Origin of the sequence: Bacillus sp. FSL K6-3200 (genome assembly GCF_038630485.1) — a bacterium.
In the GTDB taxonomy this organism is placed as follows: domain Bacteria; phylum Bacillota; class Bacilli; order Bacillales; family Bacillaceae; genus Bacillus; species Bacillus safensis.
The window spans coordinates 3,113,464-3,226,229 of sequence record NZ_CP152032.1 but is presented as its reverse complement, the minus strand read 5'-3'; the positions used below and the strand labels follow the sequence as shown (position 1 = coordinate 3,226,229).

The window sequence follows — 112,766 nt, the reverse complement described above, 5'->3', positions numbered from 1 at the left end:
AGCAGCGAAAGAAGCTCATAAAAGCAATCGTTTCGACATCGAAGAAGTATCTGATTTCCTTTAAAAATTGGCATGGCCTCAGCTTTTATGCTGGGGCTTTTTATTTACATTAAATATTATTTCTCCATACTTTCTTTCATCTTCCCCCTCTTTTCATCATCACTCTTTCTCCTTTTTCAAGAATGAAAGCGTTATATTAGTATGATATTCATCAAAATGATTGTTTTTTCTGAAAATGGTCTTGTGATCTAATCTGACAACTGCTATTATTATGAAATTACAAAATATTCAGGAGGAAATCATGAGTAAAAAATTGATGCTGGCACTACTTATCGCGATTCCATTCATCGGACAGCTCGCATTGCTGCCTTTTGCGAATCGCATACATCCATTTGTCATCGGGCTGCCCTTTTTCCACTTCTGGCTCTTACTATGGATTGTACTCACGCCAATTTGCACATTTATCATTTACAGGATGCAACATTCAAATGGAGGAACTGACTAATGCAAGGAAATTTAACAGCTTTATTGATTACTGCAAGTATTATTTTCATCGTTGTGGTCATCGGATTTGCCGCTGGTCGTGACAAATCATCAAGACAGTCAGTTGAAGAATGGTCTGTCGGCGGGAGAAAATTTGGCGGACTGCTCGTCTGGTTCCTCGTTGGTGCAGACTTATATACAGCTTATACCTTCTTAGGTCTTACAAGTACAGCTTATACAGCTGGAAGCGTCGCTTTTTTTGCTATTCCCTATTCAGTTCTAGCTTATTTTATTGCTTATTTCTTTTTACCGAAATTATGGACGGTTGCGAAAAATCACAAGCTCACCACCCTTGCCGATTATGCACGTGAGCGGTTTGACAGCAAGCTGTTATCCAGTTTGATTGCGATTGTTGGAGTACTTATGCTGATTCCTTATATTTGTCTTCAGCTGAGCGGGATTCAAGATACGTTAACTGTCGCTGGAACTAGTTATATTAATGTGAATGCAGTTGTTATTATTTCATTTATTTTAGTCGCACTTTATACATTTTTTAGTGGTATTAAAGGTCCTACATATACAGCCATTATTAAAGATATTCTTGTTTGGGTGATCATGCTGTTTATGGTCGTTTCACTGCCAATCATTCACTTTAACGGCTGGACACCGATGATGAATACGTTAGCCAAAGAGGCGCCTCAGCTTCTAACGATCCCTGAAGGCGGACCTAAAGGCATTTTATGGTTCATTACTGCTTCAGGCGTTTCTGCCCTTGCTTTGTTTATGTGGGCACACGCGGCAACTGGGGTTTTTACAGCCAAAAGCGCAGATGCCATCCGTAAAAACAGCATGTTTTTACCTCTTTATAATATTGTATTGATTTTGGTCATCTTCCTTGGATTTATTGCCTTTTTAGTCTTACCAGAAGATACAAATCCAAGATTTGCTCTTCTTCATTTAATTCAAACGTCATATGGCGGCGTGATGCAGGGACTCGCTTATTCAACGATTGCACTGGCTTCCCTCATTCCATGCTCCATCATGGCCATTGGCGCATCGAATTTATTTGCCAATAATTTATACCGTGACTTAATTCATCCGAATGTGTCACCTAAAAGATTGACCATCATAACACGTTCGATGGTGTTTATCGTCATCGGGCTCGCTCTTTTATTCGGGATGCTGTTCCCAACTGCACTTGTCACACTTCAACTCATTGGTGTTTCAGGAATGGTTCAAATCTTCCCAGCTATTGCTATCAGCTTATTCTGGAAAAAACAATCGAGAGAAGCAACGATTGCCGGGTTAGTCGTTGGAATCATTGTCACCTTTACAGCGAATATCTCACAAGTCACGTTTGGTCTTTATGAAGGTTTTCTTGGATTACTAGCAAACGTCGTGGTCATCTTGATTTTGAATCCATTCTTCCAAAAGAAGGTCACATCCAATTCTGTCATGAATGATCTATTCGAAAAGGATGATAAAAAAACAGAAGCGATCACAAGATAAGAAAAAGCAGTCCCCTTATGAGGACTGCTTTTTCTTTATTTCATTTCTTTTTTCAAGACTTCAATGGCTTTTTTCATTTGTGTATCGTTGTTCTTTAGCTTATCTTGGATCTTTGTCATCAGTACGGTCGTTGTATCTCCTGTCAGAATACCGTCTGCCTTCAGATCATTGTCTGTTTGGAAGCTTTTGACGATAGACTGGAATGCTTGATCGTACTCACCGTTTGCTTTTGCTTTGTAGCCAAGCGCTTGGAACATTTTTTGAGCCGCTTTGACTTCATCTCCATTGTCATTTAGCTCATACGTTTTTTTCGGGCTTAAGTAAGGCAGCTTTGCATAGCTTGGGAGAGCTGCTTTGACCTGTGGTTCAATTCCTTTTTTGTGAATCCAAGAACCGTCTGGTGTCAGCCATTTTGCAATGGTTAACTTGACACTAGAACCATCATTATAGTTTTGCGCATTTTGAACAGTTCCTTTGCCAAACGTCTTTTCACCCACAATTTGAATGCCTGAAGATTGATGCAGAGCCGCCGCCATGATTTCAGCAGCGCTGGCCGAGCCGCCATTTACAAGGACAACTGCCGGCTGATGGACTTTACGTTCTTTTTCAGCCTTGTACACTTGTTTTTTCCCTTTTTCTTCAACCTGCATAATGACTTTCCCTTTATCGATAAAGTCATTACTCATTTCAATGGCTTCTGTCATGATGCCGCCTGGATTATCTCTCAGGTCAATGACAAAACCTTTCGCCCCTTTTTTCTCGAGGCCATCAATTGCTTTATCCAGCTCTTTCGATGTGGTTTCAGCAAAGGATGTAATTTGGATTTCTCCTATTTTGTCTTTTGTGAGTTTTGCATAAACCGTTTCAAGCGGAATCGTGTCTCTTGTGATGGTCACATCTACATTGCCGACCCCTTGACGGTTGAGGTGCAGCTTAACATCCGTTCCTTTTTTTCCTCTGATGAGAGAGACTGCTTTATTGACCGACATTCCTTTAGTGCTTTTTCCATCCACTTTTAAAATATGATCATGCGGTTTCAAACCAGCTTTTTCAGCAGGAGAGCCTTTAATCGGCGCGACAATTAAAATTTGTCCATCCTTCTCTTCTACTTGTGCACCAATTCCTTCAAATGAAGAAGATATGGTATTGTTAAATCCTTCGGCTTCCTCCTGATCCATATATGTAGAGTATGGATCATCAAGTGATGCAATCATTCCTTGGATCGCACCATCTACTAGTTTTTGATCATCCGTTTTTTCGTAATACTCATCTTTTACCTTCGTATACGCAGCCATGAGTTTACTAAACTTCTCGTCGCCTGAGACGCTGACAGCACCTTGTTTTGTGATCACAAATGTAATCGCTGAGGACAGTGCAGCAGTCAACAGAATGGCTACCACGAACTTAACTTGTTTTTTCAAAAAAACACCACCTTTATCTCCTTTCATTATTATCAAGGACGATGCTTCATCCGTCAACCAAAGGATCAACTTCTATTTGAAAAGATAAGCCATTTGCCCTTCTATTGCATAATCTTTAGAGAGGAACAGATAAGGAAAGAAGGGATTTTATGAGTGACTATGTAGAAATGCTTGCCTATTTTGGCGTATCAAGTGCCCATCCTGGCGGAATAGAGTTAACAAAAACGATGATTGAGCATATAAAACTGCCGCCTCATGCACGTATACTGGACGCCGGATGCGGTACAGGACAGACGGCCGCCTATTTAGGAAATGTAGGTTATCAGGTGGAAGCCATTGATACGCATCCATTGATGATTGAAAAGGCGAACCTGCGATTCAAGCGGGAAGAACTGCCGATCCGCGCTTTAGAGGCATCCATTGAGCAGCTGCCCTTTCCAGATCAATCGTTCTCTCTACTCATCAGTGAATCTGTTTTGAGCTTTACCAAGCTGCGTGATGCACTAGCTGAGATCAAGCGCGTCCTTGCTCCTGGAAGCCAATTGATTGCAAATGAAGCTGTGTTAAAAGCCCCTCTTACGCCTGAAGAGATGGCAGTTGTTCGAGATTTTTACGGCTTTCACTCGCTCTTGTCGCTTGAAGAATGGAAGGAGCGGTTAACCGAAGCGGGCTTTCGTGACATTCAGATTCTCTCATTCGATGAACATATGGGGCAGGAGGAACCAACAGAAATGGAATTATCTGAACACATACCGCCTTCTCTTTACGAGACACTGCAAACACATTACGATCTCATTCAAGCACACCGAAAGCAGTTAAGTCACATTCTATTTGAATGCACCGTATAAAATGAGCGAATCTCCTATATGTTTTGTCCAAACTCTATGAAGTCTCTCGCATAGGATAAGAGTGAATAGAGTTTTGTCATAAGGAGGAAAAACATGGAGCGCTACTACAAGCTTTGTCAGCAGCACATGGGGAAAGTCGCTAGAATCACTGATCGTAATGGCAGAGTACATGTCGGACGCATTGAGCGTGTGACAAACCGCAAAGTTTATATTCGTCCAGTCGGCGGGTCTCGCGGGGGCTATGGTTATGGCTATTGGGGCGGATATTATGGCTGGGGTGCAGCGTATGGCATTGGCCTCGGTTTCATTACCGGCTTCGCATTAGCAGGATTGTTCTTTTTTTAAAAGAAGAATAAGAGAAGGCCTCCCGAATAGCTGGGAGGCCTTTTACTTGTTTAGATTTTCTTTACTTTGTTCATGTATTCTTCAAATGTTAAATCGTGATCATGCATCGCTTTTGCAGCTTCTTTTCCAACATAGCGCAAATGCCACGGCTCATATTCGTATTTCGTAATGTCTTCTTTTCCTTTTGGATAACGGATGATAAAGCCATATTTATAGGCGTTTTTAGCCACCCATTTGCCGTCTGGTGTTTCACCAAACTTTTCAGAGATCTCAAATCCGGCACTTTTTGAGGAAATGTCCATGGCTAAACCTGTTTGATGTTCACTTTCGCCTGGTAGAGCAACTGCTTCTTGTGCTTTTTCTTTGCCTTTTAATTTGACCTCACTATCAAAAATGACTTTTTGACGGTCATAGGAACGATAGCCAGATACTGCAGCAAGCTCGAAGTTTTCTTTTTTTGCACCTTTGAATAACTTCTCAAGCGCTTCCGCTGCTTCTTTGCGGATATATCGTTTTTCGATATCCTCCGAAAAAGAGAATTCTACTTTTGGTACAACGAGATCAGAAGGTTTATAGGTTCCTGGTAATGCATAATCTTTGTTGACAAGTGCTAGCACGTTTTCAGGATTTTGAATGGTTTTCAGACCGCTCACAACCTTGATGTCATTGAAATATTCACTCTTTAACGTCAGCTCTTGATTCGATGAATCTGCCGTATCGTTTGAGTTGTGCTGGGGAGATGAACTTGCTTCGTTTTTTTGTTCGTTTGTTTTGTTTGATTCAGATGTACCGCTTTTTTGATCCAGCAACTGGCAGCCTGATAGCGCGGCTGTCAAACCAAGAATCGATGCGATTGAGAGTATTTTGTAGCTTTTCTTCATGACATACCTTCCTTTTGCTCTTCTAAAAAAATAAAGATGCGCTACGTTGTAGCACACCCTTTATACTATTATAAAACGGAGTCTAGCGCAATTAAGATCATTTCATCAAACGTTGTTTGACGTTCTTCAGCCGTTGTTTCTTCTCCTGTTAGAACATGATCACTTACAGTCAAAATTGATAACGCTTTTCGGTCAAATTTTGCTGCAAGAGAATAAAGAGCGGTTGTCTCCATTTCGATCGCTAGGATACCATATTGAGCCATGAGCTCAAGTGGTTTTTCATTGTAAAATTGGTCTGCTGTAAATACATTTCCGACTCGTACAGCGACATTTTTTGCTTCTGCCGTGTCGTAGGCTTTCTTGAGCAGGCCAAAATCAGCGCATGGCGCATAATCAATCGGTCCAAAAGCGACACGGTTCATTTGTGAATCTGTTGATGATGTCTGGGCTAAAATGACGTCACGTACATTGACATCCCTTTTGATGGCGCCGCAAGATCCAACACGAATTAAGTTTTGAACATCATAGCTTTGAATGAGTTCATTCACATAAATCGAAATAGATGGTACGCCCATTCCAGTGCCCTGTACAGAAACACGTTTTCCTTTATAGGTTCCAGTATAGCCATACATTCCGCGCACTTCGTTATAGCACTCAACATCTTCTAAATATGTATCTGCAATATATTTCGCACGAAGCGGATCGCCCGGCAGCAATACCGTTTCTGCAATTTGTCCTTTTTCTGCTCCAATATGTACACTCATTTTTTAGCCTCCACTTACGTTTACTATGTATTTTATCCTATTTATTATAAACGATCGAGCTTAAAAAAGAAAATACCAGCTGAAGCTCAAGCTGGCATCATCACTCATTTATTTAACTTATCGTCATCATTCGTTCACTGCGTTTCCATCCTGCCGGAGAGAGCTGATAATAGCACTTCCCCTTTTTCCTATCATCAATCACAACTATATCACCTGTTGTGATAAATCGCGCATTGTAATCATTAGGGACTGTATCATGTACATTAAATGTCGAGAATGCTTTTTCCAGTACATCAAGGTGTGTTCTGCCGCCAATCTTAGTCCGGTACACAGGCTGATGCCCGCTTGCAGCGCCATATTCAGGTGTCTGATAAATGGTTAAGTGAAATGCTGAAGGTTTCTTTTGAAAAAATCTCAACGTCAATTGCATTCAAATCCCTCCCCTTTCATATAAAATTGGCTGGGATCTGTCAATTTCCTTCTTCTATTTTTGTCGAATGACAGACAATCTTTCGTCAATCTTTTTACAAATAAGAAATAAAGCAAGTCCTATCGCAAAGCCTCCAGCGACATCTGTCAAATAATGCACGCCGATATACATCCGGCTGATGCCAATGACCAGGACACCCAGCCCTGTGATCAAATAGACGATTTTTTGTCTTTCTTTCAGCCATGGGATCATTTCAACTAATAGATAAGCGATAAAAGGATAGATGGTGGCTGCATTCATCGAATGTCCGCTCGGAAAGCTGTAATACGTTTCACCTACAAGGTGATCAAATGCCGGACGCTCTCTAGCAAACAGCCCCTTTAATTCATGATTGACTGTCTTTTCTGTGAAATATAATAAAAAAAGCAACATGATAGAGTAATAACGCTTATACATAAACAAGACCACACTAAAAATGAGCATGATGGGAACGAGCAGCGCGCTGATGCCAAAGTCCGTCAAAGCCAGCATGACATCATTTAAAAAAGGGAGTCTGATGCTTTCAAACCATAAGATGATCTGGTTGTCCAAATCTTGACAAACCCCAGATACCATGAGTGCAGCAATGGCGCCAAATAAAATAAAAAGAAATAGGATATACACGCGAAAGATTCCCCTCCCTCTCTCTTCAGAATCTCTTCAAAGTATAGTGCCTACCACGCCTCTTCTTCAACTATCATTGCTTTTTTCAGCATATATTCAAATGTAATGTCAGCCAGCTCAAACGTTTCAAGCTCAGCAGGTATGTACCCTCTTTTGATCAGCTCCATGTAGAAGAACTCCGCAATTTCCTCTGTATCAATCACCAAATCTGCTTCTTTCATTGCATTCCGCCTCCTTTTTTATGATGTATGAACGCCGGCTGTTTTTTATTACAGTTTGTCATAATGGCTCATTCCATACATATAAATGCAGTAAACAAAAAGAAAAGGGGCTTGAGGCAATGAAATGGTTAAGCATATTAGATGGAGAAACATTTGATCAGGTGATGGGCCGTATCTTGAGGGGATGGTTTTATGTGATTGCATTTTTTTGTGTGCCTTATTTTTTATTCGTGTTAGGACAAGTCTTTCTTTAACCAAAATGTTCGTGTAAACTTTCCAAAATAAAATCCATCATATCCTTATATTCTGGATCTTTGAAAAATTCGTAGAGAATTTTATAATCATTATAGATATCAAGAAGCTCATCCACTATAGATACAGCGAGAAATTCAAGTGAAGCTTCGCTTTCTTGTTTCTCTTCTAGCTGCAATAGAGCTGTTTGAACCATATCTTCTTCTAACTCTTTAGAGGTTTCGCCGACGTAATGCACAAAAAGAAGCTGATGAACAAACTGGTCCATCTCATATTTCCTTAGGACGAGCGTTAAATCTTCCTCTTCTGTTTCCAGCCACTCTCCGTCTTTTAGCCTCGTGAGTTCATAAATGACATCTTCCCAGCCATCTTCAAGGTAGCGCCATATTTCAGTCCGATGACCGATGATTTTAAATAGCTCTTTTCCGTAATCTTTTACATATACAACATCGCCAATGAGGAACTCATATTCAATGTCCAGCTTTTCTGTATCGACAATCACCCCGCTATACTCATCGTAAAGCTGAAGTGATGTTTCAAAATAAAGCACCTCATTATGATTGACCTCATATAAATAGTGCTGGTCAATTTGATGGACTTTTGTAATCGTTCCGACTGTGCCGTACATGACAACGACGACAATATCCCCTACTTGATATTTTGGTGCTTTCGCCTTCATTCTGTCTCCCCCTTGCCCGACTTTTGGTCTTAACGTATCGTATGCCGGCGCAAGGAATTCTGCATGGGCAACCACACCATGCAAAACGCCATTTTATTTCTCATGAAAAAACCGCCTCTCCATTCGGATAAGCGGTTGTGTGTTATTTTTTTTTGACTTCTACTTCGTATTGCTCAAATGCTTCGTCAAATGTCGTCATTGAGCTTAAATAATCACCATTTAATTCTAAATAGGCACACAGCTCATGATAATCTGTGGAAGCTTTAGGAAAGCTGTGATCCTCATACGCAGCATTTGCAAAATGGCTGATTTCATCTTTCGGTTTTGGATGTCTGAACTTCATTAAATAATGGTAAAACGACTTCACCTGTTTTTCCCTCCGCGACTCTCTATTTTGTTGTTATATTATACAGCAATTTGATGACTTGTATAGGCGGAGGTACAACTTATGATGAAAAGTCAAAGTAATTTCGCTTTAATAACCGCTCCATGCTCATTAATTCTTCATAGGAGATTTTTTCTGGAAGTTTTGTCTGATCCACTAAAATTAATTGATCTTCAATCTCTTTGACCGTCTCATCCTTTTGATAGGTCATCCCGCAATGCGTGCAGGAAATGGACGGCGTTTCGATGATTTCAATTGATTGTGTGCCCGTGATCAGTTCCCAATAGACTGTTGTCTGCTCTGCCTTTGCTTTGTTTTCCTCACACCAATCACATGTCAGCAAGGCTATTTCTCCTCCTTCACGGTTTGTTCTTTTTTGAGCTGCGCTTGATATTTCTTTTCTTTTAATTCATCTCGTTTTTCACGTTTGTTTTTGAGTGTGTCGTGCTCAGGATTTGTCTCATATGCTTCTCTACGTTTCATTCGGCTTAAATTCTCAGGCGTAAACGATCTCGCTTCATCCTCAAATAATGCTGTAACACCAATTGCCGGTTCTTGTTTCTCTTCGTAAATTTCATTGAAATACGCATCTGCCTGACCTGCGACGTAATGCTCTGGTTCTGGATATGAGGTGATGACACCTTCAAAGTTACGAAGGACGACTTTGTCAGGGCTTTGCGATAATAAATAATTTGGCTGTAAGGCAATTTTCCCTCCGCCTCCTGGCGCATCTACAACAAAGCTTGGTACTGCATATCCGCTCGTATGCCCTCTTAAGCCTTCAATGATTTCAAGCCCTTTTGATACTGGTGTTCTAAAGTGGCCAATACCCTCAGATAAGTCACATTGATAAATATAATATGGTCTGACCCGAATCTTCACGAGATCGTGCATCAGCTTCTTCATAATCGGCACACTGTCGTTAATACCTGCAAGGATGACGGCCTGATTCCCTACAGGGACGCCGGCATTCACAAGACGTTCGCACGCTTCTTTTGCTTCTTTTGTAATTTCAATACTTGTGTTGAAATGAGTGTTCAGCCAAACTGGGTGATATTTTTTCAAAATCTCGCACAGCTCATCTGTAATACGCTGCGGAAAAACAACCGGCGCGCGGGTTCCGATCCGAATGATCTCAACGTGCGGAATGTCTCGTAAGTTTTTCAAAATGTATTCAAGCACTTGATCATTGATTAACAGCCCATCTCCGCCAGAAATTAACACGTCCCGCACCTCGGGCGTTTCTCTAATATATCCAATTGCAGCATCTAACTGCTTTTTCGGCACTCCCATACCAATCTGGCCGGAAAAACGTCTTCTCGTACAATAGCGGCAGTACATGGAGCACTGATTTGTCACAAGAAACAGCACACGATCTGGATACCGGTGCGTGAGCCCCGGGACAGGTGAGTCCTCATCTTCATGCAGCGGATCTTCCAGATCATATTTTGTTTTATGAAGCTCTTCTGCAATTGGCACAGATTGCATACGTATTGGACATCTTGGATCGTCTGGATTCATCAGTGAGGCATAGTAGGGTGTAATGTTGAGTGGAATGGTTTTGGTGGAAATCTTCACCCCTTCTCGTTCCTCTTCTGTTAAGTTGACGATTTTTTCTAAATCCTCAAGCGTTTTCACGGTATGCGTCAGCTGCCAAATCCAGTCGTTCCACTTTTCCTCAGGTACATCCTTCCAAAGCTCTATGTCCTTCCAGTGACGCGCCGGTTCATACAATTTCTGATTCATATCCATTCCCCCTATCAGCATTCACTTTATACTATGCAAGTTATGTGCCAACATGGGAAAATGCCCCTATTCTTTACAAAAGGAGCTTTACCCGTCATATTCAATTGAATGTTGTGCCTACAATTCGGCACCTGCATATTTCTTCAGTTTATATTGCAGCGTTTGTCGAGGGATTTTTAAGGCGGCGGCGGTTTTTTTAATATTTCCATTATGCTGATGTAAAGCTTCTTGAATCAATGTTTGTTCAAATGAAGACACTTGATTTTTTAAAGAGGATTCAGATATTTCTTTTTCCAGCTTTTGCTCACGTAAATGCGCCGGAAGGTATAGAGGAGTGATCTCTTCCGCTTCCTTTGGCATCATTAACACGGCATGTTCTATTGTATGTTTTAATTCTCTGACATTCCCAGGCCAGTGGTGAGCCATAAACAATCGTTCCGTTTCTTCAGAAAGACGTGTGACGTTTTTTGAAAACTGCTGATGATAGGTTTGAATGAAGTGGCGGGATAGCAGCGTGATATCTTGCTTTCTCTCACGAAGCGGCGGGATATGAAAAGATGACACATGCAGTCTATAAAATAAATCTTCTCTTAAAATTTGCTTTTTCACTGCTTCAAATGGGTCCATATTGAGCGCCGTAATGAGCCGAACATCCACTTGAATGGACTTTGCATCACCGATGCGGCGTACAACGCCATCCTCTAACACACGTAATAATTTCGTCTGAAGCGTGAGCGGCATCGCTTGCAGCTCATCAAGAAAAAGCGTGCCTCCATCAGCTAATTCGAAAAGTCCCTTGCGATCAATTGCACCCGTATAGCTTCCTTTGACAGATCCGAACAATAGACTTTCCAGTAATGATTCTGGGAGTGCTGCACAGTTTTGCGGAATGAACACTTGGTTTTTTCGGTCAGATTCATGGACAATGGCTTGAACGAGCACTTCTTTTCCTGTCCCTGTTTCACCGTAGACAACTACTGATGACGGATAAGCAGCTGCTTTTTTTGCCCTTTCAAGCATTTCTTTTAAAAGCGGATCATTTGTTAAAAATGAAGCAAAATCATGCATTTTTTCTACCCCAGCCACGTCATGTGTCCGCTTTTTTTGGCCTAAACGATTTGAAAGAGCCGACAGCTTCGATACATCTTTTGCCACTTCGACCGCGCCTATTAATTCATTGTCTTCAATAATAGGCAATGTCGTGTTCACTGTTTCAATTCTTTCTCCGTTTTTATTCAAATAAGTTTGCAGCGAATGATAAATGGGCTTTCCTGTTCTCAAAACATGCATGAGCGTACTTGTTTTTTCAGTTAAAGAGGGATACACATCAAGGATGTACTTGCCAATCACCTCTTCTTTTTGTAAACAGTCAAACTTAGCGGCATTATGATTGTAAAAAATTGTTACCCCTCGATCATCTACAACGTGGATGGCTTCATCAATGGCTTCTAAAATTAATTCAAACCAATCTGCTCTTTCGACAACCTTCCCCATTCTTTCCCCCTCACTTTCAGTGCTAAAAAACCGGCATCAATTGCCGAGTTTTCAGCGGCTTGATCATCTCTAAATGGTTCCCTGTCCTTTTCATGTTTCGCTTTTTCCTTTCTACTTCCTGCAATAATTGTTAAAAAAGCACCCCTTTATGAGGAGTGCTTTCGTCCGGATGTTTGATAAAGAGACATATCGAATTCTTGCAGCGATTCCCTATACAGCGGCACAATCGGCTTTCCTTCTAGAAATAACGTAAATTGGGATGGGTACAGCTTAATCGGCTGATGATAAAAAGCAAATCGCTTCACGACCTCAGGATCAATTCGGCAAAAGGTATGATGCACTAGTAAATAAACATCTTGTTTCCATTTAAACAGCCGCCTGTTTGGCGGACTGAAAACAGGAGAAGCTTGAATGATGCTGCCATCCTCAAATGCCTGAAGCTGATCATTTGAAATCGTATAGATCTCTTTTGGGTGAAACTGAAAATATTGCACGTCACGTTTTGAAGCAAACCGTCTTTTTTTCTGATCTTCAATATAAAAGAACGTTTTCCCATAATCTGCGGTAACGACTGTATAATTGGGTACTGCCAGCTTCTCTTTCATTTCATATTTCATCTCACATAACAGCGGAACACGGATCGCACGCCTGTTCTTTTCATTTATCCAGCGTTTTTCAATTCCATGAAATTTCCCTTCTGCGATTTGATAATATTCCCCTTCTTTTTCAATGACCGTTCCGTCAATTAAATCATACGGCATACTCGAAAATAGATGATGAAAGGAATGGGGCGTTTTATACGTTGTATCCAGTACATCTTTTAATGGAAAAAACGCAGCGAAATGATTCAGCCTCATCCAAAATACAGAATCTGCATGATGCCAGTGCTTTGGCTCATCGTCCCAATATTGTCCGTATTTTTCATGAATGAGTGGAAGCAAGCAGCTTCTGTGCATGACCGAACAATGGTCCACTTGAAAGGATGCATGCTCTAAGATTTGACCTGCTTCTCGAACATAGCTCGTTGTTTCCACTAAATGCTGATCAACATGCACGACCCGCTGCGAGGAATATACAATATCTACATGAGGATTCGACCGAAAAACATCCACCATTTTAAGCAAACGATCTTTATGGTACACAGTATCATCGGTTAAATAACAAATGAGTTCACCCGTTATACGGGTTAATGCTTCATTAATAAGCGTCGCATATCGTGCGGTTAACAGCCGTTTTGCCGGATGAACTGTGTGCGAATACAGCTGAATGCGTTCATCACTTAAATAGGGCTGAATTTTTTGAATGGTGCCCTGTTCTGAGCCATCATCCATAATCAAAAGCTCCCAATTTGGATACGTTTGTTCTATCATACTCTTTAGCACACGATCAATGAAATCTGGTTTATTGTAGCTTGTTAAAATCACCGATACTTTCATGATCATTATCCTTTTTGATTAGATTAAAAAGCCCCCCAGCTGACAATGTTCACATAAGGAACACTCACTCTTAGCTGATTTGTCGCGTTTTTAAAGACCGCTACCGTATCAAACAATTGCACGACAACCACGTTTTGAAGTACATCTCCATTGACTAAATGAACACGCGGCACCGGAATGCCAAGCTCAAGCCATGGACGAAGTAATTCTTTGATGTCTGACACATTCTCTTCCTCACTTTCTTCTAAAAGACGAAGAAGAAGTAAAATTAAGATGACTTCAAGCACTCCTTCCGACTCTAGTAAATCTTCGTTCCAACCATCTAATAATTGTTCAAATTCCATTCATAATCCCTCTCTCTTCACATTTAATCTTTACTAGAGTATGAGCGTCGCTTCATTTAGCCTCAGCATTTGAAAACATTTTTAAAAATGTGTGAACTGATTAATTGAAAAAAAGAATCAGGAATCAGCGTTATGCTTATGCCAAAAAAAATGAACGGCATATACATAGGGGTGAGTTTGAATTGATGAAGAAAGGATGGGGAAAAAATGAACGACAAGCGTGCCGAATTAAAAAAAGAACTATTGAAAGTGTTTTTCAGACCACTAACTCGTGCATTAACAGTTAACCTTGAAGAAGGAGGAGTTCAAATGGAAGAGAAATTGAATGATTTATTAAGTGAAGTGGCAGCTGAGGCATCACCTTCAGATTCTGCTACAACACTCGATGTATCTCAGCCAGCAAGATGGATTTTTGCAAGACTTTCACCAGGAACTGTCATTAGCATTGTCACTGATTCAGGAGACTTAATCGGGCCAGTTCAATTCGTATCATTCGATGCGTCAACAGGTGTTGTCTTTGTTACACAAGAAAGCTCAGTCACACCAACAGGCTCTGCTACGACTTTATTAGATGTAGATAAAGTTGAAAGTGTTACGTTCACGTCTTAATGTGAGAGGGCCATCATGAAGCTTCTTTATATTAGCTCTGGCTACGGCGGAATCTATCACATGTTTGATCAATGGGTAGAAGAGAGCTTCATTGATTCCCCCTTTTCATATGTAAAGATTGATAGAGAATCTCTACCCGCTCACATGCACAAAATCCGGACATTTTCTCCGGATTTTGTTTTGATGATGATCGGTGATCATGTTCCGAGCGAAGTACTTCATCAATTCAAACAAGAAAAGATCCCGATCGTTCTATGGATGACAGAAGATCCCTTTTATACAGATGTATCGGCTGCTTGCGCACAAGATGCGCGGATCATCTTAACAATCGATGAAGGGGTTTTGCCATTTTACAAACAATTAGGCGCTGATCATGCGCACTACTTTCCCATTCCGGCAAATACACGTATCTTTCACAAAAATGAATCACTAGAAGAGATGTGCACGTATGACATTGCACTCATTGGCTACCCTTATCCCAACCGCATCAAAGCCATCGATACACTCTTGCAGCAAAACAAATGGCGTATTCTCGTTGCAGGTAAGGAATGGCACCGTCATTTAAATAAATCACGGAGACATTATCGAGATTTCACACTGATGACCAATTGGCTGAGTCCTCAGCAAATGGCGGACATTTATCAGCAAACATCGATAGTCCTGAATCCGCATAGGCCGGCTCAATTTGTATATAACAAAAACAAAGCCATGATTCAAAATATGAGTCTCAATAACAGAGCGTTTGACATTGCTGCAACTGGAAGTTTTCAATTGACGGATCTACCTCCTCCGCATCTTTTTTCAAGCTTTGCTTTTTACAAAGATGAGGACGATTTGATAGAACAGATTGAATACTATGGATCAAATGCAGATGAAAGAAAGGCGATCGCACTGAACAACTACGAGCAAACCGTTCGCTGGAATACATTTGATACGATGCCACAAAGGCTTTATAAGATCGTAAAAAGCGCCCTATAACCGGGCGCTTTCAAATTGTGACAAAGGGCTAAAATGTTCTTGATTTTAGCCTTTTGTCTTCTTTTCAGCGTGATAGAAAACCTTTGCAGTGTAGGAAGGGCGAGTACCGGAGCGGAGCGAATTTGACATTCGTGAGCACCGGAGCGCAGACCTGACACCGAATGCGAGGGTTTGTCTACACGCTGAAAGCGCCCTATAACCGGGCGCTTTTTCTTGTTGAATGCCAGCTTACGCATGATCTTCCGCATCTCGGCGAGCCAATAAGACGTTCTCGGCCTCTTTCCTGTCTGCCTCCTGTTTCACCACAAGCGACCGCGTGTGATCCATCATATATGCTCCGACAGATCCTTCTAAAAAGGAATGAATGCATTCTTTTGCATAATGAGCATGAAAAGCATATACCGCACCATTAAGACGACCATACGTATATGGCTGCTCATGCTTTGGCATGAAAAAGTAATGATTGTCCTTATATAAAGTGGCTTCATTGTTTTCATGCAGTGTCCAAGTTTCATTTGGGTTCTCTAACGCCTCTGTAAAAGATGCCGTGCAGTCATATCCCCCCTCCACTAAAAGCTGCAAGCACTTCTCGATATCTGCCGGCTGTCTTAGAGGAGACGATGGATGCAGATATAGCACAATATCAAAGGTTTTCCCCTCCCGCTCTAAATAAGCAAGCGCATGCTTCACAGCTAACAGCGACGGCGTTTGTTCTGTTACATGTGTGCTTGGCAGTTCAATCACATTTGCTCCGTAGTGAGATGAAATGATTTGCGTATTCACATCCTCTGAAGAGACAATGACTTCATCTAACTCAATCATTTGCAGTAACGGCTGAATGGTCCAATAGATAAGCGGCCGCTCTGCCAATATACGTATGTGTTCATCATGCTGGCCGTCGTGACTTCTAAATGCAGGTATCATAGCTAAAATACGATTTCCCCTATACATGTCTTCTCTTCTCCCCTCGCGCACAGCTCCCTTACCATTTTCTTCTCGAGCTGACCGCAGTACTGAAGTATTCAGGTCTCTCGTTTTTCTAGTTGATCTCTTATCTCTCCATATTCTATTAAGACGACTAGCAGATGGTTATAATTTGTTCACCTAATTTATGCATGAAGTGGTTCTTTTCCTCAAACGAATGCCGCTCTTTCACATATGATGCAAAGTAGAGAAATGAGAGTTGGGGGATTAGATATGTCCAAACAGATAGAAACGTCTTTGAAGACCTTTTTTCGTGACAAAACGATATTAGTTACAGGCGGTACGGGGTCAATCGGCCGGCAAATCGTAAATAAATTAACAAGTTGCTCTCCAAAGAAGATAATCGTCTTCAGTAAAGATGACAGCAAACAATACATGATGAAAAATGAGTACGCAGATCATCCAGAGGTCGTATTCGCTTTAGGAGATGTCCGGGATGCAAGCCGCGTGAGACAGCTCGTCAAAGGTGTGGATATCATTTTTCATGCAGCGGCCTTAAAACAAGTACCTACTTGTGAAGATAATCCGTTCGAAGCCGTTCAAACGAATATCATCGGCGGGCAGCACGTCATTGAAGCCGCAATTGAACATGAAGTGAGTCATGTCGTCAACATTTCAACTGACAAAGCGGTTTCTCCAACTAATGCCATGGGTGCAACAAAATTAATTTCAGAAAAACTATTTTTCCAAGCAAACGAAAGTATTCCAAATCAAAAAACCAAGTTTTGCTCTGTACGTTTTGGCAATGTACTTGGATCTAGAGGTTCCGTCATTCCGATCATGCTCCAGCAGCTATTAAATGAAAAACCTTTGACCGTGACTGATCCTCATATGACACGTTTTTTTATGTCCATTGAAGAGGCTGTTTCCCTCACACTTCAAGCAGCAATCATGATGAAAGGCGGCGAAACCTTCATTCTCAAGATGGAGTCCTTACAGCTTGCCGATCTCTTAAAAGCGTTTCACGAATATGCCGCTCAAATCAATGCTAAATCTCCGGATATTCTTGTAGTCGGAAAAAGACCTGGCGAAAAGCTTCACGAGGAGCTCACATTCCCGCACGAAGCAGATGCACTGTTTGAACATGAACAATTTTATGCCATTTTACCAAGACCACATCTGCACCCTGCCTTTCAAAAAGTTGAATTAACGAATTACACCTCAAAAGAAGCACCGCTCATTACAAAAGAAAAGCTATTCAACATCATCGAACAATTACATCATACACATCATAAAAAATAAAAAATCGTCACACGGAAGCAGATGCTTTCCATGTGACGATTTTTAAATGGATCAATCAAATAGATGTTTCAAATCCCCGTAGCCTTCTTTTTCAAGATCATCCTTTGGGATAAACTTTAAAGCGGCTGAATTAATACAATACCGAAGACCGTTTGGCCCTGGTCCATCAGGAAAAACATGACCTAGATGAGAATCAGCTGTTTTACTGCGAACCTCTGTCCGCACCATTCCATGACTCGTATCAACCTTCTCTGCTACTTCTTCGTCTTCAAGCGGTTTTGTAAAACTTGGCCAGCCGCAGTGGGCATCAAACTTATCTAAAGAAGAAAAAAGCGGCTTTCCTGAAATGATATCTACATAGATCCCTTCTTCTTTATGATCCCAAAATTCATTTTGAAATGGCGGCTCTGTGCCATTATTTTGCGTGACTTCGTACTGCATGCGGTTTAATTCTTTTATACGCTTTTCTTTTTCATTTGCCATTACTTATCACTCCAATGGGACTCAATAAAACCGGCTCTGCCCGAACCGACATGATATCGTTCGTAGTGCATTTTGTTTTTCTTATAATAATGCTGATGATATTCCTCTGCTGGATAAAAAGGACCTGCGTCTAAAATTTCTGTAACGATTGGCTTTTGGAAAATCCCGCTTTGGCTCAGCTGCTCTTTCGATGCTTCTGCAAGCTTTCGCTGCTCGTCATGATGAACATAAATACCTGTACGGTAAGATTCCCCTCTATCGCCAAATTGCCCGCCATCGTCTGTTGGGTCTATTTGCTGCCAATATAGTTCTAGCAGCTTCTCATACGGGAACACGTCAGGATCAAACGTGATTTGAACCGCTTCTCTATGTCCCGTTGTATTTGTACATACTTCCTCATAGGTCGGATTCACTGTATGTCCGCCAGTATACCCTGATTCAACTTTGATAATGCCCGGCTGTTCATCAAAAGGTTTAACCATACACCAGAAGCAGCCTCCTGCAAATGTGGCTAATTCTTGTTTTTCAGACATATTAGTGCCCCCTTCATTTAAAAAATGGTATCATCATATTATAACATGATAAAAAATAATGAAAATGATACGACTTGTATACCTAAAATAAAAGAAAGCATTCTGTCGTATCTTTAAAATATAATGGGGGTTTAATGATTGGAACAAAGAAAACAAATGATGTACGAAATGGACACTTTACTGAGAACCGTATTTAAGCAGATCCGTTATGAAATTAACAGCCTGCTCGAAAACGAATTATCTCGGAATGAATTTCTTATTTTAAATCTGCTCCGTGAGCAAGGTGCAAAAAAAGTAACGGAATTCGCTTCCATTCTTGGGGTGTCAGCAAGTCATATTACCGCTGTGACTGACACACTCGTAGAAAAAGGCTGGATCACCCGTATCCGTTCAAAAGAGGATCGCCGCATCATCAAAATCCACTTAACCGATAAGGGTAAGGAAATTACTGAGCATTTTGAGAAAAAGAAAACGGAATACTTTATGGAGCGATTTGAATCATTTGATGACGAAGAACTAAAAACCATGATCAAATTATTTAAAAAGCTGGATAAAAGTCAAAAGGATTAAGCATAGATTTTAGCGCTCAGGACATGCTACGGATAAAAAGAGGTGGAATGAACCATGACAAGCCCTTATCTTTGTCCAAACTGTAAAACAAACAGAACGCGCTTTAATCTCATTGAGCAGCTTTCAGAACCTGTAAAGCTAGATCCAGCGACGGGAGCAGTTGTCGAAAGATACGAAGGAGAGCAGCTGTCTCCTTTTCACTTGAGTTATCAAGGTCCTCAAATGAAAGTCCAGTGCGGCGTTTGTGGTTTAATTGAGGATGAAAAAACGTTCATTAAACTAGCTGAATATCATCAATATTCTTCTCCTTCTTAACATGCCGGCCTGACGGAATACGTCAGGCTTTTTTCTATGCTTCTTTTGCCTATACAGATCGCCTTTTTCATGCATACGCTACAAAAAACACCATTGCATGAGAAAGAAAGGATTGATGACATGCAGCAGCTCTTTTATCATGACTTTCCATATCGGCCATTCGCTGACACCTTCGAGCATCTTCAAAGCAGCCCTTCATCAAAAGCCTTTATTCGATTATTTCACGCTGCGCCAGATCTAAGTGAGCTCGCTGTTTATGTGAACCGGAAGCAGGTAATGAAACCAATGCCTTACAGCCATTTGACCGCTTATATGGAGTGGGACGAAGGAATGTATGAAATAGAAGTGGTCAAATTGGCTACAAATGAGAGAATTCTTCATTCCCGCATTCGATTTAAGAGCGGCGAGGTCTACACATTATGTATCACAGGTGCACGTGCAGGCTTTGCACTGCTGACTGAGCAGCAGACTACTTTGATCAAACAAGAAGACCTGTCAGCACTTACGTTTGTACAGCTGTCTCCGGATCTTCCTTCTATAGATATATATGAACGAGACCAAGGGATCATATCGAAAGAACTTGATTATGTAAACAGCACCCGCATTCATCATTTCTCTCCAAATAAATATCATTTTGAATTGAAAGCCGCTGGCACTCAAAGTGTACTGCTTGATATCCCAAAAGTTCATCTGCAAACAAAGCGTGCATACCTGATTCTGCTTCATGGTTTTGCTAACGGAGATCCTGAACTTATGGCAAAGGTGGTTTTGTCTCGGCAATTATAATAAAGAGCCTTTCCTAAGTGGAAAAGGCTCCTTACGAGACATCTTCAGCTTTTTCTTGCTTTTGAAAATCAAAAGCAAGAATCATCGTGCCTAGAAATAATGCACAGTAGGCAATATTTAAGTAAAACTGATCGATATTTTCTGCTTTTAAAGCATTGGCAGCTGTTATGCCAAAGTACGCAGCAAATAAAAACGACAGTAAACTAAAATATTGATAGACTCGCTTCATGATTTCACTCCTGACTCACACGTTCTATTGCTTTGGATGATAATATGAAAATTCAATTTCATCGTTCTGTAGATCAATTTTGTTTGCTTTCACATACATATCATTCGTCAGCGGCATTTCTGAAAGACGCACTTCAACCGTTTTTTGATCCGGTTTTACATGAACAAATTCTGGCAGCTCATAGAACTGACCCATGTAGCTTAAAACAAAACTAATCGGAATGCTCAATTGTCCAATTGAAAAGTCATCCACTTTCAAAAGCACATCACCATTATCTTCAACAGTTGGCGTAAATGAGACGTTGGCATCAATCGTTGAAGAGAAAGCTTTAATAGCGCCTGTTACTTTCACATCTTGATCAATCGCTACATGAAAGTCTGGCATATCATTTGATCCTTGATTTTTCAAATAATCATTCACAAAGCTGGTAAGTGATTCCTTTGAGCTGGATATATTAAAAGCATATTCGCTTTTCACTTCTTTGGTTGAAGCGGATTGACCACCTGGCAGCAGCATCAAAATACCGCAGCCAATCACAATCAATAGATTGATTGCAAGTAAAATAAAAAATAAGCTTTTCCATTTTTTCATCTATTTCACCCTATTCCTTCGGCAGTCCTTCTTTTTTCACTTCGGAGAATAAACGATTTGCCATAAGAGAGTACCCCTTTTGGTTTGGGTGGAAATCATCATCTGCCAGTAATTTTTCATCAGAACCTTCTTCAAATAAATCTGCTACATTGATCATATCCGCATTGCCGTCTTTTTTGAGTTCCTTTTTGGCAGCGGCATTCCAGTCTTGAACGACTTCATCAATATCTCGCAGCTCAGACAAACTGAATTTAAAAGGATTGTACATGCTGACATACATGATTTTCGCATGGTCATTCTGTTCTCTCAGTTGAGCAAGAATGGTTTTAAAGCGCTCCTCAAAAGGACCTTGCTCTTTTTGAAAAGGAGCAAACGTCAAATTAAGCACATTTTGACGAACAACATGCATGAGATCATTCCCGCCGATCGTAAAGAAAATATAGTCAGCGTCTTTCAATCCGTCCTGCACCTTTTTTTCTTTTAATCTTTTTAGTAAATCTACTGTTCTACTGCCTTTAATGGCATAGTTTTTTAATGTGACAGATTGCACGCCGTCCACAGCTTCTATCTTGTCACGAGTTATGCCTGCATAGCCTTTTTTATCTTGATCTCCGATCCCTTCTGTTAAGGAATCTCCAACCGCTGCGATGGTAATATGTTCTTTTACGTTTTGTGTGTCTTCTAGTTTATCCTTTATGCCAGCCTCTTGCGCGGAACATGCAGAAAGAACAAAAGCTAGAGACATCACAATCAAAATCAAACGAGCCTTCAAACGATGATGTCCCTCCTTTTTCTGATTAAAAAAGTGTATCATGTTTTCGCTCATTTGAACATCCTTATGCTAGCTTCGGCTAAGCGTTTTGATATCCTTGATGATGTCATCATATGGTGTGTTTTGCACGCCATCATAATTTTTCATCACTTTCCCTTCTTGATCGACAAGGAAAAACAGGGACTGATGAATCACTTGGTCTTCATCTTCAGGTTTTTTTACAATGGTTTTAAAGCTTTTCATTGCGAATTTTTCAATTTCTGACTGTGAATACCCAGTGAGAAAATCCCAATTTTTAAAGGACAATGGATATGCTTTTGCAAAATCTTTTAGCTTTTTCGGCGAATCGACCTCAGGGTCCACACTAAAGGAAATGATATGCGCATCCAATTTTTCTTCTTTTAACCGTTTTTGCAGCTCTGTCATATGAGCGGTCATCGGCGGACAGATCGTTTCACAGCTTGTGAAAATAAAATCTGCTACCCATATTTCCCCCTTCAAATCATCCAATGACACCTTTTGACCATTTTGGTTTTCAAACTCAAACGGCTCTATTTGATAATTTAACGCATCCTTGATTTGTCCATTTGAACATGAGACTAAAAGAAGCACGCTTATCATCATAAGCGCACCAAGCAAGGCTCCCCTTTTTCTATCCATGATATGTCCATCCCCTTTTTCCATCAATCGGTATAAAAAGTAAAGCCTATAGCGCCCTTTCCGGTATGACACGAAATAATCGGTGTTGTGTAGGCAATATCAATCAGTGCTTCAGGTGTGTGATCAAGCAGCGCGTTTTTTAGCTTTTCGGCGAGTTCTAATGCATCTGCATGCGCTATGCCAATGGCTTGAACTGTTTTTCCTTTTACCGCCTGTACATACTGTTTTGTCAAATGGCGGACAAGCGCAGAGTAGCTTCTCACATTTGCTTCTGGCGTGTATACCCCGTCTGTTAAGCTGGCAATTGGTTTGATGTGAAGAAGTGAGCCGATCAGCGCCTTTCCTCTTCCAATTCTGCCACCTTTGACGAGATTTTCTAATGTATCGATTGTGACATATAGCTTGGTTTGAAGACGGATTTTATCTAATTCAGTGATGATGTCTTCACGGCTTGCACCCTTTTTGGCAAGTTCTGCTGCTTTGATGACTTGAAATCCTAATCCATAGGAAATAAAATTCGAATCAATCACCGTGATGTTTCCATCTACCATCTTCGAAGCGCTTTCAGCAGTTTGAACAGTACCACTCATTCCACCAGTTAAATGGATACTGATCACTTCACTTCCATCTGCCGTCAGCTTTTCATATAATTCGACGAATTGACCGATCGCAGGCTGAGACGTTTTCGGCAGTTCCTCAGCGGCCTCCATTTTTTCAATAAATTCATCTGGCTGTATATTCACTCGGTCAATATAATCAACTCCAGAAATGGAGATATTGAGCGGAATCACGTGAATGGAAAGATCATTGATTTTGTCTTGCGGAAGGTCCACAGTTGAATCTGTTACAATTTTAATTTGTTTCACTATCGTCTCATCCTTGCTGTCTTAGTCTTTACTTATGATATTACCTTATTTCCTGCATACTTGAAAACAACTCACCTAACGTTTTTGAAATTGTCACATTTTCTTCTTGTCACGAAAAAAATCCTTGCCAAACTGAGCAACGGCCACTTCAAAATGGCTGCTTCCCCCTTTTGACAAAGATTCCTGCTTACGCATTGTGTTTCAGTGTAGGCTCTTGATAGATCTGTTCATATGTGCTCCACTTGACGTTACGTTTCACATCCTCTCTGAAAGAGTACACAGCTCTCTTTCCTTTAGATACATAGACTTTTTTCAAGAAAGCTTCAAGTCTAAAGGTGAGCATGAAACGATACGTCTCATCTCCCTTTAGAACAGGGACTTCTGTTACCTTGATCTGAGCTCCATCCATCCGTCTAAAACATATTGTTTTGAGCAGCACAAACGATCAATCCTCTTTTCCAATTATCTGTTAAGCCTAAATAAATAGGTGGAATAAATCTTGATCTTTATTCACTTCAACATAGTGGAAGCCTTTTTTATCCATCCGATCAATCAGCGCGGCATAGTCATCTCTTTCTTTCAATTCGATGCCGACTAGCGCAGGGCCTTTGCTTCGGTTATTCTTTTTCGTATATTCAAAGCGTGAGATATCGTCATTTGGCCCTAACACTTCATCTAAAAATTCACGAAGTGCTCCTGCTCTTTGCGGGAAATTGACAATAAAGTAATGTTGAAGCCCTTCATAGATCATTGAGCGTTCTTTGATTTCTTGCATTCTGCCGATGTCATTATTTCCTCCACTGACAATACAGACAACATTTTTGCCTTTAATTTCCTCGCGATGGGCATCTAATGCTGCGATCGGCAATGCGCCAGCCGGTTCTGCTACAATCGCACATTGATTATACAGCTCTAAAATCGTTGTACATACTTTCCCTTCTGGTACAAGACTGATTTTATCAACAACAGATTGAAGCGATGTAAACGTCTTTTCACCAATCCGCTGAACCGCTGCTCCGTCTACAAACTTATCGATCGAATCAAGTGTCACAACCTCGCCCTTCTCATGTGAAGCATGCAGTGAAGCTGCGCCAAGCGGTTCGACTGCAATAATTTCGGTTTCTGGTGAGATATTTTTGATATATGTACCAACACCAGATAACAGACCTCCACCTCCGACACTTGCAAATAAAAAGTGAGGCTCCACTTCGATATCATTTAATATTTCTACAGCAGTCGTTCCTTGTCCTGCCATCACATCCAAATCATCAAACGGATGGATAAATTCGCGCTTCTCTTCATCTCCGCATTTTACAGCTTCATGATATGAATCATCAAACGTATCTCCGGTTAAAATAATTTCAACATATTCTTTTCCGAACAGCTCCACTTGTGATACTTTTTGCCTTGGCGTCGTAGCAGGCATAAAGATTTTCCCGTGGATGCCTAAATATTTGCAAGAATAGGCAACACCCTGTGCGTGATTTCCAGCACTTGCACAAACAATGCCATTTTCTAGTTTATTTTTTGGAAGCTGACTCATTTTATTAAAAGCGCCTCTTAATTTAAAGGAACGAACTACTTGAAGATCCTCTCTTTTTAAGTAGACATTACATTCATATCGTTCAGAAAGTCGCTCATTTTTTTGAAGTGGTGTATGAATGACTACATCCTTCAAATTTTGATGGGCTTTTAAGATGTCTTTCACTTGAATTAGCGTATTTTCTTTGAGCAACGGTTTCATGTACAAGATCCTTTCTCTTTAACCTTATTTAATTTGTCATTATAACATGAATATTCAAAAAATAAACCAATAGATCACGGATCAATCATAAATTTTATAAACTTTTTCGTTTTCCTGTACATTTGTTTTAATTGGGTGTTACAATTGAACCAATTAGAACCACAAAGAAAGGAATCACCCTATGGCTACACATTCGTTCACTTCTATATATGGAGATCATCAAGACATCAAGCATGCTATTCATCTGGCAAAACAATTCTCAGGAAAAGAGCAGCCTGTCTTGATAACAGGAGACATCGGCACAGGCAAAACGCTATTCGCCCAGGAAATGGCGAACGCATCACTGACACACATGTATTGCCCCACCTTGAATGAAGAAACTTTACAGAAAGCCTTCACAAAAAAAAACAATCAAATTCTTTATTTAGATGAAATCGGCGCATTAAGTATTTCTATGCAGCACCAGGTCATTCACTTTCTAGAAACGTCACCTGCATCAAAAGTAATCGCTTCTTCGTCTTTATCAATAGAGGCACTCAGGGTTTCTTCTACCTTTTTACCTGAGTTGTTTTATCGTTTGAATGTTCTTCATTTGGCCCTTCCGGCTTTAGCCGAACGAAAAACAGACATTCCTGTGTTAACAAATGCTTTCTTTCAAGAGCTGAACATGGCACCTGATATTGATCCAAGTGTTTGGGAAGCCTTGCAGCAGTATCCATTTGAAGGAAATGTGCAAGAGCTCAAAAATATCGTTCATTACGCTGCGGCCATACTCGAAGGCCACACAGTATTTTTACATCATTTACCGCCCTTTGTGTTAGCACCTCTTCCCTCAGCCGTAAAAGGAAAAAAGGAAGAACACCAGCTCACACTAATGGAAAAACAAGAATTTGTTTTCTTGCTGGAAGCCATTAAATCTCTCAATGAAAAAGGAGAAGCAGCCAGCAGGCGCATCTTGTCTGAATTAAGCAAACAAGGAGACATCCCGCTGACCCCTCAGCAGGTGAGAAACCGCTTAGATGATCTTGAGAAAAAAGCATACGTGACGAAAGGAAAAGGCAGGGCCGGAACAAAGATTACACTTGAAGGTCTTTCATTCCTGAAGTCGCTTGATGGTTATATACCGGTTCAATAAAAGGAGGACATCCATTGTTTACTGTAAAAGAAGAAATTGCAAACGCCATTACACATGGCATTGGTGTTATTTTATCCATCCCAGCCATTGTGTTTCTCGTCTTATTCGCTGTTCAATACGGCACCGTCACAGATATTATCAGCTTTTCAATATTTGGTGCATCCATGCTGCTGCTCTATTTAAGCTCAACCCTGCTTCATAGCATTCGGCACAAAAAAACAAAAGATATTTTTGAAATCCTCGACCACTCGGCTATTTATGTATTGATTGCTGGTACATATACACCCTTTTTACTTGGACCACTAAAAGGTGCACTCGGCTATACGCTCCTTGCGATTGTATGGGCCCTTGCTGCTGGTGGGATTGTCTTTAAAATCTTTTTCGTCAAACGTTTTATTATCGTATCCACCCTCGTCTATTTATTAATGGGCTGGATGATTATCATTGCCATCAAACCGCTTTACATCCAATTAACAGGTGTAGGATTTGGTCTCTTACTGTTAGGCGGCATTTTATATTCAGTCGGAACCATCTTTTATATTTGGCGGAAAATCCCCTATCATCATGCGATTTGGCACAGCTTTGTTCTCGGCGGCAGCGCGTCGATGTTCTTCTGTATTTTATTCTATTGCGTAAACGTTCCTGCTGCATGAAAAAAACCAGCATCCACTATTCGGATGCTGGTTTTTTCTTATGCACGCTTTTGTGTGTAATCACTCATCATGACAGGTGCTTTAATATGAATATCGACATTAACAGGTCGCATTCTTTTCACGATCTTCCCCGTTAAAAGACGATCCGTTCCGCTTGTGTCAATTGGTACAAGCGGACAAGCGGATTCTTCAGCAAGCGCCTCTGCAATGTGACGATATGCTTCTGAAAGCAATATACTCTGCCCAGACATGATTCTTTCTTTTGCTTCTTCTAACAAGACCTCATCCGTTTGATTTTGATGGATAACCGCCATTTTATTCAGCCATTGTTTTAAAATCGGATATCGAAAGAGCTTCGGCTTTGCCATGAAAGCAAATGGCTTCTCAAGGTGGCCAATCAATAATGTCGTCGTAACTGGATTCAGCTCTTTTGTGACATAAATAACCGGGCCATCTGGCAGCTTCTTTTGCTGATGAATGGTCATGACTGATCCTGATTGATCAATACATCCCCGGGCAAACCTTTTTGCATGCTCATGAATGAGATGCATTCGTTTCGTATAGGAAATGCGTGGATCTGTTAATTCATGATCGTACAAATGCCTCATACTTTTTAAAAAGGATACAACAACATAAATCGTTAAAAACCAATAACGAAACAACCGTACTCCTCCTACTCACTTATCCTTTTTTGTCATATACGACAAATTCATAATTGTAGGGGTTCTTTTCGTCACGATGGCCTTTTTCGCGTGATACAATCGTCCATTCGTCTTCATTGTAATACGGGAAATAGCGGTCTCCTTCAAACGCATGGTGAATGTGCGTGATATATAAACGATCCGCATATGGCATCATTTCTTCATACAGCTTAGACCCGCCAATGATAAATAACTCTGTCTCGCTTTCCCCAATTGCCAAAATATCAGCAATTGAATGAACAACCTCGCATCCTTCTGCTTTAAAAGAAGAACTTGTGGTGAGCACAATGTTTCGGCGGTTAGGCAGCGCTCGTCCAATAGATTCAAAGGTTTTTCTGCCCATGACAATCGTATGACCGCCTGTGACTTTTTTAAAATACGCTAAATCTGCTGGTAAATGCCAAGGCATTTGATTATCTTGACCAATGACTCTGTCTTCTCCTGTCGCCACAATCATGGAAATCATACACTGACTTCTCCTTTAATATGCGGATGCGGATCATAGTTCTCAAGCACAAAATCATCAAAGGTAAAATCAAAAATGCTCTTTACATCCCTTGTGATACGAAGCGTAGGAAGCGTGCGCTCCTCGCGCTCTAGCTGCATTTTCACCTGCGGAAGATGATTTTGGTAAATATGAGCATCTCCTAGTGTATGAATAAACTCACCTGGCTCAAGATTTGTGACTTTGGCAATCATCATCGTTAGAAGAGCATATGAAGCGATATTAAATGGCACGCCTAAAAAGATATCTGCCGATCTTTGATATAGCTGGCAAGAAAGCTTTCCGTTTGATACGTAAAATTGAAACAGACAATGACAAGGAGGAAGCGCCATTTGATCAATTTCCCCCGGGTTCCAAGCACTGACGATCAGTCGTCTTGAATTCGGGTTGTGTTCAATATCATGGATCAGCTTTGTGATCTGATCCACTGTCTCGCCGTCTCCGCTCGCCCACGATCTCCACTGCGCCCCGTATACACGGCCCAGCTCTCCATTTTCATCTGCCCATTCGTTCCAAATCCGGACACCATTTTCTTGAAGATATTTGACATTTGTATCACCTTTTAAAAACCAAAGCAACTCATGAATGATCGATTTCAGGTGTAATTTCTTGGTGGTTAAAAGAGGAAATCCTTCCTGTAAATCAAATCTCATCTGGTAACCGAACGTGCTGATTGTACCTGTACCCGTTCTGTCACCTTTTTCATCCCCGTGCTGTAATACATGACGGCATAACTCTTTGTATTGTTTCATTTTTTTTCATCCTTTATTTATGTTCTTGTTGTAGTTTACCTTATTTCAGCTTTTGTTGAAACCAAAAAAACATGCCTGCATGATGGAGCAGACATGTTTTTCTTTTTATGCTTGATTCACTCGTTCCTGCTCTTCATCCTTAATATCTTGGTGTGAGTGAGCAATGCGGCTTGCAGCTGCGGCGGCAAGTGCAGCGACTAGGTCATCAAGGAAAGTATGCACTTCACCTGGACGGCCCTCATCTAATTCTCGAATAATACCAAATTTCTCTTTATCTAAATAACCGAAGTTGGTCAAACCGATTGATCCATATACATTGACAATGGAAAGCGGAATAATCTCATCAATTCCATATAGCGGCTCATCTGTTTCAACTAAGTGCTGTAAAGGTTCTGGCAAAAGCTTTTTTTCTGCCAGCTGATCAAGGGCAAGTCCTGTTAAAACCGCATGGACAATTTCTCTTTTATTCAGCACTTTTTCAACATTTTCAATACAGACACTAAGTGGAAGGTTTGGATGATATTTTTCCTGGAGCTTCAGTACAATGTGTGCGATATCTTCAATTTTCACTCCGCGTTCGTTTAACATTTGTTTTGTAATCTGCACCATTTCGTTCATTGTATATTTTTTCAATTGGCATGACATCTCCTTCTAGTGGCTCATCCAGCTCGGCGGGGTGTTTTTATCCCAGTAAATATTACCGAGTTCATGATGCGTCTGGAATCCATCTTCTGCTGTATGGTAATGAAAGTTAAACCAATATCCGCTGTGAGGCGGCTGATCTCTTCTGACATGAAAACGGAGCAAATCTTCTCCGGTCTTGCGATTGTAAATGTGGAAGATTTTTTCGCCATTTCCGCTTGAAGGCTGATCAGTTAAAACAACATCTTGAAATTTTTCGTCATCTTTGAAATTTGTTAAATAGTCGGTTAACACTTGTTCAATCTTCGGCAGAATCTCTTCTCTGTACTCGTCCTCAATGACAGGTGTGATTTTACGGCCAAATTTGAGAAAGGATTGATTTTCTGCACTTGATAGCACCTCTTGCTTATATTGCTCAAAGGGGTCTATCTGCTCTTTGCTTTCCTCTTGCGTTAGTTCCCAGCTGCGCAATTCATCTGATGTATCATAAACAGCTGTATAAGGCGTTTTATCAGATGAAGAAAGTTCAGAGGGCTTGTCTGTCATCAAAGCCGATGGAGGAGAGACTAAACCAAAAGTTGCAATCGTAAAGAGCACAACAAGCGTTTTTCTCATCCACATCTTCATGATATCTAATTCCTTCCATAAGTTATCATACTGTTATTCTAGCATATAATGAATTTTCAGTCATTCAATTTGGCCGCCGATTTGAGACTTTCTTTTTCATAATAAAACGTTTACAATGGCAGTAAGAGCGACTAAAATTTGGGAGGAATGGGTATGCTTGAAGGGTTTTTTATTACGGCTTCCTTGCTGACATTATTTTATTTTGTCTATATGGAGATTACAGATTAAAAGCCCTGAATAAGGGCTTTTTTATATGATTGACAAGGAATTGAAGGAGTTGTCTGCACACTTAAGCCTTTAGTGAGGGCTTTTTTCTTTCTCAATATATCCATAATGAAATTGGGCTGTTTTTCGTTTTAAAACGTGAAATTGATAGGAGTCTGCTAGAAATCGTGTGCTTTTCCAATGATCTTTTAAAACCACTCTTTTTCTCGCCACTCTCAGTGCTTCTTGGACGGCTGTTTCGTGGTCAAAGTGGTGCTCTGCCGCATGACGAAGCGGGGCAATACTTGCAGATTCTTGAATCGTCTCCTCAAACATCGGGTCAAAATAGACGACATCAAATGATTCATCAGAGAGCTTTTTTAACTGCTCGATACTGTCTCCACTTACAACAGATATCCGTTTCATCGCTTCATCTGCCTCTCTTACCCCCGTCTCCCATGTGTTTAGTCCTTCTCGTACTAATAATGCTGTCATCGGATTCTTTTCGATACCGATGACCCTTCCATTCGTACCTACTCGCATGCTTGCTGTAATGGCATCTGACCCTAAGCCAAGCGTACAATCTAAAAAGGAATCGCCCGGCTGAAGCTGCGTGGCTTCGATTAAAGGATCCTTTTCTCCGCGCAGGAGCCTCTTCACTCTGAACATCGCTGAGCTTGGGTGGAAGAAGAATTTTTCACCATTTGGCTGATACCATTCGAATCTTTCATTCCCCACAACAAGGACGTCTCCTCGTTTCATCGCAAGCTGCTTGACGGATTGTTTGCGCCTGTCTACATACTCGCCATGTAAATCCTCTGCAAGGGCTTTTGCTGTTTCAATTGTTTGTTCATTTGCTCTAAAGCTTGTTGTGATAAGCATGCGGTTCCTCCATCATGATCAAGAAAAAATGCCCTGATTTGATCACAGGACATTTCAACATTTGTATTAGCAATGTTTTTCGAATGCAGATAAGACGTTGTTCATGATGTCTTCCATTTCATGACCTTCAATTTCTTCACGCGGGATAAAATGAACGAGTTCATTTCCTTTTAGAAGTGCCATAGATGGAGACGATGGCTCTTCGCCTGTGAAGTATTCTCTCATTTTTGCCGTTGCTTCCCTGTCCTGACCAGCAAAAACTGTTACAATTCGATCTGGAGTTTTTTCTGCCTTCATCACAGCTTGTGTAGCAGCTGGGCGTGCTAAGCCTGCAGCGCACCCGCATACAGAATTGACTACCACAAATGTCGTTCCTTCTTTTTCTTGCATCGTTTGTTCTACTTCTTCTTCCGTTGTTAGTTCTTGAAATCCTGCACTTGTCAGCTCTTGACGCATCGGTACAACGAGCTGGCGCATGTATTCTTCATATGCCATTGACATAAAAAAGCCCCCTCTATATAATCCTTATGTTGTGAATAAAGGATACTATAGAGAGAGCCAATTTTCAAATGTTCGATATTAGATTAAATTTTCATGATTCCGCCTGTATTGGCTGATGTCACAAGTTTTGAATATCTAGCTAGATAACCCGTTTTCACTTTTGGCTCAAAGCCTTTCCAGTTTGCTTTTCTTCTTTCCCATTCTTCCTCTGGAACATCTACGCTTAAAATGCGCTGCTCGATATCAACAACGACATGGTCACCATTTTCAACAAAGGCAAGCGGGCCGCCCTCAGCTGCCTCTGGAGAGACGTGTCCAATAGACAATCCGCGAGAAGCGCCAGAAAAACGTCCGTCTGTAATTAAAGCAACCTTTGGTCCAAGTCCCATGCCGACGATTTGTGAAGTAGGTGCAAGCATTTCAGGCATGCCAGGTCCGCCTTTAGGTCCTTCGTAGCGAATAATGACAACATGTCCTGCTTCTACTTTTCTATTAATGATGCCTTCAAGGGCTTCTTCTTGGGATTCAAATACGATCGCAGGTCCCTCGTGGCGTGTGATCCCGTCTTGTACCCCGCCCGTTTTAATGATGGCTCCATCTGGCGCAAGGTTTCCAAATAAAACGGCTAAGCCGCCTTTTTCAGTAAATGGCTTGTCAATTGGATAAATGACGTTATAATCTTTTACCTCATGCCCGGCAATGTTCTCACCAAGCGTTTTCGCAGTGACGGTCATTGTATCTAAATGAAGAGCTCCTTCTTTTTTAGACAATTCATTTAGTGCCGCTGTAACGCCGCCTGCTTCATGTAAATCCTCAATATAAACATCTGAAGCTGGAGCAAGTTTCGATAAATGAGGCACACGTTCTGCTACTTCATTGATGCGTTCAAGTGAATATTCAACACCTGCTTCATTTGCAATCGCCAATGTGTGAAGAACCGTATTGGTTGAACCACCAAGTGCCATATCTAATGCAAATGCATTATCAATTGCTTTTTCAGTGACGATATCCCGCGGTTTAATGTCTTTTTTGATGAGCTCCATGAGTTGTTTTGCAGACTTTTTCGCAAATTCTCTTCGCTCTGGTGATGTCGCCAAAATCGTTCCATTGCCAGGAAGAGCAATCCCGAGTGCTTCCGCTAAACAGTTCATTGAGTTAGCTGTAAACATACCTGAACAAGATCCACAGGTTGGACAGCCAAACTGCTCTAATTCATTTAATTCCTCTTCATTGATTTTACCTGACTGGTATGCACCAACGCCTTCAAATACAGAAGAAAGAGAAATTTTTCTGCCATCACTTGTTCTACCCGCTTCCATCGGTCCGCCGCTCACAAAAACAGTCGGGATATTCACGCGCATCGCTGCCATCATCATTCCTGGTGTGATTTTATCGCAGTTAGGAATACAAACCATTCCATCAAACCAATGAGCAGATACAACGGTTTCTACAGAGTCAGCAATGATTTCACGGCTTGGCAATGAATATCTCATCCCGATATGACCCATGGCAATTCCATCATCGACGCCAATCGTATTGAATTCAAATGGCACCCCGCCAGCTTCACGAATGGCTTCTTTCACAATCTTCCCGAATTCCTGAAGATGGACATGTCCTGGGACAATATCAATATAGGAATTACATACGGCAATAAATGGCTTGCCGAAATCCTCATCCTTTACCCCCGCCGCTCTTAGTAAGCTTCGGTGAGGTGCTCTGTCGATTCCTTGTTTAATCATATTACTGCGTAGTTCTGCCATCTGTTTAAAAAGCCTCCTATACTACAAGTCTTGTTGACTGCATGATTTTGAGTTGATTTTATTTTACAAATTTTCTGTTTATTTAGCCACCTATGAATGACTGATGACTAACATGGCTGCTGAAGCAAGCGCTCAGCAAGGTTCGTGTCATAAAATCTGACCTCCAATATTCTATATTGGTACTACTATATAGAGTTTTTTCGCATATTTCAACAATATTCAAAATAATTTTTCTAAAAAAATTTTTCTGTCTATCATTTTTAGAAAAACAAGCTGCTTTTCATTGGCAGCTTGTTCATCTTTCTCATCATTCGGATGCATTCTTTCTACTTTCTGTCATTTGCTTCCATACAGAGCCTTTCGCTTCTTCTCCATGCTCAATGCGCTCAATGGCCATTTTCACTTGAAGACTGACTTCAAACTCAGGATCTTGCTCTGCTTCTTTTAATGCTTCAAGTGCCGTTTCGTCTCCTTCTTCATAAAGGAACATAGCAGCACGCCAGCGGACAAGCTTACTCGGGTCCTTTAATGCTGCGATCATGGCTGCTATAGCACTAGGGTCGCCAAGGTCAGAAATGCAGTCGCCAGCCGTTCTGCGGACCGTCACTGTTTTGTCTTCGAGCCCCTTATATAAAATAGGCAGAATGGCAGGATCTTCAATCATGCCAGCATTCACAACGGCTTGTCTGCGAATAGACGTTTTTGGATCCTCCATTGCTTTCATTAAAACAGGTATATCCTTTTGCTCTGGCTGCATTTGCTCTAAATGGGCAAAACGTTTTTTCCAATCTTCCTCTTGCAGCATGTCTTCTGTTACATCATATGCCTTTCGGTTCACCTGTCTATCTACAGCTTCCTGTCCCTCTTTAACTGCCTCTGTTAATCGGGCTAAACGCTCATCATCATAGGCTGCTTGCAGCTCCTCTGTGACTTCCTGACCGATATCAGCAAATTCCCCAAAACGAACGCCATGTTCTTTCCACACACGCTCAAACACGACATTGTCTGAGCTGCTTCTAAGCTTTAAAATGGCTGCTTGAAAACGTTCAGGCATGCCAAACCGTTCTTCTCTTTCACCATCTGACAGTTTGACCTGCATTGGAATCCCATTAAACATTTGGACAAACACTTTCACTTCGCCAAATGTGTCATCACCTGACTGCGATCCTTCCTGAAGACCTTCTGTTTCTTGTCCAAAGGCTTCTCTGACCTGTTGTAAAATACCCTGCCAGTCAAACTTTGCATTTCGCTCAACCGCTAAGAAATCTGCAACATGATAAACCCCTTTTACACCTTCAATGCTTAAAATACGCTTGATCATTTCTGGCGCTTCGTCTTTTTGATCCTTTTTGTAGTTGTTGCTTTTACCGCCTGCAAGTGCTTCTGTCAAAATAACCTTCATGGTATTCGGACTTGGCGTTGGTTCTATTGCTGTTATTTTCATTGATATATCCTCCTTACACACATAAAGACCCTACTCATCTGTAAGGCCGCATTCTTCTTTCCACTTCTTGATAAATAAACTCATCAATTCATGCCGCTCATCGGCAAGCTGCTTTCCTGCATGAGTGTTCATCAAGTCTTTTAATTTGAGCAGTTTTTCTTCCATATGCTTTAGCACAGAACCCTGCTGCGTGTCCTTTGTATAATGGGGCTCACCTGTTGCGCCAGCATACGTAAACACTCTAGCGATGCCGCTTGCTCCTATCGCATCCAGCCTATCCGCATCTTGAACAATAGCCCCTTCTAACGTCATTGGCCTAAACTGCTTATGCCGATGACGAAAAGACATCGTTGTAATGATGTCCATGATATAGCGGATATCCCGCGTGCCCACTTCCCACAAAAGGAGCTGGCGCTCAAGCTGCTCCTTCGGAATCTTCCATTCACTTGACAGCTTTTCATCAATGACATCATGTACAATTGCCGCCATTTCGATGATAAAAAGAGAGCCGCCTTCCTGATTTGCAATACGAACGGCAAGCTGGCGCACACGAGCAACATGAGCCGCATCGTGTCCAGTCGGTTCATCCTTCAGCCTATCTGAAACAAAGGAGGCAGCTGCCTCCAATTGTTTTTGCTGCATGATCGTCAGCATCTTATTTGTCCAACAGAGCGATGATTGAGCTTTCCAATTCTTTTGGAGGTGTTTTCGGAGAGAATCGTTCAGTGACTTCTCCGTTTTGGTCCACGATAAATTTTGTGAAATTCCATTTCACTGTTTTTGTCCCAAGCACACCTTTCGCTTCACTTGTTAAATGCTTAAAGAGCGGGTGCGCCTCTTCGCCATTGACATCTACTTTCGCAAACATAGGGAAGGTCACTCCATAATTCAAAGAACAGAATTCTTGAATGGCTTCTTCTCCTTCTGGCTCTTGGTTCATAAATTGGTTACACGGAAATCCTAATATTTCAAGGCCCTTTTCATGATATTGATCATATAGCTCTTGTAATTGTTTAAATTGAGGAGTCAGTCCACATTTGCTTGCTGTGTTTACAATAATGAGCACTTTTCCTTTGTAGTCTGCCATCGATTTTTCCTGACCGTTAATGGTCTTGACCTGAATATCATAAATTGACATCTCATAGCCTCCTAGGATTCACTTTTTCTTATCGTAACATGCTTCTTTTAGAAAATCGCTTTTTATGCTCCCGTTTAAAAGAGTCCTGTCACACTGCCGTCTTCTAATAAATCCATTTCAAGAGCCGCAGGTTTTTTAGGTAATCCAGGCATTGTCAAAATGCTTCCAGTTAAGGCCACAATAAACCCTGCTCCTACAGATGGCTTTAACTCTCGAATCGTAATGGTAAAGCCTTTAGGTCTGCCGATTAAAGCTGGATCATCCGAAAGAGAATATTGTGTTTTTGCCATACAAACCGGTAAATGAGCCCAGCCGTTTTCCTCAATGGCAGCCAGCTGCTTTCTTGCTTTGGATGTGAGCGTGACTCCTTCTGCCCCGTATACCACTTTGGCTACTTTAGATAACTTTTCTTCAATGGAATCATTCTCTTCATACAAATAGGTAAAGTTGTTCTTTTTCTTTTCAATGAGTGCCGCTAGTTCCTCAGCAAGAGCTGTCCCGCCTTCTCCTCCTTCTTCCCATACATTCACGGCTTTGACTGGATGGCCATGTTTGCCGCACCAATCTTCTATTGCTTGAATCTCTTCTTTTGTATCCGTAATAAACCGGTTTACCGCGACGATATATGGAAGACCAAAAGCTTGTACGGTTTCAATATGCTTTTCTAAATTATGTATACCCTCTAATACGGCGTGTGCATTCTCTTCTTTAAGTTCGGTTTTCTTCATTCCGCCATGCATCTTTAATGCTCTAACTGTTGCCACAATGACAACTGCACCAGGTTTGAAATCACCAGCTCTTGTTTTAATGTGCAGGAACTTTTCTGCTCCAAGATCTGCTCCAAATCCAGCTTCTGTTACAACATAATCAGCTAATTTTGCTGCCATTTTGGTTGCAATTAAACTATTGCATCCATGTGCAATATTGGCAAAAGGACCGCCATGGACAAGGGCTGGAGTTCCTTCAATTGTTTGAACAAGGTTCGGTTTGAGTGCGTCTTTTAAAAGTAACGTCAGAACACCTTCATATCCAAGTGCTCCAACTGTGACTGGCTCGCCCTCTTGATTATAGGCAACAACAATAGAAGAAAGACGTTTTTTTAAGTCGTTTAAGTCGTCTGCTAAACAGAGGATCGCCATCATTTCAGAAGCCACTGTAATGTCAAATCCGTCTTCTCTAGGATACCCATTTAACTGACCGCCAAGTCCGACAACAACCTGTCTTAATGCACGATCGTTTAAATCAAGCACCCGCTTCCACACAATACGGCGCGTGTCGATGCCGAGTTCATTTCCGTGATGGATATGGTTATCAATAAATGCAGATAAGGCGTTATGTGCAGATGTAATGGCATGAAAATCTCCAGTGAAGTGAAGATTGATTTCTTCCATTGGCAGCACCTGTGAATATCCTCCGCCCGCTGCACCACCTTTAATTCCCATTGTAGGACCTAATGATGGCTCACGCATCGCAATGATCGCTTTTTTGCCAATTTTTTCGAAGGCTTGACCAAGGCCGACAGTTACAGTGGATTTCCCCTCACCTGCTGGCGTAGGATTGATCGAAGTGACAAGAATCACGTGCCCTTCTTTTTGTTCCTTTAAACGATCAAAAATAGTCAAAGATATTTTCGCTTTTGTGAAACCATAGCATTCTAATTCTTCGTCATGTATTTGCAGCTTTGCTGCGATGTCTTGAATCGGTCTCAGTGTAGCCTTTTGGGCAATGTCAATATCTGATAAATGCTTTGTGATCATAACAAAATGGCCTCCTTTTTTTACAGAAACAGCATTCTTTTTTGCTCTATTTTTCATTGTAACATAATTGAAACATTGAAATATCGCCAGAAAGTTCCTATAATGAAGTGAAATTAGCTTTGGTTCAGGGGGTGGCGAGTTGCCTATTAACATACCAGTTCATCTGCCGGCAAAACAAATACTAGAGAGCGAAAATATTTTCGTCATGGATGAGACAAGGGCATTCAAGCAAGATATCCGTCCTTTGAATATCGTGATCTTAAATTTAATGCCAAAAAAAATACAAACTGAAACGCAGCTGCTGAGAATGCTCGGAAATTCTCCTTTGCAAGTGTACTTCACGTTTTTGATTCCAAGTACACATACACCGAAGAATACGTCGAGAGAGCATCTAGATGAATTTTATACGACCTTTGAATCGATCCGCCATAAAAAATTTGATGGAATGATCATCACTGGCGCACCAATTGAGCACTTACCTTTTGAAGAAGTTTCTTATTGGAAAGAGCTGCAGGACATTTTAGACTGGAGTAAAACCAATGTGACATCTACCCTTCATATTTGCTGGGGTGCACAGGCAGGTTTATATCATCATTACGGGATTGAAAAAATCAAGCTTCCTGAGAAAAAATTTGGCGTATTTGAGCATCTTGTGAAAGAGAAAAAAGAAAGATTAGTCAGAGGTTTCGATGAAGTATACTATGTCCCACATTCTAGGCATACAGATATTAATACAGAACAATTAAAAAACACGCCGAATTTGAAGGTTTTGAGTATGTCTGAAGAAGCGGGTGTTTGTTTAATTGTTTCAGATGATGATAAACAAGTATTTTTAACTGGACATCCTGAATATGATACTGACACATTGATGCAGGAATATGAAAGAGATTTGTTGAAACATGATACAGTCCAAAAACCTGTCCACTATTTTATAGAAGATGGTGACACATTAGTCCCAGTAAATCGCTGGAAAGCCCATGCCACCTTATTGTTTATGAATTGGCTTAATTATTATGTTTATCAAGAGACACCATACGTTTGGGAATAAAATAGACTGTCGTCTGATGATAAATCGTCAAAATGTGTTAAAATACAAATGGCTCTATCTTCCATTATCAATTGAATCTGTTTGTTTTTTAAAATTAGTTTAATTCTTTCGTAACGAATGATATGCTCTAACTGTTTATATGTTATCTTTATGTATATGTAGACCTATGAGATTAATAGTTTTCGTACGAAGTTTTGTTGTTGTTGATTACATTTGAGGTGAATATTCTTGAATACCAATAAAAAAATATTAATCTTGACCGCAAATTATGGAAATGGACATATGCAGGTAGCAAAAACACTGTATGATGAATGCAAATCCCAAGGGTTTGAACATGTTGTAGTTTCTAATTTGTATCAAGAATCGAATCCCATTGTGTCAGAAGTGACTCAATATTTATACTTGAAGAGCTTTTCCATTGGGAAACAATTTTATCGCTTGTTTTATTACGGTGTAGATAAAATTTACAATAAACGCAAATTTAACATTTATTTAAAGATGGGAAATAAGCGTCTTGATGAATTAATTCAGTTACACAATCCGGATATCATCATTATTACATTCCCGATGATTGTTGTACCAGAATACCGAAACAAAACAGGTAAAGTAATTCCAACTTTTAACGTCATGACAGATTTTTGTCTCCATAAGATTTGGGTACATGAAAACATCGACCGATACTATGTTGCAACCGATTATGTGAAACAAAAATTAGTGGAAATCGGCACACATCCAAGCGATGTCAAGGTGACAGGCATTCCTATTAGACCACAATTTGAAGCAGACGTGCCAAAATCGATGATCTATAAGAAATATGGATTATCATCAGACAAAAAAGTTCTTCTCATCATGGCTGGTGCTCACGGTGTGTTAAAAAATGTGAAGGAATTATGTGAGGCGCTTCTTCTCGACAGCGAAGTACAAATTGTTGTTGTATGCGGAAAAAACGCAGCGCTGAAACAATCGCTTAGCGAACTTGAAAAAGCACACCCAGACCAATTGAAGGCGCTTGGATATGTGGAACAAATTGATGAATTGTTCAGAGTAACAGATTGTATGATTACCAAACCAGGCGGCATTACTTTAACAGAAGCAACTGCAATCGGTGTCCCGGTCATTCTTTACAAGCCTGTCCCTGGACAAGAAAAGGAAAATGCTCTTTTCTTTGAGGATTATGGCGCTGCCATTGTCATTAACAGACATGAAGACATTTTAGAATCTGTGACCAACTTGCTGCAGGATGAAGAAAAATTAGAAACAATGAAACAAAACATGAAAAAACTGCATTTAAAACAATCTTCTCAAACCATTTTGGAAGATATCGTCGAGCAGTCAGATATCATCATGAATAACAAAACGTATGCTCGCGCATTATCATAAAAAGGTGTCCGTCATTGACGGACACCTTTTCTTTACCCTTGATTTCCATTTGTTGTGTATACTTCCTCAAACGGCTGAACGACAACAAAGCCGCTTCCGCTAAACTTCATTTGAATTGACTCTCCGCTTCCCCTGCCGATAAAGGTTTTAAATGAAACATCTGTCACAAATTCAGTTTTTAAATCCCCAGACCAAGCAACTGTCGCATTCGGATCTGTAAAAACTGAGTCACCCGGCTGAACAATGAGCGTCAGCGGCTCATAATGACTCGTAACCGCAACTAAGCCCGGCCCTTCTAATTTGACATTAAATAATCCGCCTGCAAGCATGCCAGACACTTTTTTCATCAATTTGATATCCCAGCGGACAGACGGTTCAAAAGCGAGCAGGTCGTTTCCATTAACAAAAACGGATTCCCCTTGAGCCAAACGAAGAATCGAGATTTTTTTGCCTTGATCTGCCACATATAATTTTCCATCACCTGTCGCCTTCATCAGTGAGGTGCCTTCTCCTGAGAGCATTTTTTTGAACATCTTTGAGACGCCGTGCTCAAAAACACCCTCACGTTCAAATTTGATTTTCCCTCGATAAGAAACCATGGAACCTGTTTTTGCCCAAATGGTGTCAGTCAAATTAATTTCTAAAAGCCTTGGTGTTTCAAGTTCGAAGACCCCTTCTCCTTTATCTTCTTGCTGCGTATTCTGAACAAATTCTTCAAGTGTATAACGATTCATGATTGCACCTCTTTCTGTATTTTTTTTATATACGGACAAGCTGCATGTTAGGTTTCGAATAGAACGTTTTATATTTCATTGTTATTCACGAAAAAAACAAAAAAATCAAACATTCTGCTCAAAATTTGGCTCGACAGCTTGACGCTTTACTTTTGATGGTGTATAGTGAAACCATCATTTAACAACTGCAAAGTCGTTAGGTGATGAAAATTTTTTTTAGTACGCCAAAAGGTGTGCTACAGTACTAGGAGGAAAAAGCAATATGCAAAACGGTAAAGTAAAATGGTTCAATAATGAAAAAGGTTTCGGCTTCATTGAAGTTGAAGGCGGAGACGATGTATTCGTTCACTTCACAGCTATCGAAGGAGACGGTTACAAGTCTTTAGAAGAAGGACAAGAAGTTTCTTTTGAAATCGTTGAAGGTAATCGTGGACCTCAAGCTGCAAACGTAACAAAAATCTAATCAACTAAATCAATGATGAAACGACAAAATAAAGAGAGGCATATGCCTCTCTTATTTGATTTTCAGCTGAATTTCAATTGCTAAAATATTTTGCTTCAGTCGTTGTTCAATTTCAGAAATATCTTTTTCGAGAAAAGGTCTTCCCTTCTTTGCTACATCTACTAGTTGCTCTAGATCGCTGTACACCTCTTGAAATGTTCGATGTAATACCGTTTCGAAATCCTTATTATTCATGCCGGCCTTCCCCTTTTCCTCTATTATCCGTCACTTAGTCAAAAAGTAACTCAACCAAAACTTTCTATAGTTATATCGGCTCATTTTTCAGAATATGTTCTTTTTTTACACATTCTCTTCGTGTTTTTTTCATGAGCGGATGTTTGAGCAGGGAAAACCGTGTCACAGTGCTTACTTTTTAAGCAGTGTCTGTCCGTATTCTTTTATTTTCTCTCCAACTGTGCATTGCTGAATACAAAAGGAGTGGGCGTATTTTTTGCCATATTCTTTTCGAAAGTGCTTCTTAATCAAACAATCTGAGCAATACGTGTCTTGGAGATCCGTCAATTCTTGTACTGCTGTTTTTTTATCCACATTATTCAGCTCCGTCTGCTTCTAATTTCAATTTACTTTCGATTGGGACGTCTGCAAGCATCTGCCTTGCAAGCTGATCCGCTTCTGCATTTTGTTTACGATCGATGACTTCATAGGTTGGCGTGAGCTTCAGCTCCTTTAAAGCTGCTTCAATCCGGTCAAGCCATTTGTTATGTACATCATCATAACAAGGCCATTCTCCTTTTAACTGATTCATGACAACAAGTGAATCGCCCCTAATCGTGACAGAATTTCTGCTTGCCCCAAGGTCTTTTAAAGCTTTTACTGCCTCAAATAAAGCCGCATACTCTGCTTCATTATTGGTGATTCCTTGGAAGGGCTGATTTTTCCTCAAACGATAAGCATCTTCTCCGAGCTTATAGTACACGACAACGCCAAGGCCAGAGTCACCTGTTTCTTTGTGAAAACTTGCATCAAAATAGACCTGAAGCTGATCAGGTTCAAGCTTTAGTTCTTCATTTAGCTTTTCAAGTTCTTTAATAGACCACATCGCCCCTTTTTCATCTTCAAATGATAGGAGTGACTGTGGTTCTTTTTTGTCGATATGTTTTGCTAAAATCAAGGCCTCTTTTAACTCCATCCAATCTTCTTGGAAAAAAGCAATGGACCCAATCGATTTCACTTTCATTGTATAGTGCGCTCTTAATTTCATTGATCACATCGCCTTCCCGTGCTTTTAAGGTAAACGTTCGTTATGCTATAATCAAAAAGTTACATTTTACAATGAGAAAGGAAGTTCATGTCACTTGTTTAATGAAGGTATTTGGATCTTATTTGCGATCATTAATTTTATCATTGTTCTTCTATTTTATAAAGGATTTGGCAAAATGGGCCTTTTCGTCTGGATTGGCTTTGCGACGGTTGCTGCAAATTTACAAGTGGTCAAAACCGTTGAATTGTTTGGCTTAACAGCAACACTTGGAAACATTTTATATGGCAGTGTGTTTTTTGCAACGGACGTATTGAATGAAAAATATGGACAAAATGAAGCGAGAAAAGCTGTCTGGATTGGTTTTGCCACTCTTTTAACGCTTACCGTTGTCATGCAGGAGGCTTTGCTATTCCATCCCGCTCCATCTGATATCTCGCAATCATCGCTGGAAACGATATTTGGCTTTATGCCAAGGGTCGCACTTGGCAGTCTTGCTGCTTATATCATCAGTCAAATGTTAGATGTTTATGTATATTCGTTTATTCGCCGGATATTTCCTTCCGATGGTGCGCTCTGGGTGCGTAACGCTGGAAGTACGATGATTAGCCAGCTGCTTGATACACTAATCTTCACAACCATTGCCTTTCTTGGCACCTATCCATTTCATGTATGGATTGAAATCTTCATCACGACTTATGTGATTAAATTTATCGTTGCCGCGATTGCGACACCATACGCGTATGCAGCGAAAAAAATGGTTCCGCTTGATGAAAGGGTGAAATAAATTGCCAGCTGAAATATACATTGATGGTGCTAGCGCAGGTAATCCAGGTCCTTCTGGCATCGGCATTTTCATTAAATATGATGGAAAGGCAGAATCTTTCTCTATTCCTCTCGGATCCATGAGCAATCACGAAGCAGAATTTACCGCTCTTATTGAAGGGATGAAAATCTGCGTAGAAAAAGGACTGCGTTCCGTTTCGTTTCGAACAGATTCACAGGTAGTTGACCGTGCGGCCAATGCAGGATTTGCTAAAAATCCAGCCTTTCAGCATTTTATAAAAGAGATGATCGAGCTTCAAAGCCAGTTTGATTTATTTTTCATTAAGTGGATTCCAAGCAAGGAAAATCAAGTAGCTGATCAGCTCGCTAGAAAAGCGATTCACCTTTCTAAAGGATGAATCGCTTTTTTTCGGTTATGCTAATGTATGAGGTGATACTGATTGGATAAAGAGAATAAAGGTCGTGTCACAAATGGGACAACCCCTCAAGGTGATGCGCAAACAAAAGATAAACAACCACTATCTCAGCTCGAAAATAGAGCAAAGAAAAGCAATACAAAAAGATGACCTTAGAGATCAGCTTAGCTTAGCTGATCTCTATTTTACTTAATCGATTCACCATCGGTTCAATCCCTTTGATTTGATGGTATCGCAGCATGGAAGCAGCTCGTTCTTGATTGATGTTCATTTTCGTCTCATCAATTGGACAGCTCAGCGGGACATCACATTTGATCTCTGCCAATAGACGGGAGAGCTTCAAATCTTCTAATCCTGCTTGCATTTTTTTTTGCTGTGCAGCCGTTAGTTCATGAACATTTTCTAATAACTCATCAATGGTTTGATATGTTTGAATAAATTTTAATGCTGTTTTTTCTCCGATTCCTTTGACGCCTGGGTAATTATCACTTGAATCCCCCATAAGTGCTTTCATATCGATCAGCGCCTTTGGAGAGATGCCCATTTCCTCTTCAAATAGGGCTTTTGTATAATGCTTATAGTTCCCAATTCCTTTTTGCATTAGAGCAACAGTCACTTGCTCATTCAAAATCTGAAGCAAATCTTTGTCTCCAGTTAGAACTGTCACACGTGCTTCATTCTGATAGAGTGCCGCCAGCGTGCCGATACAATCATCTGCCTCAAAGCCCTTTAAACCAACGTTTACAATTCCTAATTCTTCTGTCGCTTCCTTTGCTAAATCGAATTGCGGAATGAGCTCGACAGGCGCCTCTCCTCGATTTGCTTTATAATCTTGAAACAATTCATTTCGGTATGTTTGGCTTCCCATATCCCAGCAGCAAACAATATGAGTTGGCTCAAATGTCTGTACAGCGGTTAATAAATGCTTCAAATAGCCATTCACTCCATTTGTCGGAACACCGTGATCATTTATCATAAAATTGCGATGGACAGCCGTTGCATAGAACGATCTGAACAGAAGCGCCATGCCATCAACAAGCAGTACGTGTTTATTCATTCTTATAAACTCCCTTTTTCAAAACAATACTCCTATTCTATCACAGAACATAGAATTCGACATAAAAAAGGCGCCTTCTTCTTTTGAAAAAGAAGTGGCACCTTTGGATTACTTTTGACCGTATTGCATTTTTTTCGATTCTGCTTCTGCGTAGGACGGCATCTCTTTTTGTTTAGGATTACGCTCATCCTGCTTTTTTGCATGCTTCTTTTTTTCCATCATCATTCCCCTTTCTCGGTTCACTTGTTAAGATGACCAAAAAAGAGAAAGTTACTCTTTACTTCTGTTTTCGTTCGACATACTCCTTAACCATATCAATCGTGACATGCTTACGCAGCGGAACAATTCCGCCTCGTGCAAGCTCATTCATCTTTGAGGTAATCGCATTGATCTCGTCAGTTGTAAATGGTTCGTTTTGCTCACACTTGAAAACAGCAGTCTCTATTGCCTGCTCTCTTTTCTGCTCAAGCGCAAGAAACGACTTGATATGAGCATTCTGTTTTTGTGAATGTGCGGAAATCTCTTCGTGTACGCTCGTCATTTTTTATCAACTGCTTTCTTTTTTATATAGTCTATCATGAATTAAATGGTTTTCAACTGATTCTTCCATTCATTTGTTTGCTTGTATACTTGTTCTATCATCGCCTGCTCTTTCGCATCTGTCGTCAAGCTCATGATAAATGTTTGTTTTTGTTCACTCAGCTGCTTGAGCGCTTCTGTTTCATATCTTTCAGTAAAGGTCTTCACCATCATATCGTATCTGCTCTGTAATTCTTCTTTTTCTTTATCTGCCCATTTCGTCGTTAACTGGAAAAGGACATCTCGAATCGCTTCAATAAACGCTGCCTTCCCGTTCTGTTCAAAGAAAGCTTTCGCTGATTTTTGCTTCTTTAAGAGCGGTTCAAACGGCGTCAGGTCCGCTTCCACTTCAATTTGTTTCAGCTCTGCATTTTTCTCATCTGGCGGCGACAAACGGAGAGAAAAGTAAGGATCTTCTGCACACGCAGCCTGTAATCCTTTCTCCCACTCCTCTTTGAAATATTGAGTGATAAACGATTCCATTCGAATATCAAGCGCCTTTAACTCCTGTACAAATTCAAATTCATAATCCTTTAGCGCCTGTTCAAGCGCTTTTTTCAACTCCTGCCTGAAGTCCCCTTGAGATATTCCAGGATAAAAGGCTGTCTTTAACAGATCATTTGCATAAAGTGACAAGCGCTGAACAATGTGGTAAAGCTGTTCGTGCAAGTCCTTTTTCACACTTTCTGTCACTAGCTTAGAACGTTTAATATGGCTCATTTGATCAACGATCGCTTCATAGGATGTGTCTATCTTTTTCTTTTCCGCTAGCTTTTCATCTTCCGACTGGTGCAGCGTCTCATGCAGCCTCTCAACTGTTCTACATAATGTACTAGCTTCAAAATACAGAAGCTCAATCGCATCTTTCGTTAATTCTTCCTCAATAAAATAGTCGAGCTGTGTTCTAAGCTGTGCATACTGGTTATAAGGCGATTGGCCCTTGCCTTCAATCTCTTCCTTACTCGATACATGATGAAGATTTGGATGCCTGATGCCTTCTTTTGTGAGCTCATTTTTCACATAGTCAAAGACGGTTTCAAGCTCTGCTTGATCCTTTGCGAGGTCAGCTGCATTGATAATAAAAAACATCTTATCCATGCTAAATGAATCTTTTACAAGCCCGAGTTTGCGTAAAAATGACCGGTCTGCTTTTGAGAAAGAATGCTGGTAGTAAGTTAAATAAAGAAGGGCATCAGCATCCTTCATATATTGAAAGGCAATCTCTGTATGGCGTTTATTCATACTGCTGGCGCCTGGTGTATCAACAATTGTCAGTCCTTTATCTGTTAAAGGTGTACTTAAATACACCGTCACTTCCTTTACCACACAAGAAACAGCCTCTTCAGCCACATATGGCTTTAATTCTTGAAGGGTGACATTAAGCGGCGTTTGTTTTTGAATGTAATCACGGAACTTGTCATGAGCATTTAAAAAATGCTCAACAATGATGCGGTGATCCTGTTCAAGCTCTCTTTTTTTCAGCGTTCGCTCTAGTTTCGCTTGAAACGTATCTCCCTTTTCTTCTGTTATAGAAAAACCGAGAATTTGATCGAGCTCCTCTACTATTTCCTGCTCGGTTTTGAACACCACTTTCACACTTTCATGCGGATGGTCTTCTGTCGGCCTCGTCAGCTTATTGATCGTGGCCGTAGTTGGTGTAGGAGATGATGGCAGCACCTTTCTCCCAACTAGGGCATTGGCAAACGAAGATTTCCCCGAACTAAAAGCACCGAATAAGGCAAGTGTAAATTCCTTCGCTTGCAGCCGCTTTGTTCGTTTTTCAAAGGACTTTCTTTGAGATTGAAGCGCGTTTAATGGCATTAAAATTTGAGAAAGCTGCTCAAACTGGTCAATCGACTGCGCTGTCGTGATGTGCTGTGATTGACGCATTTGATCAAGCTCTGTCTGCTGCTGATGTTCTTTCTCGCTTTCTTCCGCATGAATTGACGTTTGATTCTGCTTTAGTTCGTCATGCTGCACCCGATGTTTTTTCGCATAAAACCAATCTTCTTCGACCTGCTCATTTGTTCCGTTTTGCCATATATCCCATATATGTTCAATATCTCTTCTGATTTGATCATTTTTTTCCATGCTTTGCTCCAGCGATTGGAGCTCCTGAGCTGCCTGGGCCCATTTTTCTTGCTGCTTTCCCTCTTCATTCATGAGCTGGGTTTTCAGCATCTCGGTCATTTGTTCAATCAATGGTATTGCTTTCTGTTTGGTCTGTCTTTTCAGTGCTTCACCAGCATCTTTCGCATATTGTAAAACGTATTCATTAGAAAATGTTGCACCATGATGAATCACGTTTTCAAGCAGTGATTCTTCTACAGGTGTTTCAAATGCCATCACTTGATTTAATAGCTCTTCACCAAGCTGATGCTTCTTGACTTCTTTTTTGAGCAGCTCAGCAATATGCCAGTCCACTTCTGCTTTCATTCTTGCTTTGACATCTGCTAAGAAATCATTCGCACGCTTTTCTTTTTCCTGCTCGGTTTTATTTTTAGCGAACAGCAGTCCTACCTTAAAGCCAGGTGCTTTCGATTCAATATAGTCACTTGCGAGCTCTCTCATTTTAAATGGGGTTAGGTTTGCATTTTTTAAAATGTTCTCGACTTCAGAAGACACTTCATCTTCTAACTGTTTTGCTCCATTTTCAATGAAGCTTCTTTTCGCTTCAAGTTCCTTAACTTCCTTTCTTTTTTCTTGAAGCTGTAAATCAAGATCCTCTTCCTGCAGCTCTTCTTTTAGCGAGCCAATATGTTCTTTTAAAACATGCTCTATTTTCTGCTCGGTATAGGCGCGAAGCGATGCTTTCGGCAATGTTTGTAATTCTTGCAGTTTCTCGATTAAACGAATCATTTCGTTTCTTGGATGCGACTCATCAGTTACAGATGTAAAGTATAGATGTTCTTCTTCAATGCCTTCTTTTTGAAGCATATCAACTATTTGATTTTTGTAGTCTTCAAATGCTGTCTCATGCTCATCATGTCGGTCGACTTGGTTTACGATGAAATAAAGATTTGGCACTTTCTCTTTAATGGAGCGAATGAAACGAATGTTTTCCTCCGAATGAACATGGTTGTAGTGAACGACATAAAAAAGAGCATCTGCTTGATGAAGAATTGACGCAGCAGATAAAAAGTGGGCATGATCCGTTGAATCAATTCCGGGCGTATCAATCAGTGCCACCTTTTCTTCCAGTCCTCGATAGTCACCGCTAATTTCCACCATTTCAATCTGTTCTCCATCCTTACAAAAACGCTGAACTGCTTCTTTGTCATAAGAACCGCTCATTTTTGCAAAACGGCCATCTGAAGTGTGGAGCTTTACTTCACTCTCCCCTTTTCTCACGACGACCAAGTTTGCACTTGTTGGGATTGGGCTCGTTGGCAGGATATGATCATGAAGCAGATGATTCACAAGTGACGACTTTCCAGCAGAATAGTGGCCGGTAAATGCGATGTACACTTCTTCTTCTGCTTCCTTTTTGATAATCGATGCTAGTTTGGCTGCGCGTTCATGATCATCCCTTTTGAGAAGGCTTTGATATAAAGCACCTGTAGTTTGAACGAGCGAATCTCGAATAGACAAGTCTTTCATGACGATAAACCCCTTTGTTTTTAGAAAAGTCAGTTATGTATGTGATACCATTTTACACAAAATGAAGAGATTTTTCTTCTGATCTGAGGAAATAAAAAAAATCTGCTGCCCGATCAGTCACAATTGACTGCGATCAGGAAGCAGATTTTTTAGAAACACCTTTTAATACGAAGCCAATTAATAGGCTGTATACACAGACCGTACCGAGTAAGAAAACCATTGTCATGTGATCACCGTCCATCCTTCTTGATTGAGAATGCTTATCATTAATGAAAGTGTATCACAATTGATAATGATTTTCAATATTAATTTAATAAATACTGATTGAGCGCTTTCTCTTCTGTTTGAATTCTCACGGCCATCATCCATGCATTTAAACATGTGAACAAAATGGCGGTAAAATAGGCATTAAACAAAAGCGGGATCAGCATCAGCTCAATTGCCACCACTACATAGTTAGGATGCTTTAACCAGCGATAAGGTCCTTTTTTAACAATCATCGCATTTGGTACAACTAAAATCTTTGTATTCCAATACGTCCCAAGAGAACATAATGCCCAGTATCGAATCACCTGTGTGGCCAGCAGAAAAACGAGCAGCACAAGAAAATAGCGCGACGGCGGCCTGTTTAACCCCCATACCTCAACCATGAGTGAGAGAAAAAAGCCCGCATGCATAGCGACCATATAAGGATAATGACTAGCACCAAATTCAATGGCACCGATCGCTTTCACTTTCTTTTCATTTCTTTTGGCCACAAGCATTTCAATAAGCCGCTGACAAACGAAGAAACCAATGATCAGCCAAACGATCATGACATGACCTCCTCCCATTTCATGAGCAGAAGTTCTGAGGAAAAGCCAGGGCCAAGCGCTCCGCAAAGACCCATATCCCCCGCTTCAGCAGATTGACGTTCAAGATAATGCTTGATGACATACATAACTGTGGCAGAGGACATATTCCCGTGTTGTTTGAGTACTTCTTTTGATGAAAAAAGCTGATCCTCTTGTAAGGATAGACTATCAATATAGGCATCAATCACTTTTTTTCCTCCAGGATGGGCAAGAAAAACCGATAGGTCTTCTGCCGAATACCCTTGCTGCTCTAAAAATTGATCGACTTGCTCCTTTAACCAGCCTGAAATAATGGAAGGGATGTCACGGGAGAAAATAACCCGAAAGCCGTCACTTGTAAATTCCCAGCCCATCACATCCTCAGACTGTTTCATTGTGACGGATTGTGTACCAAGCACTCTAGGAACTGTTTTTAGATCGGCGTATTCAGATACACCTTTTTCTCCAGTTAAGAGTACCGCTGCTGTCCCGTCTCCGAACAAAGATGTACCGATTAAATTGCTTTTTGATTGATCTTGCGGCTGAAAGGTTAAACTGCACAGTTCACAGGCAACAACTAGTACCTTTGCTTCTGGAAATGCCCTTATGTATTCGTAAGCCCGGGACAATCCTGCCGCCCCGCCTCCGCACCCTAATCCCCAAATCGGCACTCGTTTCGTATAAGGCGAAAAAGGAAGAACGTTCATCAGTTTTGCATCAAGACTTGGTGTCGAAAGTCCGGTGCTTGAAATAAAAAACAATGCATCGATCTCTTCAAACGGAATCGGCTTTTTCAGGAACGCCTTCTCATGAAGACAATGTATGACCGCTTCTTTTGCATGAGCCAATGCTTTTTCCAAATAGAGATTGTTTTTCTCCTCAAAAGAGTGGTGCGTCTGATACCATTCAATTGGCTGCACAAACTGTCTGCTCTCGATTTCTCCGTTTTGAAAAGCTCTGAGCAGCCGGTCGATATCTTTAAACGATCGTTTAAATTGAGATCTTGCAAAATCAGCCGCCATTTTCTGATCCACATGATGTTTTGGCAGACTCGTTCCAACAGAAAGAATGTACGCCATCGGCTTCACCCCTTTTTTCGATTAATATCCCCTATCGAAAAAAGGATATACATGCCAAAACGTCACAATTCAGTCAAAATATTTTCCTCCGGCTAACTTTTTGTCTTGACGACAATTGATAAATATTGGATAATATAGGTGAAAACATGATGTAGTTTTCCTCCTTCACAGGTTCGTTCTAAGCCAAGCGAACCTGCTTTTTTTATGCAAAAAAACACTTCTAAAAGAGAAGTGTTCAGACCGTAGACCCCCACCTTTACTTTAAATAAAATTTCGATCATTATTCAGAATGATTTTATTTAAACATGAATGGATCACCTTTTTTTGCTGATCAACTCAAAGTAACAACCATAAATTTCTAATTTATTTGAATTTTCTATATTAAAAGGATTTTTCCCACTATATACTTAATCAATATGAGTACCAAGAAAAACAGTGAAAAAAGAAAGGATCTACAACATGGTTCAGCTCAAAATTTAATTGACTGGAGTGATTGTAATGAAAAAGGTTTCCAAAAAAAAGACACCCTACAACACGATACTTCTCTCAAAGGTAATTGGTTTAGTGCTTCTTACACTGTTTCTCATTTTTATCTGGGATATGTCTAAACCCCATTTGCAGGCGACAAATGGGCAAGCAAAAAATGTTGCCAGCAGTGACTTCCGTGACACAAGCATCAGTCTGAAAGCAAAAGATCAGTCTACAAGAACATTGGATACACATTTTAAGACCAATCCAAACCAACAGGCAACGAATAAAACGGTCTTTTTAACATTTGATGATGGTCCTTCTGCTACATCAAATCAGCTGTTAAATGTATTAAAAGCACATCACGTGAAGGCGACGTTCTTCATGCTTGGACCGCAAATTCAAGCACACCAATCAGCTGTGAAAAGACTTTATCAAGAAGGACATCAATTAGGTCTTCATGGCATGACGCATGATATAAACCTCTTTTATCAGAACAGCGAGTCTCCTGCAAATGAAATGAGAGAAGCTCAGCGTATTCTTGCCTCTGTTACAGGCGTCTACAGCCGTCTTGTAAGAACCCCCTATGGCAGTGTTCCAAATTTAACATATCATCAAAAAGTACGTTTAAACCAAAATGGCTTTATTTACTGGGACTGGACGATTGATAGCCTTGACTGGAGATATAAAAACTCACAATATGTTCCAGAGGTATTGAAGCAATTGCAAATGTTTGAGAAAAATAAACCATGGGAACCAAAAGTTATTTTAATGCATGATCAACCCTCTACCACAAACTATTTAGATAGCCTGATTATACAGCTAAAAGCAAGGGGCTATACATTTGCAGTCATTAACGAAACAATGCCGCCGGTACAACATTAATAGTGCTAATCACAAAAAGCCCGTATCCAAAAGATGCGGGCTTTCAGCTTGTAGACAAACCCTCACACGCTCCTTCCTAGGATCCCTAGGACTTCAAAGGTTTTTTATGAAGCTAAAAAGAAGACAAAGAGCTAAAATAAAAGGTCATTTTAGCTCTTTGTCCATAATCTGAACCTCTCTCCAAGAGAGGGGTTTACATAACAGATTGCTTAGGTTCTTCTACCAGGTCATGCCCGGCTTCTTTTTTAAAAGGAATCATGTGATAAATAATATGAAGCAAAATAGCGGTAAAGCTACCGGCCACGATGCCATTACTTGTTAATAATTTGATTGATTCTGGCAGATGCTCAAACATTTGCGGCACAACGGTGACACCTAAGCCGATACCCACTGAGCATGCAACAATGAGCAGGTTTTCCTGTTTGGCAAAATCCACACGCGAGAGCATTTTAATACCGTAGGCAATGACCATCCCAAACATCGCAACCATTGCGCCGCCAAGAACGGACTTTGGAATAATCGTCGTAAATGCAGCAATTTTAGGAAAAAGTCCAAATAACATGAGTAATGCACCTGTCACAACGATAACTTGGTTTTTCTTGACGCCTGTTAACTGGATCAATCCAACGTTTTGCGAGTAGGCTGTGTACGGAAAAGCATTGAATATTCCGCCTAATAGCACAGCAATCCCCTCTGCCCGATAGCCTTTAGCCAAATCTTTTTCTTTTAACGAACGGTTTGTTAAATCACCTAGTGCGAAATAAACGCCTGTTGATTCAACTAATGACACAATCGCAACTAACGTCATGGTCATGATCGGTGCAAATTCAAAGGTCGGCATGCCAAAATAAAATGGCTCAATCATGCGGAAAACCTGGGCGTTTGCCACCTCAGCTGTTTCCACTTTCCCCATAAACGCAGCAACTGCTGTCCCAAGGAGAATACCGATTAATATGGCGATCGCCTTCATAAAGCCAGTTGTGAATCGATAGAGCAGTACAATGATAAACAGCACAAGGAAAGCAAGGCCGAGATTTTCAAAAGAACCATAATCAGCACTTCCTTCTCCTCCTGCCATATTGTTCATCGCTACTGGAATAAGGGTTATCCCAATAATGGTGACGACAGACCCTGTCACGACAGGTGGGAAAAATTTCACAAGCTTCCCAAAGAAAAAGGAAAGCAGAATGATGATACACCCCGAAGCAATAATACTTCCATAGATAGACGATATTCCATACTTAGAGCCAATCGCAATCATAGGAGAAACTGCAGTAAATGTACATCCCAATACAACAGGCAGACCGATCCCAAAGAAGCGGTTTTTCCATACTTGAAGCAATGTGGCAGCCCCGCACATGAAAATATCTGCAGAGATTAAGTAAGTCAGCTGTGCAGGCGTGAGCCCGAGCGCATCTCCAACAATGAGCGGCACAAGAACAGCACCGGCATACATCGCCAGCACATGCTGAATGCCAAGCGAGAGCGTTTTGACTTTTTTAGCGGCACTCATGATTGTACCTCCCGTACAAACGTGACTTTCCCTTCCTCAAGTGATTCAATACGCGCGAGGGACTCAACGCGGTAGCCCATTTGCACAAGCGCATTTCTTCCAGGCTGAAATGATTTTTCAATGACAATGCCAAATCCGGCTACTTTCGCCTTCGCCTGCTTTGCAATCGCAGCAAGCCCTTTCGCAGCTTCACCATTTGCTAAAAAGTCATCGATGATTAACACACAATCATTTTCACTCAGATGACTATTTGAAATAGCAATCGTGCTTTCTACTTTTTTCGTAAAAGAGTACACACTGGCTGTTAACAGGTTATCCGTTAATGTGAGTGATTGACGTTTTCTAGCAAACACAACAGGTACTTGAAGAGCAAGCCCAGCCATCACAGCAGGCGCGATGCCTGAAGATTCGATTGTGATGATTTTTGTAATGCCATCATGCTTAAATAATCTAGCAAACTCTTGCCCAATCTCATGCATTAACACAGGATCAATTTGATGATTTAAAAAAGCATCTACCTTTAACACTTGATTTGACAGAACGATTCCTTCGTTCTCAATTTTTTGACGTAACAATTCCATCATTCTTCCCCCCAGCATATTGGCTAACATTCAATTTTTTGCATAAAAAAAGCATTGCTGTCCATGAGGAGCAAGCAATGCGAAAACGATCCACGGATCATCAGCTCAAACAAGAGCTGTTTCATTTTGCTCACTCATAGTCGGACCGTATCGGTGTCCGGTAGAAACTTGCGTGCCATCATCACGCGATTATATGAGTGTTATAGTGTTCAAATTATAACAAGATTTCATACGCTTGGAAAGCACTTTTCTAGAAAAATACCGAACTAAAATAATAGATCAGCACAAATTGTTCGTTTTTAGAATATTCAAGCATCAAAAAAGCACCCTTCTCATGAAAGGGTGCCCTTCTTTTATGATAAATACAGTTTCGTATATTTATCCGTTAAGTAGTCGATTAAATATTGAACATTTAATTCTTCGCCTGTTGCATCTTGAATGATTTCAGATGGCTTTTTCCGTTTTCCATGCTGGTGAACATGTTCCGTTAGCCATTCTTTTATCGGTGCAAAAGACCCAGTTTGAATGAGTTCATCAAAATTTGGCAAATCTTTGATCATTTGCTGCTTTAATTGCGCCGCATACATATAACCAAGGGCATATGAAGGGAAATATCCAAAGCTTCCATCAGACCAGTGAACATCCTGCAAAATACCGAGTGCATCATTAGGAGGCGTAATGCCAAGATACGCTTGATATTTTTCATTCCAAAGTGCAGGCAGATCTTCAACCGCTACTTCTTCATTGAAAATTGCTTTCTCAATTTCATAGCGGATGATAATGTGAAGCGGATACGTCAGTTCATCGGCTTCAATTCGAATGTAAGTCGGCTTCGATTCATTCACTGCATGCACAAAGTCTTCTAATGAAACATCTTTAAATTGCTCAGGAGAGGCTTCTTGCAGCTTTTGATAATACGTTTTCCAGAAATCTTCGTGTCTGCCGATAAAGTTCTCAAAGAAAAGAGACTGTGATTCATGGATACCCATTGAAGTGCCATCACACAAAAGCGTTCCGCTCAGTGCTTCATCAATGTTTTGCTCATAGATCGCATGACCACATTCATGAATCGTGCCAAAGATCGCCATTCGAAAATCATGTTCATCATAACGGGTCGTCACACGCACGTCCCCTCTGCTCAATGTCACTGCAAATGGATGAACCGTTGTATCAAGGCGGCCTGCGTCAAAGTCATAACCTAATTCTTTTAAGAAAAAGAGGCTTAATTCCTTTTGTTTATCGATTGGAAAGCTTTTCGATAAAAATGAAGTATCCGGCTTATTAGGAGAGGCTTCAATTTTTTTCACGAGAGGAACAATGGCGTCACGAAGTGCACCAAATTTTTGATCAAGCTGTTCAACCGTCATATCTGGCTCATAGTTATTGAGCAGCACATCATAAGGCGTTTTTTTCACGCCCCAATATTGGATGAAACGCTTGTTAAAGTCAATGAGCTGTTTTAAGTATGGTGCAAAGAGTGAAAAGTCTGATTTCTCCCTTGCTTCTACCCAAACATGCTCTGCTTTTGACTGTAAAATCGAGTATTCTTTAAATTCTTCTTTCGGAATTTTGCTATTTTCATCATACTCTTTTTGTGATAATTCGAGCGCCTTCTGTGTATCTTTTGACAGCTCATCTCGATGTTTGTTTAATGCGAGAAGAAGATCTCTCATTTCATCAGAAGTCTTCATATTAAAAATATCACTTGATAATTGACCGATCGTTTCAGCTCTAAAATCTGCACTTTTTTTAGGTGCTTGTGTTCTAGAGTCCCAATAAAGTAAATGGAGCGCCTCTGTATAATGGGCGATTTTCCCTAGTAATTGATAAAACGCTTTCTCAGTTGCTTCTAGACTCATGCGTTTGTTCCCCCAATCAATAAAATATGTATGTACGTTTCAAGGCTACTTCAATGAATGTTCTTTTGTCAATGAAAAAGGAGGATACACAGCGGTATCCTCCTCATTTGCAAGTTTTCAGCTATTTAAGATGTGATGATGGGCTTCACTGGCAGGACGGATTCAATTTTACTTTGAAGCTCAGTATCTTCCTGACGATCAAAGTAAATATGAATGCTTCCTGCGTCTTGGCTTGTCCGGATCAGTCTTCCGATACCTTGGCGTAAGCGAAGCAGCATATACGGAAGGTCAACTTCAGCATGTGCATCCTTTGCTTCATTCCGTTTCGCTTCAAATACCGGATCATGCGGCGGATAAGGAAGTCCCCAGATGATCACATTCGTTAATGATTGACCTGGAATATCAAGCCCTTCCCACAGATGAACAGAGCATAACACGGATGTCTCATCAGCTTGGAACTTTTGAACAATCGTGCTGATTTCCTCGTCTCCCTCAAAATATACGTCAAACGGCAGTGATTCATTTGCTGCTTCAAGCTGCTTTCTAAAGAAATGGAGTTCGTCAAATGAAGGGAATAATATCAGAGATCGTCCTCCATTTTCTTTAAGCTGTGTGATCACTTGCTGTGCTTTTTCCTCTTGTTCAGCGAGCTGCTGAATTCCGTGGAAATAAATCTTCATTTGTTCATCGTAATCATACGGTGAAGCGACACTCATTGATAAGTAATCTTTAATCCCAAGACTTTCAGCTAAATAATCAAAGGATTGATTCTCAGACAATGTAGCGGAAGAGAAAATATATGGTCTTTTTTGCGAGAATACTTTTTCGCCAAGCACCTCTGCAACCGTCTTCGGCATCACAACAAATGTTGTATCTAATTCCTGTTTTTCCAGCCAGCTAATGGCATTTTTTTGATAAAGTGATAAAGAATACGCCATTTGTTCAATGTATTCTTCCACAACAGATAATTCGTATTGATCAATCGTATACATCTCAGATTCAAACACGAGCGCTTCTCCGATTTTTTCAAGCAAGTCACACAATTCACTTGCAGAACGCTTCACCTCATCCACACGCCCAATTTCAAGCCGGTGCGAGCCTTTGACTTCTTTGGCATGTGTTTTTAAAAGATAAAAGAACTCATCGTTTGTTGCAAGTGCATCTTCAACAAGCTCTGCAAATTCTTCGCGTATATCGTTTTGCAAAAGACGCTCCAAAAATGTTTCGAGCGTTGATTGCTTCACTCGGTAAGTCAACGCTTTTTGTGCGGCAAACTCGAGAAGATGTCCTTCATCAAAGACAACGGAGCTATGCTCAGGAAGCAGCGGAAGCTGGCCCTCACGTTTTCTGGATTCCTTCGTCCACACATGCTCCATGTAAAAATCATGTGAACAAATGATGAGGTCTGTCGCTTTCCGGTAATGATCTCTTGATAAATTCAGACCGCAGCGATGACGCATGTCGCACGTCAGGCAGTCCTGAAACGAGTCATAGCCAATTCGTGACCATTCATCATTTGATAACTCTGGATACTCTTTTCGATCGCCATACGGATAAAAGGTTTGCATGCCATGAGATTCATGAACAAATGAAGGCAGTGCTTCATAAATATCAAGCCACTTTTCATCATCTTCACGCTGCATCGTTTTTTCTAGTTTTTTTAAGCATAAATATTGATCATGCGATTTACTTAATCTCGCATCTATTTGAATATCAAGGTGATTGGCAATTTTATAGATATCACCTTCTTGTTTAACGAGCTGTTCAATTAACGTTTCGTCCGCACATGCAATAATCGCAGGCTTCCCTGTATACCTTGCATAAGTGACGGCAAATAAGAGATAGACGATGGTTTTGCCTGTGCCTACCCCAGCTTCGGCAAACATCACACTTTTTTCTTTAAAGGCTCTTTCTAGCTGAAAAGCCATGAATATTTGTTCATCTCGAAGATCAAAGCCCTTTTCTGGCAAAATGTCATAAAACACATCACCAATCCAGTTGCCCAGTTCTTCGTAAAAATTATGTTCTTTTGATAATGAAAAAGGCAAACGAGATGCTGTCACCTGCTTCAACCCCCAACTTTTGAATCATTCAGACATTCAATAGTACCATTTACGCTGGGGAAACACAATCTTTTTTTATGAGCGCAGGCGATGTTGATAGTTTTCCTTCATTAAAAAAGCATGCTCAGAACGTTCTATGTATGCCTGAGCCAGCGCCAAATCTTCGATGGCTGCCGTAAGCTGAGCAGATTGTCCACCTTCATGCCCTTCTATTTCTTGAGCAGTCGAAGTGAGTGCTTTTTGGATTAACTGAATTTGATCATAATGAATCATGAAGACACCTCTTTTTTTAAAATCAAGTTCAGTTTATTCCGCCATGCGAGGAGTTATACCTTTTCAGCACAAAAAAGCCGCACCTTTTTTTCGGTGCGGCTCTTTATTACGATTAGTTTGTTTGCTTTCTAGGCGGGCGTTTTCCCCAATATTGATAATAGTCTGTTTTGATAAATCCGTTAAACAGTTTTCTCTTTTTCGTCGCTTTTCTTCCGAAGCACTCTTCGAATTTTTCGTGTGACGTTAAGATGTAAATGGACCAGGTGTCTAGGTTCTTAAACGCTTCACCCATTCCTTGATACATTTTTTCAACTGCTGGTTTATCACTCAGTCGTTCACCGTAAGGAGGATTTCCGACAATCACACCGTACTCTTCTTTTGTTTGAAAGTCTTTTACTTGCATTTGCTTAAACTCAATCAGTTCACTTAATCCTGCTTCTTCTGCATTCATTTTTGCAATGTCTACCATACGATGGTCGATATCACTAGCAATAATGCGGAGCGGCTGGTCATAGTTTGCTTTTTCTTCTACTTCCACACGCGCTTTGTTCCATACGTCTTCACCGATCCATTCCCATGATTCAGACGCAAATTCCCGGTTAAATCCTGGGGCAATATTTTGTCCTATCATGGCTGCTTCAATGGCGATTGTTCCTGATCCACAGAAAGGATCCACAAACGGACGGTCAGGTGTCCAGTTCGTTAATAAGACGAGCGCAGCAGCCAGCGTTTCTTTAATAGGTGCTCCGCCTTGATCTACACGGTATCCGCGCTTATGAAGACCTACACCAGATGTATCAAGAGTAAGCACAGCTTTATCTTTTAAAAGAGCGATCTCGATTTTATATTCAGGTCCTGTCTCTTCAAGCCAATCAGACTGAATGTTGTAGGAGGATTTGAGCTTTTGCGCGATGGCTTTTTTGACGATGCGCTGGCAGTCCGGCACACTGGCAAGCTGAGATTTTACAGATTTACCGATGACAGGAAACGTACTGTTTTTCGGTAAAAAAGCGGCCCAGTCAATCGCCTTTGTCCGTTCAAAAAGCTCATCAAATGTTTTTGCCGAAAATTCAGCAACTTGTACCTTGATCCGGTCTGCTGTACGCAGCCAAAGGTTTGCACGGCAAATCGCCAGAGCATCTCCCTTAAAAATCACTTTTCCGTTGTCGACTGTGCACTCATAGCCAAGGTCTTTTACTTCTTTTGCAACAACTGCTTCGATTCCCATTGGCGCTGTTGCGATGAGTGTATAGGTTTTCATTGATTTATCACCTGTTTTCTCGTTCTTTTATGTATTCAAGATAAAAGCTCTCCATATGTTGAAATAGGAGAGCTTTGTTTTCATCATGTTTATTATAACGGATATAACGTTCTGTAAGCCATGTTTTGTTCCATCGTACTGCAAACGGCAAATGCCTCGTACTCAGGTGGTAATCATCTATCTACAGAATTCTCTGTCCTTCTCTCCGTTTGGTTCCTTTGAGAAAGTTCCCCTACCAAGTTTGGGTTTCTCGCTCGAGGGGTTTACCGCGTTCCACTCTCACCATTTCTAGTGAGACTTCGTCACTGTGGCACTTTCAAGGATACTTTGCCATATCCTAAAAGGACGTAGGCATTTTTCCTGCCGTCAGCCTTTCCCAGGCTGCCCTGGCTTATTTTTTCGCCAGGCACGAACACTACGGGCATCTCAGCACCGTGCGAGCATGGACTTTCCTCTGCAATGCCCTAAATAGCATTACAGCGATTACCCGAACGTTAATCAACAAGCGTTATTATAAACGACAATGACATCTGGCACAAGCTTTTTCAGCAAGACTCAATCATAAAGTTTGCTGCCGAAAACGTGTTTCTCAAGGTTCGATAGTCTTTTTAAAATATCAAAGTTCGTTGTATTAGACTGTGCAGGCTGTCTTTTCCCTTGTTCAACAGCTTCTTCTAGCTGTTTTGACAAGTGAAGGTTTTCTTGTTGAAGTTTTTCGATTTCTTGGTTGAAGGTCTCATAGTCTTTAATGACCATATCTAAAAATTTATCGACTTCTTCTTGTTTGTACCCTCTGACACCTGTTTTAAATTCTTTTTCTAAAATTTCTTTCGCAGAAAGCTTTACTTTATCAGCAAGCATCTTTTTCACCTCATATCGTGAATTCATAGTATATTTTTTCAGAAATACGTGACGTTGTCAAATTTTCTCTTGCTTTTAATCAAAAAACGGATCTTCCGCCTCAACCTGCGCTCTTAGATCATCCATCGTGATGTACATAATGGGGTAATCGGTATAGGCTTCCGCTTCTCTTATCATATACTTCGGTGATCCCTCATGCTCGGGATCATATAAGACGAGTAGACCATCTGTTTTTTCAATAAAAAAGCGGTTCTTTTGTTTAAATTGTGCCGGACTTTCATACGGTCTATGCGTGACACTTTCTACAAAATCGGCCTGTGCAACAATTCCTTCATACAACTCTTTGTTTTGTTCATTCCAGCGCTCTTCCTGTTCGTAAAATGGCGTAATGACTGCAAGTTTTAACGCTGGATATTTCTCCTGAAGCTCAAACACCACTTCGGCTGTCCAAATTTCTGCCCCAAGCTGGCCTGATATGAGAACCCATTCCAGACCTTCTTCGATAAGGGCTGTCAGCCTTTTTTGAAGCTCCGCTTTTATGTATTGAAGTGCAGGCTCGTCTTGTTTGAATATCCCAAGCTCAAACGGCTTGTACCCTGTGACAGCAATAATTTTCATTTTTTCACCTGCTTTTAAAAAATGGGACTTATAAAAGTCCCATTCACTTTATCTGTTACAGCAAGGTCCACCGCAGTTAAAGTGTTGATGTGTTGCCGGGTCCACCTGAGAAAACGTATGCGGGAAGTAGTGAACATGTTGGAAATTTTGATGGTGAACATTTGTCACATGCTGCGGGTGGATATGCGGCACAATTGTTGTTGACTCGCTGTGTGTACAGCAATGATTCGTCGGATGAACAATTGGCTGTGTAACATTCGGATGGCAATGATGATGATGGTACATGTAGCATTCCCCTCTCCTTTATTTTCTTACATTAACAATGTATGAATCAAGAGGTGTACATGTACTAATGCATTAACCTATTTTAAAAGTTGGCAAGAAAAATATCTTTATAGTTTGAAAACACAAAAGCGACCAAAATGACCACAAGAAAAAACAAGTAGAAAAGACCCTTATACATGCTATACGCTCCTCATTCAATATCTAACGTTATTTTACAGGATTCGCGGCTTTTCTACAATAAAAGTGCTAAACAATTTTTATTTTCGGTCGAGAGCCGAACGTTGTCATTTTTTGCGCTTTCCCGGGTAATAATATTTCATTACCCAGCTTTTCTCAATAGCCGTTTTTTTCGCTTCTCAAGCTCTTCCGTGTCTCGCTCGCTTAACGATGAGAAAGATAATAAAGATTCTGTGATGGAAAGAGCTGACCTTGCATCTTTTTGGCGATGCTCTTTAAACTTCGCAAGCTCTATACCCGCTTTTAATGCTAAATGGACATCACTTGATTCAAATAATGTTTCCCATATTCTAATCGCTTCATCCCATTCGTTTAGCCGTTTATATTGTAAGGAGAGATCATAAGCTGCCTGATTGGCATGCTCAAAATCAGCACCTGTTAATTCCCGCAAATGCTTCGTGGCTTCCTGTACATCACGATGCGCAAGGTGCCACCTAGCCAGTGCATATTTCTCATCGTGCTCCTTTACCGCATCCATAGAAAGAATTTTTTTGGATAGATGAATGTAGAGGCTGATTAATGATAGGACGTCTAATTCATTATGAGTCAAAATCCCTTCAATAAGCTTAGGATTTTGTTCCTTTAAAAAATGAAAATAGATCATCGGTGCCAAAAAACCCGGTGTGTCGCCTTCCCGGTGGACGTGCAGCTCTTCTTTTTCAACCACGGACAACGCCATTCGTTCATATTTATGCTTCCACAATCGTCTTGATCCGTGCAGAAGATCAAAATGGCCAAACTCTGGAAGTGCAGGGATTTGATCTCGTAATAAGGTATGTCTCGTTTTCACTTGCGGCCAATCGAACGATTTTCCATTATATGTTACTAGAGATTCTACGTTCACTTCATCGAGAAAGCTTTTATAAAGAGCCGCTTCATTTCCCGGATTCGTGAGCAGGTGCTGTTTCACGACTACTTTGTCAGCAAAAACCCGTGCATGTCCTAACAAGAAGATCATATTTCCCGTCCCGCCAGATAATCCTGTTGTTTCTGTATCAAAGAAAAACAGTTCATGCGGCTTGTAACCTTTAGCCGATAGAGAATGCTGGATGCCGCTTTTGTTCCATGCCTCGATGATCTTTGGCAGTTCCGCAAACGAGTAGAGTCCATGCTTATCATTTAATGAATAGGTGACTTCTCGAATGAGACAAAAGGAATCCTCAAAGTGATATGGAGCTGCACCCAATTGCTCCCATTCCTTTATAAATGGGATGTTTTCGGCCGTTACAGGCTGAGGTTGTCCTTCCACTGCTTTTTGCCGTTTTTCATTTGGCTGGTTGTGCGACAGGTGCTTCTTCATTCGATTTAATTTTCCTTTTAAAGACATAAGTAGGTGCCTTCCTCCTTTCCCTTAAAATACAGACATCAATTCAACAATGTTGCTTTTTCCATTGACCTCTTTCATTTCCATGCCAATGCATGATGGACAGCCGTTCTCACAGCGGCACCGCTCTATAAGCTGAATGGCTGCACCTGCTATTTCATCGAAACGAGCTTGGACTTCTTTGCTTAAGCCGATTCCGCCAGGGTAGTGGTCATATAAAAAGACTGTCGGTTTGCCGGTATGTGCCGCTTTAATTTGTGAAACAACATGAATATCTGAACGGTCGCACATCACAAAAGCAGGTACAATGTGCTGAAGAACATTTGCAATGCCAAGCAGTAGCTGTTCAAGTGTTTTCTCTTCAAATCTCCGCTCTGCTTCATGTAATTCAAACCAGGCCGCACTTGTATGAATTTCTTCTTCAGGTAAGTGAATCGGACCAGAACCGATATTTTCACCAGTGCTGAGCCGGATTTTTTTGAAAATGGTCGGCATTGCGTTGACGGTCACATCACCGTAGTGAACAGATACCGCTTCTTTCTCTGTCGTCTGATCAATTTCAAGCACCTTGAGCTGAACAGCTAAATTAGCATCTGTATAGTATTCTACATCCACCTGTTTCACATAAGCCTTCAAATGCTCGTAATCTAGCTTTTCTACTTGATACTGAACCCCTTCATGTAAATAAATCGCTTCATCATGAAGCAATGTCATTGCACTGAATCGATCCATCTCTCCAATAATCCGAACATTCGCTACGTCGGATTGATCCACAATCACCACATTTTCCTGGCTTGCAGACCGCAGGCTGATCCCATGCGCTGGGAACGATTGATCTGACCAATAATACCGGTTCCCGCTAAAATGAAGAACCCCTTCCTCATGTAAGTATTGCAAAATGTCTTCTACTTCCATGTCGCCAAACTGTTCATCCGTCCGAAATGGCAGCTCGTAAGAAGCACATTTTAGATGATCCACTAAAATAATGAGGTTTTCAGGATTGATTCTGGCTGCTTCAGGCGGTCTATTAAAGAAATATTCAGGGTGTCTGACAATATATTGATCAAGGGGTGAGGAACTCGCCACCATGATAATGAGCGCCTCCTCATGACGTCTTCCAGCACGTCCTGCCTGCTGCCATGTACTCGCTACACTGCCAGGATACCCCGTCATAATGCACACCTTTAGCTGACCTATATCTACCCCTAATTCTAGTGCGTTCGTGCTGACGACTCCTAAAATGTCCCCTTCTCTTAATCCCTTTTCAATCACGCGCCGCTCCTTTGGCAAATAGCCACCCCGATACCCGCGAATCGATTTTGGACCGATTTCTTTTTTCACAAGCTCTTGAATATGACTTAAAATCACTTCTACCCGTACTCTGCTTCTAGCAAATACGATCGTTTGGATTTTTTCTTTTAAAAATGTTTTAGCCAATTGATTGACGACAGTTGCAGCGCTTTGTCTAATATTTAATGGCTTATTCACCACTGGCGGGTTATAAAACACAAAATTCTTTTTACCGCTAGGCGCTCCGTTTCGTTCAATAAGATGCACTTTGCTCCCTGTGAGCTGCTGCGCCAGCTCTTTTGGATTCGCAATCGTTGCGGAAGTACAAATAAACACCGGATCACTTCCGTAAAATGCACAAATTCGCTTTAACCTGCGAATCACATTGGCCACATGACTGCCAAACACACCTCGATATGTATGAAGCTCATCAATGACAATATACTTCAAATTCTCAAACAAGCTGACCCATTTCGTATGATGAGGCAAAATAGCTGAATGCAGCATATCTGGGTTAGTGATGACAATATGTCCTGCTTGTCTGACTCGCTGCCGAATGGCTGGGGAGGTGTCCCCATCATATGTTTCACTATGAATCGGAACATCCATCTCGTGGATAATCTCGTTAAGTTCACTCTTTTGATCCTGTGCGAGCGCTTTTGTTGGGAATAAATAAAGAGAGCGGTTTGTCTGGTCTTCTGCAATCGACTGAAGAACAGGCAGATTGTAGCAAAGCGTTTTACCTGAAGCAGTTGGTGTAACAGTCACTACATGCTCACCATTCATTACACGTTCAAAGGCTTCTTTTTGATGAATGTACAATTCTTTCACGCCTCGTTTTTCAAGTGCCTTTTTTAGCCTGTCATCCACTCTTTCCGGAACGGGAGAGGTCTGTGCAGGCTTTGCTTCAATTTCATGCCAATGCTCTACCTGTTCGTCTTTCTTTAATTCTTCTATCAGTTCGTTCATTGTTTTCTTTTTCATATTGCGTCCACCTCTCATTCTAGTGTACCGAATATTTGTTTGCATGACTAGGCGGCAATTTTTTGATGCTGAGCTTATGAGCAAATACTTTGAACTGATGTAACAGTATCGATTACACTTCTATAGTGAAATGATTTTATCAAGGAAGAAGATGATCAGATTGAAAAACGAATTTAAGCCTTTATTTGAACCATTTACGTTTCCTGGAGGCGCCTCTATTGATGGCCGGTTAGTGGTTGCTCCAATGACACACTTTGGTTCTCATGACGATGGCACCATTTCAAAAGACGAAATTGACTTCATTACAGCTAGATCAAGTGAAATGGGCATGGTAATTACAGCATGTGCGAACGTGACTCCAGATGGAAAAGCATTTGAAGGACAGCCTTCTATCGCAAGAGATGAAGATATCCCTGGCCTGAAAAAATTGGCTTCAGCTATTCAGGCAAAAGGAACAAAAGCCATCATTCAAATTCATCACGGCGGCTCTCAGGCTCTCCCTCATTTAGTTCCAAACGGTGATGTGGTTGCGCCAAGTGATGTGTTTAAAGATGGAAAACAAATTGCACGCGCTTTAAAAGAAGAGGAAATTACTCATATTATCGACTCCTTTAAAGAAGCGGCAAGACGAGCGGTTCAAGCAGGGTTTGACGGCGTGGAAATTCACGGGGCGAACGGTTATTTATTACAGCAATTTTACTCACCGCATAGCAATCAGCGTACAGATCAATGGGGAGGAAATGAAGAAAAACGTCTAGCTTTCCCTATTGCTGTTGTAGATGCAGTCAAAGAGGCGATCAAAGAGCATGCGGCTAAACCGTTTATCTTTGGATACCGGTTATCTCCTGAAGAACCAGAAACACCTGGTTTAACAATGACAGAGACGTTTACATTAGTGGATGTTCTCAAAACAAAAAACCTCGATTATTTGCATATCTCTTTAATGGAGATTGGCTCTAAAGCAAGACGAGGCGCAGATTCTAATAAGACACGTATGGAACTGCTAAAAGAACGCTGCGGCGATACTCTTCCGCTTATTGGAGTAGGCAGCGTCATTACAGCTGAAGATGCACTCCATGCTTACAACCAAGGGATTCCACTCATCGCTGTCGCACGAGAGCTGATCGTCGACCCAGATTGGGCAAAGAAAATTAAAGAAGGCAGAGAACAAGAGATTGAAACCGTCATTAAACGCAGCCAAAAAGACAAGTATCTCATTCCAGAAGGATTGTGGTCTGTCATGGAAGCGAGTCAAGGCTGGGTTCCAATGGAGGATTAATGTCCTCACCTCAATAAAAAAACTACCCTATCAATGGGTAGTTTTTTCTATTCATGGATTATTTCATTTTCACTGTAAAGAGCTTGGACGTCTGCTTTTCTACAGAGCCTTTTGGTTCTTTATCAAGCCGTTCGACCAGGTCACCGTTCATAATCACAATCGGTGTCACTGTACTTGATGCTTTCTCTTCAATCAGTTCTAAATCACACGTAATAAGAGGATCACCGATTTTCACTTTATCCCCTTCTTTAATGTGTGCTTCAAATCCTTCACCATTTAATCCAACTGTTTCAAGTCCGATATGAATTAGAAGCTCAAGCCCCGAGAGTGTTCGAATGCCAATTGCATGTTTTGTATGGAAGAGCTGAATGATTTCACCCTCTACTGGTGACACAATCGTCCCACTTTTTGGTTTTACTGCTACGCCGTCTCCCATCATCTTTTGAGAAAAGACGGGATCTGGTACATCAGTCATATCCATTAACTCTCCATCAACTGGAGAATAAATGACTTCTTCCTTTACATCATCTTGGTTTTTTCCGAAACCGAATAATTTTTTCAGCAATGTCTATTTGCTCCCTTCAAGCTTTGCTTCCTAGATCTATTCAGTGTATGAAACTTTGCACCCATACACCTTGCTTCATTAACACTATTTAATCATAATTTTTTCCTCTCATCAATTGATAACCGCCTGAGCCCTTTCTGCATAGGCTGTAGATGAGAGGTGATTCAGATGAAACATGAAGGCGAAAAGAAACATGAAATGCTGGCAAATGAAGATATGCTATATGAAGCGATTGAACACTTTTTTGCATCCTCCCCGTTTCACGAGATATTAAATAGTGCGGAGGCACTCATGACCACATCGCACTCACTTGCATCAATTACGACCGATGTGACAGAGGATGAACAAAATGTGTATATCGAGATTCAATTTCCAGACCATTTTGTCGAAGGAGACATTGCGCTAGAAGTAAAAGCCCAATATTTACACTTATCAGTGCAGGAAAAAATCAAAACAGATACGACTTCTTCGTATTCCAGCTTTACCAAAACCATTTTAATGCCGGCAAAAATAGATGAAACGAAAATGAAGAGTTTGTGGAAAGATCAATCGCTTCATGTGTCTGCGCCAAAGCAAACAACCCAATAGATCGATCTATTGGGTTTTAACTATGCTTTAAAAATGCTTGTAAATCCTTTCGCCAATGAGCCTACTTGATTCATTGTACTCATCATTTGGCCAGCTGTATCAAACATTTTGTTAAAATCGTATTGCCCATTTGTCTTTTTGAATTGTGACAGCACACTTTTAAATTGAGATGGCTGCTGTTTTTGCGGTCTTGGCAAAGGATAAGGATTCATCGGCGGCTGCATAGGCATCATGCCTGGCGGCTGCATTTGGGGTGGATTCATCGCTTCGGGCGGCTGTAAAGGCGGCACGTTTTCTTGGTATCCATAAGGCGGCTGATAAACAGTAGATGGTGCCTGGTTCATTCCACCTCCACCTTGATATGGCGGCATGAAATAGTCTGGAGGCTGCGGAGGCTGCTGCTGCATCTCTGAATACGGAAAAGGCCTTTGCTTGAATTGATTGAATTCATAAGGCTGCTGGTTTGAATAAGGGATCATCTATCTCGCTCCTCTCGCTCTCAACACATATTGATGTCACTCATATATTATGACCAAGAACAGAAGATGTGCCTAAAGAAGCCATAAGAAAAACGCAGCATATGTCTTCAGCTGCGCTTTTTGATTTCTTCTATTAAAAGGTTCAGTGTGTAAACCACTGACTCAACTAAATTTTTCACACGGGGTGCGTGCTGTTTACCAAAATAAGATTGCAGGACAACCTCTTTACCATTTTCTTTTACAGCTTCAAGCTGTTCTTGGTGTAAATATCTAGGTTTGGCCTGCTCAATAAACGAGATCGCAGCGGTGAGCCACTCTTCCATTTTCTGATCAAATGTAACAACGGCCGGCTGAATATCCGTATAAAAATCATAAGATGGGTACTCCTCTTCAGCCTTTCCCTTTTGGTACTGCTCATACGCTTCTTCGATCCATATTCTAAGCTCTTGTGTATGTTCAAGCAATGTTTGATTATCCAAAGTGTTCACCTCTATGAACCATCCTATCAAACGTTTACCTATTGCTCAAATAGAAAAGCTATCCGGCGTGATATGCCGGTCTTGCCGTCAGTTTATACTCGGCTGCATGAAGCTTCACTTCACAGTCCTTTACTTCTGATTCAAGCCTGTCAATCATTTGTTCTTGCTCTTCTATCGCTGCACGTTTTGTCTGCTTCACAGCAAGTGACAGCTCTTCCTCCACCGCATCAATTTTTCGCTCGATTTCCTCTAACAACTGCATAATGGATTCTTTTGATACAAATTCGCTCATCATCAGATTCCTCCTTTATCGTCTCTCGTTACATTCTCTTTTCTTTCTCCCCCTCCTTCACACATGACAAAACTAGAAGCAAATCGCCAATCTAAGTGTAGATGAGCGCTATTTCTTCCTTTTCGACAGATGCTTGTCCTTCTTTGTATGATTGCGTCCGATTGTGTAAATTCTAAGGACAAAAGGAGGTAGATTTCATGAAAAAGCAGCCAGCACCAAAAGAGCAAAAGCCAAAAGGGAAAGAAAACAGTACAGATCAACTTGATAAAAAGCTCGGCGGTCCTAATCGTCCATCAACGTAAAAAAAGCAGGCACCCCCTGCTTTTTATTTATGCAAAAAATAGTGCTCTAATGAGAAAAGAAAACGAAGCTGTCTTTTTTTATGAAAATACCAGTCGGTCAGCTCAATTTGTTTTGGCAGCGGCTCTGCCTCAAATAAAGATGGACTCAATTTCTTTTGAAACCAATCTTCCCTTTGATCGTCTAATGAATGTGTCATCACCGGATAAACCGTTCGAAGAAAAGGTGTTGACCTTCTAGCGATCCCTAAAAAAGGCTCAAAATCAAACCGAGACCCAGTATGCGGAACGGTATGCAAAAAATGATAAAAATCCGAAAACAAATCGGCTCGAAATAATAGTTTCGCTAGTTTTTTTCCTAATGTAATTCGCTCCTTTACATTGGAAAACTTCCGTATGGTTAATCCGTACAAATGCCCGTCCACCGTTGGAAAAACAACGGTTTGGAAATGTCCCCACTCGCTGAAAAGATATTGAATCGAGTGAAAAACATTCTTTTTCAGAAGAGGATTTTGTATAATAGGAGATTGTATAGTATATTGTTCATTTATGATGAGTGCATAAAGCAGACGCTCTCTGTCACGCTTTAGCCAGAAACGTTCCCACTCAGCACTCATAAAACGAGACACGGAGAAATAAGGCAGCAGATGAAACAAAGGTTTATTGCACCTTTTAGACCATTCATACAAAAGAAGCTGCGGGTAAGCATCTGAAAAGATCAGCCAATTCGCTCTTTCATATGCTGTGAAAAAAAGGTGCCCCTGCTGATCCGTTAAACCTGGATGGAAGAGCTCGCCCTTTAAATCTGTCATGGACCACCCAGCATTTCTCGAGACAAAGGAAGCGAGCAACGACCATTTCATCTCTGGATGCCGGTCGTAAAAGCGCTTGTAAGCATTTGTCCTCGTGAGGTTGTCTTTATTTTTCGCTTTTGTTTCACGCAAAATTTGCTGAGTGATGATGTGCTCTTCTTGGGACAACATGGTGATCTCTCCAATACAAAATGCATTAAAAGGAGGCTGAAACTTGATGATTCGGTATCCAAACGGAAAATCGTATCAGCCCATTCAACAAATTGGGACAAAAAAAAGAATCAGCGGCGAATCCTCTTATAGTAACCGCGGGATGACGCTTGAGGCTGATTTAAATGAAACGAACCAATACTATTTGGTCAACGGGATCGCAGTCATTCATAAAAAGCCTACCCCAGTTCAAATTGTGAATGTGGATTATCCAAAAAGAAGTGCTGCTGTCATTAAAGAAGCCTATTTTAAACAATCATCCACAACGGACTATAACGGGGTGTACAAAGGTCGCTATATCGATTTTGAAGCAAAGGAAACCAAAAGCACTACCTCGTTTCCGCTCAAAAATTTCCACGACCATCAAATTGAGCATATGAAACAGGTTGAAAAGCAAGGCGGTATTTGTTTCGTTATTATATCCGCTTTTGGCTCCGTTTATTATTTGCCCGCTTCAGATCTCTTTTTCTTCTGGGAGCGGCAGCAGCAAAACGGCCGTAAATCCATTAGCAAAGACGAATTAATGGAAGCAGGTCACATAATGACACTTGGATATTCGCCAAGAATTGATTATATTAAAGTAGTGGAGACACTTCATTTTTCGGATGAAAGCAAGCAGCAATTACGTTCGAAAAAGGTTTAACACGAAAGGTTGAGATGTGATGTCTGATCAATTTACAAGTCGTGAACAGCGACGTAAAGCAAGTCAAGAAAACAATAAGAAGCAAAAGAACAAAAAAGGCAAAAAGAAAGCAGGTCTATTTAAAAAAATATTTTTATCTTTACTCGTGATCGGTCTACTTTGTTTAGTTGCCGGAATCACAACTTTTGCCGTTTTTGCATCAAGCGCTCCTTCTATTGATGATAGTAAGCTTAAAACACCATACTCTTCAAAACTTTATGATAAAGACAAGAAAGTGTTTGCAGAAGTTGGTGCAGAAAAAAGAACGTATGTCTCGATAAAAGATATACCCGATGTGGTAAAAGACGCGTTTATTGCGACTGAAGATGCACGTTTTTATAAGCACCACGGGATTGATCCAATCCGTATTGGCGGTGCCCTTGTCGCAAACGTTGAGGACGGCTTTGGGGCTGAAGGCGGAAGTACAATTACGCAGCAGGTTGTGAAAAACTCCCTCCTGAGCAATCAAAAGACGTTAAAACGGAAAGTACAGGAAGTATGGCTCTCGATTCAGCTTGAGCAAAAATACTCTAAAGATGAAATTTTAGAAATGTATTTAAACCGTATTTTCTTCTCTCCTTATGCTTATGGTGTTGGGAAAGCAGCTGAACAATTTTTCGGAGTGACAGATTTAAATAAATTAACTGTTGCACAGGCTGCCACACTTGCAGGTATGCCGCAGAGTCCTTCTGCCTATAACCCAGTGAAACATCCCGAGGCAGCAGAAAAACGCCGTAATATCGTTTTAAGCCTTATGAAAAAACAAGGCTACATTTCAGAAAAAGACTATGACGTTGCAAAAGCAACCCCTGTCAATAAGACAGTTGTCTCAGCTAGTAAATATAAGAGCCAAAACTCAAGTAAGTACTCTGCTTACATTGAAGAAGTAATGGAAGAAGTACAGAAAAAAGCCAAAGTTGATGCGTCAACTGATGGATTGAAAATCTATACTTCCCTTGATCGAAATGCACAGGATCATCTAAATGATATCATCAATGGAGATTCAGTTGGATTTACGAAAGGGATGCAGGCGGGTGTGACCCTGCTTGATACGAAAAATGGTGAAATTCGCGCCATTGGCGGTGGACGTGATGTACCAGCCGGCGGCTTTAACTATGCGACGGATGCAAAACGCCAGCCAGGGTCCACAATCAAACCGATCTTAGATTACGGCCCAGTCATTGAAAACAAAAAATGGTCAACATATCAGCAAATTAATGATGCACCATATACGTACTCAAACGGTACGCCGATTAATAACTTTGACAGAAGACACTTAGGGAAAATGTCGATGAGAAGTGCTTTGGCACAATCACGTAACATTCCTGCCCTAAAAGCTTTCCAAGAAGCTGGCATGGACAATGCCGTTCAATTCGCTAATAACTTAGGTATGGACTTACCTTCTGACATTCCAGAGTCCTACTCAATCGGTGGATTTGACGATGGTGTCTCCTCCCTGAAGATGGCTGGAGCATTTAGTGCATTCGGTAATAACGGATACTATAACGAACCGCATGCTGTCACGTCTGTTGAATTTAATGACGGTACAAAACTTGACCTTACGCCGGACTCAAAAGCAGCAATGAGTGATTATACAGCATTTATGATCACAGATATGCTGAAAACTGCTGTCCAATCTGGAACTGGTACACTTGCACAAGTACCGAACGTTCAAGTAGCTGGTAAAACAGGTACAACGAACTTTATAGAAAAAGATATTAAGACACACAATATCCCTTCTGGCGGTGCAAAAGATTCGTGGTTTGTCGGTTATACGCCGCAATACACAGCAGCCGTTTGGACTGGAATCGGTAATTCAAAAGATGCAGACGGCAAAGTATGGCTGAATGAAAACGAGCAGCGTGTTGCCAAAATTGTCTTCCAGCGATTAATTTCTCAAATTGATGATGGAAGCGGCTCATTTGAAAAACCAGACAGTGTCGTTGAAGCTACGGTTGAAAAAGGATCCGACCCTGCAAAATTAGCCGGACCGAATACACCAAGTGACAAGAAGACAACAGAATACTTTGTTAAAGGAACGGTACCAACAAAAGTCTCTGACACATACGAGAAAAAAGAAGCCGATAAGCCTTCTGATTTAAAAGCGGTGTATGATGAAGAGAAAAAATCCATCACACTGACATGGGGCTATTCTGACGACGCTGATGCTACATTTAATGTCAAGCAAGCAGTTGATAATGGCGGCTATAAAGATATTCAAAACAGCTCTGCTAAAGAAGCAGTCATCTCTGATGTGAAGCCTGGCTCCACATATAAATTCCAAGTGACAGCCACTGTAGATGATGTCACAAGTAAAGCGGCTTCTACCTTCCTCACCATTAAGGATGACGCAGATGAGGAAGAAAAAGCGGATGATGAGAATAAAGAAGAAGAAGAACCACAGAAGCCTGACGACGAGCAGACAGACCAAACAGACGATAACAAAAATCAGCCCCCTGGCACTGACGAGCAAAAGCCTGATGATAAAAAAGATCAAGATCAAGGCGGAAATACAGAAAACGGAAATAATGGTTCTTCTGGTGATGGCTCAGACAGTACAAATGGGAACAGCGGCAACTCACAAACAGACAATAAAGATAAAAAGAAAGATGATGAGAAAGCCAACTCTCAAAGTTCCAATTCGCAATCAAATTCTCCTTCTCGAAAAGAAGATGAATGATGAAAAAGCACTTGCCGTAGAAGGCAAGTGCTTTTTTTTAACGCTGCTGTCTGATTTTTTTAAGTGCTTCATATTTTCCATATTGCTTTTTTAATTCCGTGTATAGCTCGTCCAATTGAATAAAGCAGTGATATTGAGTTGGTTTTAGCAAAATGAACTCTAAACGTTCCGTCCAATTAATTGGAGCAACTGGAAATGTCTCTTGCTTGATATGTTCCCATTCAAACGTTTGGATACTCTCCCCTTTGATCCAGTAAAGCATCGCGATCATACTGACGATTCCTTGCAGCATATCATCTTCTTCACAGCGGGATTTTCTTGTTTGGAAACGAGGAAGCATTTTTTCTTTTAATTCGTTCCACAGCTCAAACATCACAGGAACAAATTCTTCTGTTTTCTGCCATGGAAGCTCGTCTGTTAAAGGTTCTGAAGATAGATCATATGCAAGTGGATTGGCTCTCAGTATATCTACTCGCTCACCTTTAATCTCTACCTTTTTTTCTTTTAGCTTTTCAACATATGTGGTGAAAACAGCTGCTCCGCTCATGCCAGCTTCACCAGTCCTTTTTTCAGCCTCTTCTGCCCTTCTCTGCACATATCAAGAAGCGGACACGATTCACACTGCGGCCGCTGCGCCTTACAATGATATCTCCCAAAAAAGATCAGGCGGTGATGCGTCACAGACCAATCTTCTTTTGGCACCTTTTTCATCAAGGTTTGCTCTACTTCAAGCACAGAATCCTTCCAGCGGCAGATGCCTAGACGCTTGCTGACTCGTTCTACATGTGTATCTACTGCTATTGCCGGTACCCCAAAAGCGACCGAAACGACGACATTTGCTGTTTTCCGGCCAACCCCAGGAAGCTTGACAAGCTCATCCCGGTCCTTTGGTACTTCACCGCCATAATCTTCAATCAGCATTTTGCTCAACTTTTGAATATTTTTTGCCTTATTCCGATAAAGACCAATCGAGCGAATATCTTGCTGCAGTTCTTCAAGCGGTACACTTAAATAGTCTTCTGGTGATTTATATTTTTGAAATAGCGTTTTGGTGACCTTGTTGACAAGCACGTCTGTACACTGAGCAGAGAGTGCAACAGCAATCACAAGCTCAAATGGATTGTCATGAACAAGCTCACACTCAGCCTCTGGAAACATATCTCCTATAATATCTAAACACTCATTGATTTGTTTTTTGGTTAACATGCCTTCTCCTTTATTGGTTATTGTTCCAGCCAATTATAAAAAGGAACTTGTCGTTTGTAAGTGGACGTCTCTTCTTTTGAAGGTGGCGTTTTCTGCTGAGAACGGAAATGCTGGCTATGCTCTTTTGCCTCTTCCGCCGTTTTCAGCCCTTTCTTTTTCCACTCAAATAAAATTCGATCAATATAACGGAAATTTAATTTCCCCGACAAAACGGCTTCTCTTAGTGCCAGACGAATCATCTCAGCATCATGATGGTCTTGATCCATCCAGATCGAAAGTGTTTCTCCTTCAAGAGGAGACAGCGGTCTGCCGAATTCATCTTCAAATAAAACATATAAAGATTTTTCAGCCTGCACATGATGTTTTTGCGCTTCTTTCGCCTGTTTTGCTTCTAAAAAGTCATACAGCACGCCCCATAAAGGTTCTACTGAGTAACGGTCATGCTGAATACCAGACCTGTCTTCAAATGGCTGAATCGAGATAAATCCTTTTTGAATGAGATGCTGAACCATATACGCACACTCTTCCGCTGAAATGGTCATACCATGAGAAAGCTCTTCAAATGTTTGGAAGAAAACGCCTTGTTCTTCATTCATTTTAATTTTAAGCATCACCATCATCTGTGATTCATTCAGTCCTAACTGCTCATAATGAGCAATCAGCAAATTGGGCAAACTTGTCGACCCCATTTGCTGCATATTAATAAATTGCTGCCTATTCATCGGATACACCTCTTCATTTTAAGTATATCACGTTTTATTTCACGTGCCCCTCTAAAAAGACGTTTGAAAAAGCCTCCATTTGTTGGAGGCTTTCATGTCTTAAGGGTATAAACGGTTTAATAATCTTGGGAAAGGAATGGTTTCACGCACATGCGGCGCTCCACTAATCCAAGCAACTGTACGTTCAAGTCCAAGACCAAAACCTGAATGGGGTACAGAACCGTATTGTCTTAATTCTGTATACCATTTGTAAGTTTCCTGATCAAGCCCATGTTCTTTCAATCTTGCTTCAAGAAGCTCTAAATCATGTACACGCTCAGAACCGCCAATAATTTCTCCGTAGCCTTCTGGTGCAATCAAGTCTGCACAAAGGACAACATCTTCACGATCCGGTGCTGGCTGCATATAAAACGGTTTTAATGATGTTGGGTAATGAGTAATAAACACTGGTTTATCATAGCTTTCGGCGATCGCAGTTTCGTGAGGCGCTCCGAAGTCATCTCCCCATTCGATATCATCAAAGCCTTTTTCTTGCAAGAATTTAATCGCTTCATCGTAAGTGATGCGCGGGAATGGTGCTTTGATGTTTTCTAATTTCGCTGTATCACGGCCTAGTGTATGCAGCTCAACTTTACAGTTTTCAAGTACACTTTGAACAACATGAGACACATAATTTTCTTGATACTCAAGGTTTTCATTGAATTCGACAAAAGCCATCTCAGGCTCAATCATCCAAAACTCAATTAAATGACGTTTTGTTTTAGATTTTTCAGCTCTAAATGTTGGACCAAATGAGAATACTTTTCCGAGTGCCATTGCCGCAGCTTCCATGTAAAGCTGACCACTTTGAGAAAGGTATGCATCTTCATCAAAATATTTCGTAGCAAACAGTTCCGTTGTGCCTTCAGGTGCACTTCCAGTTAAAATTGGCGGATCTACTTTTACGAAACCTTCTTGATGGAAGTATTCATATGTAGCACGAATAATCTCGTTACGGATTTTCATAATGGCATGCTGTTTTTTAGAACGAAGCCATAAATGACGGTGATCCATTAAGAATTCTGTTCCATGCTCTTTTGGTGTAATTGGGTAATCTGTCGCTTCATGAATCACTTCAATGGATTTCACTTGCAATTCAAAACCTAATGGTGAACGCTCGTCTTTTGTCACTTGCCCTGTCACATAGACAGATGTTTCTTGTGTAACTGATTTCGCAAGCTTAAAGACTTCCTCTTCCACTTCTGCTTTTACTACGACTCCTTGAATAAAGCCTGTCCCGTCACGCAGCTGCAAAAATGCAATTTTTCCGCTTGAACGTTTATTGGCAATCCATGCGCCGATGGTTACTTCTTGATCGACGTGTTTAAACACTTGATTAATCGTTGTTTTCAACATAATTCCCTCCAAAGCCAGAAAGAAACTCACCTATTTGGCAGGTGTGAATCTTTAATTCATACATTTTATTATAACCGTTCTAAATCAGCATGGTCAACGCAAGACAGGAGAAACTACGGTGTTAAATTTTTTTCCACGTGTCCTGTCGAGAAGTCGACATAGCTGAAGCTATATTGATTGTTCTCATTTAAGTACGTCACTTCCCAAAGGAGTACGTCACCTTCTCTCGCTAATTTGACTTCTTTTAGCTTAGAGACCGTGTTCTCCTTTTGAACGGCTTGTACTGCTTGATTCGAGGTAATGCCTTCTTTTGCTTTTTTTGCGATCACTTTATCCTTTTTGCTGGCAGGAACCCAAACGTAGGTCGTTTCATTCTGTTTGTTTTTCCCTTCAACAATAAATTGTTTTTCTTTCCCGACAAAGGTTTCCACTTGCTCCACTTGTACGATGTTTGCTTGTTTTTTTGCTCGTTCGATCGCTGCGTCATGCCCTTGTTCTCTTTGTCCCATGGCAATTTGATAAATCCACGTAAAGCTGATGATGCCAATAAGCAGAACGAGAGCCACTACAGATGAAATAATCCAGACTATTTTTTTCATGTCAAGCTTCCCCTATGTGCGATATATCGTAAATACCGCTTGATTTTGGTCTTCTTGATCTAATGCTAATCCAAACATGAGATCTTCTCTTTTAAGCGTTCTGTTCAATAAGTCAACGATTTTGTATAGGTCTTCTGAATGCTTAATTTGAACAGTTGAAAGTACCTCTATTTTACTTTCCACTTCTAATTCCTCCTCGGTACGTAAATATTGTTAGTCATACTTTTCTGGACAGGAACCGATACTATTTTTACAACGGAACACAAAAAGCCGTTACGATAAATTAACTCCAAACCCACACCAGCTAAAGGCCGCTTATGACAGCGGCTTTTCGTTGTTAATGTCTTCTATATACGCTTCAAGTGACTCTTTTGACATCTCGTGAACTGGCGCATGAGGGAGTGATTCTAAAAATAGTTTTCCATATGAAGCGGTTTTCACTCGGCGGTCTAATATCAGCAATGTGCCTATGTCTTTTTCTGAGCGCAATAAGCGTCCAGCTCCTTGCTTAAAGGTTAACACAGCTTCTGGTAAAGCGACGGCTTTAAACGGGTTTTTCCCTTGTTTTTTAGCTGCATCACATTTTGCTTCAATGAGCGGAGAATCAGGCGGCCGGAACGGAAGACGTGCCATGATGACCGTTGTCAGCTCTGAGCCTGGAAAATCAACACCTTCCCAAAAACTACCCGTACCAAGTAAAATGGCTTGTTTTGCTAATTTGAACATTTTCGTTAATTTTACAGGGCTTCCGCCTGTCAAACCTTGAGCAAAAAGGGCGGACTGCATCCCTTCTGTTTTTAGCTCTTCATAGACTGCTTTTAACATCTCATGTGAATTAAACAAAACCAATATTTTTGCATGCTGCTGCTTTTCCATGATCTTAATATATCGTGCGGCTTGTTTCACATAATCTCGTTCATCACGGTTCGTAATCGGCGGCATGTCTGCTGGAACAATGACCTTAAGCTGTTTTTCAAGTTCAAAAGGTGAATCAATTTGCACAAGATGAGGGTAAAAATCTTGCAGGCCAAACCGTTCCAAGCAATAATCAAAGCGGTGATTGATGGTGAGTGTCCCTGATGTGAGGACAACACTCTTTTTGTTCATAAAGAAGCGATCAGCCAAAAGTTCCCCAGTATCTAACGGCTGTGCATGCATAAAGACTGCGTTTTTCGCACCTTTTGCATCAATTTCAATCCAAACCGTTTCATCGTTTTTCGGTTCAAAGATAAACCGGTAAAGCGTACTGCAAAAAGTATGCATAAACGACATGACTTGGTCGTATTCCTCTGCTTCAAAGGCAAAGTGTTCTGTCAGCTGATCACTTTTTTGAAGAAGCTCATTTTTTTGTTGTTCATACAGCTTCTCACAAGCAATTAACAAGGAACAAAGCTTACTTGCCGTTTCTTTAATCCGTTTCCACTGAGCATGCTTTGAATGATGACGTACTCTATGAATGAGACGATTGATGTCGGCTTTTGGTTTTGTCCTTTTCACAAATGAATGAACGGTGCTAAAGAAAGCGTCACTTTCCATTTGAAGCTGATTGAGATACTCATCCATTTCGATAAAGGTGTCCGTCTGTAACCCTGCATGATGAAATCTCTTTTTCAGTTTCTTTAACAGTCCGCCTTGTAAGGAGCCAAGCTGCGTTAATTTCGCATGAAGCTGAATATAAGATGCACTATCCCCTAGTGTTTCATTGGCTGTTTTCTCGAATTGATGGGCTTCATCTATCACATATACGTCAGCATGCTGAAAGATAGACGATGCCTCCGATTGTGATAAGAGCAGACGATGATTCGTTAAAATTAAATCAGCTGTTTTTGCCCTTCTTTTCGCGCGCTCATAAAAGCAATACTCTTTAAAGCGGCGCTTTTTCGATGTAAACGGCATATGCACACAGGAAATGCGGTCTTTTATATTGGCAGCTCCTGACGGTAAATTCAGTTCAGATAAATCACCTGTTTCTGTTACAAGGAGCCACATTAAAATTTGCGCCTTCGTTAAGACGACATCATAGTTATCATCTTCCTCATGAAGCACATGCTCAAACTTATCTAAACAAATATAATGCGCCCGTCCTTTAAATACACAGGCAGCTGGCTCAAACGGGAGCAGTTGATTCAACATCGGTACATCTCGCTGAAGCATTTGCTGCTGCAAAAGAATGGAATATGTACTTATAATGACAGGTTTTCCTGATTTCTTCGCTTCTAGAGCAGCTGGGATGAGATAAGCCAGCGTCTTCCCAATGCCCGGTGCCGCTTCAATTAATGCATAGGCTCTTTCATGAAACACGTCTCTCACTTTATTCATCATCGTGAGCTGGCCTTCTCTTACTTCATAGCCTTCTATCGTTTGCGGGAGCTTTTTTTTGATTTCTTCAAACAGCTGTTCATCATCTTCACCTACTGTATGTGTCGTCTCAGTGATAGGATTGGTGACATCTTTTACAGAAAAAGAGCCGACTTCCACCAAAGAATCTTCCCGGCTTGCATGGCTCGTTTCAAGCTGCTTAATTAAAAGTCCTATATCACTTAAGAGATAAGAGGATAATCTGCGCAGCTGTTTCAGCACATTTGGCGGTGTATGTTTTAATTGATGCAATAATGTTAAAAATAACATGGCAGTAACTTCCGCATCACTATCCGCCCTGTGCGGGTGGTCATGTGGAAGCATGAGCTCTTCACTTAATTCAGTGAGCTTATAACCTTCAAGCTCAGGATAAAGAATTCTAGAAATCTCAACTGTATCAATTGCTAGCACATCCAGCTCATTTTTCCCGCATGCTTTTAGTTCATCATTTAAAAAATTCAAGTCAAAATGAACATTGTGCGCAACAAAATAAGCACCCTGTATGAGATCATACACCTCTTGGGCAATATCCTCAAAAAACACCGCATCATCAACCATATGCTGCTGAATGCCTGTCAGCTGTTCAATAAATCCAGGGATTGCTTTTCCCGGGTTCACATATTTTGAATACCGTTCGACAATTTGTCCATTTTCAATGACCACCGCAGCTATTTGAATGATTTTATCACCCTTTTTAGGTGAATTTCCGGTGGTTTCAATATCAACGACAACAAACCTTTGATCGGTCATAAAATGGACACCTCAATTCCTCGTTTCACCCTGAAGTGAAACACGCTCTGGACAAAATAGATGAAACAGAACAGCTTCTTTTCATGAAACTGTTCTGTTTCCATGGAGCTTGCGTTATAAAATCGTTCTCGCAGGCTCTTGCCCAATCATTTGTTCAATTTGATTTTGTTTATTTAACACGACCACTTTTGGTGTATGTGTCTTTGCTTCTTCTTCTGACAGCATCCCATAAGCGATAATAATGACTTCATCCCCTGGCTGAACGAGTCTCGCTGCCGCACCATTTAGACAAATGACACCGCTCTTTCTTTCGCCGGGAATAATATATGTTTCAAGTCTCGCGCCATTATGATTATTGACAATTTGTACTTTCTCATTTGCCATCATACCTGCCGCATCAAGTAAATCTTCATCAATTGTAATACTTCCTACATAATGTAAGTTTGCTTCTGTTACCGTCGCTTTATGAAGCTTAGATGTCATAAAGGTTCTATACATGTTTTTCACCGCTTTCAGGAACATGGAAAATCACATTATCAATTAGTCTTGCCCGTGAGAATTTCACCGCAATCGCCATAATGACTTGACCTGCTAACTGCTGAAGCGGCTCAAGTTCTGGATAAGAATAGATCTCAATATAATCAATTTCTCCGCCCGTGTGAACAAGTTCCTCTTCAATCAGCTGATACACACGACTGACATCACGTTCACCTTTTTCAACAGCTGACCGGCCTTTTTTTAATGCGCGGTATAAAGCGGGTGCTTCTTGTCTTTCTTTTTCTGACAAGTACACATTCCTTGAGCTTTTCGCTAAACCGTCTTCTTCTCTGACTGTCGGTACAGATACAAGGTGAAGATCAAAGAAGAAATCCTTGATCATCGCATCGATCACAGCGACTTGCTGTGCATCCTTTAGTCCAAAGTAGACATTTGTTGGTGACACAAGATGAAACAGCTTTGTGAGCACAGTGACAACACCGTCAAAATGTCCTGGGCGTTTTTTTCCGCATAAGACATCCGTCCGCTTTTGAACCGTCATCGTAATAGATGGTTCATTTTGATACATTTCCTTCACATCAGGTGTAAATAAAATATCCACCCCTGCTCCTTCTGCAAGACGCTTGTCTCTTTCCATATCCCTTGGATAGGATTCAAAGTCTTCATTTGGTCCAAATTGCAAAGGATTGACAAAAATACTCATCACGACAATGTCATTTTGACCTCTTGCCTCTTTCGCCAGAGTCAGATGTCCTTCATGAAGAAAGCCCATCGTCGGAACAAAGCCGATGGAATGCTGCTTTTCTTGATGCTGCTTGATCAATTCTTTTAGCTCGTGAATATGGGTGACAACGTTCATTTTTTGATTCCCCCATATAAGCCATCAAGGACTTCTTCTTTGATATGAAACGTATGCATGTCCTCTGGAAATGTGCGTGCTTTTACTTCTTTTGTATATTGAATGAGCGCTTCTTCTAAAACAGTATCAATTTGCGCGTATTGTTTCACAAACTTAGGTGTTCTAGACACCCCGTATCCTACCACATCATGGTAAACGAGAACTTGTCCGTCTGCCTCAGCTCCTGCACCAATTCCGATCACAGGAATCTTCAGCATGTCGGTAATTCGTTTTGTCAGTTCGCCAGGTACGCATTCCAGCACAAGCGCGATTGCACCAGCTTCCTCACATTTCAAGCTGTCTTCAATCAATTTTTGAGCACTTTCGTGGTCTTTTCCTTGCACTTTATACCCGCCAAGTACACCAACTGATTGAGGTGTGAGGCCTAAATGACTGACGACAGGAATTCCGCCTCTTGTTAGAGCTTGAATGGATTCAAACACTCCATCTCCGCCTTCTAGCTTTAAGGCATCGGCACCGCTTTCTTGCATGATGCGAGCTGCATTTTTCATTGTTTCTTCTAACGAATAATGGTAAGACATAAATGGCATATCAGTCACAACAAATGTGTCTTTTGCGCCTCTTTTCACTGCTTTTGTGTGATGGATCATGTCATCCATCGTGACTTGAACGGTAGAATCTAGTCCAAGTACAACCATCCCAAGTGAATCACCAACTAAGATCATGTCGACTTCCGCTTTTTCCGCTTGCTTTGCAGCTGGATAGTCGTATGCGGTCAGCATCACGATAGGTTCGTTTTGTTCTTTCATTTTGAAAAAATCTAGCTTTGTCTTCATTTGTTCCTCCTCATTCTGGAGAGGAGATGGCTTGCCTCACATCACATGCTTTGATTTCTCATGTGCGGCGAATCATCCCTCTGTCCAAGTCCCTTAGGATCAAGGCAGAAATTTATCAAATTTTTCTTCCTAACAGGTACAGTTCTTTGCAGATACTGCCCACACGAAGTATATCAAAAATGTGCCGGGTGTTCCACTCAAGTCGACTTGATCTCAATGTCTGCGGAGTAGATTTTTTGGATACCGTCCTCCGTTTCAAGCAATAAAACACCTTCTTCATTGATTCCAAGCGCCTTCCCCGTATATTGCCCATTGACGGTGCGGGCAACAATATGTTGACCGATCGTCATCGCAAACGACTCCCATAATTGTTTAATCGGCGCAAATCCTTGCTTCATATATTCATCATATCTTTTTTCAAAAGTGGACATGATCCGTTGTATGAGTGCAGCACGATCCACTTTTTCATTCAGTTCCATCCGCAGACTTGTAGCAACATCCTTTAGGTCATCCGGGAAGTCATCAGCTGTTTGGTTCACATTTATGCCCGGTCCAATAATGACCGCATGAACTTGGTCAGCTTCTGCTTTTAATTCAGTCAGAATGCCAACGACCTTTTTTCCATTCAGCAAAATATCGTTTGGCCATTTAATAGTTGGATTGAGTCCTGTTTGCTGCGCAATAGCTTCTGCGATGGCTACAGATGCCAAAAGCGTCATTTGTGGCGCTTTATGCAGTGGAATTTCAGGCCGCAGAATGAGGCTCATCCAAATGCCTGTCCCATCTGGTGAATGCCACGTTCTTTGAAGACGTCCTTTTCCATTCGTCTGATGATCGCTGACAACGATCGTGCCGTGGGGCGCACCTTCATTTACAAGATCATGGGCAATCAGCTGAGTTGAAGCGACTTCTTTCTGAAAGTAAATATGCCTGCCGAAGCTCTCTGTTTCCAGACCAAACAAAATTTCGTCCTCACTAATTTTGTCCGGTTTACGAAGCAGACGGTACCCTTTTCTTCTAACTGCTTCTACCTCATACCCCTCTTTTCGCAAATCCTCCATATGCTTCCATACAGCTGTTCGGGAGCAGCCAAGCTCATCACAAATTTGCTGACTTGAGACAAAGTCCTGGCTGGATGCTGTAAATAGTTCTATTAATCGTTTTCTAATTGCTGATCGCATGCTGTAAGCCACTCCTCTATGGCTTCTTTTCGGTTTTCCAAACGGTTTTGCAAAACGGCTTTTTTTATAAAATTAAGCTCCTCTGCAATCCATTTCCCAGACGACTTTTGCCGAAATGCCATTAAATCTTTTCCTGAAACAGCGAGGTCTTGGAGCTTTTTAATCGGCAGTGCATCATAAGAACGCTTCGCTGCCTCCAGCTCATCAAAGAAAATGCGGCGCTCATGTTTTAGCTGCGTGATCTTCAAACTAGATAAGAGCACGTGTTCACCAGCTTCAAACATGTTTTCCGCATCCCAATCACAATCTACGTATTGACTAATAGCTACTGCGTCTTTCAAGAGCTTCGTTGACAGCTTCCATTCTTTTAAGAAGACCGCAGCCTCCGCTTCATCTAAACCTAGCAAATGGATGAAAGCCCCCCATACCTCTTCTAGTCCATCCAGTAAGTAATACGGAAAGGATTGGAAGGATTCATGAAGACGATCCTCTTTGAGACCTGGCAACTCTTCATATAACTTGGTTGAAATGAGCACTTGAATGGCCTGCTCACAATGACGGCCTTTTAAAAGCTTTTCCATTTCAATCTTTTTGCGCTCAACCGATATATTGGCAAGCAGATGCTTATCTTTTTTCATTGCTTCAGCCGTCTCATCAGCGAGCTCAAAGCCAAGCTGGCTTAAAAAACGGACAGCTCTCATCATGCGAAGCGCATCTTCTTGAAAGCGGCACGCAGGATCTCCTACGGTTTGAATTCGTTTCCGCTTAATATCCTGTTTACCGCCTACATGGTCAATGATTTCTCCATTTATATCCATGGCCATCGCATTAATCGTTAAATCTCTTCTTAAAAGATCTTCCTTCAGCGACGTGATAAACGCCACTTCTTTCGGTCTGCGAAAATCTTCATATTCTGATTCCGTTCGAAACGTCGTGACCTCATAGCTGACACCATCATGCAACACAATGACAGTGCCATGCTCCTTACCGACATCTACTGTTTTTTCAAATAAAGACTCAACCTTATCAGGTGTTGCATCTGTCGCAATATCGATATCACCGATTTCCCGTCCTAATAGAACATCTCTCACCGCTCCACCGACAAAGTAAGCCTGATGCCCATGTTCGTGCAGTGTATGTAATATAGGGATCGCATGTGTGAATGGTTCATTCATCTTCATCATCACCTTCGATCAATTCTAGGTAAAGCTTTTCATATTCACTCACAATCTTATCAGAGGAGAAATGAGCTTGAACACTAGACTGAGCTGCCGCTGACACTTTTTCATGAAGCGCTTCGTCTTTCAGCAGTGACACTGCGTAATTTGCTGCTCCGTCTATATCGCCGAGCGGGACAAGAAACCCTGTTTCTCCATGTGTAATGACCTCTGGAATACCGCCGACATCTGTCCCAATACAAGGGACACCGCACGCCATTGCTTCAAGAAGCACAAGCCCAAAGCTCTCCTTCTCCGAAAGAAGCAGCTTCAAATCACTTATTGAATAAAGCTCCTCAACCTTCTCTTGCTTGCCTAAAAACAACACGCGGTCTGTCAGTCCTAGTTTTTTCACAAGCTCGCATACAACCGATTTTTCAGGACCATCACCAATGAGCAGCAACTTTGCCTGCACCTGTTCAGAAATCTTTTGAAACACATGAATCACATCATGCACCCGTTTCACCTTTCGAAAGTTTGATACATGGATGATGACCTTTTCGTTCGGTAAAAGACCATAATGTGTCTTTAGCAAATCGTGATCTTCCCGCAAATACACCCGTTCATCAACAAAATTATGAATCGTATCAATCTTTTTATCTGGTTTGATGAGATCGTACGTCTGCGCAGCTAATGAATGTGACACCGCCGTCACGCCATCCGATGATTCGATGGCGAACCGGATTACTTCCTTTAATGATGGATCATAGCCTAAAACCGTAATATCCGTTCCATGAAGCGTCGTAACGACTTTCACAGAGTGTCCAGTCATTTGTTTGGCTAAGAACGCACAGACGGCATGCGGGACCGCATAATGCGCGTGAATAATATCAAGCTTTTCTCGTTTTGCGACTTCTGCCAATTTACTTGCCAGCGCAAGGTCATAAGGCGGATATTGAAAAACAGCATATTGATTCACATCCACCTCATGAAAATAAATATTCGGATATACTTTATTAAGCCTAAACGGAATGCTAGAGGTAATGAAATGAACATCGTGCCCTTTTTCAGCTAAACGTTTTCCAAGCTCTGTGGCTATAATGCCTGAGCCGCCGACACTTGGATAACAAGTAATTCCGACCTTCAGTTTTTTCATAATTACCCCCCAAGTAAGTCATCGTCCATCAACAGTGGTTTCTTTGTGATAAACCCTTCTGCATAAGCTTTGTTGACTTCTCTTCCATACATAGACTCTCTCATTTTGACAAAATCAATATAACCGTTCACAAGAGGTGTCTCTACTGAATTTGCCGATTTAACAAATTGGCTTTTATACGCATGCAAGCTATCAATTTTTTGGTGCATCTCTTCAGAAATATCAATCACAAAATCTGGACGATGGTGCCCATTAATCATGTAATAATACATTTGGCTTATTTTATGCGCTGGCTGCTTGTATGAATCTTCAAATTTATGTATACCTGCAGAAAAAGCGGCCTCTTCTACAAGTGAGCCCGCATGGCCATGATCAGGATGGCGATCTTGGTGGTGCGGAGCGAAAATCAGTTTCGGTTTGTATGTTCGAATCACGCCCGCAATTTCCTTCATCGCTTCATCATTTAGATACAGCCCTCTATCTGGCAGTGTGAGCTGGATTCTCGCTCTGACACCTAAAATAGCGGCGGCGGCTTTTGATTCTTCTTTGCGGCTCTCTACCGTTCCATTTGAAGATAATTCGGCCTGAGTTAAGTCGCAAATCCCGACGCGCGCCCCTTTTTTTACGTATTTTGCAATCGTTCCGCCCATGCCGATCTCTACATCATCGCTATGGGCACCGAATGCAAGGATATCAAGTTGTTTCATTTGTTCCTCCGTTTTTTGCTACATCTCGAAAATCAAACGTACCTTTATTTAAATTCCTGACTAAAATTTCAGCTGTTCCCATATTAGTGGCTAATGGTATGGTATACACATCGCAAAGCCGGATGAGTGCAGATACATCCGGTTCATGCGGCTGCGCAGTTAGCGGGTCTCTAAAAAAGAGCACAAGATCCATTGCATTATCAGCAATTAAAGCACCGATCTGCTGATCTCCCCCAAGTGGTCCTGACTGGAAACGATGAATGGGAAGCCCCGTCGCTTCTCTCACTCTTAAACCTGTTGTCCCTGTTGCGTAAAGTGTATGATCTGCCAAAATATCACGGTACGCGGTGGCAAATTGAATCATGTCACTTTTTTTCTTATCGTGAGCGATTAAAGCAATGTTCATCAGGAATCCACTCCTTATTAGTCGATGATATTTTCTAAACCATAGACGAGCTGATCAATATGCATGACCTGTTCCACTGAAAGCTTCACGCCTGACATAAAGGATGCACGGTTATAAGAATCATGACGAATGGTGAGCGTCTGTCCGTCCATTCCAAACAGTACTTCTTGATGTGCAATCATACCAGGAAGTCTCACGCTGTGCAGACGGATACCATCATAATCTGCTCCTCGTGCACCTTCGATTAATTCTTTCTCTTCTGGATGTCCCTGTTTCTTGCTTTCTCTTACTTCTGCAATCATTTCAGCCGTTTTTAAGCCCGTACCGCTTGGGGCATCTAGTTTTTTATCATGGTGAAGCTCAATGATTTCAACGTCAGGAAAATAATTCGCTGCCATTTTGGCAAATTTCATCATTAAGACCGCACCGACAGCAAAGTTTGGTGCAATAATACAGCCTATGCCCTTTTCTTCTGTTAATTGCTGAAGCTCTTTTAGGTCATCTTCTGAAAATCCAGTTGTTCCTACGACTGGACGCACGCCATGTTCAAGTGCTTTTTTTGTATGTACTTTCCCGATTTCTGGTGTTGTCAGATCAATTAATACATCTGGTGCTGTTTCTGAAAGACACACATCAATATCCGTATAAATTGGCGCATTAGATGTCGTATGAATCACATCAGATAATTTTTTTCCTTCATGCGCGTGATCAAGTGCGGCCACCAGCTCAAAATGGCCTGTTTCTTCCGCCAGCTTCACAGCCTCTATCCCCATTCTTCCTCTTGCTCCAGCGATTACTACTTTGATGGTTTCGTTCGTCATCGTCTCTACTTCCCTTCTTTTTTCGTCCAGCGGTCTTTATCTCTTGTATTGAATTTATGCATCACACGATCATGTGCTTCTTCTAGTGAAATATCAAGTGAATTAGCGAGGCATGTTAACACAAACAAAACATCGCCAATTTCTTCTTCCATGCTTTTTTCTGTTTCCGTTGTTTTTTTCGGCTTTTCTCCATAGTAATGGTTAACCTCTCTTGCCAGCTCCCCTAATTCTTCTGTCAGACGGGCCATCATCGCAAGCGGGCTGAAATAGCCTTCTTTAAATTGTCCTATGTAATCATCTACTTCTTGCTGTACGTGACGCAGCGTTTTTTCTTTCGTCATGAAGCTCATCCTCCTATCCATCTCTTACATGTTAGCGAAATCATAAATATTTGACAAATGTTTAAGACTCAGTTTGCTTGTTTCTCTCCCATACCATATAATATTATCGCTGTCTAAGCAAAAAAAGGAGTGGTCTCTTGCTAAAAGAAATTCGTCTTAAAAATATCGTCTTTATTTTAATAGGATCTGCGATTTTTTCTTTCGGTCTTGTTCATTTTAATATGCAGAACAATTTGGCGGAAGGCGGATTTACAGGTATTACACTGCTTTTATATTTTCTATTTCACATTGACCCATCTATTTCAAACCTTGTCTTAAACATTCCGATCTTTTTTATTGGCTGGAAAATGCTCGGCAGAACGATGTTTACTTATACAATAGTAGGAACAGTCAGTCTTTCTGTCTTTCTTGCTATCTTCCAGCGCTTTCAAATACATATGCCTCTCCAGCACGATTTAGCCTTAGCCGCCCTCTTTGCAGGTGTGTTTATCGGAACAGGCCTTGGGATCATCTTTAAATTCGGCGGTACAACAGGCGGTGTGGACATCATTGCAAGACTGATCAATAAGCATTATCAAGTGGCCATGGGACGAACAATGTTCATCTTCGACGCATGCGTCATTACCATCTCTCTTACCTACTTAAATTATAAAGAAGCAATGTATACACTAGTCGCAGTGTTTGTTGCTGCGAAGGTCATTGACTTCATGCAAGAAGGCGCTTACGCTGCCAAAGGCGCCATGATTATCTCTGAAAAAGACGACATCATTCAAAAGAAAATCACAGATGAAATGGAGCGCGGTGTCACCATCTTAAAAGGAGTCGGTTCCTATACGAAACAGGAGCGCAACGTTCTTTATTGCGTCGTTCCGAAAAACGAGCTTGTCCACCTCAAAAGCGTCGTGACCTCAGTCGATCCTCATGCGTTTGTATCTGTCAGTGACGTGCATGATGTACTCGGTGAAGGCTTCACATTAGATGAACACAAAAAGCCGCTCAATCCGCATTAAAAAAGAAGCACCAGTTTTGGGCTTCTTTTTTTATGATTTAGGATAATCAGCCTGACGTTTTTGCTTCTTTTCTTTTTCAGCACGATATTTCCGAAATCCAACATACGTTAACGTTAATAAAATGATACTCCCGGTTGTTAAGATGACCCATAAAAGTGATGGATCAGCTTCATCTTCATCGACGTGAGCAAACACACTCGACAAATCCTCTTCCAGCTTCGTGAGACGTTCAAGCTTTGTCCCACTTGAAGCTTTTAAAAATTCACCTTGCTCAATCACTTCCATGTGCTGCTTAATTGTTTGGAGCTTTTCAGGCGAAATATCAATGGTTAAACTCGGATAGATCATATCGTATAAAGAAACCAGCTCATTCCAAGTTTCATAAAATGTCGTCGATTCTGGATCTTTCACTTCTTTTTTCAAAGTAGGAAAAGACCCCATAATGGGCTTCTCGAGCGAACCCCAAAGAGGCTCAGAATCCGACTGGATCGCATCGAGCAGCATTCTAAATTGAGAAGCATAACGAAGCTTTTCGCGCTCATTCAATTCTTCCTGCGGCAGCCCTTTGATCATATCTTGATAGCCAAGTGTAATTTGCCGAATCTGCGTATTCGTCAAAGTTCCACGCCAATTCTCAGCTTTAAATGTCTTTTCTACATACAATGCGACTTGTAATGCCTCATCATATTTAGCTTGTCTCGTTAATTGAAAGATGGAATCTGATAGTTCCGTTAATTCTTGCAGCGTGTTAGCAGCTGTTTCCTCACCCTTAACAACAGCTGGCTGTAATACGAGAAAAAATAATAGAATCATCGCGATTGGCTTTCGTTTCATGCAAGTCCCTCCTAGCCCTTCTCCTTACAGTGTATGAAGAAAAGGACAAGGTTAGACCAACATTGTTAAGGGAGTTCCAGCTTGACCGATTTTTTCGATAGAACGAGATAATACGAAACAAGAAGAACCGCGATACTTAACCAAAACGTCGCGTAGCCGATCTCATTTGAATAGGCAGACAACATAGAATAACGCGGCATCATACCAAATACATAATCAATCACATCGTTATGTAAAATCCAAATGCCAGCTACCACGAGATGTCGCATTTGAAAACGATAATACGGCGCAAACAATACGGCCTGAACCGCCATCGCAAAGTGAGACCCAATCAGCATGTATCCTTCCCACGGAAAATCATCAACAGATAAAAGCACAAAGATATTCATTCCTACCGCCCATAGCCCATATTTAATCAAGGTTACAAGAGCAAGTGCTTCAAAATAAGGAGCGTTTCGTTTCATTAAAAACGCAAGTAATACAAATAAAAAGAAAAAGCTGGCCGTTGGACTATCTGGTACAAAAGCTAAAAAGACAGCCGGCGTCTCTACGAGCTGCGGAATATACCAATAGTATCCATACACAGTGCCAAGGAAATTGATAATAAGCACCAGCACAAGCATGTAGCGCGTCGCTAGCAAATATTGAATCCATCTCATATGTCTCTTCACTCACGATCTGTTAAAATCAGAAAAAAGCTGACAGCGCCAGCTTTTTCTCTTTTGAGTATATCCTTGTACTTGCATTTAAACAACTGAATTATTTTGATTTGACCTCAGATAAATATTTAGAGAGCTTTTCGAGTTCTTCATCACTGCCTTTAAAGACACCCTTAGGCATGTTGCCTTTTCCTTCTACAGCGATTTTAGCGATCTCCTCAGGCGAAAGACCGTTGTCAACAAGTGACGGTCCGGCTGCTCCGCCCTGCATGTTATCCCCGTGGCAGGAGATACATGTCTGCTCTTGATAAATTTTATACTCCTCAGCTGAAGTATCAATTTCCGCTTCTTTCTTAATCTCACCTTGTTTTGCCGCTGCTTCCCAATCATGAGTTGCAACAGACTCCCACGTTAAATATGTTGCTGCGCCGACTGCAAGGATCATCATCCCGACTGCAATTGGTCTTCTATACGGTCTGCGTTCTGGACCTGAGTCAAGAAATGGTGCGAGCAAAAGTGCACCAAACGCAATTCCAGGCATAATCATCGCGCCAACGACAGTGAATTTTCCTGCAGCAAATTCATATTTTAATAACTGGTACAAAAATAGGAAATACCAGTCTGGCAGCGGAATATAGCCAGTATCTGTTGGATCAGCCATCCGCTCAAGCGGAGGCGCATGAACAACAGTTAGGACAAGAAATCCAATTAAAAAAACGGCACCTACAAGCCATTCCTTTAAAAGAAAGTTCGGCCAAAAGGCTTCTGTTTTTCCCGGATATTCGGAATAGTCTTTAGGTATGTTAGGTTTTCTTTCTGCCGGTATTCTGGAATCTCCGACAAACTTCATCCCTTTTCCCCTATGCAAAGTCATCCCCTCCTCATTGAACATTCATCAAACGCAACATTTTATAGCGGTCCAGAAATTCCTTGCTTACGAATCATAATAAAGTGGGCAGCCATCAGCCCAAATAATGCCGCTGGCAAGAAAAAGACATGGATAGCGAAAAATCTCGTCAGCGTTTGTGCCCCTACAATGTCCGGATGACCTGCAAGCAGCGTTTTGATCTCTTTACCAATGAAAGGTGTTGCTTCTGCAATTTGAAGACCAACCTTCGTCGCAAACAGCGCCTTCATATCCCATGGTAAAAGATAACCTGTAAAACCAAGTCCAAGCATCACAAAGAAAATGAGCACACCAACAATCCAGTTCAGCTCTCTAGGCTTTTTATACGCCCCTTGGAAAAAGACCCTTAGCGTATGTAAAAACATCATCACAATGACTAAACTCGCACCCCAGTGGTGCATCCCTCTGACAATCTGGCCAAATGCCACTTCATTTTGCAAATAATAGACAGATTCCCAGGCATTTTTAATATCCGGCACGTAATACATCGTTAAAAACATGCCCGAAAGGACTTGAATGACTGTCACAAAAAACGTTAAACCACCAAAACAATACACAAAAGCGGAGAAATGATGTGCTGGATTGACGTGCTCTGGCACCTCGTGATCCGCGATATCTCTCCATATCGGTGTAATGTCCAGCCGCTCATCTACCCAATCGTAAATCTTGTTAAGCATCGTTACCCTTCCCCTTTCGGCACAGCTTTTCCAAGATAGAGGTATCCGTCCTTCACTTGCTGCTTATAATGGTCAAGCGGTGCAAGCGGTGGAGTTCCGGGTACGTTTGTACCATCCTTGTCGTACAGCCCGTAGTGGCACGGGCAGAAAAATTTGTTTGGATTTTTCGGATCACTGTTCCAGTTCACTGTACATCCTAAATGTTTACAGATTGGCGATAAAGCGACAATTTCATCCCCTTCTTTGTACACCCATGCTGACCTAGATTCCTTTGACTCGTACCATGCATCTACTTGATCAATTTTAAAGTCAAAGCGCTTCGGTTCCTTTGTCAGTTCATCTACACTGACAACTTGAACCATATCCTGATCCTCTGTTCCTTTTAGCACAGGGTCAAGCGCAAAGCGAACCATAGGCATGAGCATTCCAGCGGCCATAAATCCCCCCACGCCGGTCAACGTGTAATTCAAAAATTGACGCCTGGACACTCCATGTCTCTTCTCGCTCATTTTTTTCTCCCCCCCTCAGGTCGTCAGCTACTTTATAACTGAATTAGAAAAAATTTCATAAAACTAGGACACCCTCATAATATATCAATCTATTCACAAGGTCAACATCCTAAAAAGCTATGTACAATGCAAATGTAAGGGTTTTTATGAAGGGTTCCATTTTTGTAACAAAAAGTTCAAAATTTGTTCTACACTGTCTTGAATGACTTTTTGCTTTAATTCAACCTTCAAATGCTCCAGCGGAACAGGCTTGAGCAAAAATAGCGATTCACTGATCTCAGCATGCTCTTTCCACTTGTGATCAGATGTGATCAATATGACATGCTGAAAATGATCTTTGAGCGACTGCTTCATTGTGAGTATGTCTTCTTGTCTCCGGTCACTCACTTCCAAATATGTATGTGGCGGAAAAAGAAAAACCCGTCCTTTTAACTGTCTTTCAAGTTCATCTGCTACAAGAATAGTAAATTCTCCCAAAGACACGGTTTGTTTCATTTGATCCGCATCAATCCCAACTAATGGAATGATAGCGGTATCAATGTAATCTTTAGATTGCAAAAAGCGATCCGCGTCCTCTGATTGAAACCTCATCAAATTCCCCTCTTTCATGACATAAGCCCTGCCTGTATAGGGCAAGGCTTATTCGTTCAGTTTATGACAATAGGCTTAATTCTTTTGCCAGCTTATTAAATGTTTCTTGATCATGACGGTCAAGTGCTTCATCTATCTCTTTCATAAGCCGTTCTTTTTGGAAAGTTGCGATTGAGTGCTCAAGCACTTTCTCAGCAAGATCCTTATCTTTTTCGTTCTCATAAAGATCCTTTGGAATATGAGGATTTGTTTCAAGAACCGCTGCATATTCCGGCGAACGATATGCAGAACGGAAATTCAATTGAATAAACAAATCCTGCTGTTTATTCAAACGAATATCATGAAATGACTTTTCAGCATCTGTCGTCATGATGTTTTCTTTATAAAATCTAAAGGGAACTTCATCCACACAATGTGTCGACATGATGATTCCCCTTGGGCAAAATTCTGCTTGCTCTACAAAATGAACCTTTTCCATCAAAGAGTCGTGACTCATTAAATAATTTAATATCCAAACACACTCTCTTCGCTTTAGCTGATAATGGTTTAAGAACCACCGGATAAATTCCTTCTTTTCATTGACAGAAACAGGGGTCTGCATGTTATTCCCTCCTCTATCGTAAATTAAATTGCTATACATGAATTATTCAACAAACCAGTTCTTCATTCCTGCAAACTATAAGGAAATTTCGTCTTCAATTCTTAAAATCGTTTCTTCAATTTCTTCATTCGTGCCATCTTTCTCAAGAACTTTGCGTAATAACGGCAATGCCTCTTTTTGTCTGCCCTCTTCTAAAAGGAACGAAGCGTATTCATATAAAAAGTCACGTTCCTCATCAAAATCAGGCAGGGCAAGCTTGAAATACTCGGCAGCTTCTTTGTATTCTTCTCGTCCGACAGAAGCAGATGCAGCATACCAATTCCATTTAGGATCATCTTCCCCAAAGCTTTTAACCTCTTTAATAACATCTAGAATTTCATCAAACAGCTCTTCATTTAAATAGATCGCCAGCAATGTTTGAACTGCTTCAATATAACCCGGATCGAGAGCAAGTGCTTCTTGAAGCAGTTTTTTCGCATCTTCTGAATCTCCATTTTTCAAATCAATCTTGGCACCATATAAATATAATTCTTTGTTATACTCATCAACTTTAATACCCTCTTTTACTACCTCTAAAGCCTCGTGATATAGTCCTTCTTCCTCATAACTTTTCGCTAAAGGCATATAAAGTGACGAATAGGACGGATCAATATCTTTCAATTCTGTCAGCTGCTGAATGGCTGTTTTCGTTCTGCCAGCCCTCATTGCTGTAAATCCGTAGCCAAAAAGAGTATTCGGGTCTGCTTGATCTTTTACTGCCTTTTCGTACCATTCAAGTGCATCCTCAAATTCTCCAGCTGTGCTGAGTGATTCAGCGAGCCGCTGATACACATTGACACCGCCAACCTCATGCTGTTGATCTGCCACTTTGTAGAAATAATCGGCCGCTTTCTTTGAAAGACCTTGAGAAAAATACAACTCACCTAATGCAAAATCGATGATGGCTTCATTCGGAAGTAGTTCTTTCGCTTTTAAAAGCTTTTGTTCACTGACTTCAAATAGTCCTTGCATTTGATACAAATCTGCCATTAACAATAAACTCTCTGGGTACGCATCATCATGTTCAGGAATCGTTTCTAATACTGCAATCGCCTTCTCTTCCTCATCAGAGTCAATCAACAGCTCTGCATAAAAACACGTTAAACCTGTTTCCTCTGGATATAAATCATGTAAATCACTGATGAGATTCCGTGCTTTATCGATATCTCCCCAATCATAATATAATTGAGCCGCCTGCGCCTTTTCTTCATCATGCAAATGCTTCTCTGCTTGAGCAAGTGTTTGGAGTCCTTTTTCAGTCTCACCTGCCTCAACTAATTTTATGGCTTCTTGTAATGAACTATTCAAATCAAACCGTTCCTTTCTGTTTCCAAAAACCTAAACTATTGTTACTTCATATCATAATCGACAGGTACGCATCCAGCAAATATGTTGCTCTTTTAAATTGAACCCATTTTTGTGTTTTAAAGACTGTTTTTCATTTCATCCTTTACGAAACTGATGATTTGTAAACTGCAAGCACTGTTTTTATCGAACAAAATGATTTTTTTCAAGGTTTCACCTTGAGACAAGCTATGCTATATTTCTGACAAATATGCAAAAGGAAAGAAAAAGCCTGAGGACATCCTCAGACTGTTTTCGTTAAGTATTCAATGTGTTCAAAGAAATTCGGGTATGAGACACGAACAGCATCTGTATCTTCAATCTCAATTGCTTGCTTTGTCACACATGCTGCAATTCCCAGCATCATACCGATACGGTGATCTCCGTAGCTTGAGACGACTGCGCCGCCTTGAAGCGTAGTTTTACCATGAATCTGCATACCATCATCTGTTGCTTCAATATCAGCACCGAGTTTTTTTAGTTCTGATACGACTGTATCAATTCGATTGGTTTCTTTTACCTTTAACTCAGCAGCATCTTTAATGATCGTTGTTCCTTCTGCTTGGGTCGCAAGAAGCGCAATAATCGGAATTTCATCGATGAGTCTTGAAATCATGTCACCAGAAATTTCAATCCCTTTTAATGATGAAGTAGATATCGTTAAATCACCATACGGTTCTCCGCCTTTGGCATCTACTTCATTGATCTCAAGGTTTGCACCCATAAGTTTCAGCACATCAATAATACCGGTTCTTGTTTTGTTTAGCCCGACATTTTTTAAAACGATTCGGCTATTAGGAACGATTGATCCAGCTACAAGGAAAAATGCAGCTGAAGAGATGTCTCCAGGAACAAATATATCTGTTGCTGTTAATGTCTGGCCGCCTTCAATGGAAACACTTTGTTCATCTTCAGCTAGTTTTACACCAAACATAGAGAGCATTCTTTCTGTATGATCTCTTGATTTATGTGGTTCAATTAATGTCGTTGTTCCCTCTGCTTGAAGCCCAGCTAAAAGGACAGCCGACTTAATTTGTGCACTTGCCACCGGAGATTCATAAGAGATTCCTTTTAAATGACCACCACGAATAGAAAGTGGTGTATACTCGCCATTTGCTCTGCCGTCTATTTTGGCTCCTAGTTGTTTAAGCGGACCCGTCACTCGTTTCATTGGTCTTTTGGCAATACTCTCATCACCGATTAGTGTACTGTGAAACTCACAACCAGCTAATATTCCCATCATTAATCGAATGGTTGTACCAGAATTGCCTACATCAAGAATGTCAGACGGCTCCTTGAGCTCTTTCAGTCCCTTACCATGAATGACAACATCTGTCCCTTTTTGTTCAATTTCAACGCCCATCTTTCTAAAGCAATCAATCGTACTTAAACAATCCGCTCCAGGAAGAAAGTTTTTCACTAATGTGGTCCCATCAGCAATTGCACCAAACATCACTGATCGATGTGAAATAGATTTATCACCTGGGATATGAATTTCTCCATTCATAGGAGCATTTTTATGAATTTTCATGTTTGTCACCTCAGTCAGCATAAAATGTATCGTAATTCGCTCTATTTTTTATACAGATTTCTGCACGCTTTCGGTCGTCATCTGTTTGAAAACTAATGCGTAAAATCCCATTAATGTCTTCCCGTGTCTCAATAATACGGATATTTGTAATACTAATGTTTTCACTTGCTAGATGACCTGTGATCTCTGAAATAACCCCAGGGTGATCCGGAACATCGACATACAGATCATAAAAAGCAGGAATGGCTCCTTTTTTCCTTAGAGGAAGTCCATCGCGATATTCCTTTGCATCTTGAAAATAAGAGAACAATCCTTCAGCATCTTCTTGCTGTACGAAGGTTTCAATGCGGTTGATCTCTTTTTTCCATTCATGAAAACGGTCTAAAATCTTGTGTTTATTGTGCAGCAGGATATCCCGCCACATTGCAGGATTGCTTGAAGCAATTCGTGTGATATCACGAAAGCCTCCAGCAGCAAACCGTTTAACAAGTGGGAATTGTTCTTCAAAATGATGTGCTTGATGCACAAGGCTGGCTGCAACAATATGAGGAAAATGGCTAATAACACTTGTCACAGCATCATGTTCTTCTGGTGTCATCTCAATGAAATGAGCATTTGTCCCCTTTAACAAATCCATCAACTGATCAACAGCTTGACGGTTTGTTTCCTTTGCAGGCGTTAATATGTAGAACGCATTTTCAAATAAAAAGTCTTTCGCTGCAATAACACCTGACTTATGAGAGCCTGCCATTGGATGTCCACCAATAAATTGGTAATGCTTAGGCAATGCTCTTTCAGCAAAATGGACGACCTTTTGCTTTGTGCTGCCGACATCAGTGATTGTGAGTTCTCTATCAATTCCAGAGTCTGCAATATCGCTAAGCATCTTCACTGTTTGCTGGACAGGTGTTGCCAAAATAATGGTCGAAGCTTCTTCTAAGCCCGCCATAAACGAATCAGCGGCTAAATCAATGATACCCAGCTTTGTTGCAGCAACCATTTGCTCTTTGGAAACATCAAATCCTACAATTTTTTTATGAGGATACTCTTTTTTAATTGAGAGTGCAATGGACCCTCCAATTAAACCTAGTCCAGCGATTAATATTGTTTCGTTTGCATCATTCATATTCATCACCTGATTTTTCGCGAAAATTAAACAACCTATTTCAACAGCTTATATGTATTGAGGTTGGTACAATGAAAGTCATATCCCGCCTTAGGATATGACTTTCAGGTTATGCTACGCACGAATGCCTTGCATTAAATCGGCAAGTGTACTTAAAATTTCTTCATTTTGCTCTTTTGTTCCGACGGTAATACGTAAAGAAGTCGGAAAACCAAGTGCTTTCCCGGAACGAACAATGTAGCCTTTTTTCAATAATGCATTGAACAATTCATCGGCATCTCTTTTAAAATCAATCAGCACAAAGTTTGTTTGAGATGGATAGATATATAGTCCAAAACGGTCAGCAAAATCTTGATATTGCTTAAGGCCTGCTTCATTTTTCTGTCTGCATGCTTGAATGAAGTCTTGATCTTTTATCGCTGCACGCGCAGCTGCCTGAGCGATACGACTAGTATTAAACGGTTCTCTCGCTGGTTCAATGGCAGTAATCAGCTCTTCTGATGCAATTCCGTAGCCTACTCGAAGCGCTGCAAGTCCATACGCTTTAGAAAACGTTCGAAGTACAATGACATTTTGATAAGTTTTTAATAAAGATAAACTGTTTGGAAAATCTTCCGCACGAACGTATTCAAAATACGCTTCATCTAGTACAACAAGCGCGTGAGCTGGCACTTCGTCTAAAAACGCCACAATCTCAGATTCTGACAAATGATTTCCTGTCGGGTTATTTGGATTACATACCCAGACAACCTTCGTGTTTTCATCGATCGCATCCAGCATACCCTTCAGATCGTGAGCTCCTCCGTCTAAAAGAGGCACTTCTCGAATTTCAGCATGTTCAATCACTGCATTGTGACGGTATTGCGGAAAAGATGGTGATGGGATGACGGTATTTGTATGTTGGTCAAGGAATGCTCTCGCAATAATTTGCACAAGTTCATCTGAGCCATTCCCGAAAATTAATTGTTTTTCACTTACTTGAAGAAACTCAGCAAGCTCCGTTCTTAAACTTGCGCTGTATCCATCAGGATAAATCGCTAAATGTTCGAGCTCAGCTTGTATTGCCTCTCTTGCATGTACAGAACATCCAAAAGGGTTTTCATTTGAAGCCAATTTCACAATTTTGTCTAATTGATATTCTTTTTTGACCTCTTCAATTGGTTTCCCAGGTTGATACGGTTTTAGCTGTTTTAATTGATCTTTGATTTGCAAAATGTTTCACCTCATTTGAATGAATAGAGGGGACTAAATGTTTTTGCATATGTTTCAAATTCTCTTAAAGCCTCTTGGCGTGTATCACTTGCTAGCAATTGCTCTTGAAGCTCTTCAATTTTTTTCACAAGCGCACTTCCGACAACAACACCGTCACTCAGTTTATTCATTGAGTCTACCTGCTCTCTTGTTGAGATGCCAAAACCGACCGCAACCGGTATGTGACTCAGTTGTTTCACTTGTTGAATAAAATCTGTAATTGACGCGTCAAAGGATTGTCTGACACCTGTTACACCAAGAGATGAAACACAATACACAAAACCTTCTGCCTGCTCTACAATGTTTACTAATCGTTCCTTGCTTGTTGGTGCAACGAGTGAAATATATGAAATGTCATGTGTTTGACAGTTCTTTTGCAGCTCGCTGCTCTCTTCAAACGGCAAGTCGGGTGTTAAGAGTCCCGAAATATGATTTTTGCGCAGTAAAGCGAAAAAGTATTCTGTGTCTAATTGTAACACAGGATTATAATACGTAAATAGAATTACAGGAATTTTTACACCGTTTTTTTTCATCTTCCCTGCTAATTCTATCGCTTTTACGATATTCATGCCATGATTTAGAGCTCTTTTGGAAGCTCTTTGGATGACAGGACCGTCCGCTAGTGGATCGGAATAAGGAACACCTAGTTCAATCGCATGTGCACCGGCTGCTTGAAGGGAGATAGCTAAATCAATCGTGATGTCTTCTGACGGATCTCCTGCTGTGATAAATGGGATAAATAATTTCTCGCCTTGCTCTAATTGAAATGTGATCATTTTGCTTTCCCCTCACTTTCAAGCACGTTCATTAATGTATGCACATCCTTATCGCCTCTTCCTGACAGGCAGACAAGGACGATTTCATCTTCATTCATCGTCTTGCTTACCTCAAACGCCTTGGCTAGTGCATGTGCAGATTCAATTGCTGGCAGAATTCCTTCTTTTTCAGTCAGCAGCTTTAGGGCATCTAGTGCTTCTTGATCTGTCGCACTTACATATTGAACCCGTCCGCTCGCATGTAAATATGCGTGCTCTGGTCCAATTCCCGGATAATCTAAACCAGCGGAGATAGAATATGGCTCAATAATTTGACCAAATTCGTCTTGGATTAAATAGGTCAAAGATCCGTGAATCACTCCTTTTGTTCCTTTCGTGATGGTTGCAGCATGGAGCTGAGTATCGATTCCCTTTCCAGCGGCCTCTACACCAATGATATCTACCTCTTCATCTAAAAACGCCCGGTACATTCCAATGGCATTACTCCCGCCGCCGACACAGGCAATGACTTTTTGAGGAAGCGTGCCCTCTTTTTCAAGCAGCTGCTCTTTTGCTTCATCACCAATCATCCGCTGGAACTCGCTGACGATTTGAGGATACGGATGAGGGCCTACAACGGAGCCGATCATATAAAAATGATCACTGCAGTGCTGAACCCAATAGCGGATAGCCTCGTTGGTCGCGTCTTTTAATGTGCCATTCCCGCTTGTGACAGGTATGACTTCAGCGCCAAGCAGTTTCATTCGGAAAACATTGAGTGATTGTCTTTCCACATCTTCTTTTCCCATAAATACCGTGCAGGATAGCCCGAACTTTGCGGCTACCGTTGCAGCAGCTACTCCGTGCTGACCTGCGCCTGTTTCTGCGATGATGTTTGATTTCCCCATTTTTTTCGCAAGCAGGGCCTGCCCTAACGCATTGTTAATTTTATGAGCACCTGTGTGGTTTAAATCTTCTCTTTTCAAATAGATTTTTGCGCCGCCTAGGTATGCTGATAATTGGTCAGCATATGTAAGCGCAGTAGGTCTGCCTGAATAGTTTCGAAGTAGTGATACATATTCTGCCTGAAAAGCAGGGTCTTCTTTTAATTCGCGAAATGCTTGTTCGATTTCTGCAAGTGGCTGCATGAGCGTTTCCGGGACAAATTTCCCTCCGAATTCTCCGTATCTGCCAATCTCATTTGGATATGCGTACATCATTTAACATCCTTTCTTCGAGCGCTTCGATCTTAGCGCTGCTTTTCTTCCCGTTTTCTTCTATTCCGCTTGAAAGATCGAGCGCTTCTGGACCATAGGTAAGGAGCTCTGCTACCGTTTTTGGTGTGATGCCGCCTGCAATTATGCAAGTCTTCCCTAGCCGTTTTGCATGTTTAACGTATAGAGGCACTGCCTCCCAAGCAAAAGCTGTTCCAGAGCCGCCTCTCATCCCTTTTACTTTCGAATCAATGAGGAAGCCATCGACAACAGGCGCAAATGCCGTCATTTTTTCAAGCGTTCTTGTTACATCGGACTCGTGGTGGAACACTTTCCAAACGACAGCCCCTGTTTGTTGTTTGATTTCTTTTGCGTCATCCTGCGTTTCATCTCCATGAAGCTGTACGATATCTAAAGGAATATATTTAGTGATGTCACACACTTTTTGTATCTCTTCATTTACAAATACACCGGCGATCTTTTTCTTACACTTTGTTTGGATGAGCCATTGTTTCACTTGATCTGGCTGGACTTGTCTTTTACTTGGAGCAAAAATAAATCCGATGGCATCTGCGTGAGATTGCGCAATGCATTCCACATCTTCTTGAGATACTGCTCCGCAATATTTTAAATAAGGCTTCATCGTATTCATTCTCCAAACAATGTCTGAACGGCTTTTTCTTGTGATTGTTCTCTCATTAATGATTCACCTACAAGGACTGCACCAGCTCCATGTTTCTTCACAAAGGTTAGATCATCGAATGTTTGAATACCGCTCTCACTCACTAGTAAGGCATCGTTTGGAACGAGTGGTGCGATCTCTTTTGTTTGTTCGACTGTTGTTGTAAATGTATTTAAATTCCGGTTGTTCACTCCAATGATTTCCGGAGTGAACAACTTTAAAATATTTTCCAGTGTATCTGCTGCATGTACTTCGACAAGGACATCAAGGTCTTTCTCTTTCGCTTCAGCATAGAGCTCGTGCAGCTTTTGCGGCTCAAGTACTTCTCCAATTAATAAAATGGCATCTGCTCCTATACGTCTTGACTCTTCTACCTGTATGGAGTCAATGATGAAATCTTTTCTTAAAATCGGACGATCGATTTGTTTTTTAATAAGGGACAGGTATTCGTTTTTCCCTTGAAAGAACGGTTCATCCGTTAAAACAGATAAGCAATCAGCGTTTGATTTTTCGTAAGCTTTTGCTGTTTTTAATGGATCAAAATTCGGTTGAATGATTCCTTTGGAGGGAGACGCTTTTTTCACCTCAGCAATTAGACCAATTGAGCGATGAGGATTCATAAGTGCTTCTTTAAAGGATCGTCTTTCAAAGTGTCCATCCTCTGGTAACTGCAATGTTTGGATATGTTCTTTTTTGCGGGCAATGATTTGATTAAGCATAGATCTCTTCCTCCTTCGTTTTTTGTTTTAACCGAGCCAATTGTTCTTTAGCTGCACCATTTTTAATTGTTTCAAACGCTTTTAATGTTCCTGCCATGAGGCTTTCTGACTTCCCTGCGACATATAAAGCCGCTCCAGCATTCAGGGCTGTAATATGAAGCGGCGCCCCTTCTGTTTGATGATTCAATATATTCTGAATCAATTTGGCGCTCTCTTCCGGTGATTGGACCTGAATATCTGATAAATATCCTTTTTGCAGCCCAAAGTCTTCTGGGTTTAGTGTATATTCTGTCATGACATCTTTTTTGAGTTCAATCACATACGAATTTGCAGTAATCGTTAATTCATCCAGTCCATCTTCTCCGCAGACAAACAGCACATGTTCTGGCTCTAACGGCGCAAGGGCTTTCGCCATTAATTTCGCCTTTTCCTTTGAGTAAACGCCAATGATTTGCTTTTTCGCTTGCATTGGGTGGCAAAGCGGGCCTAATAGATTAAATACCGTCCGGAAGCCTAGCTGCTTGCGGACTGCGGCTACTTGTTTCATAGATGAATGATACAATGGTGCAAATAAAAAGCCCATGTTTTTCTCTTGTATTTGTCTTCTTGTTTCTTCTGGTGTGGATTGAATGTGAATCCCAAGACACTCTAGTACATCAGCACTCCCGCTTTTAGAAGAAACTGATCGATTTCCGTGTTTGGCGATTTTGGCTCCAGCAGCAGAAGCGACAATGGCGGCAGCAGTTGATATATTAAAGGTGGAGAGTCCATCGCCTCCTGTGCCGCAAGTATCAACAACATCAAGCGATCGTTCCATTGGTTCTGCATTTTGCCGCATGGCTTTCACGAAGCCTGTCATTTCTTCAGCGGTTTCTCCTCTATGCGCTAAAATCGAGAGACTTGCAGCGACTTCCGCATCTGTTAAAGTGCCGCTCATCATATCATGCATGAGTTTATTTGCTTCATTTTCTGATAGAAAGCCTCCATTAACAAGAGCTGATAGTCGGTGATTCATCCTGCACACTCTCCTTTTCTGAGAAAATATGTTCCGCAAGCTGAATGGCTTTCAGAAGTGCTCCTGCCTTGTTGCAAGTTTCTTCCCATTCATTTTCCGGGACAGAATCAGCCACAATGCCGGCGCCTGCTTGTATAGAAGCGGTCTGATTTTTGACGCTCATCGTACGAATGGTAATACAGGAGTCGATATTGCCGTCGAATCCAATATAGGCAATACAGCCGCCATACGTTTCCCTTGGCTCAGGCTCCATTTCATTTAGTAATTGCATCGCTCTTATTTTGGGAGCACCTGTTAATGTACCTGCAGGGAATGCGGACATGAGCGCATCGACTGGATGTGTATCCCGCTTTAGCTTTCCTGTCACAATGGAGATGATGTGCATGACATGTGAAAAATTCACTACTTTTGTAAAGGTCGGTACGGACACACTGCCGTATTCTGCCACACGGCCTACATCATTTCTGGCAAGATCCACTAACATGTAATGCTCTGCTTTTTCCTTTTCATCTTCAAGCAGTTCTCTTGCTAGCTCAGCATCCTCTTCTCTTGTTCTTCCTCGTTTTCTTGTGCCTGCAATAGGATGAATTTCTAGATGCCCATTTTTAGCATGAATTAATCGTTCTGGCGAGCTTCCAACTAAATCACGATCTTTTAATTTCATAAAATACATATATGGAGATGGATTCACAATCCGAAGCACGCGGTATAACTCAAATGAACTCACTGACACAGGGATATCAAATCGCTGTGAGAGTACGCCTTGGAAAATATCACCCGCTCGAATGTAGTCTTTGATTTTTTCTACGTCTTTTAAAAATTGCGCTTTTTCATAGGTGGACGTCACATGTTCAAAGGACGGCGGCTCATTCATATTCCCTGATAAAATCAGTTCTTTCATATCAACCTTTGAATGGAGCTTGTGAATCATCTGTTCAAGCTGCTTTTGATTTTCTTTGTAAGCGCGTATTTTTTCGTCTTCTGTTTCATGTCCGGTTAGCTCGGTGTACTGGATAAAATGAACATGATTTGTTTCATGATCAAAGGCAATCATTGTTTGGCAGACAAATAATGTGCAATTTTCTGCCAGCGATGCGCTTCGGTGAGGCCTGACAGAAGGTTCAATGTTTGGGATCAGATCGTAGCTTAAGTACCCAACAGCCCCGCCTGTAAATGGGATATCAATATCTGGCGTTTTGATTTGATATTGCTCTTTCATCCAATCTAGCAGTTCTTTCAGCTCTTGCTTTCGCATGACTTCCTGCCCCGCAGCGTCACGTGCAATGTATTTGTTTTGGTCATCGTGTAAGGTTAAAAACGGGTGCAATCCAATGAAGGAATATCTCGACCAGCTGGAAGACTCATCTTTGCTTTCTAGCAAATACACAATATCTTGTTTGAGTTTTTCAACAATTTGAATCGGTGAGAGCGTATCGACTGTAATGGTTTCAACAATTGGGATCGTTTTGTAGGACTCACTGTCCTTTAAAAATTGGGTCAGGTTTGATTGGGAATTCATAAGCACACTCCTTAAATGGGATTAAGGAGAATGAGGGGACATATAGAGGGTTTGTATGAGTATACGAAATAAGCCTAAAAGAGGGTTACTCTTTTAGGCAGTATGATTAAATAGAAGTATCGTATCTCTGCTCAACTCTACTCATCTCAACTACCCTAGTCTCATTCTCATCTTCTCTAAGCTTGCAATGCCGTTTACACCTGTGTGTAAACTTCGGCTGTTCATATCGTATTATAATTCCTTGTTTTTTGTCAACTGTAAATCAGGGCGAAGCGTCACTGCTTCTTCCAAGTACACATGCTGTATGTCTTCCTGCTTTGTATCTGTCTGGACAGTCATTAAGACACGAATACATTGCTTTAAACCGCCATCAATGTCCAGTTCCTGCATACATGTAACAGGTACATATGTCCATCCTTCAAACTGACGAAGTGCTTTTGCCGGAAAAACGGAGTGAATATCTTGTGTAGCTGAAATCAAGATCTGCACGACACGTTCTGGATCTACTTGGTTTCTTGAAATGATCGCTTCTAGCAGCTGTTTCGTTTTGTTTAACACTTCTGTTTCTGTATCTTCTATCACAGTTGTAGCCCCACGTATCCCGCGAAACATCATAGACATCCCTCCTCCCGTTTCCATTCTTCGAGCCAGTAGTGCAGCTCATCTTTTGTGAAAGACTGTAAGGTGACGTCTCCAACCTGTTTTAATAAAACAAATTGAACACTGCCGCCTCTTGCTTTTTTATCACCAATCATCCGGTCAACAAATGTTTTCGTGGAAATATCTTGTGTGACTTGCACCGGGAACCCGAGCTCTTTCATCCACTCTTTTAGTTCCGTACGATTGAAACTGAGTCCCAGCTGCTTTTCGCTCACATACAGCGCAAACTGCATGCCGATTGCAATGGCATCTCCATGTGTGATGGCGCCGTATCCGTACTCTGCTTCAATGGCATGCCCGAGTGTATGGCCTAAATTCAAAAATGCACGCACGCCTTGTTCTTTTTCATCTTCTTGAACAATTGACGCTTTGACTTGAATGCCTTGATACAGCATATGTGCCAGATCGCTCTTTGATATATCCGTCAGAGAACGAATGGACATCAGTTCTGATAAAAATTCTTCACTTGAAATCAGTGCATGTTTGATGACTTCTGCAAAGCCTGATCTTCGTTCAATTTGAGATAGAGTCTCAAGCATACTCGTATCATAGATCACAGCTTTCGGCTGATGAAACGCACCGATTAAATTTTTACCGAGCGGATGGTTGATCCCTGTTTTCCCGCCAACTGCACTGTCATGTGCCAGCAGCGTCGTCGGAACTTGGATAAAGTCAATGCCTCTCATATAAGTGGCAGCTGCAAAGCCAGCCAAATCTCCAATCACGCCGCCTCCCAGCGCAATGATGCAGGAAGAACGATCAAGCTGAAATTGAATGGCTTTCGTATGAATATGCTCAAATTCGGCAAAGGATTTTGACTGCTCTCCGCTTGGCACAACCACTTTGTTCACAGGCCACTTCTGCTGAAGTAAGCGAACCATCTCATCACCATAAATGGCATCAACAGCTGCATCTGTGACGATTAAGAGCTTCGTATAGGAATGCCCAGTGGAAGTTATCAAGTCAACGATATTGCGTTTAATCCCATCACCGATAAATACAGGATAAGTGGCTGAAGACGTCTTAACTTCCAGTGTTTTCATTAAAATTCCCTCTGAAGCTGGCGCATTTTTTCAACATTTTCTTTAATGCGGTCGATTTGGTCAAGGCCAAACTGCTCTACAACTGCATTGGCAATTTCCCATGCCACGACTGCTTCTGCGACAACACTTGCAGCAGGAACGGCACAGCTGTCAGAGCGTTCAATACTTGCAGAGAAAGGTTCTTTTGTTTCAATGTCAACGCTTTGAAGCGGCTTATAAAGAGTAGGGATTGGCTTCATCACCCCTCTTACGACAATTGGCATACCCGTTGACATTCCGCCTTCAAGACCACCTAGGCGATTTGTTTTTCTCGTATAGCCCTTTTCTTCATCCCAGATGATTTCATCATGGACCTCACTGCCATTTTTAGAGGCTGCCTCGAACCCAATACCGAATTCAACCCCTTTAAAAGCGTTGATACTAAGTACGGCGCCAGCAAGCTTGCTGTCTAATTTACGGTCATAATGAACATAGCTGCCAACCCCAACCGGCATTCCTTCAACGATGACTTCAACAATTCCACCAATTGAATCGCCGTTTTTCTTCGCTTCATCAATTGCATCCATCATTTTCTGACCTGCTTCACTGTCATAGCAGCGAACAGGTGATTCTTCTGTTACCTTTTGCAAATCTTCAATAGACTCATATGCTGTATGAGCTGCCTTCACTCCGCCAATTTCGAGAACATGTCCAGCTACTTTAATCCCTAGATGCGCCAAGATTTGTTTGGCAACTGCGCCTGCTGCTACGCGAACAGTTGTCTCGCGGGCTGATGAGCGCTCTAATACGTTTCTCATATCACGGTGTCCATATTTGATCGCACCATTTAAATCCGCATGTCCTGGTCTTGGACGGGAGATTTGACGCTTCATTTCACTTTCTTCTTCTTCTGTGATCGGCTCTGCCCCCATCACCTTTGTCCAGTGCTTCCAATCGTTATTTTCAACAACAAGTGCGATTGGAGAACCCAATGTTCTCCCGTGGCGAACACCACTTAACACTTTTGCCTGGTCTTTTTCAATCTGCATTCTTCTTCCGCGGCCATGACCTTTTTGTCTTCTAGCCAATTCATAATTGATGTCATCCTGCTCTATGTAAAGTCCCGCTGGAACTCCTTCAATAATTGTGGTCAGTTGTGGACCATGTGATTCACCTGCTGTTAAGTACCTCATGACTCAATCTCCCTTCATCGCATTAACGCTTTTAAGTAAAAATATAATAACATACTTGCTACTAAAAAGTCAGCTACATACCCTTCTTTTGATAAAAGAAAGTATCAGCAGATGTCAGTCCAAACTTTTCTGGGTGAAAAATTTGCTCTGTAGAACCAACAAATAATACGCCATTTTGTTTTAAACTGCTGCTCATTTTCAAGTAAATTTCTTCTTTTGCCTCTTCAGTAAAGTAAATCAGTACATTTCGGCAGACGATGAGGTCAAGCTGTTTCTCATATGGATCTGCCAAAAGGTTGTGCTTCTTAAATTGAATATGCTTTCGAACCTCATCCTTCACAGTGTAAAAGGAAGAATCTTCTTTTGTGAAATATTTTTGCTTGATATGATCTGGTACCTCTTGCAGAGAGCGTTCATGATATCTGCCTTTTTGAGCTGACTGTAGAACTTTATCATCAATGTCAGTTGCAATAATTTGGAAGTCTTTCACAAGAGGATGACCGGACAGCAGCATGGAGAGTGTATATGGCTCTTCTCCTGTCGAACATGCTGCACTCCAAATCTTTAATGTGCCGCCATTTTTCGATAGCAGCGGCAGGATTTTTTGATCAAGTACTTCCCAGCGCTGATAGTTTCGGTAAAATTCTGACACATTAATCGTCATGCGGTCCATCGTCTCATCTAATAGTGCTCTGTCTTTTTCAAGCGCGGCCGCGAATGCCTCAAAATCTTTATATCCTTTTTTATCATAAAGTGATGTTAATCTCCGTTTCATTTGTGCTTCTTTATATAAATTCAGATCAACCCCGGTTAGTTTTTTCCATTTTCCAACAAATACTTGATATGAATCCATCAATGTCCTCTCCTGTCTCATCTATCTTTGTCCTAGTATAGCTGTTTTTATCGAAAATTTGTATCTTCTCATGCGAAATTTCGTGTAGAAAGTTCAATATAAAAAAAGCCAAAGTGCTCATTGGATGAACACCTTGGCTTGAAGCTTAATAAATCCAGCTTGAGATGGTTTGATCCCAGCTTATGAGTTCTTCTTGTTTGAAGAATAAGTTAATTTCTCTTTCAGCACTTTCTGGTGAGTCTGACCCATGGATAATGTTTTTTCCAACAGTTAAACCATAGTCTCCTCTTATTGTGCCCGGAAGCGCTTCCTTTGGATTTGTTTTGCCGATAATCTGTCTTGTTACGTCTACCACCTGTTCGCCTTGCCATACCATTGCAAATACAGGTCCTGACGTAATAAAGTCAACCAATTCCCCGAAAAACGGTTTTTCTTTATGCTCTCCGTAATGTGTTTCTGCTACTTCCTTTGGAATACTCATTAGTTTTGCACCAACAAGCTGAAGCCCCTTTTTTTCGAATCTTGACACAATGTCACCGATTAATTGTCTTTCCACACCATCAGGTTTGACCATAAGAAATGTTTTGTCCATATACGTTCTCCACCCCGTCGTTATGTATGTATAGGCTTACATTGTTACAAAGTGATCGTATCATTTTTTATTATAATAATCAATTTTTGACAAAAAATTTCACAAAAAAACCAATCAACGTAACGTTGATTAGAATTTTCGTTTCCCAATATATTTTGCAATGGAGGCGAGTGACGTTCTCGCTCTTCCTCGAGGAAGTTTGTCGAGCTGTTCAAAAGCTTTTTTCAAATACATTTCACTCACTCGAATCGAGCGGTCAATCGCATCTGTTTGTTTGAGGCTTTCAATGACAGGCTTCAGCTGCTTCTCCGTCGTTTCACTATTGATCAGCTTCAATTGACCTTCTAGTGTCGGATTCTTCAGTGCATATAAGACTGGGAGTGTGACATTCCCTTGCAAAAGGTCTCCTCCAACAGGCTTGCCCAGCTCTTCTTCAGTTGATGTGAAATCAAGGACATCATCAATGATCTGATAAGACATGCCAACATAGTATCCAAACCAATAGAGGGCTTTATGTGTTTTTTCCTCTGTACCTGCTGCAATGGCGCCTAATTGACAGCTGCCTGCAATAAGCAAGGCTGTTTTTCGTTTGATTCTTCTTAAATATGTACGCAGGTTCTGTTCCATATTATATTTATCTTTCACTTGCTCTATTTCCCCAAGACAGAGCTCAACGACCATTTTTGACAAAATTTCATGTGCCATTGGGTGGTTGATTTTTGTCATGTATTCAAGTGATCTTGCAAACATATAATCCCCTGTGTACATGGCAATTCTGTTATCCCATTTTGCCTTAATCGTTGGTTTTCCTCTTCTCAGCTCTGCATCATCAATGACATCATCGTGAACGAGTGATGCCATATGAATCAGCTCGAGGGCAACGGCAACATATTTAATTTTATTAATGTCATAGTTACCAAACATGCCTGAAAGGAGAACAAAAACGGGGCGGATTCGTTTTCCGCCCGCTTGCAGCAAATGAAGACCTGCTTCACTTAATAATGCATAATCAGAGCGAACTGTTTGTTCAAGCTCTTTTTCAATTATATCGATATCTTGATTTAAAAAAGAGATCATTGCTTTTAGTTTCATTATCTTCACCCAAATATCGTTTATTCAAAGCTTCTTTCCGATATGTGTTGCTGCTACACCGCCTGTAAATGGATGATACGAGACATCAGACAACCCGGCCTCTTCGAACAGAGCGGCGAGCTCTTTCATGCCAGGGAACGTTTTGGCTGATTCTTGAAGCCATGAATACTCCTGATAGCTTTTGGCAAACAGTTTACCAAAGAGCGGCATAATGTATTTGAAATAGATATAGTAGCCTTGCTTAAAGCCGATCATCTCAGGCTGTGAAGTCTCAAGACAGACAACCATTCCACCAGGCTTCACTACTCTTGTCATTTCCTTTAGCACCGTTAAATAATCAGGGACGTTTCTAAGTCCAAAACCGATGGTGACATAATCAAATGAGTTGTCCTCAAAAGGGAGCTCCATCGCATTGCCGTGAAGCAATTCAATCTGTTTGTAGCCCCCAGTTTTCACCTTCGTTTCTCCAACACTCAGCATGTTTTTACTGAAATCAAGGCCTTTGACTTCGCCTTTCTCTCCAACAGCATCTGCGAGCGCAATTGTCCAATCGGCTGTTCCGCAGCATACATCTAATGCTTTAGAGCCTTTTTGCACATTCATGAGTTTCATTGTTTTATCGCGCCATTTTTTATGCTGTTTAAAGCTGATGACAGAGTTCATTTGATCATAGTTTTTATAAATTTTTTCAAATACACCGTGTACTCGCTGTTCTTTTGATTGCTGCATGACTTACCCTTCTTCCACTTTCTGATGGTACGCAGGCTCATTTTTCATATGATCCAAGCGATTTAATAGCTCTTTTTGAACGACCGGAGATGAAACAAGATGCTCCTTGATCGGCCGTTTGGCCTTTTCATAGCCTTCATTCTCAAAGTTGTCAAAGCACGAATAGGCGTCCGTATAACTATCGTTCAAAAAAAGTTTTAAATGTTTGTCATCTTCTGCTTGTTTCATGAAACGCTTATAAACAAGGAAACGACTTGCAATCTCATTCCAATGCGTCAATTGAAAATGCTCAGAAATCCTTTGGAATAGTGCAGATTCAACTGTAGCTACACTTTTATAAAAGTGCGCTGCATCTTGAATGGACCGGTCATACAGTCTAATTTTATGTTCATTGATCTCTTTGATCGCCGTAGCGAGCGTCCGGATCATATAGATGTCTTTCATGTCAGAGAGAAGAGAATAATAGAGACCGCTGAAATAGTCTCCTGCTAGGATGGTCAGCTGACGATTTTTGAATTCGTCTTGCTTGATGGCTGCAGCAGTTGTGACTTCGTCATGGGTATCAAGGGCAATTTGCACAAGCATC

At 41.1% G+C, this 112,766-nt stretch carries 130 protein-coding genes, 1 other RNA gene and 1 riboswitch (2 of these 132 only partly in view); of the genes, 27 read left to right on the top strand and 104 right to left on the bottom strand.

The window, feature by feature from the left end:
* From MHI60_RS16635 to MHI60_RS16625, 3 genes are all read left to right on the top strand, one after another.
* A protein-coding gene (locus MHI60_RS16635) for a nitroreductase family protein (protein ID WP_144484401.1) crosses the window boundary here: on the top strand, nt 1–64 show its 3' portion. The gene continues 554 nt to the left of window position 1, outside the view; only the last 64 of its 618 coding nucleotides appear in the window; the start codon falls outside the window, past its left edge; the stop codon is at nt 62–64.
* Nucleotides 65–301: 237 nt separating this feature from the next.
* On the top strand, nt 302–505 hold the full coding sequence (locus MHI60_RS16630; protein ID WP_048239417.1) for a DUF3311 domain-containing protein: 204 nt from the start codon (nt 302–304) through the stop codon (nt 503–505).
* Nucleotides 505–1,992, top strand: a complete 1,488-nt coding sequence (locus tag MHI60_RS16625) for a sodium:solute symporter (RefSeq protein ID WP_144470873.1) — start codon at nt 505–507, stop codon at nt 1,990–1,992. Before MHI60_RS16630 ends, MHI60_RS16625 begins: the two co-directional genes overlap by 1 nt.
* Before the next feature lie 35 nt (nt 1,993–2,027).
* Here MHI60_RS16625 and MHI60_RS16620 read toward each other — a convergent pair whose 3' ends face one another.
* A complete protein-coding gene (locus MHI60_RS16620; RefSeq protein WP_144484404.1) occupies nt 2,028–3,413 on the bottom strand; it encodes a S41 family peptidase in 1,386 nt (461 codons plus the stop codon).
* Nucleotides 3,414–3,562: 149 nt separating this feature from the next.
* Between MHI60_RS16620 and MHI60_RS16615 the strand changes: the two genes are divergently transcribed.
* Both MHI60_RS16615 and MHI60_RS16610 read left to right on the top strand, forming a co-directional pair.
* The gene (locus MHI60_RS16615) at nt 3,563–4,261 is read left to right on the top strand and encodes a class I SAM-dependent methyltransferase (protein ID WP_144484406.1); all 699 of its coding nucleotides are present in this window, start codon (nt 3,563–3,565) and stop codon (nt 4,259–4,261) included.
* A gap of 93 nt (nt 4,262–4,354) precedes the next feature.
* Nucleotides 4,355–4,606, top strand: a complete 252-nt coding sequence (locus tag MHI60_RS16610) for a hypothetical protein (RefSeq protein ID WP_048239413.1) — start codon at nt 4,355–4,357, stop codon at nt 4,604–4,606.
* A 50-nt stretch (nt 4,607–4,656) separates the two neighbouring features.
* On the opposite strand, the gene MHI60_RS16605 is transcribed toward MHI60_RS16610, so the two are convergent.
* The 5 genes from MHI60_RS16605 to MHI60_RS16585 all read right to left on the bottom strand — a co-directional run bounded on the left by MHI60_RS16605 (nt 4,657) and on the right by MHI60_RS16585 (nt 7,565).
* Nucleotides 4,657–5,487 (bottom strand): M15 family metallopeptidase, encoded by an 831-nt coding sequence (locus MHI60_RS16605; protein ID WP_144484409.1) that lies wholly within the window; start codon nt 5,485–5,487, stop codon nt 4,657–4,659.
* Nucleotides 5,488–5,555: 68 nt separating this feature from the next.
* Nucleotides 5,556–6,251, bottom strand: coding sequence for a purine-nucleoside phosphorylase (deoD, locus tag MHI60_RS16600; RefSeq protein WP_012010274.1), 696 nt, complete (start codon nt 6,249–6,251; stop codon nt 5,556–5,558).
* A gap of 112 nt (nt 6,252–6,363) precedes the next feature.
* Nucleotides 6,364–6,681 (bottom strand): hypothetical protein, encoded by a 318-nt coding sequence (locus MHI60_RS16595; RefSeq protein WP_095408805.1) that lies wholly within the window; start codon nt 6,679–6,681, stop codon nt 6,364–6,366.
* 54 nt (nt 6,682–6,735) lie between these two features.
* On the bottom strand, nt 6,736–7,344 hold the full coding sequence (locus MHI60_RS16590; RefSeq protein ID WP_144484412.1) for a phosphatase PAP2 family protein: 609 nt from the start codon (nt 7,342–7,344) through the stop codon (nt 6,736–6,738).
* 50 nt (nt 7,345–7,394) lie between these two features.
* Nucleotides 7,395–7,565: a YozD family protein gene (locus MHI60_RS16585; RefSeq protein WP_064497481.1), complete on the bottom strand. Its 171-nt coding sequence runs from the start codon at nt 7,563–7,565 to the stop codon at nt 7,395–7,397.
* A 119-nt stretch (nt 7,566–7,684) separates the two neighbouring features.
* Between MHI60_RS16585 and MHI60_RS16580 the strand changes: the two genes are divergently transcribed.
* A complete protein-coding gene (locus tag MHI60_RS16580; protein WP_255290989.1) occupies nt 7,685–7,819 on the top strand; it encodes a hypothetical protein in 135 nt (44 codons plus the stop codon).
* On the opposite strand, the gene MHI60_RS16575 is transcribed toward MHI60_RS16580, so the two are convergent.
* The 7 genes from MHI60_RS16575 to cgeC form a co-directional block, all read right to left on the bottom strand.
* Nucleotides 7,816–8,496, bottom strand: coding sequence for a hypothetical protein (locus MHI60_RS16575; RefSeq protein ID WP_039179337.1), 681 nt, complete (start codon nt 8,494–8,496; stop codon nt 7,816–7,818). The two genes, MHI60_RS16580 and MHI60_RS16575, sit on opposite strands and share 4 nt — an antisense overlap.
* 142 nt (nt 8,497–8,638) lie before the next feature.
* A complete protein-coding gene (locus tag MHI60_RS16570; RefSeq protein ID WP_024422709.1) occupies nt 8,639–8,863 on the bottom strand; it encodes a YozE family protein in 225 nt (74 codons plus the stop codon).
* A 79-nt stretch (nt 8,864–8,942) separates the two neighbouring features.
* Complete coding sequence (locus tag MHI60_RS16565; RefSeq protein WP_048239407.1) at nt 8,943–9,224, bottom strand: YokU family protein; 282 nt, start codon at nt 9,222–9,224, stop codon at nt 8,943–8,945.
* Between the two features lie 2 nt (nt 9,225–9,226).
* On the bottom strand, nt 9,227–10,627 hold the full coding sequence (gene ablA, locus MHI60_RS16560; RefSeq protein ID WP_144484414.1) for a lysine 2,3-aminomutase: 1,401 nt from the start codon (nt 10,625–10,627) through the stop codon (nt 9,227–9,229).
* Nucleotides 10,628–10,744: 117 nt separating this feature from the next.
* Nucleotides 10,745–12,121, bottom strand: coding sequence for a sigma 54-interacting transcriptional regulator (locus MHI60_RS16555; protein ID WP_144484417.1), 1,377 nt, complete (start codon nt 12,119–12,121; stop codon nt 10,745–10,747).
* 146 nt (nt 12,122–12,267) lie between these two features.
* A complete protein-coding gene (locus MHI60_RS16550) occupies nt 12,268–13,563 on the bottom strand; it encodes a glycosyltransferase family A protein (RefSeq protein ID WP_144484420.1) in 1,296 nt (431 codons plus the stop codon).
* A 17-nt stretch (nt 13,564–13,580) separates the two neighbouring features.
* On the bottom strand, nt 13,581–13,901 hold the full coding sequence (gene cgeC, locus MHI60_RS16545; protein WP_111290295.1) for a spore maturation protein CgeC: 321 nt from the start codon (nt 13,899–13,901) through the stop codon (nt 13,581–13,583).
* Nucleotides 13,902–14,108: 207 nt separating this feature from the next.
* Between cgeC and MHI60_RS16540 the strand changes: the two genes are divergently transcribed.
* Nucleotides 14,109–14,510, top strand: a complete 402-nt coding sequence (locus tag MHI60_RS16540) for a hypothetical protein (RefSeq protein WP_095408811.1) — start codon at nt 14,109–14,111, stop codon at nt 14,508–14,510.
* A gap of 15 nt (nt 14,511–14,525) precedes the next feature.
* The gene (locus MHI60_RS16535) at nt 14,526–15,488 is read left to right on the top strand and encodes a DUF3880 domain-containing protein (protein WP_144484423.1); all 963 of its coding nucleotides are present in this window, start codon (nt 14,526–14,528) and stop codon (nt 15,486–15,488) included.
* 228 nt (nt 15,489–15,716) lie between these two features.
* On the opposite strand, the gene MHI60_RS16530 is transcribed toward MHI60_RS16535, so the two are convergent.
* Nucleotides 15,717–16,439, bottom strand: coding sequence for an acylneuraminate cytidylyltransferase (locus MHI60_RS16530; RefSeq protein ID WP_144484426.1), 723 nt, complete (start codon nt 16,437–16,439; stop codon nt 15,717–15,719).
* 246 nt (nt 16,440–16,685) lie between these two features.
* Between MHI60_RS16530 and MHI60_RS16525 the strand changes: the two genes are divergently transcribed.
* Nucleotides 16,686–17,714 (top strand): SDR family NAD(P)-dependent oxidoreductase, encoded by a 1,029-nt coding sequence (locus MHI60_RS16525; protein WP_111290301.1) that lies wholly within the window; start codon nt 16,686–16,688, stop codon nt 17,712–17,714.
* Between the two features lie 51 nt (nt 17,715–17,765).
* Here the strand turns inward: MHI60_RS16525 and msrB are convergent, their stop codons facing one another.
* Together msrB and msrA are read right to left on the bottom strand one after the other, a co-directional pair.
* Nucleotides 17,766–18,197: a peptide-methionine (R)-S-oxide reductase MsrB gene (msrB, locus tag MHI60_RS16520; RefSeq protein ID WP_048239398.1), complete on the bottom strand. Its 432-nt coding sequence runs from the start codon at nt 18,195–18,197 to the stop codon at nt 17,766–17,768.
* Nucleotides 18,197–18,730, bottom strand: a complete 534-nt coding sequence (gene msrA / locus MHI60_RS16515; RefSeq protein ID WP_144470887.1) for a peptide-methionine (S)-S-oxide reductase MsrA — start codon at nt 18,728–18,730, stop codon at nt 18,197–18,199. Before msrA ends, msrB begins: the two co-directional genes overlap by 1 nt.
* Before the next feature lie 138 nt (nt 18,731–18,868).
* Between msrA and MHI60_RS16510 the strand changes: the two genes are divergently transcribed.
* From MHI60_RS16510 to MHI60_RS16500, 3 genes are all read left to right on the top strand, one after another.
* Nucleotides 18,869–19,300: a MarR family transcriptional regulator gene (locus MHI60_RS16510; protein WP_007500780.1), complete on the top strand. Its 432-nt coding sequence runs from the start codon at nt 18,869–18,871 to the stop codon at nt 19,298–19,300.
* Nucleotides 19,301–19,354: 54 nt separating this feature from the next.
* Nucleotides 19,355–19,615: a hypothetical protein gene (locus MHI60_RS16505; RefSeq protein WP_024422721.1), complete on the top strand. Its 261-nt coding sequence runs from the start codon at nt 19,355–19,357 to the stop codon at nt 19,613–19,615.
* 120 nt (nt 19,616–19,735) lie between these two features.
* Nucleotides 19,736–20,401: a DUF4397 domain-containing protein gene (locus MHI60_RS16500; RefSeq protein ID WP_144484428.1), complete on the top strand. Its 666-nt coding sequence runs from the start codon at nt 19,736–19,738 to the stop codon at nt 20,399–20,401.
* A 31-nt stretch (nt 20,402–20,432) separates the two neighbouring features.
* Here the strand turns inward: MHI60_RS16500 and ypmT are convergent, their stop codons facing one another.
* The 7 genes from ypmT to ilvA all read right to left on the bottom strand — a co-directional run bounded on the left by ypmT (nt 20,433) and on the right by ilvA (nt 25,263).
* Nucleotides 20,433–20,630 (bottom strand): protein YpmT, encoded by a 198-nt coding sequence (gene ypmT / locus MHI60_RS16495; RefSeq protein WP_024422723.1) that lies wholly within the window; start codon nt 20,628–20,630, stop codon nt 20,433–20,435.
* Nucleotides 20,631–20,654: 24 nt separating this feature from the next.
* Entirely contained in the window at nt 20,655–21,221 is a 567-nt protein-coding gene (locus MHI60_RS16490; RefSeq protein WP_024422724.1) for a YpmS family protein, read from the bottom strand.
* 10 nt (nt 21,222–21,231) lie between these two features.
* Nucleotides 21,232–21,993: an SGNH/GDSL hydrolase family protein gene (locus MHI60_RS16485; protein WP_238409341.1), complete on the bottom strand. Its 762-nt coding sequence runs from the start codon at nt 21,991–21,993 to the stop codon at nt 21,232–21,234.
* 69 nt (nt 21,994–22,062) lie between these two features.
* Nucleotides 22,063–22,653: an SCO family protein gene (locus tag MHI60_RS16480; RefSeq protein ID WP_144484431.1), complete on the bottom strand. Its 591-nt coding sequence runs from the start codon at nt 22,651–22,653 to the stop codon at nt 22,063–22,065.
* Between the two features lie 23 nt (nt 22,654–22,676).
* Nucleotides 22,677–23,519 carry a DegV family protein gene (locus MHI60_RS16475; protein WP_144484434.1) on the bottom strand — a complete coding sequence of 281 codons (843 nt, stop codon included), beginning with the start codon at nt 23,517–23,519 and terminating at the stop codon, nt 22,677–22,679.
* Between the two features lie 187 nt (nt 23,520–23,706).
* Nucleotides 23,707–23,958, bottom strand: coding sequence for a YpmP family protein (locus MHI60_RS16470; protein ID WP_024422728.1), 252 nt, complete (start codon nt 23,956–23,958; stop codon nt 23,707–23,709).
* A 36-nt stretch (nt 23,959–23,994) separates the two neighbouring features.
* Nucleotides 23,995–25,263, bottom strand: a complete 1,269-nt coding sequence (gene ilvA / locus MHI60_RS16465; protein ID WP_144484437.1) for a threonine ammonia-lyase IlvA — start codon at nt 25,261–25,263, stop codon at nt 23,995–23,997.
* 181 nt (nt 25,264–25,444) lie between these two features.
* On the opposite strand from ilvA, the gene MHI60_RS16460 reads away from it, so the two are divergent.
* Nucleotides 25,445–26,398: a sigma 54-interacting transcriptional regulator gene (locus MHI60_RS16460; RefSeq protein ID WP_144484440.1), complete on the top strand. Its 954-nt coding sequence runs from the start codon at nt 25,445–25,447 to the stop codon at nt 26,396–26,398.
* A 14-nt stretch (nt 26,399–26,412) separates the two neighbouring features.
* On the top strand, nt 26,413–27,051 hold the full coding sequence (locus tag MHI60_RS16455; protein ID WP_095408819.1) for a hemolysin III family protein: 639 nt from the start codon (nt 26,413–26,415) through the stop codon (nt 27,049–27,051).
* Nucleotides 27,052–27,089: 38 nt separating this feature from the next.
* Here the strand turns inward: MHI60_RS16455 and MHI60_RS16450 are convergent, their stop codons facing one another.
* The 12 genes from MHI60_RS16450 to MHI60_RS16395 form a co-directional block, all read right to left on the bottom strand.
* Nucleotides 27,090–27,713, bottom strand: coding sequence for a 1-acyl-sn-glycerol-3-phosphate acyltransferase (locus MHI60_RS16450; RefSeq protein ID WP_144484443.1), 624 nt, complete (start codon nt 27,711–27,713; stop codon nt 27,090–27,092).
* Nucleotides 27,714–27,732: 19 nt separating this feature from the next.
* Complete coding sequence (locus tag MHI60_RS16445; protein ID WP_144484446.1) at nt 27,733–28,218, bottom strand: dihydrofolate reductase; 486 nt, start codon at nt 28,216–28,218, stop codon at nt 27,733–27,735.
* Nucleotides 28,215–29,009 carry a thymidylate synthase gene (locus MHI60_RS16440; RefSeq protein WP_024428141.1) on the bottom strand — a complete coding sequence of 265 codons (795 nt, stop codon included), beginning with the start codon at nt 29,007–29,009 and terminating at the stop codon, nt 28,215–28,217. The genes MHI60_RS16445 and MHI60_RS16440 overlap by 4 nt, the downstream gene beginning before the upstream one ends.
* A gap of 105 nt (nt 29,010–29,114) precedes the next feature.
* Entirely contained in the window at nt 29,115–29,642 is a 528-nt protein-coding gene (locus tag MHI60_RS16435; protein ID WP_095408822.1) for a phosphatidylglycerophosphatase A, read from the bottom strand.
* Nucleotides 29,643–29,660: 18 nt separating this feature from the next.
* On the bottom strand, nt 29,661–30,278 hold the full coding sequence (locus MHI60_RS16430; RefSeq protein WP_144484448.1) for a YpjP family protein: 618 nt from the start codon (nt 30,276–30,278) through the stop codon (nt 29,661–29,663).
* Nucleotides 30,279–30,575: 297 nt separating this feature from the next.
* Nucleotides 30,576–31,364, bottom strand: coding sequence for a class I SAM-dependent methyltransferase (locus tag MHI60_RS16425; protein WP_144484451.1), 789 nt, complete (start codon nt 31,362–31,364; stop codon nt 30,576–30,578).
* Between the two features lie 66 nt (nt 31,365–31,430).
* Nucleotides 31,431–31,865 carry a BrxA/BrxB family bacilliredoxin gene (locus MHI60_RS16420; protein ID WP_095408825.1) on the bottom strand — a complete coding sequence of 145 codons (435 nt, stop codon included), beginning with the start codon at nt 31,863–31,865 and terminating at the stop codon, nt 31,431–31,433.
* A gap of 83 nt (nt 31,866–31,948) precedes the next feature.
* Nucleotides 31,949–33,625, bottom strand: coding sequence for a dihydroxy-acid dehydratase (gene ilvD, locus MHI60_RS16415; RefSeq protein ID WP_024422739.1), 1,677 nt, complete (start codon nt 33,623–33,625; stop codon nt 31,949–31,951).
* Nucleotides 33,626–33,932: 307 nt separating this feature from the next.
* The gene (locus tag MHI60_RS16410) at nt 33,933–35,069 is read right to left on the bottom strand and encodes a conserved virulence factor C family protein (protein ID WP_095408826.1); all 1,137 of its coding nucleotides are present in this window, start codon (nt 35,067–35,069) and stop codon (nt 33,933–33,935) included.
* A gap of 30 nt (nt 35,070–35,099) precedes the next feature.
* On the bottom strand, nt 35,100–35,723 hold the full coding sequence (locus MHI60_RS16405) for an HD domain-containing protein (protein ID WP_144484454.1): 624 nt from the start codon (nt 35,721–35,723) through the stop codon (nt 35,100–35,102).
* A 1-nt stretch (nt 35,724) separates the two neighbouring features.
* On the bottom strand, nt 35,725–36,207 hold the full coding sequence (locus tag MHI60_RS16400; RefSeq protein ID WP_041085791.1) for a glutathione peroxidase: 483 nt from the start codon (nt 36,205–36,207) through the stop codon (nt 35,725–35,727).
* Nucleotides 36,208–36,281: 74 nt separating this feature from the next.
* Entirely contained in the window at nt 36,282–37,964 is a 1,683-nt protein-coding gene (locus MHI60_RS16395; protein WP_144470905.1) for a formate--tetrahydrofolate ligase, read from the bottom strand.
* Nucleotides 37,965–38,103: 139 nt separating this feature from the next.
* Between MHI60_RS16395 and metA the strand changes: the two genes are divergently transcribed.
* Both metA and MHI60_RS16385 read left to right on the top strand, forming a co-directional pair.
* Nucleotides 38,104–39,012 (top strand): homoserine O-succinyltransferase, encoded by a 909-nt coding sequence (metA, locus tag MHI60_RS16390; protein ID WP_095408830.1) that lies wholly within the window; start codon nt 38,104–38,106, stop codon nt 39,010–39,012.
* A 228-nt stretch (nt 39,013–39,240) separates the two neighbouring features.
* Nucleotides 39,241–40,392 (top strand): diglucosyl diacylglycerol synthase, encoded by a 1,152-nt coding sequence (locus MHI60_RS16385; RefSeq protein ID WP_144470907.1) that lies wholly within the window; start codon nt 39,241–39,243, stop codon nt 40,390–40,392.
* A gap of 32 nt (nt 40,393–40,424) precedes the next feature.
* On the opposite strand, the gene MHI60_RS16380 is transcribed toward MHI60_RS16385, so the two are convergent.
* A complete protein-coding gene (locus tag MHI60_RS16380; RefSeq protein WP_144470909.1) occupies nt 40,425–41,126 on the bottom strand; it encodes an AIM24 family protein in 702 nt (233 codons plus the stop codon).
* 262 nt (nt 41,127–41,388) lie between these two features.
* Here MHI60_RS16380 and cspD point away from each other — a divergent pair, with 262 nt between their 5' ends.
* Nucleotides 41,389–41,589, top strand: a complete 201-nt coding sequence (gene cspD, locus MHI60_RS16375; protein WP_003215784.1) for a cold-shock protein CspD — start codon at nt 41,389–41,391, stop codon at nt 41,587–41,589.
* A gap of 51 nt (nt 41,590–41,640) precedes the next feature.
* Here cspD and MHI60_RS16370 read toward each other — a convergent pair whose 3' ends face one another.
* From MHI60_RS16370 to MHI60_RS16360, 3 genes are all read right to left on the bottom strand, one after another.
* On the bottom strand, nt 41,641–41,823 hold the full coding sequence (locus MHI60_RS16370; RefSeq protein WP_039179402.1) for a hypothetical protein: 183 nt from the start codon (nt 41,821–41,823) through the stop codon (nt 41,641–41,643).
* 171 nt (nt 41,824–41,994) lie between these two features.
* Nucleotides 41,995–42,177 (bottom strand): zinc-finger domain-containing protein, encoded by a 183-nt coding sequence (locus MHI60_RS16365; protein ID WP_024422748.1) that lies wholly within the window; start codon nt 42,175–42,177, stop codon nt 41,995–41,997.
* A gap of 1 nt (nt 42,178) precedes the next feature.
* Complete coding sequence (locus MHI60_RS16360; RefSeq protein WP_095408833.1) at nt 42,179–42,850, bottom strand: ribonuclease H family protein; 672 nt, start codon at nt 42,848–42,850, stop codon at nt 42,179–42,181.
* 94 nt (nt 42,851–42,944) lie between these two features.
* Between MHI60_RS16360 and MHI60_RS16355 the strand changes: the two genes are divergently transcribed.
* Genes MHI60_RS16355 through MHI60_RS16345 form a run of 3 tightly spaced genes read left to right on the top strand, consistent with a single transcriptional unit; the run spans nt 42,945 to nt 44,199 of the window.
* The gene (locus MHI60_RS16355; RefSeq protein WP_003215661.1) at nt 42,945–43,634 is read left to right on the top strand and encodes a queuosine precursor transporter; all 690 of its coding nucleotides are present in this window, start codon (nt 42,945–42,947) and stop codon (nt 43,632–43,634) included.
* A 1-nt stretch (nt 43,635) separates the two neighbouring features.
* Nucleotides 43,636–44,031 carry a reverse transcriptase-like protein gene (locus MHI60_RS16350; RefSeq protein ID WP_048239379.1) on the top strand — a complete coding sequence of 132 codons (396 nt, stop codon included), beginning with the start codon at nt 43,636–43,638 and terminating at the stop codon, nt 44,029–44,031.
* Between the two features lie 42 nt (nt 44,032–44,073).
* On the top strand, nt 44,074–44,199 hold the full coding sequence (locus tag MHI60_RS16345) for a hypothetical protein (protein ID WP_003215584.1): 126 nt from the start codon (nt 44,074–44,076) through the stop codon (nt 44,197–44,199).
* A 19-nt stretch (nt 44,200–44,218) separates the two neighbouring features.
* Here MHI60_RS16345 and MHI60_RS16340 read toward each other — a convergent pair whose 3' ends face one another.
* From MHI60_RS16340 to MHI60_RS16315, 6 genes are all read right to left on the bottom strand, one after another.
* Entirely contained in the window at nt 44,219–45,106 is an 888-nt protein-coding gene (locus tag MHI60_RS16340; RefSeq protein WP_144484457.1) for a 5'-3' exonuclease, read from the bottom strand.
* A gap of 277 nt (nt 45,107–45,383) precedes the next feature.
* Entirely contained in the window at nt 45,384–45,647 is a 264-nt protein-coding gene (locus MHI60_RS16335; protein WP_144470921.1) for a YpbS family protein, read from the bottom strand.
* Between the two features lie 41 nt (nt 45,648–45,688).
* Nucleotides 45,689–49,285 (bottom strand): dynamin family protein, encoded by a 3,597-nt coding sequence (locus tag MHI60_RS16330; protein WP_144484460.1) that lies wholly within the window; start codon nt 49,283–49,285, stop codon nt 45,689–45,691.
* A gap of 133 nt (nt 49,286–49,418) precedes the next feature.
* Nucleotides 49,419–49,505, bottom strand: coding sequence for a Fur-regulated basic protein FbpC (locus tag MHI60_RS16325; protein WP_226340839.1), 87 nt, complete (start codon nt 49,503–49,505; stop codon nt 49,419–49,421).
* 85 nt (nt 49,506–49,590) lie between these two features.
* Nucleotides 49,591–50,100, bottom strand: coding sequence for an isoprenylcysteine carboxylmethyltransferase family protein (locus MHI60_RS16320; RefSeq protein ID WP_111290340.1), 510 nt, complete (start codon nt 50,098–50,100; stop codon nt 49,591–49,593).
* Nucleotides 50,097–51,197: a 3-oxoacyl-[acyl-carrier-protein] synthase III C-terminal domain-containing protein gene (locus MHI60_RS16315; RefSeq protein ID WP_144484463.1), complete on the bottom strand. Its 1,101-nt coding sequence runs from the start codon at nt 51,195–51,197 to the stop codon at nt 50,097–50,099. The genes MHI60_RS16320 and MHI60_RS16315 overlap by 4 nt, the downstream gene beginning before the upstream one ends.
* Nucleotides 51,198–51,695: 498 nt before the next feature.
* On the opposite strand from MHI60_RS16315, the gene MHI60_RS16310 reads away from it, so the two are divergent.
* Nucleotides 51,696–52,550: a polysaccharide deacetylase family protein gene (locus tag MHI60_RS16310; RefSeq protein ID WP_144484466.1), complete on the top strand. Its 855-nt coding sequence runs from the start codon at nt 51,696–51,698 to the stop codon at nt 52,548–52,550.
* 193 nt (nt 52,551–52,743) lie between these two features.
* Here the strand turns inward: MHI60_RS16310 and pbuX are convergent, their stop codons facing one another.
* The 12 genes from pbuX to MHI60_RS16250 all read right to left on the bottom strand — a co-directional run bounded on the left by pbuX (nt 52,744) and on the right by MHI60_RS16250 (nt 65,699).
* Nucleotides 52,744–54,063 (bottom strand): xanthine permease PbuX, encoded by a 1,320-nt coding sequence (gene pbuX / locus MHI60_RS16305; RefSeq protein WP_144484469.1) that lies wholly within the window; start codon nt 54,061–54,063, stop codon nt 52,744–52,746.
* On the bottom strand, nt 54,060–54,644 hold the full coding sequence (gene xpt, locus MHI60_RS16300) for a xanthine phosphoribosyltransferase (protein ID WP_111290348.1): 585 nt from the start codon (nt 54,642–54,644) through the stop codon (nt 54,060–54,062). Before xpt ends, pbuX begins: the two co-directional genes overlap by 4 nt.
* A 117-nt stretch (nt 54,645–54,761) precedes the next feature.
* Nucleotides 54,762–54,861: riboswitch (purine riboswitch) on the bottom strand.
* A 136-nt stretch (nt 54,862–54,997) separates the two neighbouring features.
* On the bottom strand, nt 54,998–56,503 hold the full coding sequence (locus MHI60_RS16295; protein ID WP_025093083.1) for a carboxypeptidase M32: 1,506 nt from the start codon (nt 56,501–56,503) through the stop codon (nt 54,998–55,000).
* 125 nt (nt 56,504–56,628) lie between these two features.
* Complete coding sequence (locus MHI60_RS16290; protein WP_095408844.1) at nt 56,629–58,566, bottom strand: ATP-dependent DNA helicase; 1,938 nt, start codon at nt 58,564–58,566, stop codon at nt 56,629–56,631.
* A gap of 75 nt (nt 58,567–58,641) precedes the next feature.
* Entirely contained in the window at nt 58,642–58,839 is a 198-nt protein-coding gene (locus MHI60_RS16285; protein ID WP_111290353.1) for a hypothetical protein, read from the bottom strand.
* Between the two features lie 112 nt (nt 58,840–58,951).
* A complete protein-coding gene (locus tag MHI60_RS16280) occupies nt 58,952–60,100 on the bottom strand; it encodes a class I SAM-dependent RNA methyltransferase (protein WP_095408846.1) in 1,149 nt (382 codons plus the stop codon).
* 109 nt (nt 60,101–60,209) lie between these two features.
* An RNA gene (gene rnpB, locus MHI60_RS16275) (RNase P RNA component class B) lies at nt 60,210–60,595 on the bottom strand.
* 60 nt (nt 60,596–60,655) lie between these two features.
* Nucleotides 60,656–60,961: a cell division regulator GpsB gene (gene gpsB, locus MHI60_RS16270; RefSeq protein ID WP_012010336.1), complete on the bottom strand. Its 306-nt coding sequence runs from the start codon at nt 60,959–60,961 to the stop codon at nt 60,656–60,658.
* Nucleotides 60,962–61,036: 75 nt separating this feature from the next.
* The gene (locus MHI60_RS16265; protein WP_186437299.1) at nt 61,037–61,579 is read right to left on the bottom strand and encodes a DUF1273 domain-containing protein; all 543 of its coding nucleotides are present in this window, start codon (nt 61,577–61,579) and stop codon (nt 61,037–61,039) included.
* Nucleotides 61,580–61,627: 48 nt separating this feature from the next.
* Complete coding sequence (gene cotD / locus MHI60_RS16260; protein WP_080967839.1) at nt 61,628–61,864, bottom strand: spore coat protein CotD; 237 nt, start codon at nt 61,862–61,864, stop codon at nt 61,628–61,630.
* A 319-nt stretch (nt 61,865–62,183) separates the two neighbouring features.
* On the bottom strand, nt 62,184–63,428 hold the full coding sequence (locus tag MHI60_RS16255; RefSeq protein WP_144484472.1) for a ribonuclease H-like domain-containing protein: 1,245 nt from the start codon (nt 63,426–63,428) through the stop codon (nt 62,184–62,186).
* A gap of 24 nt (nt 63,429–63,452) precedes the next feature.
* Nucleotides 63,453–65,699, bottom strand: a complete 2,247-nt coding sequence (locus tag MHI60_RS16250; RefSeq protein ID WP_144484475.1) for a DEAD/DEAH box helicase — start codon at nt 65,697–65,699, stop codon at nt 63,453–63,455.
* Nucleotides 65,700–65,859: 160 nt separating this feature from the next.
* Between MHI60_RS16250 and MHI60_RS16245 the strand changes: the two genes are divergently transcribed.
* Nucleotides 65,860–66,978, top strand: a complete 1,119-nt coding sequence (locus MHI60_RS16245) for an NADH-dependent flavin oxidoreductase (protein WP_224928710.1) — start codon at nt 65,860–65,862, stop codon at nt 66,976–66,978.
* A 58-nt stretch (nt 66,979–67,036) separates the two neighbouring features.
* Here MHI60_RS16245 and MHI60_RS16240 read toward each other — a convergent pair whose 3' ends face one another.
* Entirely contained in the window at nt 67,037–67,543 is a 507-nt protein-coding gene (locus MHI60_RS16240) for a PTS glucose transporter subunit IIA (RefSeq protein ID WP_095408850.1), read from the bottom strand.
* 168 nt (nt 67,544–67,711) lie between these two features.
* Here MHI60_RS16240 and MHI60_RS16235 point away from each other — a divergent pair, with 168 nt between their 5' ends.
* Nucleotides 67,712–68,131, top strand: a complete 420-nt coding sequence (locus tag MHI60_RS16235; protein WP_095408851.1) for an Hsp20/alpha crystallin family protein — start codon at nt 67,712–67,714, stop codon at nt 68,129–68,131.
* A gap of 20 nt (nt 68,132–68,151) precedes the next feature.
* Here the strand turns inward: MHI60_RS16235 and MHI60_RS16230 are convergent, their stop codons facing one another.
* The 3 genes from MHI60_RS16230 to MHI60_RS16220 form a co-directional block, all read right to left on the bottom strand.
* Nucleotides 68,152–68,610: a YppG family protein gene (locus tag MHI60_RS16230; protein ID WP_238409343.1), complete on the bottom strand. Its 459-nt coding sequence runs from the start codon at nt 68,608–68,610 to the stop codon at nt 68,152–68,154.
* 107 nt (nt 68,611–68,717) lie between these two features.
* Nucleotides 68,718–69,098, bottom strand: a complete 381-nt coding sequence (locus tag MHI60_RS16225; RefSeq protein ID WP_238409344.1) for a YppE family protein — start codon at nt 69,096–69,098, stop codon at nt 68,718–68,720.
* A gap of 49 nt (nt 69,099–69,147) precedes the next feature.
* Complete coding sequence (locus MHI60_RS16220; protein ID WP_238409345.1) at nt 69,148–69,381, bottom strand: DUF5446 family protein; 234 nt, start codon at nt 69,379–69,381, stop codon at nt 69,148–69,150.
* A gap of 197 nt (nt 69,382–69,578) precedes the next feature.
* Between MHI60_RS16220 and sspM the strand changes: the two genes are divergently transcribed.
* Nucleotides 69,579–69,683 carry an acid-soluble spore protein SspM gene (gene sspM / locus MHI60_RS16215; RefSeq protein WP_012010346.1) on the top strand — a complete coding sequence of 35 codons (105 nt, stop codon included), beginning with the start codon at nt 69,579–69,581 and terminating at the stop codon, nt 69,681–69,683.
* 23 nt (nt 69,684–69,706) lie between these two features.
* On the opposite strand, the gene MHI60_RS16210 is transcribed toward sspM, so the two are convergent.
* Nucleotides 69,707–70,663: a DUF2515 domain-containing protein gene (locus MHI60_RS16210; RefSeq protein ID WP_048239359.1), complete on the bottom strand. Its 957-nt coding sequence runs from the start codon at nt 70,661–70,663 to the stop codon at nt 69,707–69,709.
* A 46-nt stretch (nt 70,664–70,709) separates the two neighbouring features.
* Between MHI60_RS16210 and recU the strand changes: the two genes are divergently transcribed.
* On the top strand, nt 70,710–71,345 hold the full coding sequence (gene recU, locus MHI60_RS16205) for a Holliday junction resolvase RecU (protein WP_095408853.1): 636 nt from the start codon (nt 70,710–70,712) through the stop codon (nt 71,343–71,345).
* A 19-nt stretch (nt 71,346–71,364) separates the two neighbouring features.
* The gene (locus MHI60_RS16200; protein ID WP_144484480.1) at nt 71,365–74,064 is read left to right on the top strand and encodes a PBP1A family penicillin-binding protein; all 2,700 of its coding nucleotides are present in this window, start codon (nt 71,365–71,367) and stop codon (nt 74,062–74,064) included.
* Nucleotides 74,065–74,101: 37 nt separating this feature from the next.
* Here MHI60_RS16200 and MHI60_RS16195 read toward each other — a convergent pair whose 3' ends face one another.
* From MHI60_RS16195 to MHI60_RS16115, 17 genes are all read right to left on the bottom strand, one after another.
* Entirely contained in the window at nt 74,102–74,611 is a 510-nt protein-coding gene (locus MHI60_RS16195) for a YpoC family protein (RefSeq protein ID WP_144470943.1), read from the bottom strand.
* A complete protein-coding gene (nth, locus tag MHI60_RS16190; RefSeq protein ID WP_144484483.1) occupies nt 74,608–75,270 on the bottom strand; it encodes an endonuclease III in 663 nt (220 codons plus the stop codon). The genes MHI60_RS16195 and nth overlap by 4 nt, the downstream gene beginning before the upstream one ends.
* Nucleotides 75,271–75,287: 17 nt before the next feature.
* Nucleotides 75,288–75,992, bottom strand: coding sequence for a DnaD domain-containing protein (locus tag MHI60_RS16185; RefSeq protein ID WP_095408857.1), 705 nt, complete (start codon nt 75,990–75,992; stop codon nt 75,288–75,290).
* 99 nt (nt 75,993–76,091) lie between these two features.
* Nucleotides 76,092–77,384, bottom strand: a complete 1,293-nt coding sequence (gene asnS / locus MHI60_RS16180) for an asparagine--tRNA ligase (protein WP_087975939.1) — start codon at nt 77,382–77,384, stop codon at nt 76,092–76,094.
* A gap of 116 nt (nt 77,385–77,500) precedes the next feature.
* Nucleotides 77,501–77,986 carry a cell wall elongation/penicillin-binding protein regulator TseB gene (gene tseB / locus MHI60_RS16175; protein WP_144484486.1) on the bottom strand — a complete coding sequence of 162 codons (486 nt, stop codon included), beginning with the start codon at nt 77,984–77,986 and terminating at the stop codon, nt 77,501–77,503.
* Between the two features lie 12 nt (nt 77,987–77,998).
* Nucleotides 77,999–78,169 carry a YpmA family protein gene (locus tag MHI60_RS16170; RefSeq protein ID WP_065214698.1) on the bottom strand — a complete coding sequence of 57 codons (171 nt, stop codon included), beginning with the start codon at nt 78,167–78,169 and terminating at the stop codon, nt 77,999–78,001.
* Between the two features lie 132 nt (nt 78,170–78,301).
* Nucleotides 78,302–81,094, bottom strand: coding sequence for an ATP-dependent DNA helicase DinG (gene dinG / locus MHI60_RS16165; RefSeq protein ID WP_144484489.1), 2,793 nt, complete (start codon nt 81,092–81,094; stop codon nt 78,302–78,304).
* Between the two features lie 114 nt (nt 81,095–81,208).
* Nucleotides 81,209–81,592: an aspartate 1-decarboxylase gene (panD, locus tag MHI60_RS16160; protein ID WP_024422780.1), complete on the bottom strand. Its 384-nt coding sequence runs from the start codon at nt 81,590–81,592 to the stop codon at nt 81,209–81,211.
* Nucleotides 81,585–82,451: a pantoate--beta-alanine ligase gene (panC, locus tag MHI60_RS16155; RefSeq protein WP_144470950.1), complete on the bottom strand. Its 867-nt coding sequence runs from the start codon at nt 82,449–82,451 to the stop codon at nt 81,585–81,587. Before panC ends, panD begins: the two co-directional genes overlap by 8 nt.
* The gene (panB, locus tag MHI60_RS16150) at nt 82,448–83,287 is read right to left on the bottom strand and encodes a 3-methyl-2-oxobutanoate hydroxymethyltransferase (protein ID WP_024422781.1); all 840 of its coding nucleotides are present in this window, start codon (nt 83,285–83,287) and stop codon (nt 82,448–82,450) included. The genes panC and panB overlap by 4 nt, the downstream gene beginning before the upstream one ends.
* Nucleotides 83,288–83,484: 197 nt before the next feature.
* Nucleotides 83,485–84,468: a biotin--[acetyl-CoA-carboxylase] ligase gene (locus tag MHI60_RS16145; protein WP_144484492.1), complete on the bottom strand. Its 984-nt coding sequence runs from the start codon at nt 84,466–84,468 to the stop codon at nt 83,485–83,487.
* Entirely contained in the window at nt 84,441–85,643 is a 1,203-nt protein-coding gene (locus MHI60_RS16140; RefSeq protein ID WP_095408863.1) for a CCA tRNA nucleotidyltransferase, read from the bottom strand. The genes MHI60_RS16145 and MHI60_RS16140 overlap by 28 nt, the downstream gene beginning before the upstream one ends.
* On the bottom strand, nt 85,636–86,781 hold the full coding sequence (bshA, locus tag MHI60_RS16135) for an N-acetyl-alpha-D-glucosaminyl L-malate synthase BshA (protein ID WP_144484495.1): 1,146 nt from the start codon (nt 86,779–86,781) through the stop codon (nt 85,636–85,638). The genes MHI60_RS16140 and bshA overlap by 8 nt, the downstream gene beginning before the upstream one ends.
* A gap of 2 nt (nt 86,782–86,783) precedes the next feature.
* Nucleotides 86,784–87,488 (bottom strand): bacillithiol biosynthesis deacetylase BshB1, encoded by a 705-nt coding sequence (gene bshB1, locus MHI60_RS16130; RefSeq protein ID WP_342502624.1) that lies wholly within the window; start codon nt 87,486–87,488, stop codon nt 86,784–86,786.
* Nucleotides 87,475–87,894, bottom strand: a complete 420-nt coding sequence (mgsA, locus tag MHI60_RS16125) for a methylglyoxal synthase (protein WP_095408866.1) — start codon at nt 87,892–87,894, stop codon at nt 87,475–87,477. Before mgsA ends, bshB1 begins: the two co-directional genes overlap by 14 nt.
* Before the next feature lie 17 nt (nt 87,895–87,911).
* A complete protein-coding gene (gene dapB, locus MHI60_RS16120; RefSeq protein WP_095408867.1) occupies nt 87,912–88,715 on the bottom strand; it encodes a 4-hydroxy-tetrahydrodipicolinate reductase in 804 nt (267 codons plus the stop codon).
* Nucleotides 88,716–88,720: 5 nt separating this feature from the next.
* A complete protein-coding gene (locus MHI60_RS16115) occupies nt 88,721–89,056 on the bottom strand; it encodes a nucleotide pyrophosphohydrolase (protein WP_024422788.1) in 336 nt (111 codons plus the stop codon).
* Between the two features lie 137 nt (nt 89,057–89,193).
* On the opposite strand from MHI60_RS16115, the gene MHI60_RS16110 reads away from it, so the two are divergent.
* Entirely contained in the window at nt 89,194–90,066 is an 873-nt protein-coding gene (locus MHI60_RS16110) for a YitT family protein (RefSeq protein WP_024422789.1), read from the top strand.
* Nucleotides 90,067–90,096: 30 nt separating this feature from the next.
* Here MHI60_RS16110 and ypjB read toward each other — a convergent pair whose 3' ends face one another.
* The 25 genes from ypjB to MHI60_RS15985 form a co-directional block, all read right to left on the bottom strand.
* Nucleotides 90,097–90,900 carry a sporulation protein YpjB gene (gene ypjB / locus MHI60_RS16105; protein ID WP_024422790.1) on the bottom strand — a complete coding sequence of 268 codons (804 nt, stop codon included), beginning with the start codon at nt 90,898–90,900 and terminating at the stop codon, nt 90,097–90,099.
* Nucleotides 90,901–90,965: 65 nt separating this feature from the next.
* Nucleotides 90,966–91,559: a DUF1405 domain-containing protein gene (locus MHI60_RS16100; RefSeq protein WP_095408870.1), complete on the bottom strand. Its 594-nt coding sequence runs from the start codon at nt 91,557–91,559 to the stop codon at nt 90,966–90,968.
* 100 nt (nt 91,560–91,659) lie between these two features.
* Nucleotides 91,660–92,427 carry a menaquinol-cytochrome c reductase cytochrome b/c subunit gene (locus tag MHI60_RS16095; protein WP_095408871.1) on the bottom strand — a complete coding sequence of 256 codons (768 nt, stop codon included), beginning with the start codon at nt 92,425–92,427 and terminating at the stop codon, nt 91,660–91,662.
* A 41-nt stretch (nt 92,428–92,468) separates the two neighbouring features.
* Complete coding sequence (gene qcrB, locus MHI60_RS16090; protein WP_003215804.1) at nt 92,469–93,143, bottom strand: menaquinol-cytochrome c reductase cytochrome b subunit; 675 nt, start codon at nt 93,141–93,143, stop codon at nt 92,469–92,471.
* Nucleotides 93,144–93,145: 2 nt separating this feature from the next.
* Nucleotides 93,146–93,652 (bottom strand): ubiquinol-cytochrome c reductase iron-sulfur subunit, encoded by a 507-nt coding sequence (locus MHI60_RS16085; RefSeq protein ID WP_007500911.1) that lies wholly within the window; start codon nt 93,650–93,652, stop codon nt 93,146–93,148.
* 144 nt (nt 93,653–93,796) lie between these two features.
* Nucleotides 93,797–94,243, bottom strand: coding sequence for a YpiF family protein (locus tag MHI60_RS16080; protein ID WP_144484498.1), 447 nt, complete (start codon nt 94,241–94,243; stop codon nt 93,797–93,799).
* Nucleotides 94,244–94,304: 61 nt separating this feature from the next.
* Nucleotides 94,305–94,844 carry a ReoY family proteolytic degradation factor gene (locus tag MHI60_RS16075; RefSeq protein WP_008344562.1) on the bottom strand — a complete coding sequence of 180 codons (540 nt, stop codon included), beginning with the start codon at nt 94,842–94,844 and terminating at the stop codon, nt 94,305–94,307.
* A 75-nt stretch (nt 94,845–94,919) separates the two neighbouring features.
* Nucleotides 94,920–96,191, bottom strand: coding sequence for a tetratricopeptide repeat protein (locus tag MHI60_RS16070; protein ID WP_095408873.1), 1,272 nt, complete (start codon nt 96,189–96,191; stop codon nt 94,920–94,922).
* Nucleotides 96,192–96,471: 280 nt separating this feature from the next.
* A complete protein-coding gene (aroA, locus tag MHI60_RS16065) occupies nt 96,472–97,758 on the bottom strand; it encodes a 3-phosphoshikimate 1-carboxyvinyltransferase (RefSeq protein ID WP_144484501.1) in 1,287 nt (428 codons plus the stop codon).
* A 10-nt stretch (nt 97,759–97,768) separates the two neighbouring features.
* The gene (locus MHI60_RS16060) at nt 97,769–98,884 is read right to left on the bottom strand and encodes a prephenate dehydrogenase (RefSeq protein ID WP_095408875.1); all 1,116 of its coding nucleotides are present in this window, start codon (nt 98,882–98,884) and stop codon (nt 97,769–97,771) included.
* A gap of 114 nt (nt 98,885–98,998) precedes the next feature.
* Nucleotides 98,999–100,096, bottom strand: a complete 1,098-nt coding sequence (gene hisC / locus MHI60_RS16055) for a histidinol-phosphate transaminase (RefSeq protein WP_144470965.1) — start codon at nt 100,094–100,096, stop codon at nt 98,999–99,001.
* Between the two features lie 11 nt (nt 100,097–100,107).
* The gene (gene trpA, locus MHI60_RS16050) at nt 100,108–100,911 is read right to left on the bottom strand and encodes a tryptophan synthase subunit alpha (RefSeq protein ID WP_095408877.1); all 804 of its coding nucleotides are present in this window, start codon (nt 100,909–100,911) and stop codon (nt 100,108–100,110) included.
* Nucleotides 100,908–102,107, bottom strand: coding sequence for a tryptophan synthase subunit beta (gene trpB, locus MHI60_RS16045; RefSeq protein WP_144470967.1), 1,200 nt, complete (start codon nt 102,105–102,107; stop codon nt 100,908–100,910). The genes trpA and trpB overlap by 4 nt, the downstream gene beginning before the upstream one ends.
* Nucleotides 102,088–102,756: a phosphoribosylanthranilate isomerase gene (locus MHI60_RS16040; protein WP_144470969.1), complete on the bottom strand. Its 669-nt coding sequence runs from the start codon at nt 102,754–102,756 to the stop codon at nt 102,088–102,090. Before MHI60_RS16040 ends, trpB begins: the two co-directional genes overlap by 20 nt.
* Nucleotides 102,753–103,505 carry an indole-3-glycerol phosphate synthase TrpC gene (trpC, locus tag MHI60_RS16035; RefSeq protein WP_095408880.1) on the bottom strand — a complete coding sequence of 251 codons (753 nt, stop codon included), beginning with the start codon at nt 103,503–103,505 and terminating at the stop codon, nt 102,753–102,755. Before trpC ends, MHI60_RS16040 begins: the two co-directional genes overlap by 4 nt.
* The gene (gene trpD, locus MHI60_RS16030; protein ID WP_095408881.1) at nt 103,498–104,520 is read right to left on the bottom strand and encodes an anthranilate phosphoribosyltransferase; all 1,023 of its coding nucleotides are present in this window, start codon (nt 104,518–104,520) and stop codon (nt 103,498–103,500) included. Before trpD ends, trpC begins: the two co-directional genes overlap by 8 nt.
* The gene (gene trpE, locus MHI60_RS16025; protein WP_144470971.1) at nt 104,492–106,039 is read right to left on the bottom strand and encodes an anthranilate synthase component I; all 1,548 of its coding nucleotides are present in this window, start codon (nt 106,037–106,039) and stop codon (nt 104,492–104,494) included. The genes trpD and trpE overlap by 29 nt, the downstream gene beginning before the upstream one ends.
* 231 nt (nt 106,040–106,270) lie before the next feature.
* Nucleotides 106,271–106,654: a chorismate mutase gene (gene aroH / locus MHI60_RS16020; protein WP_024422804.1), complete on the bottom strand. Its 384-nt coding sequence runs from the start codon at nt 106,652–106,654 to the stop codon at nt 106,271–106,273.
* On the bottom strand, nt 106,651–107,742 hold the full coding sequence (aroB, locus tag MHI60_RS16015) for a 3-dehydroquinate synthase (protein WP_144470973.1): 1,092 nt from the start codon (nt 107,740–107,742) through the stop codon (nt 106,651–106,653). Before aroB ends, aroH begins: the two co-directional genes overlap by 4 nt.
* The gene (gene aroC, locus MHI60_RS16010) at nt 107,742–108,914 is read right to left on the bottom strand and encodes a chorismate synthase (RefSeq protein ID WP_024422806.1); all 1,173 of its coding nucleotides are present in this window, start codon (nt 108,912–108,914) and stop codon (nt 107,742–107,744) included. Before aroC ends, aroB begins: the two co-directional genes overlap by 1 nt.
* 73 nt (nt 108,915–108,987) lie before the next feature.
* On the bottom strand, nt 108,988–109,767 hold the full coding sequence (locus MHI60_RS16005; protein WP_144470975.1) for a protein-glutamate O-methyltransferase CheR: 780 nt from the start codon (nt 109,765–109,767) through the stop codon (nt 108,988–108,990).
* 145 nt (nt 109,768–109,912) lie between these two features.
* On the bottom strand, nt 109,913–110,359 hold the full coding sequence (gene ndk, locus MHI60_RS16000) for a nucleoside-diphosphate kinase (RefSeq protein ID WP_095408886.1): 447 nt from the start codon (nt 110,357–110,359) through the stop codon (nt 109,913–109,915).
* A gap of 129 nt (nt 110,360–110,488) precedes the next feature.
* Entirely contained in the window at nt 110,489–111,451 is a 963-nt protein-coding gene (hepT, locus tag MHI60_RS15995) for a heptaprenyl diphosphate synthase component II (RefSeq protein ID WP_144470977.1), read from the bottom strand.
* A 24-nt stretch (nt 111,452–111,475) separates the two neighbouring features.
* Nucleotides 111,476–112,180, bottom strand: coding sequence for a demethylmenaquinone methyltransferase (locus MHI60_RS15990; RefSeq protein ID WP_024422810.1), 705 nt, complete (start codon nt 112,178–112,180; stop codon nt 111,476–111,478).
* A 3-nt stretch (nt 112,181–112,183) separates the two neighbouring features.
* Nucleotides 112,184–112,766 carry the 3' portion of a heptaprenyl diphosphate synthase component 1 gene (locus MHI60_RS15985; protein ID WP_095408888.1) on the bottom strand. 185 nt of this gene lie beyond the right edge of the window, so 583 of the gene's 768 nt are visible here — the last part of the coding sequence; the start codon falls outside the window, past its right edge; it ends in the stop codon at nt 112,184–112,186.

What these genes read in the sequence shown, in the direction of transcription:
- gpsB (WP_012010336.1), bottom strand. Translation starts at nt 60,961, where the DNA reads ATGCTTGCTGATAAAGTAAAGCTTTCTGCGAAAGAAATTTTAGAAAAA.
- MHI60_RS16420 (WP_095408825.1), bottom strand. Translation starts at nt 31,865, where the DNA reads ATGTCAATGGCATATGAAGAATACATGCGCCAGCTCGTTGTACCGATG.
- trpB (WP_144470967.1), bottom strand. Translation starts at nt 102,107, where the DNA reads ATGTACGCATATCCAAATGAGATTGGCAGATACGGAGAATTCGGAGGG.
- MHI60_RS16200 (WP_144484480.1), top strand. Translation starts at nt 71,365, where the DNA reads ATGTCTGATCAATTTACAAGTCGTGAACAGCGACGTAAAGCAAGTCAA.
- msrB (WP_048239398.1), bottom strand. Translation starts at nt 18,197, where the DNA reads ATGGCAAATGAAAAAGAAAAGCGTATAAAAGAATTAAACCGCATGCAG.
- MHI60_RS16185 (WP_095408857.1), bottom strand. Translation starts at nt 75,992, where the DNA reads ATGAATAGGCAGCAATTTATTAATATGCAGCAAATGGGGTCGACAAGT.
- dinG (WP_144484489.1), bottom strand. Translation starts at nt 81,094, where the DNA reads ATGACCGATCAAAGGTTTGTTGTCGTTGATATTGAAACCACCGGAAAT.
- cgeC (WP_111290295.1), bottom strand. Translation starts at nt 13,901, where the DNA reads ATGGAATTTGAACAATTATTAGATGGTTGGAACGAAGATTTACTAGAG.
- MHI60_RS16140 (WP_095408863.1), bottom strand. Translation starts at nt 85,643, where the DNA reads ATGAATGAACCATTCACACATGCGATCCCTATATTACATACACTGCAC.
- MHI60_RS16310 (WP_144484466.1), top strand. Translation starts at nt 51,696, where the DNA reads ATGAAAAAGGTTTCCAAAAAAAAGACACCCTACAACACGATACTTCTC.
- cotD (WP_080967839.1), bottom strand. Translation starts at nt 61,864, where the DNA reads ATGTACCATCATCATCATTGCCATCCGAATGTTACACAGCCAATTGTT.
- aroA (WP_144484501.1), bottom strand. Translation starts at nt 97,758, where the DNA reads ATGAAAATTCATAAAAATGCTCCTATGAATGGAGAAATTCATATCCCA.
- MHI60_RS16440 (WP_024428141.1), bottom strand. Translation starts at nt 29,009, where the DNA reads ATGAAACAATACAAAGAGTTATGCCGTCATGTATTACAGCACGGGGAT.
- panB (WP_024422781.1), bottom strand. Translation starts at nt 83,287, where the DNA reads ATGAAGACAAAGCTAGATTTTTTCAAAATGAAAGAACAAAACGAACCT.
- ypmT (WP_024422723.1), bottom strand. Translation starts at nt 20,630, where the DNA reads ATGAAGCGAGTCTATCAATATTTTAGTTTACTGTCGTTTTTATTTGCT.
- ypjB (WP_024422790.1), bottom strand. Translation starts at nt 90,900, where the DNA reads ATGAAACGAAAGCCAATCGCGATGATTCTATTATTTTTTCTCGTATTA.
- MHI60_RS16075 (WP_008344562.1), bottom strand. Translation starts at nt 94,844, where the DNA reads ATGCAGACCCCTGTTTCTGTCAATGAAAAGAAGGAATTTATCCGGTGG.
- MHI60_RS16330 (WP_144484460.1), bottom strand. Translation starts at nt 49,285, where the DNA reads ATGAAAGACTTGTCTATTCGAGATTCGCTCGTTCAAACTACAGGTGCT.
- MHI60_RS16100 (WP_095408870.1), bottom strand. Translation starts at nt 91,559, where the DNA reads ATGAGATGGATTCAATATTTGCTAGCGACGCGCTACATGCTTGTGCTG.
- bshB1 (WP_342502624.1), bottom strand. Translation starts at nt 87,488, where the DNA reads ATGAAACAACTTGATATCCTTGCATTCGGTGCCCATAGCGATGATGTA.
- MHI60_RS16280 (WP_095408846.1), bottom strand. Translation starts at nt 60,100, where the DNA reads ATGAAAACCTATACACTCATCGCAACAGCGCCAATGGGAATCGAAGCA.
- MHI60_RS16005 (WP_144470975.1), bottom strand. Translation starts at nt 109,767, where the DNA reads ATGGATTCATATCAAGTATTTGTTGGAAAATGGAAAAAACTAACCGGG.
- sspM (WP_012010346.1), top strand. Translation starts at nt 69,579, where the DNA reads ATGAAAAAGCAGCCAGCACCAAAAGAGCAAAAGCCAAAAGGGAAAGAA.
- MHI60_RS16320 (WP_111290340.1), bottom strand. Translation starts at nt 50,100, where the DNA reads ATGATCGTTTGGCTGATCATTGGTTTCTTCGTTTGTCAGCGGCTTATT.
- tseB (WP_144484486.1), bottom strand. Translation starts at nt 77,986, where the DNA reads ATGAAAAAAATAGTCTGGATTATTTCATCTGTAGTGGCTCTCGTTCTG.
- MHI60_RS16550 (WP_144484420.1), bottom strand. Translation starts at nt 13,563, where the DNA reads ATGATCATGAAAGTATCGGTGATTTTAACAAGCTACAATAAACCAGAT.
- MHI60_RS16625 (WP_144470873.1), top strand. Translation starts at nt 505, where the DNA reads ATGCAAGGAAATTTAACAGCTTTATTGATTACTGCAAGTATTATTTTC.
- MHI60_RS16220 (WP_238409345.1), bottom strand. Translation starts at nt 69,381, where the DNA reads ATGAGCGAATTTGTATCAAAAGAATCCATTATGCAGTTGTTAGAGGAA.
- nth (WP_144484483.1), bottom strand. Translation starts at nt 75,270, where the DNA reads ATGTTAACCAAAAAACAAATCAATGAGTGTTTAGATATTATAGGAGAT.
- MHI60_RS16480 (WP_144484431.1), bottom strand. Translation starts at nt 22,653, where the DNA reads ATGGATAGAAAAAGGGGAGCCTTGCTTGGTGCGCTTATGATGATAAGC.
- MHI60_RS16295 (WP_025093083.1), bottom strand. Translation starts at nt 56,503, where the DNA reads ATGAGTCTAGAAGCAACTGAGAAAGCGTTTTATCAATTACTAGGGAAA.
- MHI60_RS16325 (WP_226340839.1), bottom strand. Translation starts at nt 49,505, where the DNA reads ATGGTTTTCTTACTCGGTACGGTCTGTGTATACAGCCTATTAATTGGC.
- MHI60_RS16315 (WP_144484463.1), bottom strand. Translation starts at nt 51,197, where the DNA reads ATGGCGTACATTCTTTCTGTTGGAACGAGTCTGCCAAAACATCATGTG.
- MHI60_RS16610 (WP_048239413.1), top strand. Translation starts at nt 4,355, where the DNA reads ATGGAGCGCTACTACAAGCTTTGTCAGCAGCACATGGGGAAAGTCGCT.
- ablA (WP_144484414.1), bottom strand. Translation starts at nt 10,627, where the DNA reads ATGAATCAGAAATTGTATGAACCGGCGCGTCACTGGAAGGACATAGAG.
- xpt (WP_111290348.1), bottom strand. Translation starts at nt 54,644, where the DNA reads ATGGAATTGTTACGTCAAAAAATTGAGAACGAAGGAATCGTTCTGTCA.
- MHI60_RS16605 (WP_144484409.1), bottom strand. Translation starts at nt 5,487, where the DNA reads ATGAAGAAAAGCTACAAAATACTCTCAATCGCATCGATTCTTGGTTTG.
- MHI60_RS16445 (WP_144484446.1), bottom strand. Translation starts at nt 28,218, where the DNA reads ATGATTTCCATGATTGTGGCGACAGGAGAAGACAGAGTCATTGGTCAA.
- ndk (WP_095408886.1), bottom strand. Translation starts at nt 110,359, where the DNA reads ATGGACAAAACATTTCTTATGGTCAAACCTGATGGTGTGGAAAGACAA.
- MHI60_RS16195 (WP_144470943.1), bottom strand. Translation starts at nt 74,611, where the DNA reads ATGAGCGGAGCAGCTGTTTTCACCACATATGTTGAAAAGCTAAAAGAA.
- MHI60_RS16060 (WP_095408875.1), bottom strand. Translation starts at nt 98,884, where the DNA reads ATGAATGATGCAAACGAAACAATATTAATCGCTGGACTAGGTTTAATT.
- MHI60_RS16535 (WP_144484423.1), top strand. Translation starts at nt 14,526, where the DNA reads ATGAAGCTTCTTTATATTAGCTCTGGCTACGGCGGAATCTATCACATG.
- MHI60_RS16595 (WP_095408805.1), bottom strand. Translation starts at nt 6,681, where the DNA reads ATGCAATTGACGTTGAGATTTTTTCAAAAGAAACCTTCAGCATTTCAC.
- trpE (WP_144470971.1), bottom strand. Translation starts at nt 106,039, where the DNA reads ATGAATTCCCAATCAAACCTGACCCAATTTTTAAAGGACAGTGAGTCC.
- trpD (WP_095408881.1), bottom strand. Translation starts at nt 104,520, where the DNA reads ATGAATCACCGACTATCAGCTCTTGTTAATGGAGGCTTTCTATCAGAA.
- MHI60_RS16615 (WP_144484406.1), top strand. Translation starts at nt 3,563, where the DNA reads ATGAGTGACTATGTAGAAATGCTTGCCTATTTTGGCGTATCAAGTGCC.
- panC (WP_144470950.1), bottom strand. Translation starts at nt 82,451, where the DNA reads ATGAACGTTGTCACCCATATTCACGAGCTAAAAGAATTGATCAAGCAG.
- MHI60_RS16410 (WP_095408826.1), bottom strand. Translation starts at nt 35,069, where the DNA reads ATGAAAATAACAGCAATAGAACCAACGCCAAGTCCGAATACCATGAAG.
- MHI60_RS16265 (WP_186437299.1), bottom strand. Translation starts at nt 61,579, where the DNA reads ATGAAAATTATTGCTGTCACAGGGTACAAGCCGTTTGAGCTTGGGATA.
- MHI60_RS16505 (WP_024422721.1), top strand. Translation starts at nt 19,355, where the DNA reads ATGACAAGCCCTTATCTTTGTCCAAACTGTAAAACAAACAGAACGCGC.
- aroC (WP_024422806.1), bottom strand. Translation starts at nt 108,914, where the DNA reads ATGAGGTACTTAACAGCAGGTGAATCACATGGTCCACAACTGACCACA.
- MHI60_RS16575 (WP_039179337.1), bottom strand. Translation starts at nt 8,496, where the DNA reads ATGAAGGCGAAAGCACCAAAATATCAAGTAGGGGATATTGTCGTCGTT.
- cspD (WP_003215784.1), top strand. Translation starts at nt 41,389, where the DNA reads ATGCAAAACGGTAAAGTAAAATGGTTCAATAATGAAAAAGGTTTCGGC.
- hepT (WP_144470977.1), bottom strand. Translation starts at nt 111,451, where the DNA reads ATGAAACTAAAAGCAATGATCTCTTTTTTAAATCAAGATATCGATATA.
- MHI60_RS16525 (WP_111290301.1), top strand. Translation starts at nt 16,686, where the DNA reads ATGTCCAAACAGATAGAAACGTCTTTGAAGACCTTTTTTCGTGACAAA.
- MHI60_RS16490 (WP_024422724.1), bottom strand. Translation starts at nt 21,221, where the DNA reads ATGAAAAAATGGAAAAGCTTATTTTTTATTTTACTTGCAATCAATCTA.
- MHI60_RS16500 (WP_144484428.1), top strand. Translation starts at nt 19,736, where the DNA reads ATGCAGCAGCTCTTTTATCATGACTTTCCATATCGGCCATTCGCTGAC.
- MHI60_RS16080 (WP_144484498.1), bottom strand. Translation starts at nt 94,243, where the DNA reads ATGAGGTTTCAATCAGAGGACGCGGATCGCTTTTTGCAATCTAAAGAT.
- ilvA (WP_144484437.1), bottom strand. Translation starts at nt 25,263, where the DNA reads ATGAAACCGTTGCTCAAAGAAAATACGCTAATTCAAGTGAAAGACATC.
- msrA (WP_144470887.1), bottom strand. Translation starts at nt 18,730, where the DNA reads ATGTCTGAAAAACAAGAATTAGCCACATTTGCAGGAGGCTGCTTCTGG.
- MHI60_RS16580 (WP_255290989.1), top strand. Translation starts at nt 7,685, where the DNA reads ATGAAATGGTTAAGCATATTAGATGGAGAAACATTTGATCAGGTGATG.
- MHI60_RS16630 (WP_048239417.1), top strand. Translation starts at nt 302, where the DNA reads ATGAGTAAAAAATTGATGCTGGCACTACTTATCGCGATTCCATTCATC.
- panD (WP_024422780.1), bottom strand. Translation starts at nt 81,592, where the DNA reads ATGTATAGAACCTTTATGACATCTAAGCTTCATAAAGCGACGGTAACA.
- mgsA (WP_095408866.1), bottom strand. Translation starts at nt 87,894, where the DNA reads ATGAACATTGCTTTAATCGCTCACGATAAGAAAAAAAGTGACATGATT.
- MHI60_RS16425 (WP_144484451.1), bottom strand. Translation starts at nt 31,364, where the DNA reads ATGCTTATCACAACAAGCTTTAGAGCAAATGAACAAACAATTGAAACA.
- aroB (WP_144470973.1), bottom strand. Translation starts at nt 107,742, where the DNA reads ATGAAAACACTGGAAGTTAAGACGTCTTCAGCCACTTATCCTGTATTT.
- bshA (WP_144484495.1), bottom strand. Translation starts at nt 86,781, where the DNA reads ATGAAAAAACTGAAGGTCGGAATTACTTGTTATCCAAGTGTCGGCGGC.
- trpC (WP_095408880.1), bottom strand. Translation starts at nt 103,505, where the DNA reads ATGCTTAATCAAATCATTGCCCGCAAAAAAGAACATATCCAAACATTG.
- MHI60_RS16040 (WP_144470969.1), bottom strand. Translation starts at nt 102,756, where the DNA reads ATGAATACGATGAAGCCTTATTTAAAATATTGCGGAGCAGTATCTCAA.
- MHI60_RS16210 (WP_048239359.1), bottom strand. Translation starts at nt 70,663, where the DNA reads ATGTTGTCCCAAGAAGAGCACATCATCACTCAGCAAATTTTGCGTGAA.
- MHI60_RS16395 (WP_144470905.1), bottom strand. Translation starts at nt 37,964, where the DNA reads ATGATCACAAAGCATTTATCAGATATTGACATTGCCCAAAAGGCTACA.
- MHI60_RS16540 (WP_095408811.1), top strand. Translation starts at nt 14,109, where the DNA reads ATGAACGACAAGCGTGCCGAATTAAAAAAAGAACTATTGAAAGTGTTT.
- MHI60_RS16370 (WP_039179402.1), bottom strand. Translation starts at nt 41,823, where the DNA reads ATGAATAATAAGGATTTCGAAACGGTATTACATCGAACATTTCAAGAG.
- MHI60_RS16115 (WP_024422788.1), bottom strand. Translation starts at nt 89,056, where the DNA reads ATGACGAAAGAAAAAACGCTGCGTCACGTACAGCAAGAAGTAGATGAT.
- MHI60_RS16430 (WP_144484448.1), bottom strand. Translation starts at nt 30,278, where the DNA reads ATGAAGATGTGGATGAGAAAAACGCTTGTTGTGCTCTTTACGATTGCA.
- dapB (WP_095408867.1), bottom strand. Translation starts at nt 88,715, where the DNA reads ATGACGAACGAAACCATCAAAGTAGTAATCGCTGGAGCAAGAGGAAGA.
- MHI60_RS16405 (WP_144484454.1), bottom strand. Translation starts at nt 35,723, where the DNA reads ATGCTGACGATCATGCAGCAAAAACAATTGGAGGCAGCTGCCTCCTTT.
- MHI60_RS16380 (WP_144470909.1), bottom strand. Translation starts at nt 41,126, where the DNA reads ATGAATCGTTATACACTTGAAGAATTTGTTCAGAATACGCAGCAAGAA.
- deoD (WP_012010274.1), bottom strand. Translation starts at nt 6,251, where the DNA reads ATGAGTGTACATATTGGAGCAGAAAAAGGACAAATTGCAGAAACGGTA.
- MHI60_RS16335 (WP_144470921.1), bottom strand. Translation starts at nt 45,647, where the DNA reads ATGACGAGCGTACACGAAGAGATTTCCGCACATTCACAAAAACAGAAT.
- ilvD (WP_024422739.1), bottom strand. Translation starts at nt 33,625, where the DNA reads ATGGCAGAACTACGCAGTAATATGATTAAACAAGGAATCGACAGAGCA.
- pbuX (WP_144484469.1), bottom strand. Translation starts at nt 54,063, where the DNA reads ATGAGTGCCGCTAAAAAAGTCAAAACGCTCTCGCTTGGCATTCAGCAT.
- MHI60_RS16235 (WP_095408851.1), top strand. Translation starts at nt 67,712, where the DNA reads ATGAAACATGAAGGCGAAAAGAAACATGAAATGCTGGCAAATGAAGAT.
- MHI60_RS15990 (WP_024422810.1), bottom strand. Translation starts at nt 112,180, where the DNA reads ATGCAGCAATCAAAAGAACAGCGAGTACACGGTGTATTTGAAAAAATT.
- MHI60_RS16255 (WP_144484472.1), bottom strand. Translation starts at nt 63,428, where the DNA reads ATGTCTTTAAAAGGAAAATTAAATCGAATGAAGAAGCACCTGTCGCAC.
- MHI60_RS16145 (WP_144484492.1), bottom strand. Translation starts at nt 84,468, where the DNA reads ATGCGATCAGCAATTAGAAAACGATTAATAGAACTATTTACAGCATCC.
- recU (WP_095408853.1), top strand. Translation starts at nt 70,710, where the DNA reads ATGATTCGGTATCCAAACGGAAAATCGTATCAGCCCATTCAACAAATT.
- MHI60_RS16585 (WP_064497481.1), bottom strand. Translation starts at nt 7,565, where the DNA reads ATGAAAGAAGCAGATTTGGTGATTGATACAGAGGAAATTGCGGAGTTC.
- MHI60_RS16285 (WP_111290353.1), bottom strand. Translation starts at nt 58,839, where the DNA reads ATGATTCATTATGATCAAATTCAGTTAATCCAAAAAGCACTCACTTCG.
- MHI60_RS16400 (WP_041085791.1), bottom strand. Translation starts at nt 36,207, where the DNA reads ATGTCAATTTATGATATTCAGGTCAAGACCATTAACGGTCAGGAAAAA.
- MHI60_RS16555 (WP_144484417.1), bottom strand. Translation starts at nt 12,121, where the DNA reads ATGGGGAAGGTTGTCGAAAGAGCAGATTGGTTTGAATTAATTTTAGAA.
- aroH (WP_024422804.1), bottom strand. Translation starts at nt 106,654, where the DNA reads ATGATGTTTCGCGGGATACGTGGGGCTACAACTGTGATAGAAGATACA.
- MHI60_RS16085 (WP_007500911.1), bottom strand. Translation starts at nt 93,652, where the DNA reads ATGAGCGAGAAGAGACATGGAGTGTCCAGGCGTCAATTTTTGAATTAC.
- MHI60_RS16460 (WP_144484440.1), top strand. Translation starts at nt 25,445, where the DNA reads ATGGCTACACATTCGTTCACTTCTATATATGGAGATCATCAAGACATC.
- MHI60_RS16250 (WP_144484475.1), bottom strand. Translation starts at nt 65,699, where the DNA reads ATGAAAAAGAAAACAATGAACGAACTGATAGAAGAATTAAAGAAAGAC.
- qcrB (WP_003215804.1), bottom strand. Translation starts at nt 93,143, where the DNA reads ATGCTTAACAAGATTTACGATTGGGTAGATGAGCGGCTGGACATTACA.
- trpA (WP_095408877.1), bottom strand. Translation starts at nt 100,911, where the DNA reads ATGATCACATTTCAATTAGAGCAAGGCGAGAAATTATTTATCCCATTT.
- MHI60_RS16530 (WP_144484426.1), bottom strand. Translation starts at nt 16,439, where the DNA reads ATGTATAGGGGAAATCGTATTTTAGCTATGATACCTGCATTTAGAAGT.
- MHI60_RS16360 (WP_095408833.1), bottom strand. Translation starts at nt 42,850, where the DNA reads ATGAAATTAAGAGCGCACTATACAATGAAAGTGAAATCGATTGGGTCC.
- MHI60_RS16230 (WP_238409343.1), bottom strand. Translation starts at nt 68,610, where the DNA reads ATGATCCCTTATTCAAACCAGCAGCCTTATGAATTCAATCAATTCAAG.
- MHI60_RS16340 (WP_144484457.1), bottom strand. Translation starts at nt 45,106, where the DNA reads ATGAATAAACACGTACTGCTTGTTGATGGCATGGCGCTTCTGTTCAGA.